The organism is Streptantibioticus ferralitis (assembly GCF_029223525.1).
Taxonomy (GTDB): Bacteria; Actinomycetota; Actinomycetes; order Streptomycetales; family Streptomycetaceae; genus Streptantibioticus_A; species Streptantibioticus_A ferralitis.
This window is the reverse complement of record NZ_JARHTQ010000033.1, coordinates 1-83,179: the sequence shown is the minus strand read 5'-3', so window position 1 is coordinate 83,179 and position 83,179 is coordinate 1. Positions and strand designations below refer to the sequence as shown.

The 83,179-nt window shown below is 70.8% G+C and carries 71 protein-coding genes, 1 tRNA gene and 1 pseudogene; 29 read left to right on the top strand and 44 right to left on the bottom strand.

What is annotated here, in order from left to right; genetic code table 11:
* On the top strand, positions 1-227 hold a 227-nt coding region (locus tag P2L57_RS33270; protein WP_275820982.1), incomplete at its 5' end, for a hypothetical protein.
* A 193-nt stretch (positions 228-420) separates the two neighbouring features.
* On the opposite strand, the gene P2L57_RS33265 is transcribed toward P2L57_RS33270, so the two are convergent.
* Together P2L57_RS33265 and ahcY are read right to left on the bottom strand one after the other, a co-directional pair.
* The gene (locus P2L57_RS33265) at positions 421-1,035 is read right to left on the bottom strand and encodes a hypothetical protein (RefSeq protein WP_275820980.1); all 615 of its coding nucleotides are present in this window, start codon (positions 1,033-1,035) and stop codon (positions 421-423) included.
* 123 nt (positions 1,036-1,158) lie between these two features.
* Positions 1,159-2,616, bottom strand: a complete 1,458-nt coding sequence (gene ahcY / locus P2L57_RS33260) for an adenosylhomocysteinase (protein ID WP_275820978.1) — start codon at positions 2,614-2,616, stop codon at positions 1,159-1,161.
* 432 nt (positions 2,617-3,048) lie between these two features.
* On the opposite strand from ahcY, the gene P2L57_RS33255 reads away from it, so the two are divergent.
* Positions 3,049-5,235 carry a fructose-specific PTS transporter subunit EIIC gene (locus P2L57_RS33255; protein ID WP_275820976.1) on the top strand — a complete coding sequence of 729 codons (2,187 nt, stop codon included), beginning with the start codon at positions 3,049-3,051 and terminating at the stop codon, positions 5,233-5,235.
* Positions 5,236-5,303: 68 nt separating this feature from the next.
* Here the strand turns inward: P2L57_RS33255 and P2L57_RS33250 are convergent, their stop codons facing one another.
* The 6 genes from P2L57_RS33250 to P2L57_RS33225 all read right to left on the bottom strand — a co-directional run bounded on the left by P2L57_RS33250 (position 5,304) and on the right by P2L57_RS33225 (position 10,981).
* A complete protein-coding gene (locus tag P2L57_RS33250) occupies positions 5,304-6,218 on the bottom strand; it encodes a cation diffusion facilitator family transporter (RefSeq protein WP_275820974.1) in 915 nt (304 codons plus the stop codon).
* A 6-nt stretch (positions 6,219-6,224) separates the two neighbouring features.
* Positions 6,225-7,424: a mannose-6-phosphate isomerase, class I gene (gene manA / locus P2L57_RS33245; protein ID WP_275820972.1), complete on the bottom strand. Its 1,200-nt coding sequence runs from the start codon at positions 7,422-7,424 to the stop codon at positions 6,225-6,227.
* A 59-nt stretch (positions 7,425-7,483) separates the two neighbouring features.
* Positions 7,484-8,644: an SIS domain-containing protein gene (locus P2L57_RS33240; RefSeq protein WP_275820970.1), complete on the bottom strand. Its 1,161-nt coding sequence runs from the start codon at positions 8,642-8,644 to the stop codon at positions 7,484-7,486.
* Positions 8,645-8,676: 32 nt separating this feature from the next.
* On the bottom strand, positions 8,677-8,865 hold the full coding sequence (locus P2L57_RS33235; protein ID WP_275820968.1) for a Trm112 family protein: 189 nt from the start codon (positions 8,863-8,865) through the stop codon (positions 8,677-8,679).
* A 188-nt stretch (positions 8,866-9,053) separates the two neighbouring features.
* Complete coding sequence (locus P2L57_RS33230; protein ID WP_275820966.1) at positions 9,054-10,412, bottom strand: phosphomannomutase/phosphoglucomutase; 1,359 nt, start codon at positions 10,410-10,412, stop codon at positions 9,054-9,056.
* A gap of 152 nt (positions 10,413-10,564) precedes the next feature.
* The gene (locus P2L57_RS33225; RefSeq protein ID WP_275820964.1) at positions 10,565-10,981 is read right to left on the bottom strand and encodes a DUF3499 domain-containing protein; all 417 of its coding nucleotides are present in this window, start codon (positions 10,979-10,981) and stop codon (positions 10,565-10,567) included.
* 434 nt (positions 10,982-11,415) lie between these two features.
* On the opposite strand from P2L57_RS33225, the gene P2L57_RS33220 reads away from it, so the two are divergent.
* The gene (locus tag P2L57_RS33220) at positions 11,416-11,892 is read left to right on the top strand and encodes a metallopeptidase family protein (RefSeq protein ID WP_275820991.1); all 477 of its coding nucleotides are present in this window, start codon (positions 11,416-11,418) and stop codon (positions 11,890-11,892) included.
* Positions 11,893-12,113: 221 nt separating this feature from the next.
* Here the strand turns inward: P2L57_RS33220 and P2L57_RS33215 are convergent, their stop codons facing one another.
* From P2L57_RS33215 to P2L57_RS33205, 3 genes are all read right to left on the bottom strand, one after another.
* Positions 12,114-13,619, bottom strand: coding sequence for a DUF5719 family protein (locus P2L57_RS33215; RefSeq protein WP_275820962.1), 1,506 nt, complete (start codon positions 13,617-13,619; stop codon positions 12,114-12,116).
* Positions 13,616-17,383, bottom strand: a complete 3,768-nt coding sequence (locus P2L57_RS33210) for a glycosyltransferase family 2 protein (protein WP_275820960.1) — start codon at positions 17,381-17,383, stop codon at positions 13,616-13,618. Before P2L57_RS33210 ends, P2L57_RS33215 begins: the two co-directional genes overlap by 4 nt.
* A gap of 146 nt (positions 17,384-17,529) precedes the next feature.
* On the bottom strand, positions 17,530-17,793 hold the full coding sequence (locus P2L57_RS33205; protein ID WP_255932689.1) for a WhiB family transcriptional regulator: 264 nt from the start codon (positions 17,791-17,793) through the stop codon (positions 17,530-17,532).
* A 724-nt stretch (positions 17,794-18,517) separates the two neighbouring features.
* Here P2L57_RS33205 and P2L57_RS33200 point away from each other — a divergent pair.
* The 3 genes from P2L57_RS33200 (at position 18,518) to P2L57_RS33190 (ending at position 21,544) form a co-directional block, all read left to right on the top strand.
* Entirely contained in the window at positions 18,518-19,072 is a 555-nt protein-coding gene (locus tag P2L57_RS33200; RefSeq protein ID WP_275820958.1) for a cysteine dioxygenase, read from the top strand.
* A 208-nt stretch (positions 19,073-19,280) separates the two neighbouring features.
* Complete coding sequence (gene cofD / locus P2L57_RS33195) at positions 19,281-20,243, top strand: 2-phospho-L-lactate transferase (RefSeq protein ID WP_275820956.1); 963 nt, start codon at positions 19,281-19,283, stop codon at positions 20,241-20,243.
* Positions 20,240-21,544: a coenzyme F420-0:L-glutamate ligase gene (locus tag P2L57_RS33190; protein WP_275820954.1), complete on the top strand. Its 1,305-nt coding sequence runs from the start codon at positions 20,240-20,242 to the stop codon at positions 21,542-21,544. The genes cofD and P2L57_RS33190 overlap by 4 nt, the downstream gene beginning before the upstream one ends.
* 14 nt (positions 21,545-21,558) lie before the next feature.
* Here the strand turns inward: P2L57_RS33190 and P2L57_RS33185 are convergent, their stop codons facing one another.
* Positions 21,559-22,485, bottom strand: a complete 927-nt coding sequence (locus P2L57_RS33185) for a DNA-3-methyladenine glycosylase family protein (protein WP_275820952.1) — start codon at positions 22,483-22,485, stop codon at positions 21,559-21,561.
* Between the two features lie 90 nt (positions 22,486-22,575).
* Positions 22,576-23,784, bottom strand: coding sequence for a peptidoglycan recognition protein family protein (locus P2L57_RS33180; protein WP_275820950.1), 1,209 nt, complete (start codon positions 23,782-23,784; stop codon positions 22,576-22,578).
* A gap of 144 nt (positions 23,785-23,928) precedes the next feature.
* On the opposite strand from P2L57_RS33180, the gene P2L57_RS33175 reads away from it, so the two are divergent.
* From P2L57_RS33175 to P2L57_RS33160, 4 genes are all read left to right on the top strand, one after another.
* Positions 23,929-24,684 (top strand): TIGR03089 family protein, encoded by a 756-nt coding sequence (locus P2L57_RS33175; RefSeq protein WP_275820947.1) that lies wholly within the window; start codon positions 23,929-23,931, stop codon positions 24,682-24,684.
* Between the two features lie 105 nt (positions 24,685-24,789).
* Positions 24,790-26,067 carry an LCP family protein gene (locus P2L57_RS33170; protein ID WP_275820945.1) on the top strand — a complete coding sequence of 426 codons (1,278 nt, stop codon included), beginning with the start codon at positions 24,790-24,792 and terminating at the stop codon, positions 26,065-26,067.
* 98 nt (positions 26,068-26,165) lie between these two features.
* Positions 26,166-27,839 carry an LCP family protein gene (locus tag P2L57_RS33165; protein ID WP_275820943.1) on the top strand — a complete coding sequence of 558 codons (1,674 nt, stop codon included), beginning with the start codon at positions 26,166-26,168 and terminating at the stop codon, positions 27,837-27,839.
* Positions 27,840-27,915: 76 nt separating this feature from the next.
* Positions 27,916-29,439: an LCP family protein gene (locus P2L57_RS33160; protein ID WP_275820941.1), complete on the top strand. Its 1,524-nt coding sequence runs from the start codon at positions 27,916-27,918 to the stop codon at positions 29,437-29,439.
* A 99-nt stretch (positions 29,440-29,538) separates the two neighbouring features.
* Here P2L57_RS33160 and P2L57_RS33155 read toward each other — a convergent pair.
* Positions 29,539-30,528: pseudogene (locus P2L57_RS33155) on the bottom strand (glycosyltransferase family 2 protein); the annotation flags it as partial.
* 215 nt (positions 30,529-30,743) lie between these two features.
* Between P2L57_RS33155 and P2L57_RS33150 the strand changes: the two are divergent.
* On the top strand, positions 30,744-31,751 hold the full coding sequence (locus P2L57_RS33150; RefSeq protein WP_275820937.1) for an LCP family protein: 1,008 nt from the start codon (positions 30,744-30,746) through the stop codon (positions 31,749-31,751).
* Here the strand turns inward: P2L57_RS33150 and P2L57_RS33145 are convergent.
* Complete coding sequence (locus P2L57_RS33145; protein WP_275820935.1) at positions 31,748-32,299, bottom strand: acyl-CoA thioesterase; 552 nt, start codon at positions 32,297-32,299, stop codon at positions 31,748-31,750. The two genes, P2L57_RS33150 and P2L57_RS33145, sit on opposite strands and share 4 nt — an antisense overlap.
* Before the next feature lie 242 nt (positions 32,300-32,541).
* Between P2L57_RS33145 and P2L57_RS33140 the strand changes: the two genes are divergently transcribed.
* Both P2L57_RS33140 and P2L57_RS33135 read left to right on the top strand, forming a co-directional pair.
* Complete coding sequence (locus tag P2L57_RS33140; RefSeq protein WP_275820933.1) at positions 32,542-33,801, top strand: LCP family protein; 1,260 nt, start codon at positions 32,542-32,544, stop codon at positions 33,799-33,801.
* Positions 33,802-33,877: 76 nt separating this feature from the next.
* Positions 33,878-34,762, top strand: coding sequence for a helix-turn-helix transcriptional regulator (locus tag P2L57_RS33135; protein WP_275820931.1), 885 nt, complete (start codon positions 33,878-33,880; stop codon positions 34,760-34,762).
* 7 nt (positions 34,763-34,769) lie between these two features.
* Here the strand turns inward: P2L57_RS33135 and P2L57_RS33130 are convergent, their stop codons facing one another.
* The gene (locus P2L57_RS33130) at positions 34,770-35,927 is read right to left on the bottom strand and encodes an acyl-CoA dehydrogenase (RefSeq protein ID WP_275820929.1); all 1,158 of its coding nucleotides are present in this window, start codon (positions 35,925-35,927) and stop codon (positions 34,770-34,772) included.
* Between the two features lie 199 nt (positions 35,928-36,126).
* Between P2L57_RS33130 and P2L57_RS33125 the strand changes: the two genes are divergently transcribed.
* Positions 36,127-37,467, top strand: a complete 1,341-nt coding sequence (locus P2L57_RS33125; protein WP_275820989.1) for a UDP-glucose dehydrogenase family protein — start codon at positions 36,127-36,129, stop codon at positions 37,465-37,467.
* A gap of 89 nt (positions 37,468-37,556) precedes the next feature.
* Positions 37,557-38,111 carry a Uma2 family endonuclease gene (locus tag P2L57_RS33120; protein ID WP_275820928.1) on the top strand — a complete coding sequence of 185 codons (555 nt, stop codon included), beginning with the start codon at positions 37,557-37,559 and terminating at the stop codon, positions 38,109-38,111.
* A gap of 15 nt (positions 38,112-38,126) precedes the next feature.
* Here P2L57_RS33120 and kdpB read toward each other — a convergent pair whose 3' ends face one another.
* From kdpB to P2L57_RS33100, 4 genes are all read right to left on the bottom strand, one after another.
* Positions 38,127-40,256 carry a potassium-transporting ATPase subunit KdpB gene (gene kdpB / locus P2L57_RS33115; RefSeq protein WP_275820926.1) on the bottom strand — a complete coding sequence of 710 codons (2,130 nt, stop codon included), beginning with the start codon at positions 40,254-40,256 and terminating at the stop codon, positions 38,127-38,129.
* A gap of 186 nt (positions 40,257-40,442) precedes the next feature.
* Positions 40,443-41,633, bottom strand: coding sequence for a dipeptidase (locus P2L57_RS33110; protein WP_275820924.1), 1,191 nt, complete (start codon positions 41,631-41,633; stop codon positions 40,443-40,445).
* An 8-nt stretch (positions 41,634-41,641) separates the two neighbouring features.
* Complete coding sequence (purE, locus tag P2L57_RS33105) at positions 41,642-42,166, bottom strand: 5-(carboxyamino)imidazole ribonucleotide mutase (protein WP_275820922.1); 525 nt, start codon at positions 42,164-42,166, stop codon at positions 41,642-41,644.
* Positions 42,163-43,302, bottom strand: a complete 1,140-nt coding sequence (locus P2L57_RS33100; protein ID WP_275820920.1) for a 5-(carboxyamino)imidazole ribonucleotide synthase — start codon at positions 43,300-43,302, stop codon at positions 42,163-42,165. Before P2L57_RS33100 ends, purE begins: the two co-directional genes overlap by 4 nt.
* 479 nt (positions 43,303-43,781) lie before the next feature.
* On the opposite strand from P2L57_RS33100, the gene P2L57_RS33095 reads away from it, so the two are divergent.
* Complete coding sequence (locus P2L57_RS33095) at positions 43,782-44,291, top strand: GtrA family protein (protein ID WP_275820919.1); 510 nt, start codon at positions 43,782-43,784, stop codon at positions 44,289-44,291.
* A 16-nt stretch (positions 44,292-44,307) separates the two neighbouring features.
* Here the strand turns inward: P2L57_RS33095 and P2L57_RS33090 are convergent, their stop codons facing one another.
* The gene (locus tag P2L57_RS33090) at positions 44,308-45,648 is read right to left on the bottom strand and encodes a sensor histidine kinase (protein WP_275820917.1); all 1,341 of its coding nucleotides are present in this window, start codon (positions 45,646-45,648) and stop codon (positions 44,308-44,310) included.
* Between the two features lie 25 nt (positions 45,649-45,673).
* Complete coding sequence (locus tag P2L57_RS33085; RefSeq protein WP_275820915.1) at positions 45,674-46,345, bottom strand: response regulator transcription factor; 672 nt, start codon at positions 46,343-46,345, stop codon at positions 45,674-45,676.
* Between the two features lie 457 nt (positions 46,346-46,802).
* Between P2L57_RS33085 and P2L57_RS33080 the strand changes: the two genes are divergently transcribed.
* Complete coding sequence (locus P2L57_RS33080; RefSeq protein WP_275820913.1) at positions 46,803-48,308, top strand: peptide MFS transporter; 1,506 nt, start codon at positions 46,803-46,805, stop codon at positions 48,306-48,308.
* A 62-nt stretch (positions 48,309-48,370) separates the two neighbouring features.
* Here P2L57_RS33080 and P2L57_RS33075 read toward each other — a convergent pair whose 3' ends face one another.
* The 5 genes from P2L57_RS33075 to P2L57_RS33055 form a co-directional block, all read right to left on the bottom strand.
* On the bottom strand, positions 48,371-49,816 hold the full coding sequence (locus P2L57_RS33075) for a hypothetical protein (RefSeq protein WP_275820911.1): 1,446 nt from the start codon (positions 49,814-49,816) through the stop codon (positions 48,371-48,373).
* Positions 49,813-50,868, bottom strand: a complete 1,056-nt coding sequence (locus P2L57_RS33070) for a neocarzinostatin apoprotein domain-containing protein (protein WP_275820908.1) — start codon at positions 50,866-50,868, stop codon at positions 49,813-49,815. The genes P2L57_RS33075 and P2L57_RS33070 overlap by 4 nt, the downstream gene beginning before the upstream one ends.
* Entirely contained in the window at positions 50,865-51,815 is a 951-nt protein-coding gene (locus tag P2L57_RS33065) for a COG1470 family protein (protein ID WP_275820906.1), read from the bottom strand. The genes P2L57_RS33070 and P2L57_RS33065 overlap by 4 nt, the downstream gene beginning before the upstream one ends.
* Before the next feature lie 52 nt (positions 51,816-51,867).
* Complete coding sequence (locus P2L57_RS33060; protein ID WP_275820904.1) at positions 51,868-52,587, bottom strand: LPXTG cell wall anchor domain-containing protein; 720 nt, start codon at positions 52,585-52,587, stop codon at positions 51,868-51,870.
* A 156-nt stretch (positions 52,588-52,743) separates the two neighbouring features.
* Positions 52,744-53,397, bottom strand: a complete 654-nt coding sequence (locus P2L57_RS33055; protein WP_275820988.1) for a TetR/AcrR family transcriptional regulator — start codon at positions 53,395-53,397, stop codon at positions 52,744-52,746.
* 97 nt (positions 53,398-53,494) lie between these two features.
* On the opposite strand from P2L57_RS33055, the gene P2L57_RS33050 reads away from it, so the two are divergent.
* A complete protein-coding gene (locus tag P2L57_RS33050) occupies positions 53,495-53,806 on the top strand; it encodes a hypothetical protein (RefSeq protein ID WP_308292540.1) in 312 nt (103 codons plus the stop codon).
* Positions 53,800-54,270 carry a hypothetical protein gene (locus tag P2L57_RS33045; protein WP_275820902.1) on the top strand — a complete coding sequence of 157 codons (471 nt, stop codon included), beginning with the start codon at positions 53,800-53,802 and terminating at the stop codon, positions 54,268-54,270. Before P2L57_RS33050 ends, P2L57_RS33045 begins: the two co-directional genes overlap by 7 nt.
* On the opposite strand, the gene P2L57_RS33040 is transcribed toward P2L57_RS33045, so the two are convergent.
* Together P2L57_RS33040 and P2L57_RS33035 are read right to left on the bottom strand one after the other, a co-directional pair.
* A complete protein-coding gene (locus P2L57_RS33040) occupies positions 54,224-54,724 on the bottom strand; it encodes an ATP-binding protein (RefSeq protein WP_275820900.1) in 501 nt (166 codons plus the stop codon). The genes P2L57_RS33045 and P2L57_RS33040 overlap by 47 nt on opposite strands.
* Before the next feature lie 136 nt (positions 54,725-54,860).
* Positions 54,861-55,229 carry an STAS domain-containing protein gene (locus P2L57_RS33035; RefSeq protein WP_275820898.1) on the bottom strand — a complete coding sequence of 123 codons (369 nt, stop codon included), beginning with the start codon at positions 55,227-55,229 and terminating at the stop codon, positions 54,861-54,863.
* A 267-nt stretch (positions 55,230-55,496) separates the two neighbouring features.
* On the opposite strand from P2L57_RS33035, the gene P2L57_RS33030 reads away from it, so the two are divergent.
* Positions 55,497-56,423, top strand: coding sequence for an RNA polymerase sigma factor SigF (locus tag P2L57_RS33030; protein WP_275820896.1), 927 nt, complete (start codon positions 55,497-55,499; stop codon positions 56,421-56,423).
* Positions 56,424-56,569: 146 nt separating this feature from the next.
* Here the strand turns inward: P2L57_RS33030 and hutI are convergent, their stop codons facing one another.
* The 4 genes from hutI to hutU all read right to left on the bottom strand — a co-directional run bounded on the left by hutI (position 56,570) and on the right by hutU (position 62,113).
* Positions 56,570-57,736, bottom strand: coding sequence for an imidazolonepropionase (gene hutI, locus P2L57_RS33025; protein ID WP_308292541.1), 1,167 nt, complete (start codon positions 57,734-57,736; stop codon positions 56,570-56,572).
* Between the two features lie 29 nt (positions 57,737-57,765).
* Entirely contained in the window at positions 57,766-59,181 is a 1,416-nt protein-coding gene (locus tag P2L57_RS33020; RefSeq protein WP_372516023.1) for a formimidoylglutamate deiminase, read from the bottom strand.
* Positions 59,172-60,371: an allantoate amidohydrolase gene (locus P2L57_RS33015; protein ID WP_275820892.1), complete on the bottom strand. Its 1,200-nt coding sequence runs from the start codon at positions 60,369-60,371 to the stop codon at positions 59,172-59,174. Before P2L57_RS33015 ends, P2L57_RS33020 begins: the two co-directional genes overlap by 10 nt.
* 62 nt (positions 60,372-60,433) lie before the next feature.
* Positions 60,434-62,113 (bottom strand): urocanate hydratase, encoded by a 1,680-nt coding sequence (gene hutU, locus P2L57_RS33010; RefSeq protein ID WP_275820890.1) that lies wholly within the window; start codon positions 62,111-62,113, stop codon positions 60,434-60,436.
* Positions 62,114-62,260: 147 nt separating this feature from the next.
* Here hutU and P2L57_RS33005 point away from each other — a divergent pair, with 147 nt between their 5' ends.
* Positions 62,261-63,616 carry a type III PLP-dependent enzyme domain-containing protein gene (locus P2L57_RS33005; protein WP_275820888.1) on the top strand — a complete coding sequence of 452 codons (1,356 nt, stop codon included), beginning with the start codon at positions 62,261-62,263 and terminating at the stop codon, positions 63,614-63,616.
* Here P2L57_RS33005 and P2L57_RS33000 read toward each other — a convergent pair.
* The 5 genes from P2L57_RS33000 to P2L57_RS32980 form a co-directional block, all read right to left on the bottom strand.
* The gene (locus P2L57_RS33000) at positions 63,600-64,178 is read right to left on the bottom strand and encodes a hypothetical protein (protein WP_275820886.1); all 579 of its coding nucleotides are present in this window, start codon (positions 64,176-64,178) and stop codon (positions 63,600-63,602) included. The two genes, P2L57_RS33005 and P2L57_RS33000, sit on opposite strands and share 17 nt — an antisense overlap.
* 91 nt (positions 64,179-64,269) lie before the next feature.
* Positions 64,270-65,115, bottom strand: a complete 846-nt coding sequence (locus P2L57_RS32995; protein ID WP_275820884.1) for a MurR/RpiR family transcriptional regulator — start codon at positions 65,113-65,115, stop codon at positions 64,270-64,272.
* Positions 65,116-65,387: 272 nt separating this feature from the next.
* Positions 65,388-65,999: a 50S ribosomal protein L25/general stress protein Ctc gene (locus P2L57_RS32990; protein ID WP_275820882.1), complete on the bottom strand. Its 612-nt coding sequence runs from the start codon at positions 65,997-65,999 to the stop codon at positions 65,388-65,390.
* Positions 66,000-66,236: 237 nt separating this feature from the next.
* The gene (locus P2L57_RS32985; protein WP_275820880.1) at positions 66,237-66,398 is read right to left on the bottom strand and encodes a hypothetical protein; all 162 of its coding nucleotides are present in this window, start codon (positions 66,396-66,398) and stop codon (positions 66,237-66,239) included.
* A gap of 2 nt (positions 66,399-66,400) precedes the next feature.
* Entirely contained in the window at positions 66,401-66,847 is a 447-nt protein-coding gene (locus P2L57_RS32980) for a hypothetical protein (protein ID WP_275820878.1), read from the bottom strand.
* 84 nt (positions 66,848-66,931) lie between these two features.
* Between P2L57_RS32980 and P2L57_RS32975 the strand changes: the two genes are divergently transcribed.
* A complete protein-coding gene (locus P2L57_RS32975) occupies positions 66,932-67,372 on the top strand; it encodes a DUF6299 family protein (RefSeq protein WP_275820876.1) in 441 nt (146 codons plus the stop codon).
* Positions 67,373-67,446: 74 nt separating this feature from the next.
* Here P2L57_RS32975 and P2L57_RS32970 read toward each other — a convergent pair whose 3' ends face one another.
* Positions 67,447-69,600, bottom strand: a complete 2,154-nt coding sequence (locus tag P2L57_RS32970; protein ID WP_275820874.1) for an MMPL family transporter — start codon at positions 69,598-69,600, stop codon at positions 67,447-67,449.
* Positions 69,601-69,773: 173 nt separating this feature from the next.
* A complete protein-coding gene (locus P2L57_RS32965) occupies positions 69,774-71,171 on the bottom strand; it encodes an acyl-CoA synthetase (RefSeq protein ID WP_275820872.1) in 1,398 nt (465 codons plus the stop codon).
* Positions 71,172-71,294: 123 nt separating this feature from the next.
* Here P2L57_RS32965 and P2L57_RS32960 point away from each other — a divergent pair, with 123 nt between their 5' ends.
* Positions 71,295-71,735, top strand: a complete 441-nt coding sequence (locus P2L57_RS32960) for a hypothetical protein (RefSeq protein WP_275820870.1) — start codon at positions 71,295-71,297, stop codon at positions 71,733-71,735.
* Between the two features lie 581 nt (positions 71,736-72,316).
* Here P2L57_RS32960 and P2L57_RS32955 read toward each other — a convergent pair.
* Positions 72,317-73,702: a cystathionine beta-synthase gene (locus P2L57_RS32955; RefSeq protein WP_275820868.1), complete on the bottom strand. Its 1,386-nt coding sequence runs from the start codon at positions 73,700-73,702 to the stop codon at positions 72,317-72,319.
* Positions 73,703-73,821: 119 nt separating this feature from the next.
* On the opposite strand from P2L57_RS32955, the gene P2L57_RS32950 reads away from it, so the two are divergent.
* From P2L57_RS32950 to P2L57_RS32940, 3 genes are all read left to right on the top strand, one after another.
* Positions 73,822-74,847, top strand: coding sequence for an SGNH/GDSL hydrolase family protein (locus P2L57_RS32950; RefSeq protein WP_275820866.1), 1,026 nt, complete (start codon positions 73,822-73,824; stop codon positions 74,845-74,847).
* Between the two features lie 257 nt (positions 74,848-75,104).
* Positions 75,105-76,325 (top strand): acetyl-CoA C-acetyltransferase, encoded by a 1,221-nt coding sequence (locus tag P2L57_RS32945; protein WP_275820864.1) that lies wholly within the window; start codon positions 75,105-75,107, stop codon positions 76,323-76,325.
* A 232-nt stretch (positions 76,326-76,557) separates the two neighbouring features.
* Positions 76,558-77,310, top strand: coding sequence for a hypothetical protein (locus P2L57_RS32940; RefSeq protein ID WP_275820984.1), 753 nt, complete (start codon positions 76,558-76,560; stop codon positions 77,308-77,310).
* A 9-nt stretch (positions 77,311-77,319) separates the two neighbouring features.
* Here the strand turns inward: P2L57_RS32940 and P2L57_RS32935 are convergent, their stop codons facing one another.
* Entirely contained in the window at positions 77,320-77,634 is a 315-nt protein-coding gene (locus P2L57_RS32935) for a hypothetical protein (protein WP_275820861.1), read from the bottom strand.
* Positions 77,635-77,742: 108 nt separating this feature from the next.
* Between P2L57_RS32935 and P2L57_RS32930 the strand changes: the two genes are divergently transcribed.
* Complete coding sequence (locus P2L57_RS32930) at positions 77,743-77,979, top strand: DUF4287 domain-containing protein (protein WP_275820859.1); 237 nt, start codon at positions 77,743-77,745, stop codon at positions 77,977-77,979.
* Between the two features lie 119 nt (positions 77,980-78,098).
* On the opposite strand, the gene P2L57_RS32925 is transcribed toward P2L57_RS32930, so the two are convergent.
* Positions 78,099-78,944: a Bax inhibitor-1/YccA family protein gene (locus P2L57_RS32925; protein WP_275820857.1), complete on the bottom strand. Its 846-nt coding sequence runs from the start codon at positions 78,942-78,944 to the stop codon at positions 78,099-78,101.
* Positions 78,945-79,123: 179 nt separating this feature from the next.
* A tRNA-Leu gene (locus P2L57_RS32920) sits at positions 79,124-79,205 on the bottom strand.
* Between the two features lie 552 nt (positions 79,206-79,757).
* On the opposite strand from P2L57_RS32920, the gene P2L57_RS32915 reads away from it, so the two are divergent.
* Both P2L57_RS32915 and P2L57_RS32910 read left to right on the top strand, forming a co-directional pair.
* Positions 79,758-80,573 carry an ABC transporter ATP-binding protein gene (locus tag P2L57_RS32915; RefSeq protein WP_275820855.1) on the top strand — a complete coding sequence of 272 codons (816 nt, stop codon included), beginning with the start codon at positions 79,758-79,760 and terminating at the stop codon, positions 80,571-80,573.
* 61 nt (positions 80,574-80,634) lie between these two features.
* Positions 80,635-83,179 (top strand): ABC transporter permease (locus tag P2L57_RS32910; protein ID WP_275820853.1); only part of this gene is annotated, 2,545 nt, incomplete at its 3' end.

Here is an 83,179-nt window from a genome sequence, read left to right as displayed (position 1 = left end):
GCTTCCTTCGAGACCGTTTCACCGGCCCCTCCGGGCTTTCCCTTCGGTTTCTCCAGCTTATCAGATCTTTTCCGACCCGATTCCCGCTGGCGGGATTACCTTCTGGCTTTCGCTTTCCGGTGTTTCCGACTCTATCAGATCCGCTTTCGGCCGAGCCAATCGGCGTTCGCATTTCCGGTAGTAATTCGGAAGGGATACTACAGCGCTTCACCGAAGGAATTCCGTGAAGCAGGGGGTAGAGGCTACCCGACCGTCACGTACATGTCTACTTCGTGACAACCGTTTGAATCTACCTCCTCACTCCTCCCGTGTCAACGGGTCTCGCGAGGTGCATTGGAGATTAGCAGGTCAGCAGGGGTGTTTGCACATCGTGCGGCCACCGCCTGGCCATCCTGCGGCCGTGCCCCTGTCATCGGCTGGTCAGTCGAACGTGGACGGCGGGCTCTCCAGGTCCTCCAGTTCGATGCCGGGGGCGGCGAGCACGACGTCTCCCGCGAGGTGGACCGTGCTCTGCTCACCGGTCTCCAGGTCGTTGACCTGGTACTCGTCCACGATCAGCGAGCCGTTGTCAGTGGCATGTGCTGTCCTGTCCAACAGGGCCCAGGACTGGTCGAGGGTCCTGGGTGCGAGGACGGGGGAGGTGAGGGCGACGAGTCGGACGCGGGTCGCGGGGGCGCCTGGAGAGAGGCGGAGCAGACGCGCCGTGGCAACGAGGAAGGCGGGGGAGGTTCCGGTGAAGGCATGGGCCACGGCGTTGCCTTCTTGGGCGTGGTCGCCGCTGGGGTCAGTACGGACCCAGGTCACGCCGTCCAGCGCGGCGCCGCGGACCTGCCATCCGCCCGCGTGGAGTTCGAGTCGGATGGGGCGGCCGAGGTCGTCGATGGTGAGGTCGACGGATCCGGAGTCCTGACCGTTCGGCGTGGTGGTGCGAGCGGTGTAGCGCCAGCCGGAGGTGCCGGTGGCGCAGTGGAAGTGTTCTTCGCCAAGGGGGGTGTGATCGTGCGTGTCGTAGAACGAGTAGCGGCCGCGGGGCATGGTGGGGGCTTTCGGTTCTCCGAACGGCGAGGCCCCCGCCGGGGGTACCGACGGGGGCCCTCGCTCGGTGCATCGGTGCTGACCGGTCTTGCGTTCCGGTCAGTGTTCGCCGGACTGGTGGGACTAGTAGCGGTAGTGGTCCGGCTTGTACGGGCCCTCGACCGGGACGCCGATGTAGGCGGCCTGCTCGGGGCGCAGGGCGGTGAGCTTGACGCCGAGGGCGTCGAGGTGGAGCCGGGCGACCTTCTCGTCGAGCTGCTTGGGGAGCACGTAGACGCCGGTCGGGTAGGCCTCGGGCTTGGTGAACAGCTCGATCTGGGCGATCGTCTGGTTGGCGAAGCTGTTGGACATCACGAAGGAAGGGTGGCCGGTGGCGTTGCCCAGGTTGAGCAGGCGGCCCTCGGACAGCACGATCAAGGTCTTGCCGTCCGGGAAGGTCCAGGTGTGGACCTGCGGCTTGACCTCGGTCTTGACGATGCCCGGGACCTTGGCGAGGCCGGCCATGTCGATCTCGTTGTCGAAGTGGCCGATGTTTCCGACGATGGCCTGGTGCTTCATCTTGGCCATGTCGGAGGCCATGATGATGTCCTTGTTGCCGGTCGCGGTGACGAAGATGTCGGCGATGCCGACGACGTCGTCGAGCGTGCTGACCTGGTAGCCGTCCATCGCGGCCTGCAGGGCGCAGATCGGGTCGATCTCGGTGATGATCACCCGGGCGCCCTGGCCGCGCAGCGAGTCGGCGCAGCCCTTGCCCACGTCGCCGTAGCCGCAGACGACCGCGACCTTGCCGCCGATGAGGACGTCGGTGGCGCGGTTGATGCCGTCGATCAGGGAGTGGCGGCAGCCGTACTTGTTGTCGAACTTGGACTTGGTGACCGCGTCGTTGACGTTGATCGCCGGGAAGAGGAGCGAGCCCGCCTGCTGCATCTCGTAGAGGCGGTGGACGCCGGTGGTGGTCTCCTCGGTGACGCCGCGGATCTCGGAGGCGAGCCGGGTCCACTTGTTGGGGTTCTCGGCGAGGGTGCGGTTCAGCAGCTGCAGGATGACGCGGTACTCGTCGCTGTCAGCGGTGGAGGGGTCGGGGGCCGAGCCGGCCTTCTCGAACTCCACGCCCTTGTGGACGAGCAGGGTGGCGTCGCCACCGTCGTCGAGGATCATGTTCGGGCCGCCGGTGGGGCTGTTCGGCCAAGTCAGAGCCTGTTCCGTGCACCACCAGTACTCCTCCAGCGTCTCGCCCTTCCAGGCGAAGACCGGGACGCCCTGCGGGTTGTCCGGGGTGCCGTTGGGGCCGACGGCGATGGCCGCGGCGGCGTGGTCCTGGGTGGAGAAGATGTTGCACGAGGCCCAGCGGACCTCGGCGCCCAGCGCGACGAGGGTCTCGATGAGCACGGCGGTCTGCACGGTCATGTGCAGCGAGCCGGTGACGCGGGCACCGGCGAGCGGCTGGGCGTCGGCGTACTCCTTGCGGATCGCCATCAGGCCGGGCATCTCGTGCTCGGCGAGCGTGATCTCCTTGCGGCCGAAAGGTGCCAGGGAAAGGTCGGCAACCTTGAAGTCGGGGCTGGTGGAGGTCGACGTCATGCGGTGTGCTCCTCGCGGATCGGGTCGAGGGTGGGCATCGGTCTGACCGCTGCGGCCGTGCGGCGGGTCCGGGCGGACGCGCCGAAGAGGACCGGGGGTGCCGGTCCTCGTACCGCAGCGCAGCCCGTCGGAGGCCCTCTCTCCCTCGGCCGGTCCGCGCGTTCGGGACCGCCCGACCGCCATCAGCAGCGACGTCTGGCTTTGCTGACGAATCTACACCGAACGGCCCAGCGGGCCCCAGTCCGTAGAAGAAGCCTTGGAAGGAGTGCGCGGCGCGTCTGCGGCCTCGGTCCGGGATTGCCCGCAGTGATATCGAGGACGTTCGTCAACTTCCGCTTTGCTCCATACGTGTTGCGGGATGCGATCGATGCGAGAACACTCTTGACACTCGCACTCTTGTCACTCGCGCAGGACGGCTGAAGGAGAGACGACGTGACCAGGCCTGCCGATCCCCCCAGCGACGCGGGGACCGCACACGAGAGGCTGAGGCTGCTCGCGGTAACCGCCTGTCCCACCGGCATCGCGCATACCTATATGGCAGCGGAGAAGCTGTCCCAGGCCGCGGAGGCGCTCGGCGTCGAGATGAAGGTAGAGACGCAGGGCTCGATCGGCGCCGAGAACATCCTGACCGACAACGATGTCAACCAGGCCGACGGTGTCATCATCGCGGCGGACAAGGACGTCGACCTCAGCCGCTTCGTCGGCAAGCGGGTGCTCAGCGTCGGGGTCTCCGAGGGCATCAGCCATCCGGAGCGGCTGATCGAGCGGGTGCGCAGCGCACCGGTCCACTCGGCGGAGGGAGCCGCACCGTCCGGCTCCGACAGTGGGGGCAGGGAGCGCGGCGTCGCCTACAAGGCGCTGATGAACGGTGTCAGCTACATGATCCCGTTCGTCGTGGTCGGTGGTCTGCTGCTGGCGGTGTCGCTGGCGCTGGGCGGCCACCCGGACCCCTCGGGCGGTCTGGTCATCCCGAAGGGCAGCTTCTGGGCGCATGTGAACGACATCGGCACGATCGGTTTCACCCTGATGGTGCCGATCCTGTCCGGCTACATCGCCTATGCGATCGGTGACCGTCCCGCGCTGGTGCCGGGCATGATCGGCGGCTGGATAGCCAACACCGGGGCGCTGTACGACTCCAAGGCGGGTGCGGGCTTCATCGGGGCCATCGTCACCGGCTTCCTCGCCGGTTATCTGGTGCTGTGGATCAAGAAGGTCAAGGTCCCGAAGTTCGTCCGGCCGATCATGCCGATCATTGTGATCCCGATAGTCGCCACGACCACGCTGGGTCTGTTCTTCATCTATGTCATCGGCAAGCCGATCTCATGGGTGTTCGCGCATCTGACCAGTTGGCTCGGCGGGATGACGGGGTCCAGCGCGATCGTGCTGGGCGCGATCCTCGGCCTGATGATCGCGTTCGACATGGGCGGTCCGGTCAACAAGACCGCGTTCCTGTTCGGCGCCGGTCTGATCGCGTCCGGAAACCAGACGGTCATGGGCATGTGTGCGGCGGCGATCCCGGTGATGCCGCTCGGCCAGGGTCTGGCGACGCTGATCCGCCGCCACCTCTACACCGCCCAGGAGCGGGAGACCGGTATAGCGGCCCTGTTCATGGGCTGCTTCGGCATCTCGGAGGGCGCGATTCCGTTCGCTGCGGCGCGGCCCGCGAAGGTCATTCCGGCGAACATGCTCGGTGGCGCGGTGGCCGGTGCCGTCGCGGGGATGGCCGGGGTGAAGGACGCGGTGCCGCACGGCGGGCCGATCGTGGCGGTGCTGGGTGCGGTCGGCGGTGTGCCGGTGTTCTTCGTCGCGGTGGCGATCGGCACGCTGGTGACCGCGCTGAGCACGGTGGCGCTTGTCTCGCTGGAGGAAAAGGAGGAGAAGAAGGACGTCGCACCGACCGCGGGCCCGCTGCCGGTGGCGGTGCCGGAGCCCGCGCTGGCCGGGGTCGGGGCCGCCGTAGCGACGACGGCCAGCGCCGCCGGTACGCGTACCCGCGGCACCGCCGACACGGCGGCCGCCACCGCCGCCGCCGAGGCTCCGGCCGCCGCGGAACCGGAGGCGGCCGTGGCCACCGCGGTCCCCGCCGCCGGGAGCCGTACCGCCGAGCCCGTGATCGAGGCGGCCGGCACCGCCGCGACCGCCGTGGACGCCCGGCCCGACGGCGAGGTGCTGTCCGGCTATCTCACCGAGCGGACGGTCAGGGAGGAACTGGCGGCGGGCGGTAAGGAGGCCGCGATACGGGAGATGGCGGGTCTGCTGGCGGACACCGGGAAGGTCGCCGATGTCGACGCCCTGGTCGCCGCCGCGCTCGCGCGGGAGGCGCAGGGCACCACGGGGCTCGGCGAGGAGATAGCGATCCCGCATGCCAAGACCGATGCGGTGACCGCTCCGCTGGTCGGGTTCGCCCGGTCCGGCGAGGGGATCGAGTGGGGTGCGCTGGACGGGACGAAGGCCAAGCTCATCTTCATGATCTCGGTGCCGGAGGCGGCGGCTGGGGATGAGCATCTGCGGATCCTGGCGCTGCTGTCCCGCAAGCTGATGGACGCCGGGTTCCGCGAGCGGCTGGCGTTGGCGCCGACCCGCGCGGAGATCATGCGGGTACTGGCAGAGGTGCGGTAGCGGGGGTTCAACAGCGCTGCTTCCAAGGGGGTTTGAGGGGCGGGTGCCCTCAAACCCCCGGTGGTCCGTCAGGCTCCCCGGAAGATGTCCGGTTCGAGGTAGATGACGCGGGCGATGGGGACGGCCTCGCGGATACGGGCTTCGGCGGCGTCGATGGCGCGGGCGACCTGGGCGGCCGTGTCATCGTGCCGGACCGCGATCTTGGCGGCGACCAGCAGTTCCTCGGGGCCGAGGTGGAGGGTGCGCATGTGGATGACGCGGGTGACGACCTCGCCGTCCACGGCGGCGGCGCGAATGGCCGCGACCGTCTCCGGTCCCGCGGATTCTCCGAGCAGCAGCGACTTGGTCTCCGCGGCCAGCACCAGGGCGATGGCGATCAGCAGGGCGCCGATGCACAAGGTGCCCACGCCGTCCCACACACCGTCGCCGGTCGCCAGTGACAGGCCCACCCCGCCCAGGGCGAGGACCAGTCCGATGAGCGCCCCGAAGTCCTCCAGGAGGACGACCGGCAGCTCGGGTGCCTTGGCCCGGCGGATGAACTGCACCCAACCGAGCGTGCCGCGCAGCTGGTTGGACTCCCGGACGGCGGTCCGGAAGGAGAACCCCTCCGCGATGACGGCGAAGACCAGGACGCCCACCGGCCAGTACCAGTCCTGCAACGCGTGCGGGTGCCGTACCTTCTCGTAGCCCTCGTAGAGCGCGAAGACCCCGCCGACGCTGAAGAGGACGACGGAGACCAGGAATCCGAAGACGTAGCGTTCCCGGCCGTAGCCGAAGGGGTGCTCCTCGGTGGCCTGCTTCTTCGCGCGCTTGCCGCCGATGAGCAGCAGCGCCTGGTTGCCGGAGTCGGCGACCGAGTGCACTCCTTCGGCGAGCATGGACGACGAGCCGCTGAAGGCGAACGCGACGAACTTGGCCGCCGCGATCGCCAGGTTGGCGCCCAGCGCCGCGACGATGGCCCGTGTTCCGCCTGATGCGCTCACCGGCGGTCAGGCGACGACGGTAGCGCGGAAGACCGTTCCCTCGCCGTCGAGCGTGATGGGTTCGTCGGCCGGGACGAACGCGGACTCGCCGCGCTCCAGGGTGAGTTGGGTGTCGTCGGGACCGTGCAGCGTCACCGTGCCCGCGGTGCACAGCAGGATCTGCGGGGTGCGGGCGTCGAGGGAGCGGGGGCGGCCGCCGGGGGCGAGTGCGTAGCGGGAGAGCCGGAACTCGTCGATCGGGGTGTCGTACACCTCTTCGCCGTCGCCGCTCTCCTCCGGGCGCAGCACGCCCGCGTCGCCGGACTCGAAGCGGACGATGCGCAGCAGTTCGGGGACGTCGACGTGCTTGGGGGTGAGGCCGCAGCGCAGCACGTTGTCGGAGTTGGCCATGATCTCCACGCCGAGCCCGTTGAGGTAGGCGTGCGGTACACCGGCGCCGAGGTAGAGCGCCTCGCCGGGCTGCAGGCGTACGTGGTTGAGCAGCATGGCGGCGATGACGCCCGGGTCGCCGGGGAAGTGGTGGGCCGCGGACGCGTAGGCGGCGTAGGCGTCGGCGAACTTGCCGCCTTCCGTGGCGAGTCGGGCTGCCGCCTCCGCGGCCTGCTCGACGGTTTCGGCCATCGCCTCGCGGTCGGCGCTCAGTACGGCGGCCAGCACCTCGCGCAGTGCCTCGCTCTCGGGCCGGGCGCGCAGGATGTCCACGTACGGCTTGAGGGCGTTGACGCCGAGGCCTGCCAGCAGTTCGGAGGCCTCGGCGGGGTGGCGGAAACCGCACAGGCCGTCGAAGGACGTCAGTGCGCAGATCATCTCCGGCTTGTGGTTGGCGTCCTTGTAGTTGCGGTGCGGTGCGTCGGTGGGGACGCCGCGGTCCTCCTCGTCGGCGAAGCCGGCCTTGGCCTGGTCGAGGTCGGGGTGCACCTGCACGGACAGCGGTGCGCCGGCCGCCAGCACCTTGAAGAGGAACGGCAGCCGCGGCCCGAAGCGTTCGACGGCCGCCTTGCCGAGTTCGCCGTACGGGTCGGCGTCGATGACCTCGTTGAGCGGCATCAGGCCGGTGCCGCGGTCGAGTCGCGAGGGCGCGCCGGGGTGAGCGCCCATCCACAGCTCGGCCTGCGGTTCACCGGTGGGCTCGGTGCCGAGCAGTTCGGGGATGGCGGTCGTGGAGCCCCAGGCGTAGGGGCGCACGGTGTTGACGAGGCGGTCCATGCGGTTCGGTGTTCCTCTTCGGTGCGTGTCGGGTGCGCCCGCGGGGGCGCACGGCGGCGTCACGCCGATGATCCCTCGGCGGGGGTGAGCGCCAGGTAAACAGCGGCGAAATCGGTGAGGGCGAGCAGTTCGGCGAGGGTTTCGGCGGGGCTGCCGTCCGCGGCGTCGATCTCGCTGAGCGGTGTGCCGTGGGCGTTGGCCGCCTCGTGGGCCGCGGTGGCGGGTTCGGTCTCCGGTTCGCGCAGCAGCACGATCCGCAGCTTCAGTCCGTCCGGTTCCTCGACCCGGTCGCGGAAGAAGTCGTCGAGGTCGTCGGTGCCGGGTGCCAGGGTGCCGTCGAGGAGCGCGCCGTGTTCCGCGATGGCTTCGGGCAGCGCCGCGGCGAGTGCCGGGCGGCCGGCCAGCGAGGTGAGGACGGCGGCGAAGCGGCGGGCGGCCGGGGCGACGGTGGCGCCCTCGCTCCACACCAGCGGTAGCGAGTGGGCGAGTTCGACGGCGAGGGTCTTGGCCGGGTTGCGGTAGGTCTCGGCGGCCGGGCCGAAGCGGTCCGCGGCGGCGTCCAGCCGGTCGGCGACGGCCTCGACGACGTCCGGCGGTGCGGACAGCAGCCCCATCCGGTCGGTGAGGGCCAGCAGCGGGGTGAGCAGCGCCCAGAAGGCGCCGGGGTCGACCGGAATGGCCTGTTCCGCACCGTATACGGCGTCGTAGACCTCGGTGGCGGTCGGGCGGTACGCGGGTGGTGCGAACGGCAGCGCCAGGCCGTGCGCCTGCTGGAGCGCTCCGGTGAGCGGCGTACCGGCCGGGGCGACCCCGGCGACGGTGCAGCCACGCCGGTAGGCCTGTTCCACCAGGCTGGTCAGACCCGGTTCGGTGCCGTCCGCGGTGGTGAGCAGCAGCAGGTCGAGCGGTCCGGCCCAGCCGGGCAGGGTCCAGCGCAGTTCCTGGGCGGTGGGCGCGCTGCCGGTGGGTGCCAGCGGCAGGATCGGGCAGGCGGCGAGGGCGCCGAGCAGGTCGGCGAGCTGCGTGGGCGCCGACCCGGGCCCCGCGATGATGATGGTGCGGGGGCGGCCGTCGGGTTTGAGGTCGGCGAGCCCGGCTTCGGCCGCGGCTCGGGCGGCGGTACGGACCCGGGCGCCCGCCGCGGCCACGCCGGGCAGCAGCCCGCCGGTGTCGGCGCGGGCAAGGGCGTCGGGACTGTCGAGCAGAGCCTCGTCGAGCATCGTGTCCTCCGGCCTGGTGCCGTCGCACCCGGTTAGGCGGGTCGACGGGCCTCGTCGATGAGGAGCACGGGGATCTCGTCCCGTACCGGGTAGGCCAGGCCGCAGTCCCCGCTGGTGCAGATCAGCTCGGCCTCGGCGGCGGCCTCGGCGGCGCTCTCGCGGAGCGGGGCGTGGCAGGCCGGGCAGGCGAGGATCTCCAGGAGGCTGGGTTCGAGCGGCATGGGGCGTGTCCTCTTCGGCGGGTGGTGTGATGGTTGCGCGGTGCGGGTACGGCGACCGGGCCGCCGGGTGGTCCGTTGCGTCACGGTCGTCGCCGCGCCGTTGTCGGTACGGCGTGGTCAGCGTACCGCCGGGAGGCACCCGGCGGGGGTCCGGGGAAGGGTCCCCGGACCCCCGCCAAGTGGGTGGTTCAGGCGCGGACGATCGCCAGGACCTCGTCGCGGAGGCGCTCGACGGTGGCCGTGTCGCGGGCCTCGACGTTGAGCCGGAGGAGCGGCTCGGTGTTGGAGGGGCGCAGGTTGAACCACCAGTCGCGGCCGGTGACCGTCATGCCGTCGAGCTCGTCGAAGGTGACGCCCTCGCGGCCCTCGAACGCGGTGCGGACGGCGGCGGTGCGCTCGGCCTGGTCGGCGACGGTGGAGTTGATCTCACCGGAGGCGGCGTACCGGTCGTACTCGGCGACCAGCTGCGACAGCGTGCCGTCCTGCTCGCCGAGCGCGGCGAGGACGTGCAGTGCGGCGAGCATGCCGGTGTCGGCCTTCCAGAAGTCCCGGAAGTAGTAGTGCGCGGAGTGCTCGCCGCCGAAGATCGCGCCGGTGCGGGCCATCTCCTGCTTGATGAACGAGTGGCCGACGCGGGTGCGTACCGCCTGGCCGCCCTGCTCCTTGACGACCTCGGGCACCGACCAGGAGGTGATCAGGTTGTGGATGATCGTCTCGCCGGGGTGCTTGGCCAGTTCGCGGGCGGCGACCAGTGCGGTGATCGCGGACGGCGAGACCGGCTCGCCGCGCTCGTCGATGACGAAGCAGCGGTCGGCGTCACCGTCGAAGGCGAGGCCGATGTCGGCGCCCACCTCGCGGACCTTGTGCTGCAGGTCGACGAGGTTCTTGGGGTCGAGGGGGTTGGCCTCGTGGTTGGGGAAGGTGCCGTCGAGCTCGAAGTACATCGGGGTGAGGTCGATGGGCAGGCCGTCGAAGACGGTGGGCACGGTGTGGCCGCCCATGCCGTTTCCGGCGTCGACGACGACCTTGAGGCGGCGGATCCCGGTGAGGTCGACCAGGTCGCGCAGGTATCCGGCGTAGTCGCCGAGTACGTCCTGCTGGGTGATCCGGCCCGGGGTGGCGTCGGTGGCGGGCAGGCCGCTGACCGACCACTGCTCGGCGAGCTCACGGATCTCGGCGAGGCCGGTGTCCTGGCCGACGGGGGCGGCACCGGCGCGGCACATCTTGATGCCGTTGTACTGGGCCGGGTTGTGGCTGGCGGTGAACATGGCGCCGGGAAGGTCGAGCTGGCCGGAGGCGAAGTACAGCTCGTCGGTCGAGCACAGCCCGATCTCGGTGACATCGGCGCCACGGGAGGCGGCGCCCTTGGCGAAGGCGCGGGTCAGGCCCGGCGAGGACGGGCGCATGTCGTGGCCGACGACGATCGCGTCGGCGCCCGTCACTGTGGCGAAGGCCGCACCGAACAGTTCGGCGAGCTCTTCGTCCCACTGGTCGGGGACGACACCGCGGACGTCGTACGCCTTCACGATCTGGCTCAGGTCGGGCACAGCGGCTCCAGGATCAACAGCGCCGGGCGACGCGGCACGGGGTGGACAAGTGGCCCACCAACCTACCCGGCGTACCTGGGTGCCCTTGGCGTACGGGGGGTGAACCCGCGACGACGCCCACCCCAACGGATGCGTTCGAGGGCGCCGCTGACCTACGGTTCCGGCGAGCGCAGCACCCTCAAGTGCCCCCGCCTGGCGACCTCTACGGGGTCCCCCTCGCGGGTGGCCTGCGGGCTCGGGCGGTCCTGTGGGCGAGCTGCCTCACGTACGGCGTTCGCCAGCGCTTCGAGGTCGTCGCCGGTCGGGCGGGCGGGCCCGGAGTCGACGGCGAGCCGGACGACTTCCCAGCCCCGGGGTGCGGTCAGCCGGGCGGAGTGCTCGGAGCACAGGTCATAGCAGTGCGGCTCGGCATAGGTGGCGAGCGGACCGAGGACGGCCGTCGAGTCCGCGTAGACGTACGTCAGCGTCGCGACGGCGGGACGACCGCACGCGGTGCGCGAACAACGACGTACAGGGCTCACGACGTTGGACGGTACCGCACTCTTGAGCGGGCCGCGACGACTCTCCACGACCTCACCCGCTCGTGTCGTCCCGGTTCACCGGGATCGCCCGATCTCGTGACGTACGGTCCTACCTGCGCGGCAGGGCTGGGCGGTGGCCAGGGCCCCCTTCAGTGGCGGTCATCGACCGGGGCAAATGGCGCCAATTGTGGTATAGCGCACGATCAGCGAAGCGGATTCTACCGGTCCGGATTGCGAAGGGAACGCACATTGGGCGACATCACCGGTGTTGTACCGGCGGCCGCCCGCGCGCAGGGGTAGCGTTTCGGGGAGCCGCGCCACCTCTGCGAGCCCCGCCAGGCTTGGGGATCTTTTGGGTTTTCGCCGCCGGGTGCGCCGGAGCGGTCCGGGGTCAAGCCCACGGGAAAATCCCACCGCCCCCGCGGGAGGCGCCACGTGCCGCGCCGATCCGGTGGGCTTGCCGACGGCTACCCTTCGACATGATGGACACTCCTGTTCCGCCCCCGTCCCAGGGTGCGGCTGCCGCCCCTGCTACCGGCCCGCTGCCGCGACGGCGCGACCGCCATGGACGCGGTATGCGCGGCCCGATCGCGCCCCCGCAGGTGCCGCTGTCGGTGAGCCGCTCGGACGCCTTCGACGATCTGGTGCGGGACGCCGCGGAACGCCTGGAGCGCCGCTGGCCGCAGCTGGCGGAGGTCGAGTTCGCGGTGCAGGACGTGCCGCCGACGAACGCGGACACCCCTGACGACGATGTCGTACCGCTCGGTCGGCTGATCAGCGCGGGTGCCTCCGGAAAGGGCCCGCGCAACCGCATCGTGGTCTACCGGCGACCGGTGGAGATCAGGGCGAAGGGCCGCGACGAACGGGCGCTGCTGGTCCACGAGGTCGTGGTCGAGCAGGTGGCGGAGCTGCTTGGGCTGTCGCCGGAGAACGTGGATCCCCGGTACGGCGAGGAGTAGTCGCCTCCCGCTGAGGGATGAGGGGGGCCTTCCGGGGGCGAAGCCCCCGGACCCCGCTTCGGGGGCTTCGCCCCCATACCCCCGCACGGGGCTGTGCCCCCGCCCCCCTTGGGGGGTGCCTGCCCTGCGCCGCCAGCCCCCCGCACGGGGCTGTGCCCCGGTCCCTCTCGGGGTGCGCCCCCGGACCCCCGGCATCCCGCGAGGGCGTGTGCCCGCAGCGGTTAGTGCTGGAGTACCTGTAGGTCCTGGCCTGCGTTGGGGACGGCGACCGTGCCGCCGTCGTCCGGCATGGGCTGGATGGTGAAGTCCGGGATGCCGTTGTTGTCCGCGGCGAGGGTGCGGGAGGCGTAGACCGGGCCGCCGGAGACCGGTTCGACGGTGACCGCGAAGGTGCCCTTGCCGCCGGGGTCGGGCGGGGTCAGCGCGGTGGTCGTACCGGCCTTGAGGCTGACGGTCTTGCTGGCCGGCGAGCCGCCGCCGGTGGCCGCCGAGCTGGTGACCTTGACGGTGGCGTCCGCGGTGGGCGCGGTGAGGGAGAGCGTGCCGCCCTTCGACCGGTTGTCGGCCACCGTGGCGCGCTGTCCGATGGCGGCGGTACCGGGCAGGAACGCCATCTCCTGTGAGCCGCTCTTGCCGCGAGTGATCCGCAGGGCCACCACGAAGGACGCGGCGCTGCCGGAGTCCGTCGGGGTGAGCCGCAGCGAACCGGCCTGGCCCTGGGTCAGTCCTGGCAGGTCGGTGGCGGTCGTCATGCCGCTCTTGAGGTGCAGCGTCTCGTGTCCCGCCGGGGTGATCGCGCCGGTCGGGGTGAGCAACTGGACCTTCAGATCGGCGTCGTTGGTGCCGGTCGCGTACGCCACCAGGTGCACCGAGGTCGCGTCGGCCGGGATGCCGGGCAGTACGGCGCTGGTCGCCGGGGTCGCCGAGGCGGGCAGCCAGTCGCTGCCGTTCCTGGTGTCCATCGCCTGGATCGCGGCACCCACCCGGCCGGCGCGCACCGCGACATGGACGGTCAGGTCGGCGGTCTGCGCCGAGGTGAGAGTGGACAGCAGTACGGGGACGCTGGAACCGCCGGGGATGGTGATGCCCTCACCGTTGGCGGTCTTGACCGGCCCGTTGCTGTCGTAGAGCTCGATGTCGGCGACCGCGGCGGTGTCGTCGGGGTTGGTGAGGTGGACGTAGTCCTGCCGGTCGCTGGAGGTGCTCGCGCCGGGGAACCAGAAGTCGGCGCCGGGTGCGGTGCAGGACGTCCCGAGCATGCCGCGGCCGGGCCCGGCGTCGATGGTGGTGGTTTCCTGGACCGACCAGCCGGGGGCGAACCGCCCGTCGGCGGTGCCGATGAGCGGGCTTGGCGACTTGTCGACCGTGGCGGCGGCGGGTTTGCCCGGATCGGTGAGCGGTGCGACCGGCTTGGCGTTGGAACTGGCCTTGCCGCTGCCGGAGTTGGAGCTTCCGGAGCCGTCCACGGTCTGCCCGGGCTGCAGCACCGCGCTGCCGCCGCTGGCCTGACCGCTGCCCGCCGGGGTGAACGAGGTGTATGTCGTCGACGCGGCGTCGACGCCCGCCGGGGCGGGGCAGAGCAGCGACGAGCGCTCAACGGGCTTGCGGACAGCCGCCGTTGGCGCCGTCTTGCCCGCGTCGGAGGCGGGCGCGAGCACGGTGGCCGCTCCGGTGACAGCGGCGAGGGCCGCGACGACGCCGATGAAGGACACGGTGGTGCGGTTCACTGCTGGTCGCTCCCGTCGCGGCGGTGGCCGTACTCACCGGCGTCGTACGCCGGGTCGTAGGGCGGAGGCGGGGGTGGCTGCTGGTAGCCGTACGGGTCGACGTACTCGCCGCCCTGGTACGTACCGTCCGGGTACTGGACGTACTCGCCGTTCGGGTACTCGCCGTTCGGATACTGGTCGCTCGGGTACTCGCCGTTCGGGTATGGGACGTCCTGCTGGTACTGGCCGCCCGCGTACGGGTCGTACTCCCCCGGCTGTGCCGCCGGGTAGGCGTACCCGTTCCACTCCTCGTAGCCCTGCTGCTGGTGCGGCACCTGCGGCACGGCGCCGTACGGGTCCTGCTCCGGGGCGGTGGCCTGGTGCGGGACGGCGGCGTACGGCTCCGGCTCCTCCTCCGGTTCGAGGGGCGCGGAAACGGGCTCGGCAGGCTCGGCGAGCTGGGCGGCCTCGCCGGCCGCACGCAGGCGGCGGGCCCGGCGGCCCTCGCCGCCGGTCGCCTGCGCGGGGATCGCGGCCGTCTCGGCGGCCAGGTCCTCCGGCAGGTCGTCGTCGACGTCACGACGGCGACCCGGCAGCGCGAGCACGAGCACGACCAGCGCCAGGAAGCCCTGTGCCCACAGCCATACGGTGTGCGTCATGGGGTCGGCGAACGTGAGGTCCAACCGGCCGCCGTTCGCCGGGAGTTGGAAGCCCTGCGCCCAACCGTCCACGGTGGTCGCGGTGAGCGGCTTGCCGTCCAGGGTCGCCTGCCAACCGGTGTCGGCCGAGTCCGCGACGCGCAGCGTGCGGCCGGCGGGGCCGGACGGGACCGTGGTGTGCGCCTCGACCTTGCCCGAGGCGACCGGAACCGACGCGGCCGCGGTGCCGTCGGCGCCCTTGGGCGCGGTGATGGTGATGCGGGAGACGTTGTTGTTCAACCGCCACAGCGCGGTACCGCCGCTCTGGCTGAGCCGGGTCACACCGGGGGTGCTGTCCAGCACCCGGCCCATCTCGGCGGGCGCGCCCGGCTGCAGCAGTACGTAGCGCACCGCGTACCCGCTGAGCTGGCTGCTCTGGTCGCCGCCGGAACCGGCCACGAGATTGGCGACGATGCCGTCCAGGCGGGTGTCGTGCCCGGCCTCGGCGGCGAGTTCGCCGTCGCCCATCCGCGCACCGGAGCCGCGCACCAGCACGTACCGCACATGGCCCGGGTCACCGGCGAGCACCAGCGTGCGGGCCTGGTCGGCGGTTGAGCTCTCCTCGGCGACGAAGGCCGGGACCTGTACGGCGTCACCGCGCTTGACCGGTCCCGCCGCGCCGTCAACCATCCAGCTGGCCGCGGCGATCAGCGGCGCGGCGGCCGCGGCGAGCACGATCAGACCGGCGACCGGCTGCCGCCAGCCGAATCCGGCCGCGGAGATACGGGTCTTGGCGTCCTCCGCGCCGACCGCGGCCGCGGCGATCAGCGCCAGACCGTAGACCAGGGTGGTGGGCCCGGGCCACCGGTAGCCGTTCTGCAGGGCGGCGGCCAGCAGCCCGGCGAGCGCGGCGCCCCACGCGGTCATGATGGCGAGCCGCCGCCCGTCGCGCAGCAGCGCGGCGAGCCCTGCGAGCACCAGACCGGCCAGCAGGAAGCCGGTGGAGGCCTTCGGGCCACCGGGGCTGAGCATGACCAGGTCGAGGGCGGAGGCGGCGCCGTCGCGGTACGGCAGCCCCGCCTCGCGCAGGAAGAACGACGGGTGCGCCAGCAGCGTCACCGACCAGGGCGCGAGCACGACGAGCGGGGTCGCCAGGACCACGAGGAAGCGCAGCGCCTGCGGCACCAGCAGACCGGCCTGGCCGCGGACCACGCGCGTCACCAGCACGAGGGCGGCGAGCGCCACGGAGACCGGCCACACCACCGGGGTGAAGGCGGTGGTGATGGTGAGCAGCAGCGCGTACGCCCAGCTCGCCCGCCAACCCGGCCGTACGCCACGGGAGATGGCGGACGCGCTCAGTTGCAGGCCGCCGGCCGCCACGGCGGCACGGGCCATCAGCGGAAGCAGGATCGCGAGGACCGCGGTGCCCAGACGGCCCGCGGCGAGCGCGCCGGTGGCGGCGGGCAGGAACGCGTAGGCGACGGCGCCCCAGGCGCGCAGCAGCCGGGACTCGACCAGCGGCCGGGAGGCGAAGTAGGCGCTCAGACCGGCGAGCGGGACCGAGCACACCAGCAGCAGGGTCAGCGCGAGGCTGGTGCTGCCCAGTAGCACGGTCGACAGCAGCGCCACGACGGCGAGATACGGCGGCGCGGCCTGGGTGTCGCCGGTGCCGACGGCGTGCCACGCACCGCCGTAGGCGCCCCACAGGTCGGAGGCGCCGCCGGGGGCGGGCAGCAGCGCGCCGCCGGACAGTGCGCCGCCGGACAGCAGCCCCCGGCAGGCCGCCAGGGAGACCAGCAGCAGCACCACGAAGAGCATGGGCGCGGGTTTGCGGGCGATCCGCTTGAGCCGCGCGAACTGTTCGACGTCGAGGAAGTCGGCGTCGTCGTCGCCCGGCCCGGACTCGACGGCGCCGCCGTGCCGTCCGGCCGAGGAGGAGTCGGGCTCGGAGCGGCCCGAGAGGTTGCTGTACACCTGCTCGACGCTGGCCCGCAGCGTCGCACCGGGTGGCGGGAACAGCGGCCGCAGTTCCGCCGGGGACACCACCGGGCGTCCCCTGCGCCTGCGGGCGCCCAGGATCCGGCCCGGCCGCAGCAGCACCCCGAACAGGCCCGCGACCTCGTCGAGCGCCTGGCCCGGCACCTTGCCGACGAGGTAGCCGAGGGTGCGCAGCAGGGTGCTGAGGATGATGCGCAGCGCCACGTAGGGCAGCAGTACGCCACGCGCGTTGGCCAGCAGCGTGAAGACCGCGCCCGCCTTGTCGACCCGGTGCGGGTTGACCGAGGAGCGTCCGGCGCAGTCGACGGTGCGCCGTTCCCGGGAGGCGGCTTCGGCGTGCCGCAGCACGGCTTCCGGCGCGATCAGCACGGTGTGGCCGGCGGTCTGGGCGCGCCAGCAGAAGTCGACGTCGTCCCGCATCAGCGGCAATCGCCGGTCGAATCCGCCGAGTTCTTCCCATATGTCGCGGCGGACCAGCATGCCCGCCGAGGAGACGGAGAGCACCTGGCGGACCTGGTCGTGCTGCCCCTGGTCCTGCTCGCGGCGCTCCAGGCCGGTCCAACGGCGGCCGCTGCGGGCGATGCTGACGCCGACTTCGAGCAGCGAGCGGCGGTCGTACCAGCTGCGCACCTTGGGGCCGATGACGCCCGCGGAGGGCGAGGAGTCGGCGACGCGCAGCAGTTCGGCGAGGGCCTCGGGCGCCGGTTCGCAGTCGTCGTGCAGCAGCCACAACCACTGGACGGGCTCGGGCCGCTCCTGGTCCTGCTCGTAGACGTCGTCGTTCCAGGTGCGGGTGACCGGGTCCCAGGCGCTGGGCGGTTGGAGGTACGGCAGTTCCTCGGGCGGCACCGGGCCGAAGGTCTGCACGGCCTCGGCGACCGCGGCACCGAAGCCGGTGCGGCGGGCGAGGTGCAGGACCCGGTCGGCGCCGAGCGCTTCGGTGAGCAGCCGGTCGGTGTCGTCGGCGCTGCCGGTGTCGCAGGCGATGACGCTCTGCACCGGGCGGGTCTGGCCGAGCAGGCCGGCGAGCGCGTCAGGCAACCAGCGGGCGCCGTCGTGGGCGACGAGCACCGCGGTGACGATGTGACGCGGGAACTCAGGTTCAGGAGTACGGGCGGAGTACGCCCCCTGTTGGCTTTGCACGGACATCGAGGTGCGGGCCCCGGTTCGCTGGACTGCGGTGGACGCGCAGGGCGCCTTGCGGGCCTGACGTGTCTCGGACGGCCACCCACACTAACCGCTCGTCGACGACCCATGGGGGGTCCGGGGGGCTTGCCCCCCGGAAAACAACGAGCTCAGATAGCCGCCTTCTTCAGACGACGGCGCTCCCGCTCGGAAAGACCACCCCAGATTCCGAAGCGCTCGTCATTGGCCAGCGCGTATTCGAGGCACTCGGAGCGCACCTCGCACGCGAGACAGACCTTCTTGGCCTCGCGGGTGGAGCCGCCTTTCTCCGGAAAGAACGATTCGGGGTCGGTCTGCGCGCACAGTGCGCGTTCCTGCCACCCGAGCTCCTCTTCCGCCTCCTCGGACAGCAGTAGCTGGAACTGCTCGGTCATGCGCGCCCCTCGTCCGTCGTCGCTTCCCCGTGATGCTGTCGTTACCGGTTGAGGCCTAACGACACGAGTGAAATTACAAGCGTGCGATCCGGGCCAGTCAAGCCGAGATCTGCTATTGAGCCCCTTATTCACTCCGAGGAACCAAGGCCATGCAGAAAGTGTTCAAATCGGCCCAATACCCGACACCGGCCGCTCGGCGATCCGATCCAGCTCCCGCATATGTCGACTGAGACGCGACAGATCGCCGCACCGTTCCACCCGATAGGCGGAGCGGGACGGATCACGGTCCGATCACAGATGCGCAACGGCGCCCCGCGGGCCGATGTCACCGCAGGTATGCCCGCACACTGTTGAGCAAACCTTTCATCAGGGTGATCAACCGGTTCAGGTGAAACATTGACGGCAAACGCGACATCAGGTTGACAGGCGGGCCGCCCAACCGGTCTTCTTAGGTCCATGTCGTTCGAGACCCACGCGCCCACCCGAGCTCGCAGCCGCGAGTTCCACCGCGCTGTGCCGGTCCACGGCTCGTTCTCCTGTCGCTGCTGTCACAACTGTTGCCGCTGACCCTTCGCTGACCGGCACGGAACGGAACCCGCGATTCCGCGAGGTTCCCCCGTACTCGGCATCAGCCGAGCCCTCCGAGCTCACCCCGCGGCCAGCCGAACATCCGCAGCGCACCCGAAGCGCACTCCACCGTCTGCTCCTCCCGCTAGGACCACCCGTGCACCGCGCCAACCCAGCCGACCCGGCCCCCCAGCTCTCCGACATCTCCATCGCCGGTGACCCGCTCGCACTCCCGCACCTGCTGCCGCCGGTGCACAGACATCCGACCACTGTCGCCGGATTCGCGGGCCTGGCCCGCACCATCGCGGCCGACCACGACCGCTGGCGGCCACTCGTGCGATACGACGCCACCTCGCGCTGGTACGCGCGCCTGGAAACCGGCCCCGGGTACGAGGTGTGGCTGCTGAGCTGGGTCCCGGGGCAGGGCAGCGGGCTGCACGACCACGGCCGCTCCTCGGGCGTACTGACCGTCCTGGAAGGCGAGTTGACCGAGCGCGCGCTCACCGGCTCCGGCGAGGCGCGCCGCTCACTCGAATCGGGCGACCAGCGGGTGTTCGCCGCCGGATATGTGCACGAGGTGGTCAACGACGCGCTGGAGCCCGCGATCACCTTGCACGTTTACTTCCCGGGTCTGACCGAAATGACCTCGTATGCGGCCTGCCGCGCACTCGCCGAGACCGAACCGGCTGGCGCGCAGCGCTCGTTGGGTTGACGGGACGGCCGCGTCCCGGAACGCGGCCGTGCCTGACACCCCCACCCGCCACCCGACCACCACCCCGACAGGACCCAGCCTTCGGCTGACACCCCCACCCGCCACCCGACCACCACCCCGATAGGACTCAGCCTTCGGCTGACACCCCCACCCGCCGCCCGACCACCACCCCGATAGGACTCAGCCTTCGGCTGACACACTGTTCTGCATGCGCATCGTGGTTTTGGCCGGCGGTATCGGGGGCGCCCGTTTTCTGCGTGGTCTCAAGGCAGCGGCACCTGACGCGGACATCACCGTCATCGGTAACACCGGCGACGACATCCACCTCTTCGGGCTCAAGGTCTGCCCGGACCTCGACACCGTCATGTACACCCTCGGCGGCGGTATCCACGAGGAGCAGGGGTGGGGGCGGTCCGGCGAAACGTTCGCGGTCAAGGAGGAGTTGGGCGCCTACGGCATCGGTCCGGACTGGTTCGGGCTCGGCGACCGGGACTTCGCCACCCATATCGTCCGTACCCAGATGATCGGCGCGGGCTATCCGCTCAGCGCGGTCACCGAGGCGCTGTGCGCACGCTGGCAGCCGGGCGTGCGGCTGATCCCGATGACCGACGACCGTGTCGAGACGCATGTCGTCATCGACGCGCCCGAGGACGGCGGTCGCAAAGCGGTGCACTTCCAGGAGTACTGGGTGCGGCTGCACGCCTCCGTACCCGCCCACGCGATCCTGCCGGTCGGGGCCGAGCAGTCCAAGCCCGCGCCCGGCGTGCTGGAGGCCATCGCCGAGGCCGATGTCATCCTCTTCCCGCCGTCCAACCCGATCGTCAGTGTCGGCACCATCCTCGCCGTGCCGGGGATCCGCGAGGCGATCGCGGACGCCGGGGTACCGGTCGTGGGCCTGTCCCCCATCGTCGGCGACGCACCGGTGCGCGGGATGGCCGACAAGGTGCTGGCCGCCGTCGGCGTCGATGCCACGGCCGCGGCGGTCGCCCAGCACTACGGCTCGGGGCTGCTCGACGGCTGGCTGGTCGACACCGTCGACGCCGCCGCGGTGCCGGACGTCGAATCCGCCGGGATCCGCTGCCGGGCGGTGCCGCTGCTGATGACCGATGTCGACGCGGCGGCCCAAATGGCCCGAGAGGCACTCCGGTTGGCCGAGGAGGTCTCGGCATGATCGCGGCGTCCTACGACGTTCGGGCGGTGCCCGGGATCCCCGAGGTGCGGCCGGGCGACGACCTCGCCAAGCTGATCGCTGCCGCGAGCCCGGACCTTCGGGACGGTGACATCCTGCTGGTCACCTCGAAGATCGCCAGCAAGGCCGAGGGCCGGATCGTCACCGCCGACGACCGCGAGTCAGCCATCGACGCCGAGACGGTACGGCTGGTGGCCCGGCGCGGTCCGCTGCGGATCGTCGAGAACCGGCAGGGCCTGGTGATGGCGGCGGCCGGGGTCGACGCGTCCAACACCCCGGCCGGAACGGTGCTGTTGCTGCCCGAGGACCCGGATGCGTCCGCCCGGCGGATCCGCGCCGGGCTGCGGGAACTGCTCGGCGTCAACGTCGCCGTCCTGCTCACCGACACCTTCGGACGGCCGTGGCGCAACGGCCTGACCGATGTCGCCATCGGGGCCGCCGGACTGCGGGTACTGGACGATCTGCGCGGCGGCACGGACGCGCACGGCAACGAGCTGAACGCGACCATAGTGGCGACCGCCGACGAACTCGCGGCGGCCGGCGACCTGGTCAAGGGCAAGGCCTCCGGGGTGCCGGTCGCGGTCGTACGGGGCCTGGCGCAAGTGCTGGCGGACGGCGACGACGGGCCGGGCGCACGGGCGTTGGCGCGCAGCGCGGCCGATGACATGTTCCGCCTCGGCACCTCCGAAGCCGTGCGGCAGGCGGTGACGCTGCGGCGTACGGTACGGGAGTTCACCGACGAGCCGGTCGACGGCGGCGCCGTGCGGCGGGCCGTCGCGGCGGCGGTCACCGCACCGGCGCCGCACCACACCACTCCGTGGCGGTTCGTGCTGCTGGAGTCGCCCGAGGCCAGGGCCCGTCTGCTCGACGCGATGCGGGACGCCTGGGTCGTGGACCTTGAGCGGGACGGCTTCTCGCCGGAGAGCATCGCGCGCCGGGTGCGCCGCGGGGATGTGCTGCGGCGGGCTCCGTACCTGGTGGTTCCGTGTCTGGCGATGGACGGTTCGCACGCCTACCCCGACGAGCGGCGGGCCGCCGCCGAGCGGGAGATGTTCGTGGTCGCGGCGGGGGCCGCCGTGCAGAACTTCCTGGTGGCGCTGGCCGGAGAGCAGCTCGGTTCGGCGTGGGTGTCGTCGACGATGTTCTGCCGGGACGTGGTGCGGGACGTGCTCGGCCTGCCGGCCGAGTGGGAGCCCATGGGCGCCGTCGCGGTCGGGCGTCCGGCGCAGGCGCCCGCCGCGCGCGGGGCGCGGGAGCCCGAGGCGTTCATCACCGTGCGGTAGCGGCCGGAGAGCCGTCAGATCACCCGGATGTCGTTCGGGGAGAACCGGGGGGCGCGGCGCGGTGGGCGGTGGCCTGCCAGCAGGATCAGGCGTGCGGCGCGGTGGCGTTGGCCCGAGTAGGGGGCCAGGAGTTCGAGCATCGTGTCGTCGTCGGTGCGGTGCGCACCGGTCAGGGCGTAGCCGATGACGTTCGGCAGATGGAGATCGCCGACGGTGATCGCGTCCGGGGCGCCGTGCGTTCGCTGCAGGGTCTCCGCCGCGGTCCACCCTCCGATGCCGGGGATCGCCTGCAGGCGCGCCGCGGCCTGGACCGGAGGCATCAGCGCCGCCTCCTCCATGCGGTGGGCCGCCCGGACCGCGCGCAGGATCGCCGATGAGCGCTTGGCGTCGACGCCCGCGCGGTGCCATTCCCAGGACGGGATCAGCGCCCAGGTTCGCGCATCCGGCATGACGCGGAGGCCGGGCACGGGGCCGGGCGCCGGTTCGCCATGGCGTTGGAGCAGCAGCCGCCAGGCGCGGTACGCCTCGTCGGAGGTGACCCGCTGCTCCAGGATCGACGGGATGAGCGATTCGAGTACCAGTCCGGTGCGGCCGAGTCGCAGCCCCGGGGTGCGTCGGTTCACCTCGTGGACCAGCCGATGCCGAGGGGTGAACTCGGCCGGGTCGTCCTGTGCGCCGAGCATCTCCGGCAGCCGATCGAGCAGCCACTCGCCGCCGGGGCCCCAGGCGTCCGCCTCGACCTCGCCCGCGCGCATCGCGATCCGCACCGTGCCCGGCCCGACGGGCGTCCGGGAGGCACGCCACACCGACCCGTCACCCAGCATGCGGAAAGCGGGGTCGCCGGGCCCCCGGCCGAGCGGCCCGAGGGTGAGCCCGAGGTCGAGCGTCCCCTCAGGCACCCACCGCCGACTCGCCTGCTGTGTGTGGACTGGCTGGTGCATCACCCTGAGGGTAGCCCGCTCGGGGGCCCCGCTCCGGGGCCCCCTCGGAACCCGCCGGGCCGCGCGCGGCCAGGGGGTGGACTTCCCGGTCTAACGGCCCTGCATGCGCGCCGCCCCCTGCCGTACCAGCCCGAGCCGTTCGTAGAGCTTGGCGCCCGGGCAGTCCGTGGTGAACCCGTCCCGGTGGCCGGAGATGACGTCGAACCGCGCCCTGACGCCCCGTCGGTACCGGTTGCTGCCGGCGGAGCGCAGCCGGGTGTGCCCCTTGGGGTTGCGCCCGTACAGGCCCAGCTTCCATGCGGAGAGCTGTTCCAGGCCGCGTAGCGCGGCGGCGCTGGGGCGGTGCCGGTTGAAGGTTCCGATGACGGCGACGCCCGCGCTGTTCTTGTTGAAGCCGAGGGTGTGGGCGCCCATCACCGCTCGGGCCACGCCACCGGCACGGCCCTCGTAGATGGTGCCGCACTTGTCGACCAGGAAGTTGTAGCCGATGTCCCGCCAGCCCCGGCTTCTGACGTGGTAGCGGTAGATACCGCGGATGATCCGGGGTGCGTCGGAGCACCGGTAGTCGTTGCCGGTGGCGGAGTGGTGGACGAAGATCGCCCGGACGGTGTGGGTGTAGATGTAGCCACCGGAGCGCAGGTGCTCGTTGGCGTGCCAGCCCGTGCGGTGGATGATCCGCGGCCGTGGCGCGGCGGGCTCGTCGTCGTCCGAGGGATCGGCGGCGAGGGTGTCGGACTCGGCGGCCTCGGCGGCCTCCGAGTCCGCGGCGCCCGGGTCGACCATGTCGAGGCGCAGCCCGTCGGGCAGTTCGGTACTGCGTCCGCTGCGGCCGGTGGGACGCGGCACGACACGGACCTGGATGCCGTTGGAGTCGCCGACCCACAGCGGGGCGGTACCGCCGCGGGCGCGGCCGGTGCTGCGGTCGGGTGAGTCGAGGTCGGGTACGTCGTCGTTCTCGGCCTCCACATCCCGCCAGGGCGACCACACACCGGTCCGCATGGACCGGCTGCGCACCTGGACGGTGGCGTCGAGCCCGACGGCGGCGTTGTTCCAGGTGATGCCGAGCATCGAGAACGGCTTGACACCCTGCGCGGCCAGGCCCTTCGAGCCCGGGGCGATGCCCCGTTCGGCCGGAAGCCGGGTGAGTGGCAGGGTCCGATTGCCGCCGAGCGCCTTGCTGACGACGGCGGCCTTGCCCAGGACGGGAGCGGCGGCCGCGCTTGGCGCGGCGGCGGGGACGAGGAGCGCGGCCGTGCACGCACAGGCAGCACCGATCGCGGAAGCAAGGAATGCACGCATACTTCAAATAGTGACATAACAGACAAATATGGCGACTCGTTATGTGTCGTACCGTCAGCCCGACCGGCCGTCAGACGGCGCCCGACCAGCCGTCCAAGCCCTCCGGACCCCGGTCCCGGTCCGCCACCCACGTACGCTGACCGCGTGAACGAGACCGCCCGCACCCCAGCCGACCTCCTGCGCTCCGCCCTCGCCGCGGACCCCGCCCGTCCGCTGGTGACCTTCTACGACGACGCCACCGGCGAGCGCGTGGAGCTGTCGGTCGCCACCTTCGCGAACTGGGTGGCCAAGACCGCGAACCTGCTCCAGGACGACCTGGCGGCCCAGCCGGGCGACCGGGTCGCACTGCTGCTGCCCGCGCACTGGCAGACCGCCGCCTGGCTGCTGGCGTGCTTCTCCACCGGGGTCGTCGCGGCGCCGGGCGGTGATCCGGCCGCCGCCGATCTGGTGGTGAGCGGCCCGGACGGCCTGGAGGCGGCCCGCGGCTGCCGTGGCGAACGGGTGGCGCTGGCGCTACGGCCGCTGGGCGCGCGCTTCCCGCGGACGCCGGAGGGCTTCCTCGACTACGCCGTCGAGGTGCCCAGCCAGGGCGACCGGTTCACCCCGTACGCACCCGTCGACCCGGACGCCCCGGCGCTCGCGCTGCCCGACGGCGTCGAACTGACCGGAGCGCAGGTTGTCGAGCGGGCCCGGAGCAGCGCCGGGGAACTGGGGCTGACGCCCGGCTCCAGGCTGCTGTCCGCGGCCGCCTACGACGACTGGGCGGGCCTGGCCGGCGGGCTGCTGGCGCCGCTGGCGGCGGGCGGGTCGGTGGTGCTCTGCCGCCATCTGGACCGGCTCGACCCGCAGGCCCTGGAGCGCCGCCGGGAGGCCGAGCGCATCACGCACTCGGCCATCTGACGCGTTACCGCCGGAAAGTCACCCGTTCGGCCCGCACCCGCGGGCCGCACCGGGCGAACCGCGCGACGATCGACGGATCCACACCGCCTAGCGTTGGGGGCCGCCGTGTCCGACAGGGAAGGACCGCCCGCCGGTGGCGCGCGCCGAAAAGCGCCGGCGGACCCCCGGAGCGGTCCCTGGAGGCGGTCCCCTCGTCGTCAGCGCTGGCTGCGCCTGGTCGCGCTGGGCTCGGCGCTGATGCTCGTGGTCGGCGCCGGGGTCATCTGGCTGCTCTACGAGCACCTCGAGGACAACATCCGCACCGACACCGGCGCGGAGGCCGAGCTGCGCCGCCACATGGCGGAGCGCCCGCCGCCCGGCGCGAACGGCACCCAGAACGTGCTGATCATCGGCACCGACAGCCGTAGCGGCGACAACGACCGGTACGGCGCGGACAGCGGCACCGCCCGCTCCGACACCGTCATCCTGCTGCATCTGGCGGCCGGGCGCGGCAGCGCGACCGCGGTGAGCATCCCACGGGACCTGATGGTGCACGTACCGAGCTGCCGCAAGCCCGACGGCAGCCAGACGACCGCCCAGTTCGCCCAGTTCAACTGGTCCTTCGCATGGGGCGGTGCGGCCTGCGCGATCCGTACGGTGGAGCAGCTGACCGGCATCCGCGTCGACCACCACGTCGCGGTGGACTTCACCGGCTTCAAGAAGATGGTGGACGCGGTCAACGGCGTCGAGGTCTGCGTCCCGTACCAGGTCCATGACACCGACGCCAAGCTGGACCTCCCCCCGGGCCGTCAAATGCTGCACGGCGAGCAGGCATTGGGGTACGTACGGGCCCGGCACGCCTTCGGTGACGGCAGCGACACCGAGCGGATGGACCGCCAGCAGGCCTTCCTCGCCTCTCTGGTGCGCAAGATGCAGAGCAACGGCGTGCTGTTCAACCCGACGAAGCTGTATCCGGTGCTGGACGCCGCGACCTCCTCCCTCACCGCCGACCCGGGCCTGAACTCGATGACCAGGCTGTACGACCTGATCCGCGGTCTGCAGAAGACGCCGACCGACCAGATCCACTTCCTCACCGTGCCGCGCGAGCCGTACGCGGACGACTTCAACCGGGACCAACTGGTGCACCCACAGGCCGATCAGCTGTTCGCGGCGCTCCGCGCGGACCAGCCGGTGGCGGTCCAACCGCCCGCGCCGACCACCGCCGCGGACCAGCCGCCGCAGGGTCAGACAAGGAACAACCCGGGCTCGCCCGGCTCGCCCGGCGGCCCGAACGCACCCGACGGCAAGGCGGGCAGCTCCCCCACTCCCACCCCGCCCAGCACCATGCCCACCTACCCTGGTACCACCGCGGCCCATGATGTCTGCGACCAAAAGCCCCAATAGGACAACAATCCGATCGCTGATTTGTCACGAGACCCGTTCAGACGCTGAACTTGGCGGCTAAGTGTGGACGTCTCGCAGCGACGGAGGGCTCGGCGACCGTGGACGCGCAAGGCCGTAGGCAGACCGACCCCGCCGACCGGTGGGTGCTCGACCCGAAGACCGGAACGTACCGACTGCGGCCGGACACATCCGAGCAACCGGACGGCGCCGTCACAACGCCAAACGATGAACCCCTCGTTCAGGACACTGCCGCTGCCGCCGCCGCGCACAGCGCGCCCGCGGCAAGCGGCGCACGCTCCGTACGCAAGGCCGCCAGCCGCCGCAAGCCGAAGCCCAAGCCGTCGAAGAAGCGCAGGGCCCTGGTGTGGACCGCGGGCGGCGTCGGATTCGTGCTCGTCGCGGTCAGCATCGGCGGCTACCTCGTCTACCAGCACTTCAACAACAACATCAACACCGTCGACGTCGGCGACGCGGGCAACAAGAACGCCACCACCGACGGCCCGATGAACATCCTGGTGATCGGCACAGACAGCCGGGTGGGGCTCGGCCGCGAGTACGGGGACGAGGGCAGCGTCGGCCATGCCGACACGACGATCCTGTTCCATGTCGCCAAGGACCGCAGCAACGCCACCGCGTTGAGCATCCCGCGCGACCTGATCACCGACATCCCGGACTGCCCGACCAGGCAGCCGGACGGTTCGGCCAAGGTCGTCCCCGGCGAGCACAAGGTGCGCTTCAACACCAGCCTCGGCCAGGAGGGCCGGGACCCCGGCTGCACCATGCGCACCGCGGAGGCGCTGACCGGCTTGAAGATCGACCACTTCATGATGGCCAACTTCAACGCGGTCAAGGACCTCTCGACGGCGGTCGGCGGAGTCGACGTGTGCCTGGGCAAGGACGTCGACGACAAGGGCGGGTCCGGTCTCAAACTCAGCAGGGGGCACCACACCGTCGAGGGCGAGCAGGCGCTGGCGTTCGTCCGCACCCGCCACTCGGTGGGCTTCGGCGGCGACCTCGACCGCATCAAACTCCAGCAGCAGTTCCTGAGTTCGCTGATCCGGAAGATGAAGTCCGGCGGCACGCTCACCGATCCGCAGAAACTGTGGAAGCTGGCGGACGTGGCGACGAAGGCACTCACCGTCGACACCGGGATCGGTTCGGTGAAGAAGCTCAGCGACCTCGCCCAGGACCTGAGTTCGGTGCCGCCCAAGAACATCACCTTCGCGACCGTGCCCGTACTGGACAATCCCGCGGAGAAGGTGCACACCAGCGTCGTGCTCAACAACCCGTCCGCCAAGGACCTGTTCCAGATGGTGCAGGCGGACAACTCGCTGACGACGGTCAAGCCCAAGTCGTCCGCGACGCACGCCGCCGACCCGCTGCAGGGCCCGAAGGCCGCCCCGGTCGACGTACGGGTGAACGTCCTGAACGGCAGCGGGGTGTTCGGCGCCGCCCAGGCGACCCTCGACTGGCTGCAGAACACCGAAGGCGTCACCCGGTCCAGCAACGGCGGCAACGCGCCCGGCACCGTCGACAAGACCACCCTCGGCTACGCCCCGAACCAGGCCGACCAGGCACGCCAACTCGCCGCGATGATGGGCCTGTCCGCCGCCGCGCTCAAACAGGGCACCAAGGACGCCGCGCCGCGCGCCCCCATGACGCTCACCCTCGGCAAGGACTTCAGCACCCCCGGCCGGCCGCTGACCGCACCGACCCAGGCCCCCTCGGACGTCCAGCACGTCCAGGCCGACCAGGACGTCTGCGCCAAGTAGGGCCACGGATCGACCTGGTCGACGTGAGCGACGCCGAACAGCACAACCACCCGCCCGCGCCGTCGGTCTAGCGTTCGTGAAACGCAAGCGCGCACTCAAGTGGTTCGCGATGACCACCTCAGTGGTGGTCGTCGTCGCCGCGACGGCGGCCTGGATGTACTACCAGCACCTCAACCACAACCTGCGCAAGGGCCAGCGCAGCAGCGGCCGTACCACCGTGCACCAGGTCACGCCGGACGCGGCGGGCCGCACCCCGGTGACCATCCTGCTGATCGGCTCCGACAGCCGGAACTCCGCGGACGACGTCGCGCTCGGCGGCGCGCACGACGACGCGGGGCGGCCGGGGCTCGCCGATGTGGAGATGCTGCTGCACCTGTCCGCCGACCGGCGGCACGCCGCGATCGTCAGCGTTCCGCGCGACACCCGCGCGGACATCCCGGAGTGCACCGATCCGAAAACCGGCCGGAAGTACCCGGCCACCAACGACATCGTCAACGAGTCACTGGCGCGCGGCGGTCCCGGCTGCACCCTGGCCACGCTGCAGAACCTCACCGGTGTCTACATCGACCACTGGATGATGGTCGACTTCGCCGGTGTGGTGCGCATGGCCGACGCGATAGGCGGCGTCGACGTCTGTGTGAAGCAGAACGTCTGGGACCGGCCGACCCCCGGCCTACCGCGCGGCGGCTCCGGTCTGAAGCTCACCGCCGGCACCCACACCGTCAAGGGCGAGCAGGCGCTGCAATGGCTGCGCACCCGCGACTCGTTCGGCAGCGACCTCGGCCGCGCGCAGGCGCAGCACCTGTATCTCGCCTCCATGGTGCGGGAGTTGCGGTCACGCGGCGTCTTCGGTGACCCCGCGCAACTGATGGGCCTGGCCGAGTCGGCCACACAGTCGCTGCAGGTGTCCGAGGAGATCGGCTCGGTCGCCAAGCTGTACGACCTGGCGACCCAGCTGCAGTCGGTACCGCCCGACCGGGTCACGATGACCACGATGCCGAACATCGCCGATCCGCAGGACGACAACCATCTGCTGCCCGATCCGAAGGACGCGCCGAAGGTCTGGGCGATGCTGCGCGACGACGTCCCGTTCGACGCGAGCGGGAACGGCCCCGGCGCCTCCCCCACACCGCGGCCGACCCCTTCCGGCACGGCCTCCCCCGCGCCTTCCGGCACGGCCTCCCCGGCCCGGCTCCCGATCACCGTCGTCAACGGCACGGCGGGCGACGACGGTCAGCCGGTGCCGGGCCGCGCCACCGATATCGCCGGGGCGCTGACCGGCAGGGGATTCGCCGACGCGGCGGCGAGCGACACCGTCACCTCGCGGCAGGCCACCGCCATCGTCTACCCCGCGGACGCGGGCGACCAGGGCAGGGCGCAGGCGCTCGCCGTCGCCAACTCCCTTCACCTGCCGGTGGGTTCGGTGCAGCCGTCGGCCGACGCCGGGCAGATCACGCTGACCATAGGCGCCGACTGGCCGTCCGGCACGGACTACACCAGCGCGGTGCCCGCCGCCGGTTCGGTACCGAGCAGCGCGGATGTGCTCAGGGGTTCGGACGACAAGGCGTGCATGGACGTCTACCAGCCCTACCAGTGGTAGGGCCGCCGCCCGCGCTCGTTGCCGCGGCAAGGGTCCGTTGCCGCGGCGACGACGAGTGGTACGCCGTCCGCGGCCGTACGAGGATCCGCCGCGGGCACGCTAGCGGCGGCTGGCGATGACCTTCTTCGCCAGTGACTTCGGGCTGGTCAGGAAGCCCCAGCCCCACGACATGTGCATGGTCGCGAGCGCGAGCGGTATACGGGCGCGGGCCGCCGCGTCCAGCCCCTTCCCGGCGGGGATCGAGCCCAGCGCGATCGCGGCGGCGTACCCCCCGGGCACCAGCCAGCCGACCGGGTGCACCAGCGCCCCGACCACCGCACCCGCCACGATGCCCAGCACCGCCGCCGGGGGCGCCAGATAGCGCAGGTTGATCGAGCCGGAGTGGTAGCGGGAGACCACGTGCCGCCACCGGCCGTAGTTGCGGTACTGCTTCGCCAGCTCGCGTACGTTCGGGCGCGGCCGATAGGAGACCTTGAGCTCCGGCGAGAACCAGATCAGGCCGCCCGCCTCGCGGATCCGGAAGTTCAGCTCCCAGTCCTGGGCGCGGATGAACTCCTCGTTGTAGCCGCTCTGCCGCTCCAGTATTTCGCGGCGGAAGACCCCGAGATAGACGGTCTCCGCCGGACCCGCCTCGCCTCCCGTGTGGAACGCGGCGTTACCGACACCGATCTTGGAGGTCATGGCGGCGGCCACCGCCCGTTCCCAGGCGTTCTCGCCCTCGGCGTGCATGATCCCGCCGACGTTGGCGGCGCCGGTCTCCTCCAGCAGCCGGACGGCGGTGGCGATGTAGTCGGCGGAGAGCATCCCGTGTCCGTCCACCCGGACCACGATCGGATGCCTCGACGCCTTGATCGCCGCGTTGAGGGCGGCGGGGGTGCGGCCGGTGGGGTTCGGCACCGTGTGGACCCGCGGGTCCTCCGCGACCAGTTCCGCCGCGATCTCGTCGGTACGGTCGGTCGACGGACCGAGTGCGATCACCACCTCCAGCGCACCCGCGTAGTCCTGGGCCAGGATGTGCCGCACGGATTCGCGCAGGTGGCGCTCCTCGTTGAGCACCGGCATGATCACGGAGACAGCGGGGAGGGGGGTGTGGTCAGACGGGCAGCGTTCAGCGCTGCGACCAGGGGTGGCGGGGGGCGACGGGTGGGAGTTCATCGGCCGACACGTTACCGCCAACGGCCGAACGCGGCGCGCGCCGCCCGGGTGGCCCCCGGTGGATCGGCGGCGTGGAGACGCCGGGCGCGGGCGGGCCGCGCCTAGCGTGAACGGTTCCGCAGGCCGAAGCCCTGGGAGGTCCGCCGTCCATGCCCGCCGCAGCCGACTGGCGCCTGCTGCGCCGCCACCAGTACCGCCCCTGGCTTCGCGACCGCCGCCTGCTGCGCATCGCCTCGGCCGCCTCGCTGGCGGTCCTCACCACCAGCGGGCTGGGCTACGGGGTGCATGCCTTCAGCGAGCTCGGCAAGCACCGGCCGGCACCGGGTGTGGGGGTGAACATCCTGCTGGTCGGCACCGACGAGCACGGCCCGAGCACCTCCGAGCCGCAGCGCCACCAGCCGGCCGGCGCGTCCTGCCACTGCACGGGCGCGATCATGCTGGTCCACCTCTCCCAGGACCGGTCCCGGCTGTCGGTCGTCAGCATCCCGCGCGACTCGTACGTCCCGTTCTCCGAACTCCCGCCGTACAAGGGCCGGTTCAGCGAAACGATCCAGCCGGGGAGGATGAACGCGGCCTACGCGCTCGGTGGGCTGCCCCTCACCATCCGCACCGTCGAGCGGATGACCAAAGTCCATATCGACCACTATGCGGAGCTGGACTTCGCCGGCTTCATGAAGACCGTCGACGCGCTCGGCGGCGTCCCCGTCCACACCCGGCACCCGCTGCACGACCCGGGGACCGGCCTCGACCTGCCCGCCGGAACGACACTGCTGAACGGCGGCCGGGCGCTGAGTTATGTGCGCTACGCCGACCCCAGCGCCGACATCGGCCGGATGCGGCGCCAGCGGGAGTTCGTCGCGGCCGTGATCAACCGGGTCTCGGCCAGCGGCCTGCTGCACGACCCGGTCAGGCTGAACCGGGCCGTCGACGCCGTGCGGCACTCGGTGCACGCCGACACCGGGCTGACGTCCGCCGACGTGCTGCGGGACCTGCACCCGGCCGCCACCGAGTTCGCGTCGGTCCCGGCCGCCGACGTCGACTACCGGGTGCCGGGGGTCGGTTCGACCGTGAAGTGGGACGACGGCAGGGCGGCGGCGCTGTTCAACGCGATCCGCCGGGACCGGCCGATCCCGGCGGGGGCGGCGGACCGGCCCTAGTCCTCGATCCCATCGGCCGCCCGCTTCGCCCGCAGCTCCTTGATCGCACGGCGACGGGCCAGCCGGTGGGTGCGGCGGATCTGCGCCTCCTCGAACCGGCGCTTGTCCTTCTCGGTCTCCGGCAGCACCGGCGGCACCCGGCGTGGCCTGCCGTCCCCGTCCACCGCCGCGAAGACCAGATACGCGCTGCCGACGTGCGTGGCGGGCGTGGACTCGTTCCAGCGCTCGGCCAGCACCCGCACGCCGATCTCCATCGAGCTGCGGCCGGTCCAGTTGCACTGCGCCTGCACGTGGACCAGGTCGCCCACGTGCACCGGCTCCAGGAACGCCATCTCGTCCATCGAGGCGGTGACGGCTGGACCGCCCGAGTGCCGGCCGGCCACCGCACCCGCCGCGTCATCCACCAGCTTCATGATCACGCCACCGTGCACGGTGCCCAGCAGATTGGTGTGGCTCGCCGTCATGATGTGCGACAGCGTGGTGCGGGACGCGGAGGTCGGCTTGCCCGGAAGGTCACCCTCCGGGCTGTTGCTGACGAGATTGGCCATGCGGCCACCATACGGCGCCCCCGCTGGGGGCCCGACGAGCGGGCACCCGGGACGGCGACGGCGACGCCGCGCAGTGGTTCGCACCGCACGCGGAAGCGCCCGGAACTCACGCTCCGTGTCCGAATGACTCCATGATCACGGAAACCCCGTGATCATGGCAGTCCTGTGACCAATCCATCAGTACTGCTACAGAATGGTTCCGGCCACAGTTTCTCCGGGATCCAGCAGGCACACTGCAGGGCATGGACGGATGGCCCGACGGTTGGACCGAGGAAAGCGAGCCGGAAGGCGCTCGCGTGATGCCGCATGTGCAGAGGCGGCAAGGCGGCTACGCACCGTCGCAGCCGCAGTCACAGCCTTACTATTCCGCGCCCGGGTCGCAGGCCTCGGGCGCCGAGCCGCCGCTGCCGCCCGGGCTGTCGCCGCGCAGGGCCGCGGCCCGCGGCGGCGTACCGCAGCAAGCGGACGGTGACGGCGGCGGTACGTACCGGGCGGGGCGCGCCAGGGCGGGGCGCCCCAAGAACTGGCGCAAGCGCATCACGTACGGCGTGCTGACCCTGGCCGTCGTGCTGCTCGCCACATCCGTGGGTACGTACTTCTGGGCGGACAGCAAGCTGGCCCGCACAGTGGACCTGGGCGCGCTGCCGAACCGCCCGGCCCTCGGCAAGGGCACCAACTACCTGATCGCCGGATCCGACAACCGGGGCAACCTCACCCACCAGCAGCAGCAGGACCTGCACGTGGGCAGCGACAACGAGGGCCAGTTCGGCAACAGCGACACGATGATGATCCTGCACGTGGGGTCCAACGGCGACACGATGCTCAGCCTGCCGCGGGACAGCTACGTGACGATCCCGGCGTTCACCGGGTCCACCGGCAAGCACTACCCCGCGTCGAAGCACAAGCTGAACGTGTCCTTCTCCTGGGGTGGCGGTGCGCTGCTGGCGCAGACCGTCGAGTACAACACCGGCATCCATATCGACCACTACGCGGAGATCGGCTTCGGCGGCTTCGTCAACCTGGTCGACTCTCTCGGCGGCGTCAACCTGTGCCTGGACAAGGCGATCAAGGACCAGGCCTCGGGCGCCGACCTCAAGGCCGGGTGCCAGACGCTCAACGGCAAGCAGTCGCTGGCCTTCGTGCGCGAGCGACACCAGGAGGCCAACCAGGACCTGGGCCGTGAGAAGCACCAGCAGCAGTTCCTGCACGCCGTGGCCGACCAGACGGCCGCACCGAGCACCCTGCTGAACCCGTTCAAGCTCTACCCGGTGCTGGGCGCGGGCCTGGAGACGCTCAAGGTGGACCAGGGCATGAGCCTTTACGACCTGGCGCAGATGGGCCTGGCGATGAAGGACGTCTCGGGCGGCCAGGGCACCTCGACCGTGGTCCCGATCGCCAACCCCGATCTGCATACGGCGGACGGCTCCTCGGTCCTGTGGAACCAGACCGAAGCCAAGATCCTGTTCGGCAAGCTGCAGAACGACGAACGCGTCGGCGGTTGACGAGCCGGCTCCCCGCGCGGTGCCTGACCCTGACAGGGGCAGGCACCGCGCGTTTCGTCTGGGCAGACTGATCCGCATGGCAGCTCCCGCGGAACTCGGTGAATTCCTGCGCTCCCGGCGCGCCGGTCTACGGCCGCAGGACGTCGGCCTGGTCCCGTTCGGGTCGCGACGCCGCGTACCGGGGCTGCTGCGTGAGGAGTTGGCGCAGCTGGCAGGGGTCAGCGCGGCGTACTACACGCGGCTTGAGCAGGGCCAGAGCGGCAACGCCTCGGACGGCGTGCTGGACGCGATCGCCCGCGCGCTGCGGCTCGGCGAGGACGAGACCGCCCATCTGCGCAACCTCGCCCGCCCGCGCCCCGCCAGGAGCCGCCGCGCGCCGGGTACCCAACACGCCCGTGCGGGCACCCGGCAGCTCATCACCGCGATGCGGGGCGTGCCCGCCGTCGTGCTGGACATACGGTTCGACGTACTGGCCTGGAATCCGCTGGGCCACGCACTGCTCGCCGGTCACCTGGACCTCGCGGCCCCGGACCGCCCGGCCGACCGGCCCAATCTGCAGCGGCTGCTGTTCCTCGACCCGCACACCCGCGAGCTGTATCCACGCCGGGAGCAGGAGACCCGGCGTGCGGTGTCGTCGCTGCGCCTGATCGCGGGCGGCGCCCCGGACGACCGCCGACTGGCCGAGCTGATCGGCGAGTTGACGATGAAGAGTCCGGAGTTCGCGGCCCTGTGGTCCCGTCATCCGGTGCGCAACTGCGCCTTCGGGACCAAGGAGTTCCACCATCCGCTGGTGGGCGAGGTGGAGTTGGCGTTCGAGATGCTGAGCCTCCCGGACTCCGCCCAGCGCCTGATGACCTACAGCGCGGCACCGGGTTCGGCGGCGGAAGCGGCGCTACGGCTGCTGGCGGCCGGGACGGCGGAAGCCGCGGGCGCCGCGGCGGAATCCACGGCGCCCGGGTGACCGCTGGCTACGGCAGGTTGCGCGCCATCACGATGCGCTGGACCTGGTTGGTGCCCTCGTATATCTGGGTGATCTTCGCATCACGCATCATGCGCTCGACCGGGTAGTCACGGGTGTAGCCGTAGCCGCCGAGGAGCTGGACGGCGTCGGTGGTGACCTCCATGGCGACGTCGGAGGCGAAGCACTTGGCGGCGGCGCCGAAGAACGTCAGGTCGGCCTCCACCCGCTCGGACTTGGCGGCGGCCGAGTAGGTGAGCTGGCGTGCGGCCTCCAGCTTCATCGCCATGTCGGCGAGCATGAACTGGATGCCCTGGAAGTCGGCGATGGCCTTGCCGAACTGCTTGCGCTCCTTGACGTAGCCCTTGGCGTAGTCGAGGGCGCCCTGGGCGATGCCGAGGGCCTGGGCGGCGATGGTGATCCGGGTGTGGTCGAGGGTCTTCATCGCGGTGGCGAAGCCGGTGCCCTCGGCGCCGATCATGCGGTCGGCGGGAATGCGGACGTTGTCGAGGTAGACCTCGCGGGTCGGCGAGCCCTTGATGCCGAGCTTCTTCTCGGGGGCGCCGAAGGAGACTCCCTCGTCGGACTTCTCCACGACGAAGGCGCTGATGCCCTTGGAGCGCTGCTCCGGGTCGGTGACGGCCATCACCGTGTAGTACTCGCTGACGCCCGCGTTGGTGATCCAGCGCTTGACGCCGTTGAGGACGTAGTGGTCGCCGTCGCGGACCGCCTTGGTCTTCATGCCCGCCGCGTCGGAACCGGCGTCCGGCTCGGAGAGGCAGTACGAGAACATCGCGTCGCCCTTGGCGAGCGGGCCCAGGTACTTCTTCTTCAGGTCCTCGGAGCCGGAGAGGATGACCGGCAGCGAGCCGAGCTTGTTGACCGCGGGGATCAGGGAGGAGGAGGCGCAGACCCGCGCGACCTCCTCGATCACTATGACGGTGGCCAGCGCGTCGGCTCCGGCGCCGCCGTACTCCTCGGGAACGTGGACGGCGTGCAGGTCGGAGCCCACCAGGGCGTCCAGTGCCTCCTGCGGGAAGCGCGCCTGCTCGTCCACCTCCGCCGCGAACGGGGCGATCTTCGCCTCGGCGAGCGAGCGCACCGTGTCCCGGAGCATCTCGTGCTCCTCAGACAGCCGGTAGAGATCGAAATCGGTCGAACCCGCCAAGGTGTCTCACTCCCAAGATCCGCTGACTGCCTGCTAGCTACCGTTAAGTAACCTAATTCTAGAGCGGGGTCCGGAACCGGGATACGTGAGCTTGCCGACAGCAGCGCATATGCCCAGCGGAATGCCCGACTATGCTCGGCTGTCGCACCTCGCCGCGCCCCAGGCGCAGCACCCCGGCCTGACCCCGAAAGGCAGACCTGTGACGCTGAAGCTCACCGTGATCGGCACCGGCTACCTCGGGGCCACCCACGCGGCCGCGATGGCGGAGCTCGGGTTCGAGGTCCTCGGCCTCGACATCGACCCGGCGAAGATCGCGATGCTCTCGGCGGGCCGGGTACCGATGTACGAGCCGGGTCTGGACGAGCTGCTGGCGCGGCATGTCGAGGGGATCGAGGGCGCCAGCGGGCGGCTGCGGTTCACCACCTCCTGGCAGCAGGTCGCCGAGTTCGGCGATGTGCACTTCGTCTGCGTCAACACTCCGCAGAAGCACGGCGAGTACGCGTGCGACATGTCCTACGTGGACGCCGCGATCGAGTCCCTCGCCCCTCATCTGACCCGGCCCGCGCTGGTCGTCGGCAAGTCCACCGTGCCGGTGGGCAGCGCGGCGCGGCTGGCGGACCGGATCGCCGAGCTGGCCCCGGCCGGGGACGCCGCCGAGCTGGCCTGGAACCCGGAGTTCCTGCGCGAGGGATTCGCGGTCGAGGACACCCTGCACCCGGACCGGATCGTGGTCGGCGTACGGTCCGAGCGGGCGGAGAAGCTGCTGCGCGAGGTTTACGCGACGCCCGTCGCGGAAGGCACGCCGTTCGTCGTCGCCGACTATCCGACCGCGGAACTGGTCAAGAACGCCGCGAACTCCTTCCTCTCCACCAAGATCTCCTTCATCAACGCGATGGCCGAGGTCTGCGAGGCGGCGGGCGGCGACGTGGTCAAGCTCGCCGAGGCGATCGGCCACGACGAGCGGATCGGCCACAAGTTCCTGCGCGCCGGGATCGGCTTCGGCGGCGGCTGCCTGCCCAAGGACATCCGGGCCTTCATGGCCAGGGCCGGTGAGCTCGGCGCCGACCAGGCACTGACCTTCCTGCGCGAGGTCGACTCGATCAACATGCGGCGCCGCGGCCATATGGTCGAGCTGGCCCGCGAGGCCTGCGGCGGCGGCTTCCTCGGCAAGCGGATCGCGGTCCTCGGCGCCACGTTCAAGCCGGACTCCGACGACGTACGCGACTCCCCCGCACTCAACGTCGCGGGCCAGATACACCTCCAGGGCGGCCAGGTCACGGTCTACGACCCGAAGGGCATGGAGAACGCCGCACGGCTCTTCCCGACGCTGGCCTACGCCCCGACCGCCCTGGACGCGGTCCGCGGCGCCCACGTCGTACTGCACCTCACCGAGTGGCGCGAGTTCCGCGAGCTGGACCCGGCCGCCCTGGGCGAGGTCGCCGCGATCCGCCGCATCCTGGACGGCCGCAACGCGCTGGACCCACAGCTGTGGCGCAACGCGGCGTGGACGTTCCGCGCGATGGGCCGACCGCTGGCCTGAGGTGCGCTCGACGACTGAACGATTCGGCAGCCCCCACCGGCGGCTAGGCGGGCAATACGCAGAGCTACCGCAGGGCATAGGAGGTCGGCGTGACCATCGAGCTTGAGCGCTCACACAGCACTCTGGAACACCTCGAAGTGCCCGAGGGATACAAGGCCGAGATCGTGAACGGGGAGATCGTCCTGTGGCCTACACGCGCCTTCCACTTCGGAACCATCGTCGAGCTGGTCCGTCAGATCACACCCCAGCTTCCAGAAACCTTGAGGTACACCGGGGACACGATCACACCGTTCCCAGAGGAGAATTCCGAGCTCTGCCCCGACATCATCATTCTGCCGAAGGCCGAATACGAGAAGAACAGCGCGGTGTACCCAGCAGAGGTCATCGAGGCGGCCTTCGAGGTTGTCTCCCCGAGCACAGGGAGCCGCGACTACGGCTTGAAGGTCGGCGCATACGCCCGCGCGGGCATTCCCCTCTACATCATCGCCGACCCGTACGCCGCGCAGCTTGTCGTGCAGCACAAGCCGATCGACGGCGAGTACGCGTACCGCAATATCGTCCCCTACGGCGAGAAGGCCGAGGTCCCTGGTGACCTCCCCCTCGCCATCGACACCTCAGAACTCCCGGCGGACACGAAGTCCTGAGCCCCGCACCCCGATTCACCCGATCCCGGGAACGAACCGCACCACCATGTCAATGGCCTTGATGCCCAGGAACGGCAGGATCAGGCCGCCCAGTCCGTAGATCGCCAGGTTGCGGCGGAGCAGGTCGTGGGCCGAGGCCGGGGTGTAGCGCACGCCGCGTAGGGCCAGCGGGATCAGGGCGACGATGATCAGCGCGTTGAAGATGATCGCCGAGGTGATCGCCGAGGTCGGGCTGTGCAGGCCCATGACGTTGAGCTTGTCCAGGCCCGGATAGACGCCCGCGAACATCGCCGGGATGATCGCGAAGTACTTCGCCACATCGTTGGTGATCGAGAAGGTCGTCAACGCGCCCCGGGTGATCAGCAGTTGCTTGCCGACCTGGACGATGTCGATGAGCTTGGTGGGGTTGGAGTCCAGGTCCACCATGTTCCCGGCCTCCTTCGCGGCCGAGGTGCCGGTGTTCATCGCCACACCCACGTCCGCCTGGGCCAGGGCAGGCGCGTCGTTGGTGCCGTCACCGGTCATCGCGACCAGGTTGCCGCCCGACTGCTCCCGCCTGATCAGCGCCAGCTTCTGCTCCGGGGTGGCCTCGGCGAGGAACTCGTCCACGCCCGCCTCCATCGCGATCGCACGGGCGGTCAGCGGATTGTCCCCGGTGACCATGACGGTCTTGATGCCCATCCGGCGCAGCTGCGCGAAGCGCTCCCGGATGCCGTCCTTGACGACGTCCTTGAGGTGGATGACACCGAGCGCCCGGGCGCCGTACGTGTCCTCCACCGCGACCAGCAGCGGGGTGCCGCCGGAGCCGGAGACGGTTTCCACCAGGCGGCCGAGACCGTCGGGCACGTAACCGCCGCGCTGCACCACCCAGTTGGCGACGGCCGCCGCCGCGCCCTTGCGGATCATCCGGCCGTCGGCGAGGTCCACTCCGCTCATCCGGGTCTGCGCGGTGAACGGTACGAACCGCGCACCGGGCAGCTCCCCCTCATGGCGTTCCCGCAGCCCGTACCCCTCCTTGGCGAGGACCACCACCGAGCGGCCCTCGGGGGTTTCGTCGGCCAGTGACGACAGTTGGGCGATGTCGGCGAGCTGCCAGTCCTCGATGCCGTCCAACGGCAGGAACTCGGCCGCGTGCCGGTTCCCGAGGGTGATGGTGCCGGTCTTGTCGAGCAGCAGTGTCGACACGTCCCCCGCCGCCTCCACCGCGCGGCCGGACATCGCCAGCACGTTGCGCTGGACGAGCCGGTCCATGCCCGCGATGCCGATGGCGGACAGCAGCGCGCCGATGGTGGTCGGGATCAGCGTCACCAGCAGGGCGACCAGCACGATCGTGGACTGCTCGGATCCGGCGTACCCGGCCATCGGCTGCAGTGTGATGACGACCAGGATGAACACGATGGTCAGCGAGGCCAACAGGATGTTCAGCGCTATCTCGTTGGGCGTCTTCTGCCGCTCGGCGCCCTCGACCAACACGATCATCCGGTCGATGAAGGTGCCGCCGGGCTTGGAGGTGATGCGCATGATGATCCGGTCGGAAAGCACCTTGGTGCCGCCGGTGACCGAGGAGCGGTCACCGCCCGCCTCCCGGATGACCGGCGCGGACTCCCCGGTGATCGCGGACTCGTCGACCGAGGCGATGCCGTGGATGACCTCGCCGTCGCCAGGGATCGTCTCTCCGGCCTCCACCACGACGAAGTCCTGCGGCTGCAACTCCGTTGAGGGGACGATCTCCTCGGGGCAGTCGTCCAGCCCCACCCGCCAGCGGTGCAGCCGCCGGGCCGTGGTCTCGCTGCGGGTCCTGCGCAGGGACTCCGCCTGCGCCCTGCCCCTGCCCTCGGCGACCGCCTCCGCGAGATTTGCGAACACCACGGTCAGCCAGAGCCAGCAGGTGATCACACAGGCGAAAACGGTGGGCGCCAGCAGCGCGGACAACGCGGTGAGTGCGGCCCCCACCTCGACCACGAACAGCACCGGGGTCTTCGCCATGCGCCGTGGATGCAGCTTGTGCAGCGCCTCGGGCAGCGCGGCGACGAGTTGCCGCGAATCGAGCAGACCCGCGGAGACCCGGAACGAGGCGACGGCGGAGTGCTTGGCAGGGTGCGGGGAATCGGATACGACGACTTTCTCGGGCGCCAGGAACGGCATGGCGGGATCCATCGCTACGAGGGACGAGGGGGACCGCCCCGCGGCGCTCCGCCCCGGCGCGGCACCGGCGGGTACCGGTGCCGTCCAGCCAATCGGCTCCGGGTCAGCCGCCCGGACGCTCTTGATGCCCCTTTGGCGGTGCGGCCGCGCGGATTGACACGCTCCTTACGCGGCCGCGCCTGTCAACTACCGTGCGCCGTCCAGCTGTTCGATGGTCGCGTTGGACGGGCCGCGCCTGGCCCGCTCGTCCCGCCCGACGGACTCCGCGTCCCGCAGCACCCGTACCGCGTTGCGCCAGGTCAACTTGGCCAGGTCGGCGTCCGACCAGCCGCGGCGCAGCAGCTCCGCGATCAGGTTGGGGTAGCCCGCGACATCGTCCAGGTCCTTCGGTACGAAGGCGGTGCCGTCGAAGTCACCGCCGATGCCGATGTGGTCGATGCCCGCGACCGCACGCATGTGGTCGAGGTGGTCGGCCACGGTGGCCGCGGTGGCGACCGGGCGCGGGTTGCGCGCCTCGTAGGCCCGCTGCACCTCCATCCCCTCGGACGTCGAGTCCAGCGGATGCAGACCGTGGGCGCGCATGTTCTCGTCGGCGCCCCGGGTCCACTCGATGGCCTCGGTCAGGATGAACTTCGGCACGAAGGTGGCCATCGCCACGCCACCGTTGGACAGCAGGAGTTCCAGCACGTCGTCGGGGATGTTGCGGGGGTGGTCGCAGACCGCGCGTGACGAGGAGTGCGAGAAGAGCACCGGCGCCGAGGTGACCCGCAGCGCGTCGCGCATCGTGTCGGCGGAGACATGGCTGAGGTCGACCAGCATGCCGCAGCGGTTCATCTCCCGGACGACCTCCTCGCCGAAGCGGGTGAGTCCGCCCGCCCTCGGCTCGTCGGTCGCGGAGTCGGCCCACGGCACGTTGTCGTTGTGGGTGAGCGTCATGTAGCGCACGCCGAGCGCGTGGAACGCCCGCAGTGTGGCAAGGGAGTTGTTGATCGAGTGGCCGCCCTCGGCCCCCATCAGCGAGGCGATCCGCTCCTCGGCCCGCGCGGTCTCCATGTCGTCCGCGGTGAACGCCGGCCGCAGGTCCGCGGCGTAGCGCTCGGTCAACTGCCGCACCACGTCGATCTGTTCGAGGGTCGCGCTGACCGCGTCGTCCCCGGTGAGGTCGGTACGTACGTAGACCGACCAGAACTGGGCGCCGACGCCGCCCGCGCGCAGCCGAGGGATGTCGGTGTGCAGCGAGGCGCGTTGGTCGGTGGCGATGTCGAGCCGGTCGAGGTCGTAACGGACCTGCTCACGCAGCGCCCAGGGCAGATCGTTGTGGCCGTCGACCACCGGGTGCGCGGCGAGCAGTTCGCGGGCGCGGGCGAGAGGGTCCATCCCGGCGGTCACTTTCCGAAACCGAAGGCGTCCTGGCTGCTGGCCTTCGCGCGCAGCCGCTTGCCCTTCTCGGTGGCCTGGTGGTTGAGGTCCTCCTGGAAGTGCCGCACGCGGTCGAAGAGTTCCGCGTCGTGCGCGGCCAGCATCCGTACCGCGAGCAGCCCCGCGTTGCGCGCGCCGCCGATCGAGACGGTGGCGACCGGGACCCCGGCCGGCATCTGCACGATGGACAGCAGTGAGTCCATGCCGTCCAGGTACTTCAGCGGTACGGGCACGCCGATCACCGGAAGCGGGGTGACCGAGGCGAGCATTCCGGGCAGGTGGGCGGCGCCGCCCGCGCCCGCGATGACCGCCTTGAGCCCGCGTCCTGCGGCCTGCTCCCCGTACTCGACCATCTCGCGCGGCATGCGGTGCGCGGAGACGACGTCGACCTCGTAGGGGACCTCGAATTCGTCGAGGGCCTTGGCGGCGGCTTCCATGACGGGCCAGTCGGAGTCGGACCCCATGACGATGCCGACGAGGGGGGAGTTCATTCGGTGATCGTTCCTCGCAGATAGTCGGCGGCGTGCCGGGCGCGCTCGATGACGTCGGCCAGGTCGTCGCCGTAGGTGTTGACATGGCCGACCTTACGGCCCGGCTTCACGTCCTTTCCATACATATGGATCTTGAGGCCGGGATCACGGGCCATGCAGTGCAGATAGGCGAAGTACATGTCGGGGTAGTCGCCGCCGAGCACGTTGGTCATCACGGTCCACCGCGCCCGGGGGCGCGGGTCGCCGAGCGGCAGGTCGAGCACGGCCCGAAGGTGGTTGGCGAACTGCGAGGTGACGGCGCCGTCCTGGGTCCAGTGGCCGCTGTTGTGCGGACGCATCGCGAGCTCGTTGACCAGGATCCGGCCGTCGCCGGTCTCGAAGAGCTCGACCGCGAGGTGGCCGACGACATCCAGTTCCCTGGCGATGGTGAGCGCGAGCTGCTGCGCCCGCGCGGACAGCTCCGCCGGCAGGTTGGGAGCGGGCGCGATCACGGTGTCGCAGACGCCGTCGACCTGGATCGACTCGACGACCGGGTAGGCGACGGCCTGGCCGTGCGGCGAGCGGACGACATTGGCGGCCAACTCCCGTACGAAGTCGACCTTCTCCTCGGCGAGCACCGGCACACCGGCCTTGAAGGGCTCACTCGCCTCTTCCGCGCTGCGGACGATCCAAACACCCTTGCCGTCGTATCCACCGCGCACGGTCTTCAACACGACCGGGAAACCGGACCCCTCGGCCGCGAAGGCCGCCACATCCGCTGGGTCGGAGACGATCCGGTGCCGCGGGCACGGCACAGCGATGCCGTCCAGGGTGGCTCGCATCACTCCCTTGTCCTGGGCACGCACCAACGCGTCGGCCCCCGGGCGGATCACCACGCCCTCGGCCTCCAGAGCCCGCAGGTGTTCGGTCGGTACATGCTCGTGATCAAAGGTGATCACATCGCATCCCTTGGCGAACTCCCGCAGTGTCTCCAGGTCCCGGTAGTCACCGATCATCACGTCCTGGACCACCTGCGCCGCGGAGTCCTGCGCGGTGTCGCTGAGGAGCTTGAAACGAACGCCGAGCGGGATGCCCGCCTCGTGCGTCATACGGGCGAGTTGTCCGCCCCCGACCATGCCGACTACGGGGAATGTCACCAGGCCAGGGTATAGGCCAGGACACTCCGGACGAATCTACGCGCGTTGCGTGTGCATGCACGGAACCACTCCGCAAGCTGGTGGACCGGTTCACGCACGGCCCGCCCGGCGACGCGCACCGCACCCACACGGTCGTCTAACACGTCACCGTCGACCAGACACCGGCGCGCATCCCAGCCGGACGCGCCCGGGCATGCGATGATCACAAGAATGTAAGACGAATTTAAGACGCCCGCGCCGAACCCCGGCGACCAGCGGTTCGTCCTACTCACGGGAGGACTGCCTTTACCGGCACTTGGGCACAATTTGGCAGGTCCCTACCCTTGAGCAGGGTCGGTTACACCTCTACGGGAGGCGGCCGTTCACCCTTGATGGTTAGCATGATGCAGCGGGGGAGCAGCCGAACAGCCCAATGAACCGGCACCGGTACACCGGAACCGGCAACCGACGGACACCGACAGACAGGGTCTAGCGACATCATGAGTCGACTGAGCGCGCTGAACACTCGATTGAGGCTCCTCTACCGCGAGATCGCGAAGTTCGGCCTCGTTGGCATCGCCGGCATCGGCGTCAACCTCGTGGTGTTCAACCTGCTACGCAGCGCTACCAACCTGCAGACCGTGCGGGCCAGCGTCGTCGCGACCATCGTCGCCATCGCCTTCAACTACGTCGGCTTCCGCTACTTCACCTACCGGAACGCGGACAAGAGCGGGCGCGGCAAGGAGCTGGGCCTGTTCACGTTCTTCAGCGCGATCGGCCTGGTGATCGAGAACGGCGTGCTGTACGGCGCCACCTACGGCATGGGCTGGGACGGCCCGCTGGCCAACAACTTCTGGAAGTTCACCGGCATCGGCGTCGCCACGCTCTTCCGCTTCTGGTCCTACCGCACCTGGGTCTTCCGCTCGCTGCCCGCCCAGGCCGTCGAGCAGGCGGAGGCGATCCTCAGCGACGCGGAGCAGCAGGCGCGGGTCAACGCGGCAGGCAAGTAGTCACCCCGCGCACAACTCAGCGAACAGGAGGGCCCTCTTCGGGGCCCTTCGGCGTTTCCGCACCGGCCACGGCGCCCTCGGCGGACCCACCGTGCCCGCGGGCCGGGCCCCTCCCGTCGTTCTCGACCGCCTCGCGGGCGAGGAACAGGGCGAAAACCGGCGGGCGCTGCTGCAACAGCTCCAGACGGCCGCCGTCGGCCTCCGCCAGGTCACGGGCGACGGCGAGGCCCAGGCCGGTCGAGTTGCGACCGCTGACCGTCCGCTCGAAGACCCGGGAGCCGAGGTCGGGCGGGACGCCCTGGCCCTCGTCGGTGACCTCGGCGACGGCCTGGTTGCCGGTGACCCGGGTGTGGATGACCACCGAGCCCGCACCGTGCATCAACGCGTTCTCGATCAGCGTGGCCAGCACCTGGGCGACCGCCCCCGGGGTGCCGACGGCCCGTAGCCCCCGCGTGCCGGAGCGGGAGATGCTGCGGCCCTCGCCTCGGTAGGCCGGGCGCCACTCCTCAAGCTGCTGCTTGATCACCTCGTCGAGGTCGAAGGCGACCGCGGAGCCGGTCCGCGGGTCGCGGGAGTTCGTCAGCAGCCGCTGCACCACGTCGGTGAGCCGTTCGACCTGACCGAGCGCGATGGTCGCCTCCTCCTTGACCGTGTCGTGGTCGTCGGTGGCGATGATCTCCTCAAGGCGCATCGACAGCGCGGTCAGCGGCGTACGGAGCTGGTGGGAGGCGTCGGCGGCCAGCCGTCGCTCGGCGGTGAGCATCTTGGCGATCCGCTCGGCGCTGGCGTCCAGCACATCGGCGACCCGGTCCAGCTCCGGCACCCCGTACCTGCGGTGGCGCGGGCGGGGGTCGCCGGAGCCCAGCCGCTCGGCGGTCCCGGCCAGGTCGATCAGCGGCGAGGCCAGCCTTCTGGCCTGCTGTACGGCCAGCACCACGGCGGCGGCGATGGCCAGCAGCGCCACCGCCAGGATGACCAGCAGGGTCCTGCCGATCTCCTGGCTGATCACCGAACGGGACTCCTGCACCAGCACGGACTCACCGTGCACCCCGGTCTGCAGGGACTGGATGACCTCGCCCTCAGGCGGGGTGCCCAACGTGATCGGCCCCTGGCCCGGAATCCGGATCACCGCATACCGCTGGGAATTGATCTGCCGGGTGAGGGCGGGCGGAGACACCTTCTCACCTGCGGCGATGCGGTTCTCCACGACGCCGATCAGCTGGACGGCGTCGGACTGCACGCTCTCCTTGGCGCTGCTCTCAATCGTCCGGCTCTCCACGATGACCAGCGAGATCCCGAAGACGGCGATCACCACAAGGACCACGGCGAGCGTGGAGTTGATCAGACGGCGGCGCATAGGAGCTCAGACACTTCTCGTTCTTCTAGTTCTTCTCGAAACGGAAGCCGACGCCCCGGACGGTGGAGATGTAGCGCGGATTGGCGGCATCGTCGCCGAGCTTCTTGCGCAGCCAGGAGATGTGCATGTCGAGCGTCTTGGTCGAGGACCACCAGGTGGTGTCCCAGACCTCGCGCATCAGCTGGTCACGGGTGACGACCCGGCCCGCGTCCCGTACCAGTACGCGCAGCAGGTCGAACTCCTTGGCGGTGAGGGAGAGTTCGTCGTCGCCGATCCAGGCGCGGTGCGACTCGACGTCGATCCGCACGCCCTGGGTGGTGGGCTGGGCCTCGGCGCTACCGCGCCGCAGCAGTGCCCGCACCCGGGCGAGCAGCTCGGCGAGCCGGAACGGCTTGGTCACGTAGTCGTCGGCACCGGCGTCCAGGCCGACCACCGTGTCCACCTCGTCGGCGCGGGCGGTGAGCACCAGCACCGGGAAGCCATGGCCCTCGGTGCGCAGCCGTCGGCACACCTCCAGGCCGTCCATGCCAGGCAGGCCGAGATCCAGAACGAGCAGGTCCACGGCGCCCTGCAGTCCGGCGTCGAGTGCCGTGGGTCCGTCTTCGCGCACCTCGACCTCGTAGCCTTCGCGGCGCAGCGCGCGAGCGAGCGGTTCCGAGATCGAAGCATCGTCCTCGGCGAGCAGTACGCGGGTCATGGGCTGATGGTAGTCCGCGTAGCTGGCCACAGGGGCGCGCGGGCGGACGCCCACCGGATCGTCGACGGGGCTCGGAGCGCCGGGAGGTGGATCGCGCGACTCCTCGCGCCCCTGTGACGAATATCTCAAGTCGGTGCATTGGCCGCGCCTCTTGACCTACCTTGGGGCGAACGTCCGTTAGCACGACCAAGAGACTCTCGGCCGAACGACGCGCCAAGAGTCTCTTTCTGTGCGGGGTTGGCCTACCTCCAGCCTCGACAACAGTGAATGACCTGTCGGCCGGGCCCGCGACGCAAGCGCGCGGGCGTGGATCCCGGTGTGCGACTGCTCTGTCGCTCCCCCTGACAAGGGAGCGAACCCCCTGGGCGTTGGGGGCGGGCGGTGCGCGCCGGTGCCGGCCTCCCCCACCGGGTGTGCGTTCCCCCCAGCGCACACTCTGAGCACCCAAGGAACGACCATGGCGTCCAGCCTGACGAAGGACGCCGCGGCGCAGGCAACCCCTGCGAACGGCGGCAAGACCTTCTTCGGCCACCCCCGCGGCCTGGCCACTCTCTTCATGACCGAGATGTGGGAGCGGTTCAGCTTCTACGGCATGCGCGCGCTGCTCGTGCTCTATCTGGTCGCCCCCGCTTCCAAGGGCGGTCTCGCCTTCGCGGCCGCCACGGGCGCGGCCATCTACTCCGTCTACAACGCGACGGTGTACCTGCTCGCCATGCCGGGCGGCTGGATCGCCGACCGTCTGTGGGGTCCCCGCAAGACGGTGGCCGTGGCCGGCACGATCATCATGATCGGCCACTTCCTGCTGGCCGTGCCGTTCGAGGCCTCGTTCTTCGTCGGCCTGGTCTTCATCGCGGTCGGCTCCGGTCTGCTGAAGGCCAACATCTCCACGATGGTCGGCCACCTCTACCCGGACCGGAACGACCCGCGCCGGGACGGTGCGTTCACGATCTTCTACATGGGCATCAACCTCGGTGCCTTCGCCGCGCCGCTGGTCATCGGCACGGTCGGGCAGAGCGTCAACTGGCACCTGGGCTTCGCGCTCGCCGGTGTCGGCATGGCGCTGGGTCTCGGCCAGTTCCTGCTGGGCACCCGCCATCTGGCGGAGGAGAGCAGCGTCGTTCCGGCCCCGCTGCGGGCCGAGGAGCGCACCGCGCTGCTGAAGAAGGCCAGCCTGTGGTCCGGCGCCGCGGTGGTCTTCTACGCCATCGTCGTCGCCACCGGCTCGTTCACCATCAACTGGGCGCTGTGGCCGCTGTCGCTGGCCGGACTGGCGCTGCCCGCTTGGTACTTCGTCAAGATCCGCCGTGACAAGGACATCACGGCGGACGAGAAGTCGAAGGTGACCGGATACATCTGGTTCTTCATCGCGGCCGCGGTGTTCTGGATGATCTACGACCAGTCCGGCTCGACCCTGACGGTCTTCGCGAGCGACAACACCGCCTCGAAGCTGTTCGGCTTCAACTTCCCCAGCAGTTGGTTCCAGTCGCTGAACCCGCTCTACATCATGGCGCTGGCCCCGTTCGTCGCGATGCTCTGGATCAAGCTGCGGGACCGCAACCCGAGCACCACGGTGAAGTTCGCCTACGGTCTGATCGGCATCGGCGCCTCCTTCGGCGTGATGATGCTGGCGCAGGCGGCGGCCGCGGGCGGCGCGAAGGTCACCCCGCTGTGGCTGGCGATGGTCTATCTGGTCCAGACGGTCGCGGAGCTGTGCCTCTCGCCGGTCGGTCTGTCGGTCACCACGAAGCTGGCCCCGGCCAAGTACGCGGGCCAGATGATGGGTCTGTGGTTCCTGGCCGTGACGGCGGGTGACTGCACCGCCGCGATCATCCAGCTGGTGGCGGGCAACGCGTTCCTGTCCGAGGCGTCGTTCGCGATCCAGGGCGCGGTGGCCGTGCTCGCCGGTGTCGCGGTGGTGATCTGGCGGAAGCGGATCATCAATCTGATGGGCGACGTGCACTGACGCCCCGCTGACAAGCGGTGGAGAGGGCCCCGGGACATCCGTCCCGGGGCCCTCTCGGTGTTTCACCGGCGCAGCTTGCGCCAGGGGGTGAAGGTGAAGATCGCGCCGCCCAGCAGGATGACGGTGCCCGCCACCAGTGCGAGGGCGTGCAGCGCGCCGATGTCGCTCGCGCCAGTCTGGGCGAGGCCGCCGGAGCCCGAGCCGGAGGACGTGCCCGTACCGCCGCTGGTACCGCTGGTACCGGTGGAGGTTCCGCCGCTGCTGGTGCCGCCCTGCTGGGCGGAGGTGTCGAGGGTCAGGGAGACGCCCGGGTCCTTCGCCGGGGAGCAGGTGGTCGTGGTGCCGAGTGCGTTGACGGTCAGGACGCCCGGGGTGAGCGTTGACTTTCCGGTGGCGCCCGGCTTGTAGGTGCCCTTCAGGTCCGGGATCGTGATGGGGTCGCCGGCCTTGATGGGCTGTGGGTTGGTCGGCCCGGCGACCGGGACCGTGCCCTTGTCCGCCCCGCCGACCTTCACCTGCATCGACGGCTTGACGGAGTTGGCGGGGATGTCCGCCGGGCTGTTCATCACGCTCTTGCCGAAGTGCACGGTCAGGCCGAAGTCGCCGCCGCTCTTCTCGGCGTTGATCTGCACCGGGGAGACCGCGCTCTTGTTGCCGATCGGGGTCACGCACTGGTAGTCGACGTCAACGGGCTTGCCGGTGAAGGACGTTCCGCCGCCGGAGCCGCCGCTGGTGCCACCGGTGTCCCCACCACTGGTGCCCCCGCTGCCCGTACCGCCGGAACTGCCGGTACCGCCGCTGCTGGTGCCGCCCGCGGCCGTACCGCCGCTGCTCGTACCGCCCGCGCTGGTGCCGCCTGCGCTCGTACCGCCCGCGCTGGTGCCGCCCGCGCTCGTACCGCCTGCGCTGGTGCCGCCGGAAGTGCCGCCTGAACTGCCGCCGCCCGCGGTCACCTTGATGGTGACGGCGGGCGGAACGGTGGCGGTCGCCTTGCACTTGGTGTCGGTGGAGATCGGCTGGCTGACGTTGATGTCGTAGTCCGAGGGGGTGAGCGTCACATCCCCCGCCGTCGTGAGCTTCAGCTTGCCGGTCATGTCGGACAGCACCATGGGGCTGTTCTTGGGGATCGGCGGGTTGACGCGCGCACCCTGGACGGCCAGCGTGCCGGTCTGCGCGCCACCGACCGCCAGGTTCCCGCTCGGCTGCACGGTGTCCTTGCCGAGGTCGATGATGCCGGGGTTGTTGGACGCCGCCTGGACGGTCTTCCAGACCACCGTGATCTCGTCGCCCACGGTCGCGGTGGCCGGGGCGGTGATGTCGGCCTTCGTGGTGCCCTTGACGGGCGGCAGGCCGGAGATCGGCGGTGGGACGCACTGGGTGGCGAAGTCCGACTCGGCGGCATGGGCCGGTCCCGCGGCCCAGACCAGGGATGCCCCGCCGAGTAGCAGCGCGACTCCGACCGCGCTGGCGGTCCGGCTCGTGGGTGGTCGCGTTCGGGTACGTGTCACGTGCTTCCCTTCGCAGTGGGGTGGTCATCGGTCGACGGTGCGGAGGGTGTGCGGCGGTCCGCCGGACGGGTGTCCGGGGTGAACCACGGCAGGCTTCCGGAGCGGTGCGAGGTGGCAGGGGCCGGGGTGGTGCTCCGGTGGGCGGGAGTGCGGGTGCGGACCCGGATACGGGCGTGGGCCAGGCTGTGGCGCCGGGTGGCCGCCGGTGGGCGCAGACGGTCGACGATCGCCATGCCGATCCGGAAGACCGCGGCCGGAACGACGATGAACAGCAGGATCCAGAAGAGGGTCACGCCCCACGGACGTGAGACGCTCCACGGCTGCTCGACCAGCACCTTGTCGCCGTACTGCAGCGTCACCCGGTAGTCACCGTGCGCCCCGGACGCCAGCTCGACCGGCAGGCTGACCTGCGCCCTCGCACCGGGTTCCACGGTGCCCCGCCACTGCTGGTCCTGCCACCGCGGCGCGTAGACACCGTGTGAGACGCCCACCTTGAAGATCGGGTCCTTCGCCCGGTCAGAGCCCATGTTGCCCACGGTGACCACGAGTTGGCGCTGAGCGGGCGCACCGAACCAGGTCAGCAGACCGCTGCTGCCGTCGAGACGGGCGCCGAGCGCGGCGAGCCGCCCGCCACCGATGTCCGACGGCAGCGGCGCCACCGGGTGCCCGGCCACGCTGAACGCGGCGTCCACGATGACCGGATCGCCCATGACGGTCGCGACATGCACCACGCACGGGCACGGCTTGGGCGGCTCGGCGACCGGCAGTCGTCTGCTGAACGCGCCGGACGCGTCGGTGGTGACCGCCCGCCCGGTGGCATTGGCACAGGAGTTGGTGCCCCCGATGGCGTTCTGGCCGCAGATCAGCATCGTCAGCAGGGTGTTCGGGCGCCAGCCCGACCCGGTCACGGTGATCGAGCCGCCCGCGCCCGCCTGTTGGGCGGACAGCCGGACGGACGCCCCGGCAGCGGTCGCCGGGCCGGGCGCGGCCAGTACGAGGAGGGGCAGCAGCAGTGCGAGGACGGCTGCCGCGCACCGGTTTCGCCGTGTCATGTCGTCGCTCCCGCCAGTTCCCGGGCGCTGTCGCCGGGTTGCCCGCCGTCCTCGGATCGGTCCGGCGCGCGGCTACGGCGTCGTACGAGCAACGGCACGGCGACGCATCCGCCGCCCGCGCACACCCCGCCGACCAGCGCCCAGGGCACGGCGGTGTAGGAAGCGGTACCGACGGCCGTCGTACGGCCGTCCGCCGTGGCCGTCACCCGCATCCGTACGCGGTCCAGCGCCGGGGGGTGCGGCCATCGCTCGGCGATCCGGGCCCGCTGGCCGGGCGGCAGCACCGCCAGCCGGCGCGCCGGGCGGCGCAGTGACGTTCCGAACAGACCGTCCGCCCGTACGGCGGCGCTCGGGGTCAGCGGGGTGTTGCCGCGGTTGACCAGGACGTAGCGGATCTCGGTGCCGTGCACGGTCCGTACCACCGCCAGGTCCTCGACGCCGAGCGCGGCCAGGGCGGGTCCGGTGACCCGCAGATGGACCGGCACGGTGGCCCGCTGCCCCGCGCTGTCCTCGACGACGATGGCGGCCGGATGGTCACCGGGCGGCGCCGTGCCGGGCACCGTGACGGTGAACGGAACGTCGGCGCGGGTCCTGGCCGGAACGTTCACCGAGGACGAGGCGAAGCGCGTCCAGGTGCCGGAGTCCTTGCTGTCGGCGGCGCTGCGGACCGCGAGGGATCCCTTGGCGGTGAGGTGTCCGTCGACGCCGTAGAGCGTGAACCGCTCGGGCCTGCCTGAGGTGTTGGCCACCGAGACGGTGTCCCGCAGCACCGTGCCGGGACCGCTTTCCAGGTAGAAGTACGGGCGGTCACCGGCGGGCGCCGCGGTCCACCCGCCGAGGGCGGCGCACACCAGCAGCACCGCGATGACGGCGCCGGTGGCCCGCGCTCCCGACGACCTGGGCGACGACACGACCGAGGACACGAGCGACGCCTTGACGGACGCCATGAGCCGCACTCCTTCCGCTGCCGCGCGCCAGAGCCCGTCCGGCGGACAGGGCCTAGCGCGTCTGGTTCCTCCGGGTCAGCCACAGCACGCCGCCCGCGCCGAGCAGCAGCACCGTGCCGCCGAAGGTGCCCAACGCGATCGCGGAGTCGGCCGGACCGGTCTGCGGGAGCTGGCCGCCGGAGCCGGACGAGGAACTGGAACCGGAACCGGAGGCGGAGCTGGAGCCGCCCGAGCCCCCGGACCCGCCCGCCGCGCTGACGTCCAGGGTGAGCGAGGGACCGGGGTTGTTGCTCGCCGTACACGTCGTGGTGGTGCCGAGCGCCTTGATGGTGAGGGTGCCCGCGGTGAAGGTGACCTTGCCACTGGCGTGCGGGGTGTACGTACCCGTCAAGTCACTGATCTTTATGGGGGTGTTGGCGGGGATCGGCGCGTCGTTCGGCGGGCCCGACACATTGACCGTCCCGGAGTCGGCACCGCCGACCCTGATGACGGCGCTGGGGTTCATCGCGCCCTTTCCGAGTTCGATGGGGCTGGACGAGACACCCTTCTGGAAGGACATGGTGAGCTTGTAGTCCGAGCCGCTCTGGTCGGCCTTGATGTCGATGGGCGAGACGGCGCCCTTGTCGCCGATCGGGGTCTTGCACTGGTAGTCGACGGGAACCGTCGTGGCGTACGCGGTCGGGGCGGTGCTCAACGCCACCCCCGCCATCACCGTCCCGGCCAGGACGAGCGCTCCGCCCCGGGCCGTCGTCCTGCGCGTGGAGTACGACACCGCCAATCTCCCTTCGGCCGGAAAGTTACTGACGGCACATCAGATTTGGGCCTCGACCGTACGCCGGGACCCTTGCCGAGGGAAGACAAGGTGCAAGGACAGCACCGGAATCCGGAGTACGCGGCGAGGCGGCCGCCACCGCGAGGAGCCCCGGCATCAGCTGCCGGGCACCGGCGCCGGACAGCTGGGCCCGAAGTGCTCGATCGCGCGCAGCGCGTCCCCCAGCATCCGCACCAGGAGCGCCTGAACCGTCTCCCGCGGCAGCTCCTGGTGGGCGAGCCAGTCGAGGGTGACGCCCTCCACCGCCGACATCCAGCCGATCAGCGCCATCCGGGTCACCAGCTGGATCTCGCCACGGCCCCATGCCCCGTGCGCGATCGTGGTCAGGATCGCCTCGCGCACCCCGTCGCGGATGGCGTGCACCTCGGTGTCGAAGCCGACGCCGCCGGTGATGATGGTGCGGTACGCGGCCTGGTGGTGCTGGGCGTAGCGCAGATAGCCGTCGATGGTGCGGCGCACCCGCTCGGCCGGGGGCAGGCCGGTGTCGCTGTCCGACCTGACGACGAGTTCGGCGACCGACTCCTCGATGATCGCCAGGTAGTAGCCGCGCTTGTTCTTGAAGTAGTAGTAGATCAGTCCCTTGGCCACGTCGGCGTGACGGGCGATGTCGTCCATGGACAGCGCGTCGTACGAGGTGTCCGCGAACAACTTGCGGCCGATCGCGATGAGTTCGGCCCGCCGGGCCCGAGACCGCTCGGTGTCCCGGGCGGTCGCCGGCGACCGCTGCCCAGAGCGTTGACTATTATTCAAATTCCGCCCCACTCTCCAACTGCCGCGGGTCATCCGCAGTATGGCAGAGGGTCTTCCGACGCGACGGAGGAACCGCCTGGGCACCGCACGGCGCACCATGCCGGAAGGCAGAACGGCCTGGAAGAAGGCGGTGGTTGTCACGTTGCCCGCGGTCGGCGCGGTCGGCGCGCTCGCCGCCCGAATGGCCCAGGGCGTGATCGCCGCCTCATTCGCGGTCTCCGGCACCGGCTTCCAGGTCTCCTCGGGAAAGCTGATCAGCAAGGGGCTTGCCGGCTTCGTCCAGACCGACCACTCCACCGACGGCAAGGGTCATCCACCGCCGGGGCGGTACCCGCGCCCGTGCCCGGTACCGCACCGGAGCCGCCCCGCTACGCGGGCGCTCCGGCGCAGAACACGCCGCCTATGGTGACCGCGACGCGGTTCGCACCGGACGGCTTCATCATCGCCGGGGTCACCGAGGTGCTCACCGCGGCGGGTCCGCGGAAGGCGATGGTGCTGCGGATGCGCACGGCCCTCGTTGACCGACCACCGGCTGCGGACCCGCGCGGCGGGCCGGAACTGGCGCCCGGCGCCGACCAGTTGGACCTCACCGGCGATGGGACGCTCTACCTGACCCGGTTCAGCGGCTGCCTCGAAGGGGTGCTGTGCCTGACGTTCACACCCGATCAGCTGCCGGTCCCGCCGATCGTGCCGCCGTTCGTCTGTATGACCCGGGTCGAGGCCGACCGGGCCCTGGTCATCTCTGATGTGAGCACGGCAGGCGGACCGACGCTGCACGCGGTGCCCCGGACGGCGCGGAGGGCCTGCCCGGGCGCCGCGCGTTGGCTCATCCGGGCCAGGCGACCTCCGCCCAAACGGTTTTCCCGGGGCTGACCGGGTCCCGCATCACGCCCCAGTCCAGGCAGAGCCGCTGCACTATGAACATGCCGTGCCCCCCGGGACGCCCCGCCCGGTGCGGGCTGCGGGGGGCGGGGTCGCCGGAACCGCCGTCGGAGACCTCAAGCCGTAGCAGCTTGGGGGCGGCGTGCAGCCGTAGCTCCTGGGGACCGCCGCCGTGCAGGCAGGCATTGGTGACCAGCTCGGACACCACCAGCAGGATGTCCTCCGCGCTCGCCCGCCGGTCATCGGTGGCGGCGGGCAGCCAGCCCCAGTCGTGCAGCGCCTGACGGGTGAAGTCGCGGGCGAGCGGAACGACGCCACTGGCATCGGCGAGCGTGACACGGCGCACCTGGTAGCCCGGCGTGCCCGCCGCGGGCACGTCTGAGTCGCGGACGTCACCGTGATTACGATCACGATCGTCCGGCGCAAAGGGCCGGGTGGTGCTCATCAGCGCTTCACCTCACCGATGTCCGACAGTTCGAGGAGTCTCCTGCCCGACGGAACCCGGGCAACACCCACAGATTCTCGCGAGCCGGTGTGGCGATGGTCGCCCGCAGCCGACGGGCGCCCGCCACGGCTTCACATCACTCGTTCAGCGCGTCGGCGAGAGTGTCATGGACAGTGAAAACAGCTTCAGCACCGGTGATCTCGAACACCCGTGCCACCACAGGGAGAAGTCCGGCGAGGTGCACCCCGCCCCCGGCGGCCTCGGCCCTCAGCCGGGCCCCGAGCAGCACGTTCAGGCCTGTGGAATCGCAGAACTCAAGCCGCGAACAGTCCACGACGAGCTTGTTGCAGCCCTCGTCGACGCTGCTCTCCATCGGCTCCCGCAGCAGCTCGGCGGTGTGGTGATCCAGCTCACCGGCGGGGGTGAAGATCGCACAGTGCCCGCGCCGCTGCACAGCGACACTGAGACGGTCTCGGCCGGCGGTCCCGACCATCCCGCGGTCCATGCGCGTTCCTCCTGGTTGCCTGGTGACTGCGCCCTCGAACCTTACGCCGTCCGACAACCGGACGGTAGTCGATGTGGAGGCCACGCAGGGTACCTTCCCGCAGTCGCAACAGCTCCATCATGACTTCACCGGAAACTTGCAACCCGGGCGCGAAAACGGGTAGGGCTGGAAAGGAGATGTCCGTACACGGCCGGTGGGAGGCGCCGCACAGCAGTACGCCAGCGAATGGCAGCGGCAACCTCTGACGCCTGCCCGAGGGAGGAGATCATGGCACCCCAGCTCGACGCACAGACGCTTCAGGAGACGGACACCGGATCCGCTGCGGAGCCGGAGACCGGACGCTTGGAGGCGCCAGAGGCGTCGACAGGACCGCTCGGCGACCTGGAGGGACTCGCCGATCTGCCGGTGATCCCGCCGTTCGACGAGGTGGCGCCGCTGGATGCGAGGGCCCTGTCCAAGACGCTCTTCCAGCGCCTGGAGACGCTTGAGGAAGGCACCCACGAGCACGCGTACGTCCGCAACACCCTGGTGGAGCTGAATCTCGCCCTGGTGAAGTTCGCGGCCTCCCGCTTCCGCTCCCGCAGCGAGCCGATGGAGGACATCGTCCAGGTCGGCACGATCGGACTGATCAAGGCGATCGACCGCTTCGAGCTCAGCCGCGGCGTGGAGTTCCCCACATTCGCGATGCCGACGATCATCGGCGAGATCAAGCGGTTCTTCCGCGACACCAGCTGGTCGGTACGGGTACCGCGACGGCTTCAGGAGCTGCGGCTCGACCTGGCCAAGGCCGGTGACGAGCTCGCCCAGAACCTGGACCGCTCCCCCACCGTGACCGAGCTGGCGGACCGGCTCGGGCTCAGTGAGAACGAGGTCGTCGAGGGCATGGCCGCGAGCAACGCCTACACCGCGAGCTCGCTGGACGCCCAGCCGGAGGAGGACGACTCCGAGGGCGCGCTGGCGGACCGGATCGGCTACGAGGACCACGGCCTGGAGGGCATCGAGTACGTGGAGTCCCTCAAACCGCTGATCGCGGAGCTGTCGGCACGGGACCGGAAGATCCTCTCGCTGCGCTTCGTCGGCAATCTGACCCAGTCCGAGATCGGCGAGGAACTCGGCATCTCGCAGATGCACGTCTCACGACTGCTGACGCGCACGCTGTCCCGGCTGCGGCGCGGGCTGCTCGTGGAGGAGTGAGCGGGGCCCTTCCGGCGGATTCTCCAGCGGCCCGGCGGTGCGTTCGGCACCGCCGGGCCGCTGCGTCGGTGCGGTGGCTTGTGCGACCCGGCGGTCGTACAACAGCCACAACCCGTCAACACGCCAGTGGCGTAGGCAGGAAGGCCCTACGCCACCTTCACACCCGCGCGCCACACGGCCGAGGCCAGGGGAACACCCGGCCGGTAGGCCAGATGCACATGCGAGGGCGCGTCGAGGAGTAGCAGGTCGGCCCGGGCACCCTCGGCGACCCGGCCGACGTCCGTGCGGCGCAGCGCCCGGGCGCCGCCCGCGGTGGCCGCGTACACCGCCTCGTCGGGCGTCATGCCCATGTCCCGTACCGCCAGGGCGATGCAGAACGGCATGGAGCTGGTGAAGGAAGAACCCGGGTTGCAGTCGGTGGACAGCGCGACGGTGGCCCCGGCGTCCAACAGCCGCCGTGCGTCGGGGTACCGGGCCCGGGTGGAGAACTCGGCACCGGGTAGCAGGGTGGCGACGGTGTCGCCGCTGGCGAGCGCGTCGACATCGGCGTCGGTGAGGTGCGTGCAGTGGTCTGCGGAGGCGGCACCGAGCTCCACGGCGAGCTGGACGCCGGGCCCGGGACCGAGTTGGTTGGCGTGGACGCGCGGCGTCAGGCCGCGGGCGGCTCCGGCGGTCAGGATCGTACGGGCCTGGTCGCCGTCGAAGGCGCCGCGCTCGCAGAAGACATCGACCCACCGGGCGTGCGGTGCGCACGCGTCCAGCATCGGACCGGTCACCAGGTCCACGTATCCGGCCGGATCGTCGGCGTACTCCGGAGCGACGATGTGCGCGCCGAGGAACGTCACTTCGTCGGTGTGGCGGGCCGCTATGCGCAGTGCGCGCGCCTCGTCCTCGACGGTGAGCCCGTAGCCGGACTTGGTCTCCATGGTGGTCGTGCCCTGGCGCAGTGCCTCGGCCACATAGCGGGCCACGGTGGCCTCGAGTTCGGCGTCGGAGGCGGCGCGGGTGGCGGCGACGGTGGTGCGGATGCCGCCCGCCGAGTAGGCGCGGCCCTCCATGCGGGCGTTGAACTCGGCGGTGCGGTCGCCCGCGAAGACCAGGTGGGAGTGGGAGTCCACGAAGCCCGGGAGCACCGCCCTGCCGCCGGCGTCGATGTGACTGTCAGTGGCGGGTGCTTTGCTTGTAGTGCCGACCCAGGCGATGCGGTCGCCGTCGATGACGACGGCCGCGTCGTCGATGAGGCCCAGTGGGCCCCGGCCGAGGGAGGGGTTGTTGGTGACGAGGCTGCTGATGTTGGTGATCGCGGTCGCCATCGGTGCGGTGGTGTCCTTCAGCTGCGGGGTCATGGGGTGCGCACGGCGGCGATGGCCTCGGCCATCGCTCCGGGCGCGTGCTGGACCAGTTGGTGGTGTCCCTCGCGTACCACGTGCCGACCCGCGACCACGGTGTGGCGTACGTCCGCGTTGGAGGCGGCGAATACGGCCGTCTCGGGGCCCAGGCGCGGCGGGGTGCCCGCGGTACGGATCGAGTCCAGCGCGATCGTGGTGAAGTCGGCGAGGTAGCCGGGCTCGATGCGGCCCGCGTCGGACCAGCCGAGGCACGCATGTCCGTCCTCGGTCGCGGCACGCAGGAGTTGGGCCGCCGTCCAGTGCCCGCGCTTGCCGGTGCGCAGCCGCTCGTCCAGTTCCATCGCGCGGGCCTCTTCGAGCAGGTCGATGACCGCGTGGCTGTCGCTGCCGAGGCTCAACGGGCTGCCGGCGTCCTGGAGTTGCACGGCTGGACCGATGCCGTCCGCGAGGTCCCGCTCGGTGGTGGGGCACATGCAGACGGTCGCCGCGGCGCCCCCGAGGAGGCGGATGTCCTGTTCCGTGAGGTGGGTTGCGTGTACGGCGGTGGTGCGCGGGCCGAGTGCGCCGTGGTCGGCGAGCAGTTGGGTGGGCGTGCGGCCGTGGGCCTGGAGGCAGGCTTCGTTCTCCGCGGTCTGCTCGGAGAGATGGACGTGCAGCGGTGCATGCCGTTCGTCGGCCCAGCGCACGACGGTGGCCAGTTGCCCGGCGGGCACCGCCCGCACCGAGTGGATGGCCGCTCCGACCCGGGCGTGCTCGCCGTCCGCCTTGATCGCGGAGGCGCGCGCCGCCCAGGCGTCCGCGTCGCCGTCGCTGAAGCGGAGTTGGCGGGCGGCCGGGGCAGCGCCGAAACCGGAGGACAGATAGCAGGTGTCGAGGAGGGTGATCCGGATTCCGGCTTCCGCCGCGGCGGCGATCAGCGCGTCGCCCATGGCGTTCGGCTCGCCGTAGGGGGTCCCGTCGGGCTGGTGGTGGACGTAGTGGAACTCGCCGACGCAGGTGATCCCGGCCAGCGCCATCTCCGCGTAGACGACGCGGGCGAGGTCGAAGTACCGCTCGGGGGTGAGGTTCTGGGCGACGGCGTACATCACCTCGCGCCAGGTCCAGAACGAGTCCGGCGCCCGCTGGCCGTCCCCGGCGGTCGCCTGGCCCTGCCTCCCCGGTGCCGCTCCGGCGCCGTGATCGGCCTGGACCGTGCCGCGCAGGGCGCGGTGGAAGGCGTGCGAGTGCGCGTTGGCCAGGCCCGGCAGGGTGAGCCCGCGCAGGCCCACCGAGCCCGCGGGCGGGACCTCGACCGATGTCCGGACGGCCGCGATCCGGCCGTCCGGGGCGGATTCGATCACCACGTCGCTCTCGACGCGGCCGTCGATCCAGGCGTGTTCCGCCCAGTAGGTCTGCGGTGTCAGCGACACGCCAGGCCCTCCAGTACGTCGGCGAGCGCGAGCACTCCGGCGAGGCAGTCGTCCTCGGCGGCGTGCTCGGCCGGAGAGTGCGAGACCCCGGTGGGGTTCCGTACGAACAGCATGGCGGTCGGAACGGAGGCGGACAAAATACCCGCGTCGTGTCCCGCCCCGGTGGGCAGTACCGGGATGGCGCGGCCTTCGGCCGACAGCAGCCCGGCGGCCGTGTCGCGCAACGCGTGCTCGAACTCCACCACCGGGGTGAAGGACTCCCGGGTGACCCGGACCTCGACGCCGTCCCGCCCGCCGCGCTCGGTGGCCGCCCGCTCGATCTCCTCGACCACGGCGGCGAGGGTCTGCTCGTCGGCGGCCCGTGAGTCCAGCCAGCCGCGGACCAGGGAGGGGATGGCGTTGACGCCGTTGGGTTCCACCGCGACCTTGCCGAAGGTGGCCAGGGCGCCGGCCAGCCGCGCCTTCTTGCGCGCGGCCAGCACGGTGTTGGCGTACGTCAGCATCGGGTCGCGGCGGTCCTCAAGCCGGGTCGTCCCGGCGTGGTTGGCCTCGCCATGGAAGTCGAAGCGCCAGCGGCCGTGCGGCCAGATCGCGGAGGCGACGCCGACCGGGTCCCCACTGAGGTCCAGCGCTCGGCCCTGCTCGACGTGCAGTTCCACGAACGCGCCGATCCGGGCGAGCCGCTCGGGGTCGGGGCCGATGGCCTCGGGGTCGTATCCGGCGCGTTCCATGGCCTGCGGGAGGCTGATGCCGTCCGCGTCACGCAGCTCGGCGGCCCGGTCGGCGGTGAGCTGCCCGGCGGCGAGCCGGGAGCCGACACAGGCCAGGCCGAACCGGGCACCTTCCTCATCGCCGAAGTTGACGATCGCCAGCGGGCGGCTCGGGCCGGCGCCCCGGGCCCGCAACTCGTCCACGGCGGCGAAGGACGAGACGACGCCGAGCGGGCCGTCGAACGCGCCGCCGTCGGGGACGGAGTCCAGATGCGAGCCGGTGACGACGGCGTCCCCCGCCTTGGGGTCGCCGAGCCACGCCCACTGGTTGCCGTTGCGGTCCACCTCGTACTCCAGGCCGCGTGCCTCGGCCTGGGTCCGGAACCATGCCCGGCAGTCGGCGTCGGCGCCGGTCCAGGCGAACCGGCGGTACCCGCCGCTGCGGGCGTCCCGCCCGATCGGAAGGAGGTCCTTCCACATCTCGTGGAACCCAGCCGGCCGCGGGCGGTCGGAACGACTGCCCGCGGACCTTGCAGCGCGATTCACGCGCCCTCCCGCATGGGAACCCGTACGTCGCGCTCCGCCGCGATCTCCTCCGCACGGTCGTACCCGGCGTCCACGTGCCGGATGACGCCCATCCCGGGATCGTTGGTGAGCACACGGCGGATCTTCTCCGCCGCGAGCGCGGTGCCGTCGGCGACGGTGACCTGGCCCGCGTGGATGGAGCGGCCCATGCCCACGCCACCGCCGTGGTGGATGGAGACCCAGGAGGCGCCGGAGGCCACGTTGACCATGGCGTTGAGCAGCGGCCAGTCGGCGATCGCGTCGGAGCCGTCGAGCATCGCCTCGGTCTCGCGGTACGGGGATGCCACCGAGCCGCAGTCGAGGTGGTCGCGGCCGATGACGATGGGTGCGGTCAACTCACCGCTCGCCACCATGTCGTTGAAGCGCTCACCGGCCTTGTCCCGCTCACCGTAGCCGAGCCAGCAGATGCGTGCGGGCAGGCCCTGGAAGTGGACGCGCTCGCCCGCCATCTTGATCCAGCGGGCGAGGGACTCGTTCTCCGGGAAGAGGTCGAGGATCGCCCGGTCGGTGGCCGCGATGTCCTTCGGGTCACCGGACAGCGCCGCCCACCGGAACGGGCCCTTGCCCTCGCAGAACAGCGGCCGGATGTACGCGGGCACGAAACCGGGGAAGGCGAACGCCCGGTCATATCCGGCGAGTCGGGCCTCGCCGCGGATGGAGTTGCCGTAGTCGAAGACCTCGGCGCCCGCGTCCAGGAAGCCGACCATCGCCTCGACGTGCTTGGCCATGGACTCCCGCGCGCGCTGGGTGAAGTCGGCGGGCTTCTCCTTGGCGTAGTCGGCCATGTCCTCAAAGGCGACACCCAGCGGCAGGTAGCTCAGCGGGTCGTGGGCGCTCGTCTGGTCGGTGACGATGTCGATGGGCGCGCCCATCTCCAGCATGCGCGGCAGCAGTTCGGCGGCGTTGCCGAGCAGGCCGATCGACAGCGGCTTGCGCTGGTCGCGTGCGGTGGTCGCCAGTTCCAGGGCGTGGTCGAGCGAGTCGGCCTTCACATCCAGGTACCGGTGCTCGATGCGCCGGTCGATGGCGCGCGGGTCGCAGTCGATGCAGATGGCCACGCCGTCGTTCATGGTGACGGCGAGCGGCTGGGCGCCGCCCATGCCGCCGAGCCCGGCGGTCAGGGTGATCGTCCCGGCCAGCGAGCCGCCGAACCGCTTCGCCGCCACCGCCGCGAACGTCTCGTAGGTGCCCTGGAGAATGCCCTGGGTGCCGATGTAGATCCAGGACCCGGCGGTCATCTGGCCGTACATCGTCAGGCCGAGGGCCTCCAGACGGCGGAACTCCTCCCAGTTCGCCCAGTCGCCGACCAGGTTGGAGTTGGCGATGAGCACTCGCGGCGCCCACTCGTGGGTGGTCATCACACCGACCGGGCGGCCGGACTGGACGAGCATCGTCTCGTCCTGCTTCAGCCCCTGCAGGGTGCGGACCATGGCGTCGAACGAGCGCCAGTCGCGTGCGGCCTTGCCCGTACCGCCGTAGACGACCAGCTTGTCGGGGTGCTCGGCGACCTCGGGGTCGAGGTTGTTCTGCAGCATCCGCAGCGCGGCCTCCTGCTGCCAGCCGCGGGCACTGAGCTGGGTGCCACGCGGAGCCCGGACCGGGCGGGGGCCGGGTTCACCTACGGGCGTTGCGGACATGCGGGTCGCCTCCTCAGCGTCGTCTCCCGACCGGATGTGGATCGGGTCATTCACATACTTGCCGTGTGAATACTTCCAGTCAACAGGTGCCGGCGCCGGTATTCGCCAGTACTGGCCTGTCGGCGCCGCTGATGGTGAAGTGGGGCCATGGCATCTGCGGAGTTCGACGGCGTCACCGCCCTGCCTGATCCGGCGACCCGCCGGGCGCACGCCCTGCGCGCGGCCGTGGCACAAGGGGTGCTCGGCGCCGACCTGCCCGTCGTGGGGCTGCTGGACGCCACCGGAATCAGGGAGTCGGCCCGCGAGCTGCGTGCCGCGTTCGCCACGCCCGGGGTGTCCGTCAGCCACGCCTTCGCAGTGAAGGCCGCATCCCTCGTCCCCGTGCTGCGGCTGCTGTACGCCGAGGGCATCGGCTGCGAGGTGGCCAGCCCCGGCGAACTGGCGCTGGCCCGCGCCGCCGGGGTGCCCGTTTCCCACATCGTCCTGGACTCCCCCGCCAAGACCGCCGCCGAACTGCGCGAAGCCCTGGCGCTCGGGGTCGCCGTCAACGCGGACAACCCGCAGGAGCTGGACCGCCTGGACGCGCTCCTCGCCGGATCCAGCACCACGTCCCCCATCGGCCTGCGGGTCAATCCGCAGATCGGCGGCGGCAGCATCGCCGCCACCAGCACCGCCACCGACCGCTCGAAGTTCGGCCTGCCGCTGCGTGATCCGGGCGCCGTCGACTGGCTGGTCCGCAGCTGTGCGCGGCGCCCCTGGGTGACCCGGCTGCACGCCCATACCGGCTCGCAGGGCTGCCCGTTGGAGCTGATGGCCGAGGGCGTACGGGTCACCTACGAACTCGCCGAGCGCATCAACGCGGTCACCGGCCGCCAGCAGATCGACACGCTGGACATCGGGGGCGGACTGCCGGTGAACTTCGCCTCCGACGTGACCACACCGACACATCGCGCGTACGCACGGCTGCTGCGGGCCACCGTCCCCGGTCTGTTCGACGGCCGCTACGGCATCGTCACCGAGTTCGGGCGCTCGCTGCTGGCCAAGCACGGCACGATCCTGGCTCGCGTGGAGTACACCAAGACGGCGGGCGGCCGCCCGATCGCGGTCACCCACGCGGGCGCGCAGCTCGCCACCCGTACCGTCTACGCCCCCGGCGCATGGCCGATCCGGGTCACCGCGCTGGACGACAAGGGCCACCCCAAGAGCGGCGAACGGGTCGCCCAGGACGTGGCCGGGCCCTGCTGCTTCGCGGGCGACATCGTCGCCGAGGCCCGCGAACTGCCGCCGCTGGAGGAAGGCGACCTGGTCGCGCTGCTGGACACCGGTGCGTACTACTTCTCCAACCACTACCAGTACAACTCGCTGGCGCGCCCCGGCATTTACGGGTACGTCAGCGACGGCAGCGGCGTGCGGTTCGCGACGGTACGGGCGCCGCAGACGCTGGACGAGATCGTCGCGGAGAGCGGCGGTGCCCAGCCGGAGGCGCTCAGCGCGCTGACCTGACCGCCCGTCGGGCCCCGCCCGGCCTGGCGTCTCCGGCGGCCGGGCCGGTCATCAGGTAGGCCCGCACGTCCTTGCCCGCCGGGCCACGACGCAGCGCCTGTTCCGGTCGCACCCACAGCAGCGCCTCATGGGCCCGCTCCCAGCGGCCGAGCCAGACCGCCTTCGCCCACAGCCCGGCGCCGACCCCGGCCAGCAGCATGCCGCCCGCCGCGGGCGCCACGGCCGACGTGCCGAACGCCGCCGCGAACGCCAGCAGCAGCCTCCAGCCGCGCGGCCGCAGCCACTGGCCGACGGTGACCCGCCGGTCCTGCAGGAAGGCCGACTTGGCGGCGTGTGTCGAGGCGCCCGCGAGTGCGGCGTACCGCTTGCGGCGGGCGAGATACCCGGCCCCGGCGCCGATGACGAAGAGCGCCGCGCCGCTCAGTCCCCCGATCCGGCGCCCTGTGAATCCCGGTACGAAGGCTCCGGTGACCGCCGCCAACGCTCCGAGCCACCAGCACCACCGCGCAGCCGCCCGCACCATCACCGCGACCCGAGCCAGCGCATAAGCCCCGCGCCCCACGACCGTCCTCCGCACATCCGGAATCGACACCTTCCGGGGCGGAGGTTACTCAGCGAACGTCAAAACGGCGTGAGAGAGGAACCGGACATCATCAGTCGACGAAGAGCCCGCGCGCCGCGGCCCGGGCATCGAACTCCTCAAGCCGCGCCTGCGCCTCCGGCAGGTTGTCGCACATCGCCTCCAGCAGCACCCGGCCCAGCATCATCGGCGCGCACGGCGTGTCGAAGACCAGCCCGGTGCCGACGGCCGCGGGCAGCAGCAGGTCGGAGTGCTTGGCGACCGGCGCGAACGAGCTGTCGGCGACGGTGACCACCGTCAGCCCGGCCTCCTTCGCGTACTCCAGGGCGTTCACCACCTCGCGCGGGTGGCGCGGCAACGCGAAGCACAGCAGCGCGGTCGCGCCCGCGCGCTTGGCCGCGTCGATGCGGTCGACGAGCGCGGTGCCGCCCTCGTCGAGCAGCCGGACGTCCGGGTGCACCTTGGCCGCGAAGTACCCGAAACCCCGCGCCTGCGCCCCCGCCGCCCGCAACCCCAGTACCAGCAGCGGCCTGGACGCGGCCAGCAGCCGCCCGGCCCGCGCGACGGGCTCCGGGTCGGCCAGTAGCGCGGCGAGATGCCGCAGGTTCTCGATCTCGGCCCGCACGGCCTGCTGGTACTCGTTGTCCGTGTCGGTCTCCGCGGTGGCCTGCGGCGCTGGAGCGACCTCCCGCAGATGCCGCCGCAGCGCCGGGTAGCCGTCGAAGCCCAGCGCCACCGCGAACCGGGTCACCGACGGCTGGCTCACCCCCGCCAGCTCGGCGACCTCCACGCTGGACAGGAACGGCGCGTCGGCGGCCCGTCGCACCAGGCAGTGCGCGATCCGCCGCTGGGTGGGCGTCAGCCGATGCCCGTCGAACAGCCGCATCAACCGCGCCGCTCCGCCGTCCTGCGCCGCCATCGCGCCCTCCTTGGCCTGGTTCCCGTCGCAACCGCCCGACTGTACGGACGGGATGCCACGCACGACATCCGTAGCCGCAGATTAACGCGTGTGTATTAACACTTCATTCAGCACTTCATGCCCCTGCATGAAGCCATGCAGGGGCATCCGCGAGCAGCCGCCACCCTCGCCGTTCTCCACCCGCCCTCTGGACGCTGCACGGCGGCGGCGCCGGACACGCTGTCGCTGTCCGGCCCCTCCCCGCCCGCTGTCTGATGTCCGGCGTCCCGGGATCAGCTCTCGGCGGCTTCCGCGGCCTCGCCCTCCGCTTCCTCCTCGGCGGCCTCCTCCTCGGCCGGCACCTCGGCCTGGGCCGCGACGATCTGCAGGACGGGGGCGTCCTCCTCGATGGCCAGGGCGGTGCCGGGCGGCAGCGGGATGTCCTTGGCGTGGATGGTGTGGCCGGCGTCCAGGCCCTCGATGGAGACGGTGACCGCTTCCGGGATCCGGGTGGCCTCGGCCTCGACCGACAGCGTGTTCAGGATGTGCTCGATGAGGTTGCCGCCGGGGGCCAGCTCGCCCGCGGTGTGGATCGGCACCTCGACGGTGACCTTCTCGCCCTTCTTCACCGCCAGGAGGTCCACATGGACCAGAAAGCCCCGAATGGGCTCACGCTGCACGGCCTTGGGGATGACCAGTTCACCTTTCCCCGCGACATCCAGGTTGATCAGGACGTTCGGGGTCTTCAGCGCCATCATCAGCGCGTGGCCCTCGATCAGCACATGTTTCGGCTCGGCGCCGTGTCCATAGATAACGCCCGGGATCTTGTTCTCCCGACGGGCCCGGCGGGCAGGGCCCTTACCGAAGTCAGTCCGCAGTTCGGCGGTCAGCTTCACCTCAGCCATGACTGCACTCCTCGTGTTCAGACGATCTGGTGGACGTCGCCCGGCCCACACAGACCCGCCACGAGGGGTGCACCGACCAGGGGCCGCCGCACCCCCGTGAGTACGGCCTCCCTCGCCGAGCAACCCAGCGAGGGTATCCAGCGGGAACCCCGAATCACCGGCACGACCGCCGCAACGACCACGGGTGTCGCACGAGGCGGCCGAACGCACCGGCGCCGCCCCGGCGGCTCGTGCTCGCTATGTCAGCAGCGCCAGGACGCCGTGGATGACGGCGAAGCCGCCGCAGTCTCCGTTCCCCGACGGGTCGGAATCGCCGACGTCCCAGGCCAGGAACAGTTCCACGAAGACGGGGAGGAGACCGAACCCACCCGCCACCAGGAGGCTCGTGAAATCAACCACCGTCAGCCCTTCCCCAGGTCACCCAGAGCCAGTCGCATTCGACGTTCGGCCGCCACGTCAACGACGTCGTAGGCGTTGGCCGCGTTGGCGACGTCCTGCGCCCCTTGCGCCAGCCGGTTGGCGAGGTCGACCATGTGGTCCTCCCACGCTCTGGCACAGGCGTTCAGCGATGTCCCCGACTGCCGACCCCACTGGTCGTCGCCCACGGCGTAGCCGGCATCCGGCGCATGGGCCAGGTGCTTGCTCGCGGCGTCCAGCGCATGGGCCAGGTGCTTGCTCGCGGCGTCCGCGAGAGTCCCGACGTATCCGCCGGTCTTGCGAACCCCCTGCGTGTTGATCCCGATGTCGGGTGTATCAATCAACTCGGTTTCCCCTAAGGCCGATTGGCCGACCGAGGTGCCGGCCTGACGGGTGGCCAATACCGCCTGGCGGATGGGCAATACCGCCATCCCGCACGCTTGGACCAACAGGCCGGACGCGGCGAAGGAGTGATAATCACGCCTTTCCGCTCGACGACCTGTTACCCCTGCTGTATGCGCATCCTTCCCGCTCTCAGTCTCGCCGCGGCCGTCGCCATGGTGGCCGCGGTCGGGTCCGTGTCCGCGCAGGCCGACGACGGCCTGCCGTTCAACGGGGTGACCGTCGATCAGGTCGGACACCTCTCGCGTGACGGATGGGTCACGCTCTCCGGCACCTATCGCTGCTCCCCTGACGGCTCGGCCGACCCGGTGGTGATCGGGGCGAGTCTGGCGCAGGGCCGGCGGCAGTACAGCATCGACAGTTCGCCGGCCGACTGCGACGGCTACCCGCACCGCTGGCAGAACGCATCGCGCCCTGAGGGGGCGGACATCCGGCCGGGCGGCGTGCACGCGCAGGCCATCCTGGTCAGGCTCAGCTTCACGGGGTTGATCCCGCTGCCGCACCTCCTCGCCGGAGGGGAACGCGACATCCTGCTCGAGCGGAACGGCCGCTGACGCGACCGGACGGGCCCGGCAAGGCGAAGGGGCCGGGCGCGCACACCGCGCGCCCGGCCCCGCCGCCGTACCGGTCAGACCTGGCCGGAGGGATCCAGCTCCCGGGCCTCCTCGTGGCCCGGGACGGACGGAGTGGTCTTCGCCCGGTCCGCGTGGCCCGGCCACCAGGCCGCGTGCCCGATCAGGGCGGTGAGGCTCGGCGTGAAGAACATCGCCATGACGAACGCGGCGACGATGATGCCGAAGGAGACCGCGAAGCCCATCTCCGTCAGCATCGAGTTGCCCGCGAGCATCATCGTGGCGAAGGTCGCCGCCAGGATGAAGCCCGCCGCGGCGACGGTCGGGCCCGCGTGGCGCAGGGCCTGGCCCGCCGCCTCGCGCGGCTCGCGGCCCTCACGGGCCTCCTCGCGGAGCCGGGCGATCATCAGGATGTTGTAGTCCGTGCCGATGGCTACCACGAAGAGGTACATGATCACCGGCAGCATGAACATCAGGCCGGAGTGCCCCTCGCCGTTCTGGAAGATCAGCACGGTGGCACCCAGGGTGGCACCGAAGCCGAGGCCGACCGAGGCCATCAGGTACCAGGGCGCGACCACGCTGCGCAGCAGCAGGCCCAGGATCACCATGATCAGCACCGCGGCGACCGGGAACACGGTCTTGTAGTCGTGGTTGACCGCGCTGTTGATGTCCTTGTAGATCGACGACATACCGCCGACCAGCGCCTTCGTACCGGACGGCGCGTCAGCGTGGGCCACGTCGCGGACGGTGCCGACGGTGCTGAGCGCCTTGTCGCTGGCCGCGTCGTACTTGAGGGTGACGGTGATGTTCGCCGTCATGCCGTCCTTGCTGACCTCGGTGAGCTTGGAGTCGGCGACGCCGTCAACGCCCTGCAGCTTCTGCGCGAACCCGGGCAGCGCTGCCTTGTCCAGCGGCCTGCCGTCGGTGCTGGTCACCAGGACGCTGGTCGGTTCGGCGGCACCGGCCGAGTACGAGTTCTGCATCTCGGTCTGGACGACCATCGACTCCTTGGTCTTGGGCATCGAGCCCGCGGCCAGGTCGAAGGTCGCCTTGAAGCCGAACGTGCCGAGCGCCAGCGCGACCATGATCACGCCGGAGACCGCGGCGACCGCGCCGGGACGGCGCTGCACCGTGCGGCCGAGCGCCGCGAACCGGGCGTTGTCCGGCTCCTTCTGCCAGGACTTCGACGGCCAGAAGACCTTCGGTCCGATGAGCGAGACCACTGCCGGAATCAGCGTGAGACCCGCGACGAGCGTGGCGGCCACCGCGATGGCGAGCGCCGGGCCCATCTGCTTGAGGAAGCCCAGGGTGGACAGGCTGAGCGCCAGGAACGCGATGACCACCGCACCCGCGGCCGAGGCGATGGCCTCGCCGACCCGGCCGACCGCGTTGATCATCGCCTCCTTCGGTTCGTCGCCCGCCCGCAGCCGTTCCCGATAGCGGAACATCAGGAACAGGAAGTAGTCCGTACCGACGCCGAACAGCACCACGATCAGGATCGAAGAGATCGAACTGTTGGCCTGGAGGTTGAACAACTTGGTGGCGTAGGCGATCAGCCCGTTGGCGACGGCCGAGACCAGACCGATCAGCACCAGCGGCAGCACCGCCAGGATCGGCGCCCGGAAGATGATCAGCAGGGTGACCAGGATGATCGCGAAGGTTCCGATGCCGACCAGCGCCTGTCCCCGCTGGGAGGAGTCCTGCTGGTCCAGGGCCTGCGCGGCGGAACCGCCGAGCTTCGCGTCCAGGTGAGTGCCCTTGGCGAGGTCCTTGGCATCAGCACGCAGCGTCTTCGCCGCGTCGGCCTGCTTGGGCTGGCCGGCGTTCTTGCTGTCCATCTGGACCAGCGCCAGGTCGTACTTGCCGTCCTTGGACGGAGGTCCGGGGATGACCTTCTGCACCTGGTCGATGCCCTTGGCGCCGAGTTCGCCGGTGATGCGCTGGGCGTCCTTCAGATCCGCGGGCGTGAGCTTCTGGCCGTCGGTACGGCTGTAGAGCACGATCGCGGACGGGGTGAAGGCGCCGGGGAACGCCTTCGACTGGAGTTCGGTGGCCTGGATGGACTGGTAGCTCTTGGGGAGGAAGCTACTTTCGTCACTGTTGGACGGCAGGCTCGGTGCGGTGGCGACGACCGCGACGGTGGCTATGAGCCACGCCACGATCGTCCATATCGGATGGCGGACGACTACGCGTCCTATGCGGTGAAACATGCGGTGTTGTCTCCCATGGCAGGAAAAATCACCGCCACCCTTTGGAGCGGGACCCGGGTAGGGGCGACCCGGCCGTCACGCACTGACCGGCCGGTAGGTAGTTGGGCTAGTGCATCGTAAGAAGCATATTTGGCCTCTGCCAAATCGATTTCTCCACCCCCCGCCAACTCCGGTCAGAGCGGCGGCAGTAGCTTCTTCTGCGGCTTGCCCATGGCATTACGCGGCAGTGCCTCAAGAAAGCGGATTGCACGCGGCCGTTTGTGAACGGACAGATGTCCGGCCACGAAATCAATCAGTTCGCGTTCGCTCACCCCGTCCGCGACCACATAGGCCACGATCTGCTGGCCGAGGTCCTCGTGCGGCGCGCCCAGCACCGCCGCCTCCCGCACCGCGGGATGGTCGAGCAGCGCGTTCTCCACCTCGCCCGCGCCGATGCGATAGCCGCCGGACTTGATCAGATCGGTCGAGGCGCGACCGACGATCCGATGCATACCGTCCGGCTCCACCACCGCCATGTCGCCGGTACGGAACCAGCCGTCCGCCGTCATCGCGCCCGCCGTCGCGTCACGGCGGCCGAGGTAGCCGTCGAACAGCGTCGGCCCGCTGACCTGGAGCTCACCGACCGTGGCACCGTCGTACGGGACCGGCTCGCCGTCCTCGCCCACCAGCCGGGTGGCCACCCCGTCGACCGGCAGCCCGACCGAGCCCGGCCGCCGCTCGCCGTCCGCCCGGGTGCTGACGGTGATCAACGTCTCCGTCATCCCGTACCGCTCGACCGGCCGCTGCCCGGTCAACGCCTCCAGATCGCGGAAGACCGGCGCGGGCAGCGGGGCGCTGCCGGAGACCAGCAGCCGCGCCGACGCCAACTCCTTCGCCGCGGAGGGATCTTGGACGACCCGCGACCAGACCGTCGGCACGCCGAAGTACAGCGTGCCGCCCGCCGCCGCGTAGGCGGTCGGGGTCGGTCGCCCGGTGTGCACCAACCGGCTTCCGGTGCGCAGCGCGCCGAGCACGCCCAGCACCAGGCCGTGCACATGGAACAGCGGCAACCCGTGCACCAGCGTGTCATCGGCCGTCCACGTCCAGGCGCGGGCCAGCGCGTCCAGGTCGGCGGCGATCGCCCGGCGCGAGATCAGCACGCCCTTGGGCGCGCCCGTCGTCCCCGAGGTGTAGAGGACCAACGCGGTTGATCCTGCGGCCGGTTCGGCACCGGTGAAGTCCGCGCGCTCCGCGGTGCGGACCTCGGCCGTGTCGATGTCCGCGGTCTCCTGGCGCTGCGCGGCGAGCAGCAGCGCCGCCCCGGAGTCGCGCAGGATGTGCCGGCGCTCGGCCGGTCCGGCGTCCGGCGGTACGGGCACCACCGGCACCCCGGCCAGCAGCCCGCCCACCACCGCCACCACCGTCTCCAGCACGGGTGCGGCATGCACCGCGACCGCCGGTGCCCCGGCCACCCGGGCCGCGACCGCTCCGGCCGCGCCGAGCAGCGCGTCGTAGCTCAGCGCGCGGCCGTCGATCGTGACGGCGTCGGGCCGGTCCTGGTCCGGTGCGCCCAGCGCGGTCAACAGCTCCATCAATGCCTCCCCTTCGAGGTCCACCGCGACGGTACACACCTCCCCGAGGAGGAGGGCACCCCTGACAAGATTCGGGGGCTAACCCCACTTACACAGGGGTCCGCCAGTTCTACCGTGAATGCCATGAGTGCCGCTGACCCCGAGCTCAAGAAAGAGCTCAACGCCACGTTGCAGACCCGTAAGGACCTCGGTCCGGAATACGAGTCCGAGTTGATCGACTCGTTCCTGGAAAAGGTGGACCAGCGACTCGAGAGTCAGGTGGAGCGCCAGGTCCGCCGTGAACTCGCCCAGCAGCAGATGGCGGGCGCGCGGGTCGCCACTTCGGGCCCCCGCCGCAGCCGCTCCCCCGAGGACCACGACAACCGCAACCGCCGCTTCGGCCTCGCGGGCATCTCGCTCGTCCTCGCGATCCCGCTGTCGGCGATCGGCGCGGTCAACGCCCACCTTCCGGGCCTGCTGATCACCTGGGCCGGCATCGTCGGCGTCAACGCCTCGCACTCGCTGAGTTCACGCTTCACCGAACGAGTCGGCCAACGCAGGAACACGGACGGCTGGGACGACTGAGCAGCCGTCCAGCGGCGGAGGTTACGGTGCTTCGCCACCGCCAGCTGCGCCGTCGTGATTGCCCGACGTCGCGGCGGAGAAATCGTTGCTGCCCTTGATGACACGCACCGGGCACCCCCGACCGTCATGGCACGCACCGGGCACCCCGTTTCCGGCAAGGTGAGCGAGCCGCGGTGACATCAGCGGCCTCCGGCCGCGGAGCGCGCCGCTGCCGAAAGCGACGAGGAGTGTCGGCAGCGCCCGCGGCCGGAGGCCGCTGATGGGTACCGCAAGCGCCCGGCGGCGAGCGCACAAAAAAGGGCGGGGGACCGCCGCACCCCGGCTAAGGCCGCCAGGGGCGGGACGACGGCGGTCCCCCACTGGGACGCGATGCCGGGTCAGGGCCGGGGCATCCGCGTCCGGGGCAGCTGAGGAGGTCCGGGAGCCGCTCCGTCGTTCCTAGCTGCCACCTCGTGGTGTCGGTTGCCCGACGACCACCAATGTGCAGGACTCGTGTTAAGTCCGTGCTGCGCATGCGTGTCACGCGCGTACCGTTTCCGCGAAATCCGGCCAGTCTCCCAGCTTTCCAGGCCGGTTGGGCGTTACTTGGCGACCTTGGCGAGGAAGGCGAGCAGGTCCTGACGGCTCACCACACCCGTGGGCTTGCCCTCGACCAGCACGATCGCCGCGTCCGCGCCCTGCAGCACCTCCATCAGGTCGCCGACCGTCTCGCCCGAGCCGACCTGCGGCAGCGGCGCGGACATGTGCTTCTCCAGCGGGTCGTCGAGGTGCGCGCGCTGGGTGAACAGCGCGTCCAGCAGCTCGCGTTCCACGACCGAGCCGACGACCTCGGCGGCCATCACGTCCGGGTGCCCGGCGCCCGGCTTGACGATGGGCATCTGCGAGACGCCGTACTCACGCAGCACCTCGATCGCCTCGCCGACGGTCTCCTCCGGGTGCATGTGGACCAGCTCCGGGATGCCGCCGCTGCGGTAGGCGAGCACATCGGCGACCCGGGCCTGCTGGCCGCCCTCCTCCAGGAAGCCGTAGTCGGCCATCCACTCGTCGTTGAAGATCTTGCTGAGGTAGCCGCGGCCGCTGTCCGGCAGCAGGACCACCACGACGTCGTCCGGGCCGAGCCGCTCGGCGACCCGCAGCGCCGCGACGACCGCCATGCCGCAGGAACCGCCGACCAGCAGTCCCTCCTCCTTGGCGAGGCGGCGGGTCATCTGGAACGAGTCCTTGTCGGACACGGCGACGATCTCGTCGGTGACGTTCTGGTCGTACGCGGTCGGCCAGAAGTCCTCGCCCACGCCCTCGACGAGGTACGGGCGGCCGGAACCGCCGGAGTAGACCGAACCCTCCGGGTCAGCACCGACGATCTTGACCTTGCCGTCGGAGATCTCCTTGAGGTAGCGGCCGGTGCCGGAGATCGTGCCGCCGGTCCCGATGCCCGCCACGAAGTGGGTGATCCGGCCGTCGGTCTGCTCCCAGAGCTCCGGGCCGGTGGAGTGGTAGTGCGACAGCGGGTTGTTCGGGTTGCTGTACTGGTCGGGCTTCCAGGCGCCCGGCGTCTCGCGGACCAGCCGGTCCGAGACGTTGTAGTACGAGTCCGGGTGCTCGGGGTCGACGGCGGTCGGGCAGACCACGACCTCGGCGCCGTACGCCCGCAGCACGTTGATCTTGTCCGTCGACACCTTGTCAGGGCAGACGAAGATGCACTTGTAGCCCTTCTGCTGCGCCACTATCGCCAGCCCGACACCGGTGTTGCCCGAGGTCGGCTCGACGATGGTGCCGCCCGGCTTGAGTTCGCCGGACTTCTCCGCGGCCTCGATCATGCGCAGGGCGATCCGGTCCTTGACCGAACCGCCCGGGTTGAAGTACTCGACCTTGGCCAGCACCGTGGCCTGGATCCCGGCCGTGACGCTGTTGAGCCTCACCAGCGGGGTGTTGCCGACAAGACTGATCATCGAGTCGTGGAACTGCACGACGTCCTCCGGATGTTTCCCAGTGTGTGGTCTGAGCCTATGCGCAAGCGCCCCCGAACGGTCGCGTTGCGCGGAGGGCCGTAATGGGCAACAAGCTCTTACGGACCGAGTGAACGGGGATGCCGATGTCGAGGGCGAGGGTGGCACGTCGGATCGCGACCGCCGCTGCGTACGGCGGCGGCGGAGTGGGGCTGCTCGGCGGGGCCGTGGTCGGGCTGCTGCTGACCGAGGTACGGCTGGCCAGGCGGACGGTGGGCGGCTCCGAGGACGCGCCTCCCACGGCGGACGGGCGCTACGGGGCGGCGTTTGCCGCCTTCGGTGAGGGAGCCGGTGAGCCGCCCGTCCGGCTGGCGTTCCTGGGCGACTCCACGGCGGCCGGGCAGGGGGTGCACCGGGTGGGCGAGACGCCGGGCGCGATACTCGCCTCGGGCCTGGCGGCGGTGGCCGAGCGACCGGTGGATCTGGTGAACGTGGCCTTGCCGGGTGCCTGCTCCGATGACCTGGAACGGCAGGTCGGCCGGCTGCTGGACGGCTCCGCGCCGCCGCCGGACGTCTGCGTGATCATGATCGGTGCGAACGATGTGACGCATCGCATGCCGCCTGCGGAATCCGTACGTCATCTCGCCGCGGCGGTCCGCCGACTGCGCGAGGCCGGCATCGAGGTGGTGGTCGGGACCTGCCCTGACCTGGGCACGATCGAGCCGGTCTACCAGCCGCTGCGCTGGGTGGCCCGGCGACTGAGCCGCCAGCTCGCCGCCGCGCAGACCATCGCGGTGATCGAGCTGGGCGGCCGTACGGTGTCGCTCGGGCAGCTGCTCGGGCCGGAGTTCGCGGCCAACCCGAGGGAGATGTTCGGCCCGGACAACTACCACCCATCGGCGACCGGGTACGCGACGGCCGCGATGGCGGTGCTGCCCACGCTCTGCACCGCGGTGGGCGTGTGGCCCGACGCGGACGCGGACGAGAGCGTGCTTCCGGTCGCCACCGCGGCGGCGGCCGCCGCGGGGGCCTCCGGTACCGAGGTCACCGCCGCGGGGGCCGGCTCCGGGCGCCGGGGGCGCTGGGCGCTGCTGCGGCAACGGGTCGCGGCGGGCGCCTCCGGCGGCGGCCGGAGCCCCTCAGCGGACATCTCCGCGCTCACGTAGGTCCCCGCCGCGCCGCGTGAGGTCCCGCGCGGTCGCGGCGTGACCCAAGCGGCCCGGGCGACCCGTGCGGCCCAGCCGGAGCGCCCGCGGGCCGGGCGCCGCGGTGCGATGCTGGCAGCGGTAACGGCGGTGGGCGGGCGGGAAATCCGGCACGTACCGACGCGAGCGCAAGGTCACAGCACCAGCCTGGTGACTCCCGCGATACCTACCGGTAACTTTCGCCTGAGCCCGTCATCCCCTCCGGAGGAGATCCCGCGATGCCAGAAGCCGTAATCGTCTCTGCCGCCCGCTCGCCGATCGGGCGCGCCTTCAAGGGATCGCTGAAGGACCTGCGTCCGGACGACCTGACGGCCACCATCATCCAGGCCGCGCTCGCGAAGATCCCCGAGCTCGACCCGCGTGAGATCGACGACCTGATGCTCGGCTGCGGTCTGCCCGGCGGTGAGCAGGGGCACAACCTCGGCCGTATCGTCGCGGTGCAGATGGGCATGGACCATCTGCCCGGCTGCACCATCACCCGCTACTGCTCCTCGTCGCTGCAGACGTCCCGGATGGCGCTGCACGCCATCAAGGCGGGCGAGGGCGACGTCTTCATCTCGGCCGGTGTCGAGACGGTCTCGCGCAGCGTGAAGGGCACCTCGGACGGCCTGCCGGACACCCACAACCCGCTGTTCGCGGACGCGGAGGCGCGTACCGCCGGGCGCGCCGAGAGCGAGGGCTCCGACTGGCACGACCCGCGCGAGGACGGGCTGCTGCCCGACCCGTACATCGCGATGGGGCAGACCGCCGAGAACCTGGCCCGGTCCAAGGGCATCACCCGCCAGGAGATGGACGAGTTCGGCGTACGGTCGCAGAACCTCGCCGAGAAGGCGATCGCCGACGGCTTCTGGCAGCGCGAGATCACTCCGGTCACGCTGCCGGACGGCACCGTGGTCAGCAAGGACGACGGTCCGCGCCCGGGCGTGACGATGGAGGGCGTCGCGGGTCTCAAGCCGGTCTTCCGCCCCGACGGCCTGGTCACCGCGGGCAACTGCTGCCCGCTCAACGACGGCGCCGCCGCCCTGGTCATCATGTCCGACACCAAGGCCCGTGAGCTTGGTCTCACTCCGCTGGCCCGCATCGTGTCCACCGGGGTTTCCGGGCTGTCCCCCGAGATCATGGGCTACGGCCCCGTCGAGGCGTCCCAGCAGGCGCTGCGGCGGGCCGGGCTGACCATGGACGACATCGACCTGGTCGAGATCAACGAGGCGTTCGCCGCCCAGGTCATCCCGTCCTACCGGGACCTCGGCATCGACCTGGACAAGTTGAACGTCAACGGCGGCGCGATCGCGGTCGGCCACCCCTTCGGTATGACCGGCGCCCGGATCACCACTACGCTCATCAACTCGCTGCAGTGGCACGACAAGCAGTTCGGCCTGGAGACGATGTGCGTCGGCGGTGGCCAGGGCATGGCGATGGTCATCGAGCGGCTGAGCTGAACCGGACGGAGCTGGGTTGACCGTTCCCCCGGGATGAGTTCATCTCCCGGGGGAACGTCGTCTGCGCAGGTCAGAGCTGGCGTACTGACTGGAGCGGGACGGCGACATGTCCCTTTCGTGACATTCCGCACTGCGCAGGCCAATGCTTTCAGTGCACAGTGTCCGTGGGGGAGAAACAGTTCCGCCGTAAACCGTCGCAAGCCCCCCGCCAGGAGTTACGTCAGTGAGCGCCATCAACGCCATCGTCCTCGTATCGCTGCTCGTCGCGGTCGCCGCCGTGACCGCGGGGGCCGTCGCCGTGTTCGCCGTACGCGGCCTGCGCGGGGAGCTCGGTGCGCTGCGCCGCGAGCTCACCGAGCACCGCGCGCAGGCCGCGACGGGCGCCGGTCTGGTGCCGGGCGCCCGTCCGGTTCCGGCCGTCGAGGAGATACGCACCGCCGTCGCGGCGGCGCTCGCCGACGAGCGGGAGCGGGAACTGGCCGAGGCCCGGGCGTTCTGGGCCGCCCAGGAGGCGCGGGAGGCCGCCGACGCCACGGTCTTCGACGGCCATGGCACCGACCTGCCGGAGGTCGAGGTGCTGCCCTACCTGCCGCGCCAGACGGACCTGGCGGGCCTGGAGCCGCAGCCTCAGGTGCCGTCGCGGCGCCACCCCTCCGATCCGGACTTCGTACCGTCGCCGGTGATCGCCGACCCCGAGGAGACGGTGGCCCGGCTGGCCGCGCTCGCCGAGGCCCAGACCCCGCTCGCCGATGTCCGCCCCGGCCCGCTCGGCACGCTTGACCTGTACGTCTTCACGGACGGTACGACGCTGTGCCTGACCCCCGGCCACCGCGAGACGGCCGAGCAGCTCGCCGCCGCCCTGGAGCGGGGTGAGGCTCCTTCGCTGCTCGGCGGATCCGCCGTCTCCGGCGCGTTCACGCTGACCTTCACCTACGGCGGCGAGAGCGTCTTCATCCTCGCTGACCGGGTCGTCGCCTCGCTCTGAGATTCGACCTCACAGCAGCTGTTCCACAGCCGCCACGTTCCGTAGCGCCTCGGCCAGCACATCGTGACGGCCTGGGTGCCCGGCGAGGGACACGACGAGATCGTGGCCCGCCACGGCGATCTGGTCGCCGATCGCGAAGATCCCGTCGTCGGGCATCAACAGCGGTTCGCGATCGGGGAGTTCAAGCCGCTGCGCGGCGCACGACAGGTCGCGTGCGAGGGCCAGTCCGGCCTCCGCGGCACCGCGCAGACGGCTCTGCGGAAGGACCCGGAAGCGGTCGGCAAGCCGCTCCACGGCGGTTACCAGGGGCGCGCAGTCGAGCATGCGGGTGACTTTATACGGACCCGTGCGCGTGCTCGTAGGCCTGGGACGGTTGCCAACGCCCAACGGCTAAGGCACGGTGGGGTAACGGAACGCACACTGGAGGCGCCGATGTCCCAGATGATCTTCTCTGAAGAAACCCACCGGAACCTGCTGTCCCGTATCCCCCAGCGCACTGGCCGGGAAGTCGCCGATTGGCTCCGCGACCTCGACAACGGCCCCGCGCTTCTCCGTTTCGAAGAGAAGGTGGACTGGCTCCGCCGCGAGCACGAGGACCTGTCCCACGGCTACGCCAAGGCCCTCGTCCATGAGTACGACCTCAGGCGGGCCGCCCGCAAACTCGGGTAACCCCGCATCCCCTTGAATCCCCAGGCCCCATAACGCCACCGACGGGCTTCCAGGAGCGGCACTGCCGCCCCTGGAAGCCCGTCGGTGCGTCCGCGGTGCCTACGCCGGGGAGTCCTGCATCAGTCCCGCAGGATCGAGATCAGCCGCAGCATCTCCAGGTAGATCCACACCAGCGAGAGCGTGAGGCCGAAGGCGGCCAGCCAGGACTCCCGCTGCGGGGCGCCGTACCGGATGCCGTCCTCGATCTGCTTGAAGTCCAGCGACAGGAAGAACGCGCCGAGCAGTACCCCGACGATGCCGACGACCACGCCGAGGCCGCCACTGCGCAGGCCCAGGCCATGGCCCCCGCCGAAGGCCGCGAACAGCAGGTTGACGAAGGTCAGCAGGATGAAGCCGATGGCGATCGCCATGCCGACCCGCTTGTACCGGTCGGTGACCTTGACCAGTCGGGTCCGGTACGCGATGAGCATCCCGGCGAAGACGGCCATCGTGCCCAGCACCGCCTGGACCGGGGCGCCGGCCCAGGCCTCGTTGTACATCTTGCTGATGACGCCGAGGAAGACGCCCTCGAAGGCCGCGTAGCCGATGATCAGCCCCGGGGTCGGGGCCGCCTTGAACGTCTGGATCAGGCCGAGCACGAACGCCACGAGCGCCGAGCCGACCGCGATCCCGTAGCTGGAACCGCTCACCGGCAGCGCGAACCACGCGAGCAGCGCGCCGACGGCCACCGTGCCCAGCGTCATGGCGGTCCGCATGACCACGTCGTCGATGGTCATACGGCCGGTCTGCGCCGGGCTCGCGGGCGGAGCCTGGTACATCTGCCGCAACTGCTCGGCCGTGAGGTCCTGGGGGGATCCATGGGCGTACGGGTTTCCAGCCGGTGGCATCGCGTTCTGGCCGAAGCCCGCATAACCGTTGTCGCGGCTGAAGCCCCGCCGCGTGAAGACCGGGTTGCTGCTCCTCATCTCACTCCTCCATGGCCGCACGGTACGGCTCTGACCCAACCGTAATGGGCTGGCAAAGTACCGCGACTGCTACCAGAGGAGGATCTTCACACGCCGATTGGTACGCCGATCTGATTAATTGAAGAATTGACGAGGATTCGATGCACCTTCTCCCGGGAAGGCCACCGCAGGAGAAGGGGTGCCCGGAGCCGGACTCGAACCGGCACGACCCGTAGGTCAGTGAGGTTTAAGCTCACCGTGTCTACATTCCACCACCCGGGCATGGGAACACCGCCGCGGGCACAGCGGGCGGTCCCATGAAGTAGCAAGAGCCTACCGGGAACTGACCCCCGAACAGGTGAAAATGCGCCCCATGTTGTCTGATTTTATGGGCAGCTGAAAGACCGTCAAAACCGGGCGATTGCCCGGGTATATGCCGTCACCGGCGCGCATTCCACAAGAGCGCCCACTATCCGGTGCATGGACCACTCGAAGCGATTGACGAGAATTCGCCGAGTCGCGTCACGGCGCGGCCCGCGCGCCCGTGCGCGCCCGCCCGCAAGCCGACGCTCCCCCACCACCTGCGGCCACCAGCCCCCTCGCCGCACACCTAGCAAACCGAACAAACCGCGTATCTCACAACAATCAGCACGATCGCCATACAGACCCGCGTATGCCCCCAAACCAGAACACCGGCCTCATACCTGAGGATGACGCGCCTTCCGTTCGTACCTCCCAAGGCTCCCCGCAGAACCACGACAGGGGCTGATCCGGCCAGAGCTGGGCACAGGAAGGATGGAGTGAACACCGCCACGTACGACAGGAGCCCCGCCCGTGACCACCACCACCCACTCCGGCACCCGCGCCGACGATCGTGCCACCGCGGTGGCCGCCCGCGCGACGGACCTCACCAAGGTCTACGGGCAGGGCGAGACACGCGTGGTCGCGCTCGACAACGTCTCGACCGAGTTCCGGAAGGGCGAGTTCACCGCCATCATGGGGCCGTCCGGCTCCGGCAAGTCGACCCTCATGCACTGCATGGCGGGGCTCGACTCGGTCTCCTCCGGATCCGCTCGAATAGGCGACACCGAGCTGTCAACACTGAAGGACAAGCAGCTCACCCGACTGCGCCGGGACAAGATCGGCTTCATCTTCCAGGCCTTCAACCTGCTGCCCACCCTGACCGCCGCCGAGAACATCACGCTTCCGATGGACATCGCGGGCCGCAAGCCGGACCAGGCCTGGCTGTCCAGGGTCATCGAGACCGTCGGCCTGTCCGAACGGCTCGCGCACCGGCCCGCCCAGTTGTCCGGCGGCCAGCAGCAGCGGGTCGCGGTGGCCCGCGCGCTCGCCGCCCGGCCCGAGATCATCTTCGCCGACGAGCCCACCGGAAACCTCGACTCGCGCTCCGGCGCCGAGGTGCTGGGCTTTCTCCGCAACTCGGTACGGGAGTTGGGCCAGACCGTCGTGATGGTCACCCACGACCCGGTGGCGGCCTCGTACGCGGATCGCGTCATCTTCCTCGCCGACGGCCGGATCGTCGACGAACTGCGGAACCCGACGGCAGACGACGTCCTGGAGCGCATGCGGCGCCTTCCCGGGGGGAACTCCCGGACCCCCGGCTTCGACGCCAAGGGCCGTACGAGCTGAGCCCTTGCCAGCCGCCGCCCGTCAACGCCGATCCGCACCCGCATCCCCCCAGGACTGAACCATGTTCCGTACCGCCCTGCGCAATGTGCTCGCGCACAAGGCCAGACTGCTGATGACCGTGCTCGCCGTGCTGCTCGGCGTCGCGTTCGTCTCCGGCACCCTGGTCTTCACCGACACGCTCGGCAACGCATACAAGAACCAGTCGGCCAAGTCGTACGACAACGTGGCCGTCGCCATCACCAGCTACGGCAGCCCTTCGGGCAAGCACGACAAGAAGCAGGAAGAGGGCATCAGCCAGCAGACCCTCGACAAGATCGACAAGCTGCCGGGCGTCGCCTCCGCGACCGGGCGGACATCCGGTTTCGCCGGAGTCGCCGACGCCAAGGGCAAGTTGATCGGCAACGGCTGGACCAACACCGGTGCGAACTTCGCGCCCGGAAAGAACGGCAAGGACTCGCGCTACGCGTTCGTCTCCGGCCACGGACCGGCGCGGACCGGCGAGGTCGCGCTGGACAAGGACACCGCCGACAAGGGCGGTTTCCATGTCGGCGACCCGGCGCGGATCGCGACCAACGGCCCGGTCAAGACCTACACCGTCACCGGCGTCTTCACCACCGACGACGGCTCGGTGAGCGCCGGCGGGTCCCTGGTCCTCTTCGACACCGCGAGCGCCCAGACGCTCTATCTGAGCCCCGGTCACTTCCGTGATGTGACCGTCACCGCCGACAAGGGCGCCTCGCAGCAGAAGATCCTCGACGAGATCACGCCGCTGCTGCCCAAGGACGGCAGCACCGACGCGCAGACCGGCAAGCAACTCGCCGACCAGCAGGCCAAGGACATCGAGCGGCAGTTCAACTCGCTGAGCACCATGCTGATGGTGTTCGCCGCCATCGCACTGTTCGTCGGCATCTTCCTGATCGCCAACACCTTCACCATGCTGGTCGCGCAGCGCTCCAAGGAGCTGGCGCTGCTGCGGGCGCTGGGCGCGAGCCGCCGTCAGGTGACGCGTTCGGTGCTCACCGAGGCGCTGATCGTCGGCGCCACCGCCTCGCTGGCCGGTTTCGTGGCCGGCGTCGGCATCGCGGTGGGGCTGCGCTCGGCCATGGCCTCCTTCGGCGCCAAGGTGCCCTCGGGCCCGCTGGAGGTGGCGCCGACGACGGTGCTCGCGGCGTTCGCGGTGGGCGTGCTGATCACCATGTTCGCCGCGTGGCTGCCCGCTCGCCGGGCCGCGAAGATCCCGCCGGTCGCAGCCATGAGCAGCGCGGACCTGCCGGCGCCCAGCAAGTCCCTGGTGCTGCGCAACACCTTCGGCGGGCTGCTGGCCGCGGCCGGTGCCGCGCTGGTCGTCCTGGGCGGTGCGACGGGCGGCACGACCGGCCGCTGGGAGGTCGGCGGCGGGGCGTTCCTGCTGATGATCGGCGTGATCGTGCTGACGCCGCTGCTGTCGCAGCCGGTCATCGCGGCGGTACGGCCGCTGCTGGCACGGGCGTTCGGGGTCTCCGGCAACCTGGCCGCGCGCAACGCGCGGCGCAATCCGCGCCGTACCGCCGCGACCGCCTCCGCGCTGGCCATCGGTCTCACCCTGATCACCGGCCTCTCGGTGCTGGGTGTCTCCATCGGCCGGACGATCGACAAGGCCACGGTGGACAACCTGTCGGCGGACTACATGGTCCAGATGGCGAACGGCATGCCGCTGGACGACTCCGTCGCGGGCGAGATCTCCAAGGTACCGGGGGTCAGCTCGGCCACCGCGCTGCAGTCCGCGTACTTCGACGTGGACGGCAAGTTCGCATCGGTCACCGCCGCCGACCCCGGTGGGCTGGCCAAGACGGTCAAGATCACGATGGTGCACGGTGCGGAGTCCGCGCTGGCCGACGGCAAGATCCTGGTCTCCGACAAGGCCGCCAAGAGCCACGGCTGGAAGGTCGGCGACTCCGTCCAGGCCAGCTACCCCGACGGTACGAAGGCCGAGGTGACGGTCGGCGGGACCTTCGCCGACAACCTGGTGCTGGCACAGGTCGTCATGCCTGACCGGATGCTGACACCGCACGTGGACAAGCCGGAGGTCCGGCAGGTGCTGGTCTCCGTTTCCGGCGGTGCCACCCCCAAGGCCGCCCAGGCGATCACCGACGGCCTCGGTGACAACCCCGTCATCTCGGTCATGGACCGCCAGGGGATCCGCGACACGTTCGGCGGCCTGATCAACAACATGCTCTACATCATGTACGGGCTGCTGGGCATGTCTCTGATCATCGCGGTGCTGGGTGTCATCAACACTCTGGCCATGTCCGTCTTCGAACGCCGCCGTGAGATCGGCATGCTGCGGGCGGTGGGCCTGGACCGCGGCCGGGTCAAGCGCATGATCCGTCTGGAGGCCGTCGTCATCTCCCTCTTCGGTGCGGTGACCGGTGTCGTACTCGGCCTGTTCATCGCCTGGGCGACCGGCGACTCCATCAGCGCGGACCTGCAGGGCTATGTGATGGTCATGCCGTGGGCGCGGATCGCCGTCTTCCTGGCCCTGGCCGCCCTGGTGGGCATCCTGGCCGCGGTCTGGCCCGCGCGGCGGGCGGCGAAGCTGGACATTCTCGACTCCATCAAAACGGAGT

Excerpts from the sequence above, each read along its gene's own strand:
- P2L57_RS33135 (WP_275820931.1), top strand. The coding sequence starts at position 33,878 with ATGGCAGCTCCCGCGGAACTCGGTGAATTCCTGCGCTCCCGGCGCGCC.
- P2L57_RS32935 (WP_275820861.1), bottom strand. The coding sequence starts at position 77,634 with ATGCTCGACTGCGCGCCCCTGGTAACCGCCGTGGAGCGGCTTGCCGAC.
- P2L57_RS33240 (WP_275820970.1), bottom strand. The coding sequence starts at position 8,644 with ATGCTCGACGAGGCTCTGCTCGACAGTCCCGACGCCCTTGCCCGCGCC.
- P2L57_RS33150 (WP_275820937.1), top strand. The coding sequence starts at position 30,744 with ATGCCCGCCGCAGCCGACTGGCGCCTGCTGCGCCGCCACCAGTACCGC.
- P2L57_RS32970 (WP_275820874.1), bottom strand. The coding sequence starts at position 69,600 with ATGTTTCACCGCATAGGACGCGTAGTCGTCCGCCATCCGATATGGACG.
- hutU (WP_275820890.1), bottom strand. The coding sequence starts at position 62,113 with ATGTCCGCAACGCCCGTAGGTGAACCCGGCCCCCGCCCGGTCCGGGCT.
- P2L57_RS33090 (WP_275820917.1), bottom strand. The coding sequence starts at position 45,648 with ATGCGCCGCCGTCTGATCAACTCCACGCTCGCCGTGGTCCTTGTGGTG.
- P2L57_RS33205 (WP_255932689.1), bottom strand. The coding sequence starts at position 17,793 with ATGACCGAGCAGTTCCAGCTACTGCTGTCCGAGGAGGCGGAAGAGGAG.
- P2L57_RS33080 (WP_275820913.1), top strand. The coding sequence starts at position 46,803 with ATGGCGTCCAGCCTGACGAAGGACGCCGCGGCGCAGGCAACCCCTGCG.
- P2L57_RS32990 (WP_275820882.1), bottom strand. The coding sequence starts at position 65,999 with ATGGCTGAGGTGAAGCTGACCGCCGAACTGCGGACTGACTTCGGTAAG.
- kdpB (WP_275820926.1), bottom strand. The coding sequence starts at position 40,256 with ATGCCGTTCCTGGCGCCCGAGAAAGTCGTCGTATCCGATTCCCCGCAC.
- P2L57_RS33045 (WP_275820902.1), top strand. The coding sequence starts at position 53,800 with ATGGTGACCGCGACGCGGTTCGCACCGGACGGCTTCATCATCGCCGGG.
- P2L57_RS32930 (WP_275820859.1), top strand. The coding sequence starts at position 77,743 with ATGTCCCAGATGATCTTCTCTGAAGAAACCCACCGGAACCTGCTGTCC.
- P2L57_RS33040 (WP_275820900.1), bottom strand. The coding sequence starts at position 54,724 with ATGAGCACCACCCGGCCCTTTGCGCCGGACGATCGTGATCGTAATCAC.
- P2L57_RS32925 (WP_275820857.1), bottom strand. The coding sequence starts at position 78,944 with ATGAGGAGCAGCAACCCGGTCTTCACGCGGCGGGGCTTCAGCCGCGAC.
- P2L57_RS32980 (WP_275820878.1), bottom strand. The coding sequence starts at position 66,847 with ATGGCGGTATTGCCCATCCGCCAGGCGGTATTGGCCACCCGTCAGGCC.
- ahcY (WP_275820978.1), bottom strand. The coding sequence starts at position 2,616 with ATGACGTCGACCTCCACCAGCCCCGACTTCAAGGTTGCCGACCTTTCC.
- P2L57_RS33235 (WP_275820968.1), bottom strand. The coding sequence starts at position 8,865 with ATGCCGCTCGAACCCAGCCTCCTGGAGATCCTCGCCTGCCCGGCCTGC.
- P2L57_RS33265 (WP_275820980.1), bottom strand. The coding sequence starts at position 1,035 with ATGCCCCGCGGCCGCTACTCGTTCTACGACACGCACGATCACACCCCC.
- hutI (WP_308292541.1), bottom strand. The coding sequence starts at position 57,736 with ATGGCGACCGCGATCACCAACATCAGCAGCCTCGTCACCAACAACCCC.
- P2L57_RS33070 (WP_275820908.1), bottom strand. The coding sequence starts at position 50,868 with ATGACACGGCGAAACCGGTGCGCGGCAGCCGTCCTCGCACTGCTGCTG.
- P2L57_RS33050 (WP_308292540.1), top strand. The coding sequence starts at position 53,495 with ATGCCGGAAGGCAGAACGGCCTGGAAGAAGGCGGTGGTTGTCACGTTG.
- purE (WP_275820922.1), bottom strand. The coding sequence starts at position 42,166 with ATGAACTCCCCCCTCGTCGGCATCGTCATGGGGTCCGACTCCGACTGG.
- P2L57_RS33190 (WP_275820954.1), top strand. The coding sequence starts at position 20,240 with ATGATCGCGGCGTCCTACGACGTTCGGGCGGTGCCCGGGATCCCCGAG.
- P2L57_RS33145 (WP_275820935.1), bottom strand. The coding sequence starts at position 32,299 with ATGGCCAATCTCGTCAGCAACAGCCCGGAGGGTGACCTTCCGGGCAAG.
- P2L57_RS33015 (WP_275820892.1), bottom strand. The coding sequence starts at position 60,371 with ATGTGGAAGGACCTCCTTCCGATCGGGCGGGACGCCCGCAGCGGCGGG.
- P2L57_RS32945 (WP_275820864.1), top strand. The coding sequence starts at position 75,105 with ATGCCAGAAGCCGTAATCGTCTCTGCCGCCCGCTCGCCGATCGGGCGC.
- P2L57_RS33180 (WP_275820950.1), bottom strand. The coding sequence starts at position 23,784 with ATGCGTGCATTCCTTGCTTCCGCGATCGGTGCTGCCTGTGCGTGCACG.
- P2L57_RS32965 (WP_275820872.1), bottom strand. The coding sequence starts at position 71,171 with ATGGAGCTGTTGACCGCGCTGGGCGCACCGGACCAGGACCGGCCCGAC.
- cofD (WP_275820956.1), top strand. The coding sequence starts at position 19,281 with ATGCGCATCGTGGTTTTGGCCGGCGGTATCGGGGGCGCCCGTTTTCTG.
- P2L57_RS33110 (WP_275820924.1), bottom strand. The coding sequence starts at position 41,633 with ATGGACCCTCTCGCCCGCGCCCGCGAACTGCTCGCCGCGCACCCGGTG.
- P2L57_RS33005 (WP_275820888.1), top strand. The coding sequence starts at position 62,261 with ATGGCATCTGCGGAGTTCGACGGCGTCACCGCCCTGCCTGATCCGGCG.
- P2L57_RS33030 (WP_275820896.1), top strand. The coding sequence starts at position 55,497 with ATGGCACCCCAGCTCGACGCACAGACGCTTCAGGAGACGGACACCGGA.
- P2L57_RS33035 (WP_275820898.1), bottom strand. The coding sequence starts at position 55,229 with ATGGACCGCGGGATGGTCGGGACCGCCGGCCGAGACCGTCTCAGTGTC.
- P2L57_RS33210 (WP_275820960.1), bottom strand. The coding sequence starts at position 17,383 with ATGTCCGTGCAAAGCCAACAGGGGGCGTACTCCGCCCGTACTCCTGAA.
- manA (WP_275820972.1), bottom strand. The coding sequence starts at position 7,424 with ATGGACCGCCTCGTCAACACCGTGCGCCCCTACGCCTGGGGCTCCACG.
- P2L57_RS33140 (WP_275820933.1), top strand. The coding sequence starts at position 32,542 with ATGGACGGATGGCCCGACGGTTGGACCGAGGAAAGCGAGCCGGAAGGC.
- P2L57_RS33095 (WP_275820919.1), top strand. The coding sequence starts at position 43,782 with ATGAGTCGACTGAGCGCGCTGAACACTCGATTGAGGCTCCTCTACCGC.
- P2L57_RS33065 (WP_275820906.1), bottom strand. The coding sequence starts at position 51,815 with ATGGCGTCCGTCAAGGCGTCGCTCGTGTCCTCGGTCGTGTCGTCGCCC.
- P2L57_RS33220 (WP_275820991.1), top strand. The coding sequence starts at position 11,416 with ATGGACACTCCTGTTCCGCCCCCGTCCCAGGGTGCGGCTGCCGCCCCT.
- P2L57_RS32960 (WP_275820870.1), top strand. The coding sequence starts at position 71,295 with ATGAGTGCCGCTGACCCCGAGCTCAAGAAAGAGCTCAACGCCACGTTG.
- P2L57_RS33185 (WP_275820952.1), bottom strand. The coding sequence starts at position 22,485 with ATGCACCAGCCAGTCCACACACAGCAGGCGAGTCGGCGGTGGGTGCCT.
- P2L57_RS32995 (WP_275820884.1), bottom strand. The coding sequence starts at position 65,115 with ATGGCGGCGCAGGACGGCGGAGCGGCGCGGTTGATGCGGCTGTTCGAC.
- P2L57_RS32950 (WP_275820866.1), top strand. The coding sequence starts at position 73,822 with ATGCCGATGTCGAGGGCGAGGGTGGCACGTCGGATCGCGACCGCCGCT.
- P2L57_RS33085 (WP_275820915.1), bottom strand. The coding sequence starts at position 46,345 with ATGACCCGCGTACTGCTCGCCGAGGACGATGCTTCGATCTCGGAACCG.
- P2L57_RS32975 (WP_275820876.1), top strand. The coding sequence starts at position 66,932 with ATGCGCATCCTTCCCGCTCTCAGTCTCGCCGCGGCCGTCGCCATGGTG.